At 56.8% G+C, this 101,762-nt stretch carries 102 protein-coding genes and 7 pseudogenes; 49 read left to right on the top strand and 60 right to left on the bottom strand.

The window, feature by feature from the left end; genetic code table 11:
* Window positions 1–157 precede the first annotated feature (157 nt).
* The 7 genes and pseudogenes from ACIPIN_RS14160 to ACIPIN_RS14130 all read right to left on the bottom strand — a co-directional run bounded on the left by ACIPIN_RS14160 (window position 158) and on the right by ACIPIN_RS14130 (window position 9,475).
* Window positions 158–2,683 (bottom strand): sigma factor-like helix-turn-helix DNA-binding protein, encoded by a 2,526-nt coding sequence (locus ACIPIN_RS14160; protein WP_401119637.1) that lies wholly within the window; start codon window positions 2,681–2,683, stop codon window positions 158–160.
* A 6-nt stretch (window positions 2,684–2,689) separates the two neighbouring features.
* Window positions 2,690–4,942: a DEAD/DEAH box helicase family protein gene (locus ACIPIN_RS14155; RefSeq protein WP_401119636.1), complete on the bottom strand. Its 2,253-nt coding sequence runs from the start codon at window positions 4,940–4,942 to the stop codon at window positions 2,690–2,692.
* Between the two features lie 1,016 nt (window positions 4,943–5,958).
* Window positions 5,959–6,992, bottom strand: a pseudogene (locus tag ACIPIN_RS14150) (tyrosine-type recombinase/integrase).
* 1 nt (window position 6,993) lies between these two features.
* Window positions 6,994–7,200, bottom strand: coding sequence for a DUF4224 domain-containing protein (locus ACIPIN_RS14145; protein ID WP_401119634.1), 207 nt, complete (start codon window positions 7,198–7,200; stop codon window positions 6,994–6,996).
* Between the two features lie 39 nt (window positions 7,201–7,239).
* The gene (locus ACIPIN_RS14140) at window positions 7,240–7,515 is read right to left on the bottom strand and encodes a hypothetical protein (protein ID WP_401119632.1); all 276 of its coding nucleotides are present in this window, start codon (window positions 7,513–7,515) and stop codon (window positions 7,240–7,242) included.
* Window positions 7,516–7,750: 235 nt separating this feature from the next.
* A complete protein-coding gene (locus ACIPIN_RS14135) occupies window positions 7,751–8,083 on the bottom strand; it encodes a hypothetical protein (protein ID WP_401119630.1) in 333 nt (110 codons plus the stop codon).
* Window positions 8,084–9,085: 1,002 nt separating this feature from the next.
* Window positions 9,086–9,475 (bottom strand): hypothetical protein, encoded by a 390-nt coding sequence (locus ACIPIN_RS14130; RefSeq protein WP_401119628.1) that lies wholly within the window; start codon window positions 9,473–9,475, stop codon window positions 9,086–9,088.
* Window positions 9,476–9,518: 43 nt separating this feature from the next.
* On the opposite strand from ACIPIN_RS14130, the gene ACIPIN_RS14125 reads away from it, so the two are divergent.
* Window positions 9,519–9,806: a hypothetical protein gene (locus ACIPIN_RS14125; protein WP_401119627.1), complete on the top strand. Its 288-nt coding sequence runs from the start codon at window positions 9,519–9,521 to the stop codon at window positions 9,804–9,806.
* Here the strand turns inward: ACIPIN_RS14125 and ACIPIN_RS14120 are convergent.
* Window positions 9,792–11,589, bottom strand: a pseudogene (locus ACIPIN_RS14120) (DNA cytosine methyltransferase). The gene ACIPIN_RS14125 and the pseudogene ACIPIN_RS14120 overlap by 15 nt on opposite strands.
* An 86-nt stretch (window positions 11,590–11,675) precedes the next feature.
* Here ACIPIN_RS14120 and ACIPIN_RS14115 point away from each other — a divergent pair.
* The gene (locus tag ACIPIN_RS14115) at window positions 11,676–11,897 is read left to right on the top strand and encodes a hypothetical protein (protein WP_401119625.1); all 222 of its coding nucleotides are present in this window, start codon (window positions 11,676–11,678) and stop codon (window positions 11,895–11,897) included.
* Between the two features lie 11 nt (window positions 11,898–11,908).
* On the opposite strand, the gene ACIPIN_RS14110 is transcribed toward ACIPIN_RS14115, so the two are convergent.
* Complete coding sequence (locus tag ACIPIN_RS14110) at window positions 11,909–12,199, bottom strand: hypothetical protein (RefSeq protein ID WP_401119622.1); 291 nt, start codon at window positions 12,197–12,199, stop codon at window positions 11,909–11,911.
* A gap of 4 nt (window positions 12,200–12,203) precedes the next feature.
* Window positions 12,204–12,512, bottom strand: a complete 309-nt coding sequence (locus ACIPIN_RS14105; RefSeq protein WP_401119619.1) for a hypothetical protein — start codon at window positions 12,510–12,512, stop codon at window positions 12,204–12,206.
* 112 nt (window positions 12,513–12,624) lie between these two features.
* On the opposite strand from ACIPIN_RS14105, the gene ACIPIN_RS14100 reads away from it, so the two are divergent.
* Window positions 12,625–12,942 (top strand): hypothetical protein, encoded by a 318-nt coding sequence (locus ACIPIN_RS14100; RefSeq protein WP_401119617.1) that lies wholly within the window; start codon window positions 12,625–12,627, stop codon window positions 12,940–12,942.
* A 711-nt stretch (window positions 12,943–13,653) separates the two neighbouring features.
* On the opposite strand, the pseudogene ACIPIN_RS14095 reads toward ACIPIN_RS14100, so the two are convergent.
* The 7 genes and pseudogenes from ACIPIN_RS14095 to ACIPIN_RS14065 form a co-directional block, all read right to left on the bottom strand.
* Window positions 13,654–13,869 (bottom strand): annotated as a pseudogene (locus ACIPIN_RS14095) (hypothetical protein).
* Window positions 13,870–14,063: 194 nt separating this feature from the next.
* A complete protein-coding gene (locus tag ACIPIN_RS14090) occupies window positions 14,064–15,263 on the bottom strand; it encodes a DUF2252 family protein (protein WP_401119614.1) in 1,200 nt (399 codons plus the stop codon).
* A 119-nt stretch (window positions 15,264–15,382) separates the two neighbouring features.
* Window positions 15,383–15,523 carry a hypothetical protein gene (locus ACIPIN_RS14085; RefSeq protein WP_401119642.1) on the bottom strand — a complete coding sequence of 47 codons (141 nt, stop codon included), beginning with the start codon at window positions 15,521–15,523 and terminating at the stop codon, window positions 15,383–15,385.
* Between the two features lie 632 nt (window positions 15,524–16,155).
* Window positions 16,156–16,356 carry a hypothetical protein gene (locus tag ACIPIN_RS14080; protein ID WP_401119611.1) on the bottom strand — a complete coding sequence of 67 codons (201 nt, stop codon included), beginning with the start codon at window positions 16,354–16,356 and terminating at the stop codon, window positions 16,156–16,158.
* Between the two features lie 83 nt (window positions 16,357–16,439).
* On the bottom strand, window positions 16,440–16,667 hold the full coding sequence (locus ACIPIN_RS14075; protein ID WP_401119609.1) for a hypothetical protein: 228 nt from the start codon (window positions 16,665–16,667) through the stop codon (window positions 16,440–16,442).
* A 292-nt stretch (window positions 16,668–16,959) separates the two neighbouring features.
* Entirely contained in the window at window positions 16,960–17,217 is a 258-nt protein-coding gene (locus tag ACIPIN_RS14070) for a hypothetical protein (protein WP_401119606.1), read from the bottom strand.
* Window positions 17,218–17,441: 224 nt separating this feature from the next.
* A complete protein-coding gene (locus ACIPIN_RS14065) occupies window positions 17,442–17,603 on the bottom strand; it encodes a hypothetical protein (RefSeq protein WP_401119604.1) in 162 nt (53 codons plus the stop codon).
* Here ACIPIN_RS14065 and ACIPIN_RS14060 point away from each other — a divergent pair.
* Window positions 17,585–18,463: pseudogene (locus ACIPIN_RS14060) on the top strand (phage tail tape measure protein); the annotation flags it as partial. The gene ACIPIN_RS14065 and the pseudogene ACIPIN_RS14060 sit on opposite strands and share 19 nt — an antisense overlap.
* A 17-nt stretch (window positions 18,464–18,480) precedes the next feature.
* Here ACIPIN_RS14060 and ACIPIN_RS14055 read toward each other — a convergent pair.
* Entirely contained in the window at window positions 18,481–18,681 is a 201-nt protein-coding gene (locus tag ACIPIN_RS14055) for a hypothetical protein (RefSeq protein ID WP_401119602.1), read from the bottom strand.
* Window positions 18,682–18,745: 64 nt separating this feature from the next.
* Between ACIPIN_RS14055 and ACIPIN_RS14050 the strand changes: the two genes are divergently transcribed.
* Together ACIPIN_RS14050 and ACIPIN_RS14045 are read left to right on the top strand one after the other, a co-directional pair.
* Window positions 18,746–19,084, top strand: coding sequence for a phage tail protein (locus tag ACIPIN_RS14050; protein WP_401119599.1), 339 nt, complete (start codon window positions 18,746–18,748; stop codon window positions 19,082–19,084).
* An 11-nt stretch (window positions 19,085–19,095) separates the two neighbouring features.
* A pseudogene (locus ACIPIN_RS14045) lies at window positions 19,096–19,458 on the top strand (phage minor tail protein L); the annotation flags it as partial.
* Here ACIPIN_RS14045 and ACIPIN_RS14040 read toward each other — a convergent pair.
* The gene (locus ACIPIN_RS14040) at window positions 19,458–20,216 is read right to left on the bottom strand and encodes a DUF4239 domain-containing protein (protein WP_401119596.1); all 759 of its coding nucleotides are present in this window, start codon (window positions 20,214–20,216) and stop codon (window positions 19,458–19,460) included. The pseudogene ACIPIN_RS14045 and the gene ACIPIN_RS14040 sit on opposite strands and share 1 nt — an antisense overlap.
* A 920-nt stretch (window positions 20,217–21,136) precedes the next feature.
* Here ACIPIN_RS14040 and ACIPIN_RS14035 point away from each other — a divergent pair.
* A complete protein-coding gene (locus ACIPIN_RS14035; RefSeq protein WP_401119593.1) occupies window positions 21,137–21,676 on the top strand; it encodes a protein tyrosine phosphatase in 540 nt (179 codons plus the stop codon).
* Window positions 21,677–21,954: 278 nt separating this feature from the next.
* Here ACIPIN_RS14035 and ACIPIN_RS14030 read toward each other — a convergent pair whose 3' ends face one another.
* Complete coding sequence (locus ACIPIN_RS14030; RefSeq protein ID WP_401119591.1) at window positions 21,955–22,236, bottom strand: DUF3761 domain-containing protein; 282 nt, start codon at window positions 22,234–22,236, stop codon at window positions 21,955–21,957.
* A gap of 172 nt (window positions 22,237–22,408) precedes the next feature.
* On the opposite strand from ACIPIN_RS14030, the gene ACIPIN_RS14025 reads away from it, so the two are divergent.
* From ACIPIN_RS14025 to ACIPIN_RS14015, 3 genes are all read left to right on the top strand, one after another.
* Complete coding sequence (locus ACIPIN_RS14025) at window positions 22,409–22,555, top strand: hypothetical protein (protein ID WP_401119589.1); 147 nt, start codon at window positions 22,409–22,411, stop codon at window positions 22,553–22,555.
* 113 nt (window positions 22,556–22,668) lie between these two features.
* Window positions 22,669–23,331 (top strand): hypothetical protein, encoded by a 663-nt coding sequence (locus ACIPIN_RS14020; RefSeq protein WP_401119587.1) that lies wholly within the window; start codon window positions 22,669–22,671, stop codon window positions 23,329–23,331.
* Entirely contained in the window at window positions 23,328–23,621 is a 294-nt protein-coding gene (locus ACIPIN_RS14015; protein WP_401119585.1) for a hypothetical protein, read from the top strand. Before ACIPIN_RS14020 ends, ACIPIN_RS14015 begins: the two co-directional genes overlap by 4 nt.
* Window positions 23,622–23,633: 12 nt before the next feature.
* Here ACIPIN_RS14015 and ACIPIN_RS14010 read toward each other — a convergent pair whose 3' ends face one another.
* Window positions 23,634–24,206: a type 1 glutamine amidotransferase family protein gene (locus ACIPIN_RS14010; RefSeq protein WP_401119582.1), complete on the bottom strand. Its 573-nt coding sequence runs from the start codon at window positions 24,204–24,206 to the stop codon at window positions 23,634–23,636.
* 166 nt (window positions 24,207–24,372) lie between these two features.
* On the opposite strand from ACIPIN_RS14010, the pseudogene ACIPIN_RS14005 reads away from it, so the two are divergent.
* Window positions 24,373–24,519, top strand: a pseudogene (locus tag ACIPIN_RS14005) (lysis protein); the annotation flags it as partial.
* A gap of 1,095 nt (window positions 24,520–25,614) precedes the next feature.
* Here ACIPIN_RS14005 and ACIPIN_RS14000 read toward each other — a convergent pair.
* From ACIPIN_RS14000 to ACIPIN_RS13985, 4 genes are all read right to left on the bottom strand, one after another.
* Window positions 25,615–26,238 (bottom strand): hypothetical protein, encoded by a 624-nt coding sequence (locus tag ACIPIN_RS14000; RefSeq protein WP_401119580.1) that lies wholly within the window; start codon window positions 26,236–26,238, stop codon window positions 25,615–25,617.
* Between the two features lie 133 nt (window positions 26,239–26,371).
* On the bottom strand, window positions 26,372–26,869 hold the full coding sequence (locus tag ACIPIN_RS13995) for a PAAR domain-containing protein (protein ID WP_401119577.1): 498 nt from the start codon (window positions 26,867–26,869) through the stop codon (window positions 26,372–26,374).
* Between the two features lie 21 nt (window positions 26,870–26,890).
* Complete coding sequence (locus ACIPIN_RS13990; RefSeq protein ID WP_401119575.1) at window positions 26,891–27,577, bottom strand: hypothetical protein; 687 nt, start codon at window positions 27,575–27,577, stop codon at window positions 26,891–26,893.
* A gap of 700 nt (window positions 27,578–28,277) precedes the next feature.
* Window positions 28,278–28,484 carry a hypothetical protein gene (locus ACIPIN_RS13985; RefSeq protein ID WP_401119573.1) on the bottom strand — a complete coding sequence of 69 codons (207 nt, stop codon included), beginning with the start codon at window positions 28,482–28,484 and terminating at the stop codon, window positions 28,278–28,280.
* 186 nt (window positions 28,485–28,670) lie between these two features.
* On the opposite strand from ACIPIN_RS13985, the gene ACIPIN_RS13980 reads away from it, so the two are divergent.
* The 3 genes from ACIPIN_RS13980 to ACIPIN_RS13970 all read left to right on the top strand — a co-directional run bounded on the left by ACIPIN_RS13980 (window position 28,671) and on the right by ACIPIN_RS13970 (window position 30,378).
* Window positions 28,671–29,051 carry a hypothetical protein gene (locus ACIPIN_RS13980; RefSeq protein ID WP_401119570.1) on the top strand — a complete coding sequence of 127 codons (381 nt, stop codon included), beginning with the start codon at window positions 28,671–28,673 and terminating at the stop codon, window positions 29,049–29,051.
* 180 nt (window positions 29,052–29,231) lie between these two features.
* Window positions 29,232–29,774: an NADPH-dependent FMN reductase gene (locus tag ACIPIN_RS13975; RefSeq protein ID WP_401119567.1), complete on the top strand. Its 543-nt coding sequence runs from the start codon at window positions 29,232–29,234 to the stop codon at window positions 29,772–29,774.
* Between the two features lie 415 nt (window positions 29,775–30,189).
* Entirely contained in the window at window positions 30,190–30,378 is a 189-nt protein-coding gene (locus ACIPIN_RS13970) for a DUF1737 domain-containing protein (RefSeq protein ID WP_401119640.1), read from the top strand.
* 463 nt (window positions 30,379–30,841) lie between these two features.
* On the opposite strand, the gene ACIPIN_RS13965 is transcribed toward ACIPIN_RS13970, so the two are convergent.
* The gene (locus tag ACIPIN_RS13965) at window positions 30,842–31,087 is read right to left on the bottom strand and encodes a hypothetical protein (RefSeq protein WP_401119564.1); all 246 of its coding nucleotides are present in this window, start codon (window positions 31,085–31,087) and stop codon (window positions 30,842–30,844) included.
* A 107-nt stretch (window positions 31,088–31,194) separates the two neighbouring features.
* Here ACIPIN_RS13965 and ACIPIN_RS13960 point away from each other — a divergent pair, with 107 nt between their 5' ends.
* A complete protein-coding gene (locus ACIPIN_RS13960; RefSeq protein ID WP_401119561.1) occupies window positions 31,195–31,422 on the top strand; it encodes a hypothetical protein in 228 nt (75 codons plus the stop codon).
* Window positions 31,423–31,595: 173 nt separating this feature from the next.
* On the opposite strand, the gene ACIPIN_RS13955 is transcribed toward ACIPIN_RS13960, so the two are convergent.
* Window positions 31,596–31,925, bottom strand: a complete 330-nt coding sequence (locus tag ACIPIN_RS13955; protein ID WP_401119558.1) for a hypothetical protein — start codon at window positions 31,923–31,925, stop codon at window positions 31,596–31,598.
* A gap of 1,083 nt (window positions 31,926–33,008) precedes the next feature.
* Between ACIPIN_RS13955 and ACIPIN_RS13950 the strand changes: the two genes are divergently transcribed.
* Together ACIPIN_RS13950 and ACIPIN_RS13945 are read left to right on the top strand one after the other, a co-directional pair.
* Complete coding sequence (locus ACIPIN_RS13950; RefSeq protein WP_401119556.1) at window positions 33,009–33,401, top strand: hypothetical protein; 393 nt, start codon at window positions 33,009–33,011, stop codon at window positions 33,399–33,401.
* A 375-nt stretch (window positions 33,402–33,776) separates the two neighbouring features.
* Window positions 33,777–33,977: a hypothetical protein gene (locus tag ACIPIN_RS13945; RefSeq protein ID WP_401119554.1), complete on the top strand. Its 201-nt coding sequence runs from the start codon at window positions 33,777–33,779 to the stop codon at window positions 33,975–33,977.
* Window positions 33,978–34,677: 700 nt separating this feature from the next.
* Here ACIPIN_RS13945 and ACIPIN_RS13940 read toward each other — a convergent pair.
* Window positions 34,678–35,115, bottom strand: coding sequence for a glycine zipper domain-containing protein (locus ACIPIN_RS13940; protein ID WP_401119551.1), 438 nt, complete (start codon window positions 35,113–35,115; stop codon window positions 34,678–34,680).
* Between the two features lie 429 nt (window positions 35,116–35,544).
* Between ACIPIN_RS13940 and ACIPIN_RS13935 the strand changes: the two genes are divergently transcribed.
* The 5 genes from ACIPIN_RS13935 (at window position 35,545) to ACIPIN_RS13915 (ending at window position 38,343) form a co-directional block, all read left to right on the top strand.
* Window positions 35,545–35,850 (top strand): hypothetical protein, encoded by a 306-nt coding sequence (locus ACIPIN_RS13935; RefSeq protein ID WP_401119549.1) that lies wholly within the window; start codon window positions 35,545–35,547, stop codon window positions 35,848–35,850.
* 206 nt (window positions 35,851–36,056) lie between these two features.
* Window positions 36,057–36,293, top strand: a complete 237-nt coding sequence (locus ACIPIN_RS13930) for a hypothetical protein (RefSeq protein WP_401119546.1) — start codon at window positions 36,057–36,059, stop codon at window positions 36,291–36,293.
* Between the two features lie 760 nt (window positions 36,294–37,053).
* Window positions 37,054–37,482: a hypothetical protein gene (locus ACIPIN_RS13925; protein WP_401119544.1), complete on the top strand. Its 429-nt coding sequence runs from the start codon at window positions 37,054–37,056 to the stop codon at window positions 37,480–37,482.
* Between the two features lie 78 nt (window positions 37,483–37,560).
* Window positions 37,561–37,785 carry a hypothetical protein gene (locus ACIPIN_RS13920; protein ID WP_401119542.1) on the top strand — a complete coding sequence of 75 codons (225 nt, stop codon included), beginning with the start codon at window positions 37,561–37,563 and terminating at the stop codon, window positions 37,783–37,785.
* A 372-nt stretch (window positions 37,786–38,157) separates the two neighbouring features.
* Window positions 38,158–38,343, top strand: coding sequence for a hypothetical protein (locus tag ACIPIN_RS13915; protein ID WP_401119539.1), 186 nt, complete (start codon window positions 38,158–38,160; stop codon window positions 38,341–38,343).
* Between the two features lie 64 nt (window positions 38,344–38,407).
* Here the strand turns inward: ACIPIN_RS13915 and ACIPIN_RS13910 are convergent, their stop codons facing one another.
* Complete coding sequence (locus ACIPIN_RS13910) at window positions 38,408–39,160, bottom strand: carbonic anhydrase (protein ID WP_401119536.1); 753 nt, start codon at window positions 39,158–39,160, stop codon at window positions 38,408–38,410.
* 244 nt (window positions 39,161–39,404) lie between these two features.
* Between ACIPIN_RS13910 and ACIPIN_RS13905 the strand changes: the two genes are divergently transcribed.
* From ACIPIN_RS13905 to ACIPIN_RS13875, 7 genes are all read left to right on the top strand, one after another.
* Window positions 39,405–39,647: a DUF1652 domain-containing protein gene (locus ACIPIN_RS13905; protein ID WP_401119533.1), complete on the top strand. Its 243-nt coding sequence runs from the start codon at window positions 39,405–39,407 to the stop codon at window positions 39,645–39,647.
* A gap of 348 nt (window positions 39,648–39,995) precedes the next feature.
* Window positions 39,996–40,226 carry a hypothetical protein gene (locus ACIPIN_RS13900; protein WP_401119531.1) on the top strand — a complete coding sequence of 77 codons (231 nt, stop codon included), beginning with the start codon at window positions 39,996–39,998 and terminating at the stop codon, window positions 40,224–40,226.
* 906 nt (window positions 40,227–41,132) lie between these two features.
* Entirely contained in the window at window positions 41,133–41,828 is a 696-nt protein-coding gene (locus ACIPIN_RS13895) for an alpha/beta hydrolase (RefSeq protein WP_401119528.1), read from the top strand.
* Window positions 41,829–42,125: 297 nt separating this feature from the next.
* A complete protein-coding gene (locus ACIPIN_RS13890) occupies window positions 42,126–44,957 on the top strand; it encodes a xanthine dehydrogenase family protein molybdopterin-binding subunit (protein WP_401119526.1) in 2,832 nt (943 codons plus the stop codon).
* Complete coding sequence (locus tag ACIPIN_RS13885) at window positions 44,950–45,489, top strand: (2Fe-2S)-binding protein (protein ID WP_401119524.1); 540 nt, start codon at window positions 44,950–44,952, stop codon at window positions 45,487–45,489. The genes ACIPIN_RS13890 and ACIPIN_RS13885 overlap by 8 nt, the downstream gene beginning before the upstream one ends.
* A 2-nt stretch (window positions 45,490–45,491) precedes the next feature.
* The gene (locus tag ACIPIN_RS13880) at window positions 45,492–46,739 is read left to right on the top strand and encodes a c-type cytochrome (protein ID WP_401119522.1); all 1,248 of its coding nucleotides are present in this window, start codon (window positions 45,492–45,494) and stop codon (window positions 46,737–46,739) included.
* Window position 46,740: 1 nt separating this feature from the next.
* Window positions 46,741–47,712, top strand: a complete 972-nt coding sequence (locus ACIPIN_RS13875; protein WP_401119519.1) for an XdhC family protein — start codon at window positions 46,741–46,743, stop codon at window positions 47,710–47,712.
* Between the two features lie 78 nt (window positions 47,713–47,790).
* Here the strand turns inward: ACIPIN_RS13875 and ACIPIN_RS13870 are convergent, their stop codons facing one another.
* From ACIPIN_RS13870 to ACIPIN_RS13840, 7 genes are all read right to left on the bottom strand, one after another.
* Entirely contained in the window at window positions 47,791–48,021 is a 231-nt protein-coding gene (locus tag ACIPIN_RS13870; protein ID WP_071550498.1) for a hypothetical protein, read from the bottom strand.
* A gap of 150 nt (window positions 48,022–48,171) precedes the next feature.
* Complete coding sequence (locus tag ACIPIN_RS13865; RefSeq protein WP_401119517.1) at window positions 48,172–48,396, bottom strand: hypothetical protein; 225 nt, start codon at window positions 48,394–48,396, stop codon at window positions 48,172–48,174.
* A gap of 88 nt (window positions 48,397–48,484) precedes the next feature.
* On the bottom strand, window positions 48,485–50,137 hold the full coding sequence (locus ACIPIN_RS13860; RefSeq protein WP_401119514.1) for an ABC-F family ATP-binding cassette domain-containing protein: 1,653 nt from the start codon (window positions 50,135–50,137) through the stop codon (window positions 48,485–48,487).
* Window positions 50,138–50,318: 181 nt separating this feature from the next.
* Entirely contained in the window at window positions 50,319–51,407 is a 1,089-nt protein-coding gene (gene modC, locus ACIPIN_RS13855) for a molybdenum ABC transporter ATP-binding protein (protein ID WP_401119512.1), read from the bottom strand.
* A 3-nt stretch (window positions 51,408–51,410) separates the two neighbouring features.
* Window positions 51,411–52,091: a molybdate ABC transporter permease subunit gene (modB, locus tag ACIPIN_RS13850; RefSeq protein ID WP_401119509.1), complete on the bottom strand. Its 681-nt coding sequence runs from the start codon at window positions 52,089–52,091 to the stop codon at window positions 51,411–51,413.
* Window positions 52,092–52,859, bottom strand: coding sequence for a molybdate ABC transporter substrate-binding protein (gene modA / locus ACIPIN_RS13845; RefSeq protein WP_401119506.1), 768 nt, complete (start codon window positions 52,857–52,859; stop codon window positions 52,092–52,094).
* A 312-nt stretch (window positions 52,860–53,171) separates the two neighbouring features.
* Window positions 53,172–54,236, bottom strand: coding sequence for an NAD(P)H-dependent flavin oxidoreductase (locus ACIPIN_RS13840; protein ID WP_401119503.1), 1,065 nt, complete (start codon window positions 54,234–54,236; stop codon window positions 53,172–53,174).
* A gap of 199 nt (window positions 54,237–54,435) precedes the next feature.
* Between ACIPIN_RS13840 and ACIPIN_RS13835 the strand changes: the two genes are divergently transcribed.
* Together ACIPIN_RS13835 and ACIPIN_RS13830 are read left to right on the top strand one after the other, a co-directional pair.
* Entirely contained in the window at window positions 54,436–55,419 is a 984-nt protein-coding gene (locus ACIPIN_RS13835) for an MDR family oxidoreductase (RefSeq protein WP_401119501.1), read from the top strand.
* Window positions 55,420–55,437: 18 nt separating this feature from the next.
* Window positions 55,438–55,896 (top strand): GyrI-like domain-containing protein, encoded by a 459-nt coding sequence (locus tag ACIPIN_RS13830; RefSeq protein WP_401119498.1) that lies wholly within the window; start codon window positions 55,438–55,440, stop codon window positions 55,894–55,896.
* Here ACIPIN_RS13830 and ada read toward each other — a convergent pair.
* From ada to ACIPIN_RS13805, 5 genes are all read right to left on the bottom strand, one after another.
* Window positions 55,851–56,954, bottom strand: a complete 1,104-nt coding sequence (ada, locus tag ACIPIN_RS13825) for a bifunctional DNA-binding transcriptional regulator/O6-methylguanine-DNA methyltransferase Ada (protein ID WP_401119495.1) — start codon at window positions 56,952–56,954, stop codon at window positions 55,851–55,853. The two genes, ACIPIN_RS13830 and ada, sit on opposite strands and share 46 nt — an antisense overlap.
* An 85-nt stretch (window positions 56,955–57,039) precedes the next feature.
* Window positions 57,040–57,702, bottom strand: coding sequence for a DNA oxidative demethylase AlkB (alkB, locus tag ACIPIN_RS13820; protein ID WP_401119492.1), 663 nt, complete (start codon window positions 57,700–57,702; stop codon window positions 57,040–57,042).
* Between the two features lie 4 nt (window positions 57,703–57,706).
* Window positions 57,707–58,468, bottom strand: a complete 762-nt coding sequence (locus ACIPIN_RS13815) for a 2OG-Fe(II) oxygenase (RefSeq protein ID WP_401119490.1) — start codon at window positions 58,466–58,468, stop codon at window positions 57,707–57,709.
* A gap of 105 nt (window positions 58,469–58,573) precedes the next feature.
* Window positions 58,574–58,741: a hypothetical protein gene (locus ACIPIN_RS13810; protein WP_401119488.1), complete on the bottom strand. Its 168-nt coding sequence runs from the start codon at window positions 58,739–58,741 to the stop codon at window positions 58,574–58,576.
* Between the two features lie 35 nt (window positions 58,742–58,776).
* The gene (locus ACIPIN_RS13805) at window positions 58,777–59,079 is read right to left on the bottom strand and encodes a DUF1883 domain-containing protein (protein WP_019690029.1); all 303 of its coding nucleotides are present in this window, start codon (window positions 59,077–59,079) and stop codon (window positions 58,777–58,779) included.
* A 212-nt stretch (window positions 59,080–59,291) separates the two neighbouring features.
* Here ACIPIN_RS13805 and ACIPIN_RS13800 point away from each other — a divergent pair, with 212 nt between their 5' ends.
* Both ACIPIN_RS13800 and ACIPIN_RS13795 read left to right on the top strand, forming a co-directional pair.
* Window positions 59,292–59,642, top strand: a complete 351-nt coding sequence (locus ACIPIN_RS13800; RefSeq protein WP_401119484.1) for a hypothetical protein — start codon at window positions 59,292–59,294, stop codon at window positions 59,640–59,642.
* 156 nt (window positions 59,643–59,798) lie between these two features.
* Complete coding sequence (locus ACIPIN_RS13795) at window positions 59,799–60,029, top strand: hypothetical protein (protein ID WP_054597727.1); 231 nt, start codon at window positions 59,799–59,801, stop codon at window positions 60,027–60,029.
* 21 nt (window positions 60,030–60,050) lie between these two features.
* Here ACIPIN_RS13795 and ACIPIN_RS13790 read toward each other — a convergent pair whose 3' ends face one another.
* Complete coding sequence (locus ACIPIN_RS13790; protein ID WP_401119481.1) at window positions 60,051–60,332, bottom strand: hypothetical protein; 282 nt, start codon at window positions 60,330–60,332, stop codon at window positions 60,051–60,053.
* Window positions 60,333–60,471: 139 nt separating this feature from the next.
* Window positions 60,472–60,660 (bottom strand): hypothetical protein, encoded by a 189-nt coding sequence (locus ACIPIN_RS13785; protein ID WP_123424853.1) that lies wholly within the window; start codon window positions 60,658–60,660, stop codon window positions 60,472–60,474.
* A 254-nt stretch (window positions 60,661–60,914) separates the two neighbouring features.
* On the opposite strand from ACIPIN_RS13785, the gene galU reads away from it, so the two are divergent.
* The 4 genes from galU to ahpF all read left to right on the top strand — a co-directional run bounded on the left by galU (window position 60,915) and on the right by ahpF (window position 65,698).
* The gene (gene galU / locus ACIPIN_RS13780) at window positions 60,915–61,754 is read left to right on the top strand and encodes a UTP--glucose-1-phosphate uridylyltransferase GalU (RefSeq protein WP_095108460.1); all 840 of its coding nucleotides are present in this window, start codon (window positions 60,915–60,917) and stop codon (window positions 61,752–61,754) included.
* A gap of 130 nt (window positions 61,755–61,884) precedes the next feature.
* Entirely contained in the window at window positions 61,885–63,243 is a 1,359-nt protein-coding gene (gorA, locus tag ACIPIN_RS13775; protein ID WP_401119478.1) for a glutathione-disulfide reductase, read from the top strand.
* A gap of 208 nt (window positions 63,244–63,451) precedes the next feature.
* Window positions 63,452–64,015, top strand: a complete 564-nt coding sequence (ahpC, locus tag ACIPIN_RS13770; protein WP_401119476.1) for an alkyl hydroperoxide reductase subunit C — start codon at window positions 63,452–63,454, stop codon at window positions 64,013–64,015.
* A gap of 120 nt (window positions 64,016–64,135) precedes the next feature.
* A complete protein-coding gene (gene ahpF, locus ACIPIN_RS13765) occupies window positions 64,136–65,698 on the top strand; it encodes an alkyl hydroperoxide reductase subunit F (RefSeq protein WP_401119473.1) in 1,563 nt (520 codons plus the stop codon).
* 169 nt (window positions 65,699–65,867) lie between these two features.
* On the opposite strand, the gene gloA is transcribed toward ahpF, so the two are convergent.
* Window positions 65,868–66,389 (bottom strand): lactoylglutathione lyase, encoded by a 522-nt coding sequence (gene gloA / locus ACIPIN_RS13760; RefSeq protein WP_401119470.1) that lies wholly within the window; start codon window positions 66,387–66,389, stop codon window positions 65,868–65,870.
* 196 nt (window positions 66,390–66,585) lie between these two features.
* Between gloA and ACIPIN_RS13755 the strand changes: the two genes are divergently transcribed.
* Complete coding sequence (locus tag ACIPIN_RS13755; RefSeq protein WP_401119468.1) at window positions 66,586–67,122, top strand: DUF4946 domain-containing protein; 537 nt, start codon at window positions 66,586–66,588, stop codon at window positions 67,120–67,122.
* 196 nt (window positions 67,123–67,318) lie between these two features.
* On the opposite strand, the gene ACIPIN_RS13750 is transcribed toward ACIPIN_RS13755, so the two are convergent.
* The 3 genes from ACIPIN_RS13750 to ACIPIN_RS13740 all read right to left on the bottom strand — a co-directional run bounded on the left by ACIPIN_RS13750 (window position 67,319) and on the right by ACIPIN_RS13740 (window position 70,469).
* Complete coding sequence (locus ACIPIN_RS13750) at window positions 67,319–67,681, bottom strand: histone-like nucleoid-structuring protein, MvaT/MvaU family (protein WP_071550476.1); 363 nt, start codon at window positions 67,679–67,681, stop codon at window positions 67,319–67,321.
* Between the two features lie 246 nt (window positions 67,682–67,927).
* Entirely contained in the window at window positions 67,928–69,463 is a 1,536-nt protein-coding gene (locus ACIPIN_RS13745) for an EAL domain-containing protein (protein WP_401119465.1), read from the bottom strand.
* A 133-nt stretch (window positions 69,464–69,596) separates the two neighbouring features.
* A complete protein-coding gene (locus tag ACIPIN_RS13740) occupies window positions 69,597–70,469 on the bottom strand; it encodes a LysR family transcriptional regulator (protein ID WP_401119462.1) in 873 nt (290 codons plus the stop codon).
* A 78-nt stretch (window positions 70,470–70,547) separates the two neighbouring features.
* Between ACIPIN_RS13740 and ACIPIN_RS13735 the strand changes: the two genes are divergently transcribed.
* Window positions 70,548–71,498, top strand: coding sequence for a DMT family transporter (locus tag ACIPIN_RS13735; protein ID WP_401119460.1), 951 nt, complete (start codon window positions 70,548–70,550; stop codon window positions 71,496–71,498).
* A gap of 242 nt (window positions 71,499–71,740) precedes the next feature.
* Window positions 71,741–72,817: a 4-hydroxyphenylpyruvate dioxygenase gene (hppD, locus tag ACIPIN_RS13730; RefSeq protein WP_123424842.1), complete on the top strand. Its 1,077-nt coding sequence runs from the start codon at window positions 71,741–71,743 to the stop codon at window positions 72,815–72,817.
* 126 nt (window positions 72,818–72,943) lie between these two features.
* On the opposite strand, the gene rarD is transcribed toward hppD, so the two are convergent.
* The 3 genes from rarD to ACIPIN_RS13715 all read right to left on the bottom strand — a co-directional run bounded on the left by rarD (window position 72,944) and on the right by ACIPIN_RS13715 (window position 76,511).
* Window positions 72,944–73,825 carry an EamA family transporter RarD gene (rarD, locus tag ACIPIN_RS13725; RefSeq protein ID WP_401119458.1) on the bottom strand — a complete coding sequence of 294 codons (882 nt, stop codon included), beginning with the start codon at window positions 73,823–73,825 and terminating at the stop codon, window positions 72,944–72,946.
* Between the two features lie 200 nt (window positions 73,826–74,025).
* Entirely contained in the window at window positions 74,026–75,039 is a 1,014-nt protein-coding gene (locus ACIPIN_RS13720; RefSeq protein ID WP_401119455.1) for an aldo/keto reductase, read from the bottom strand.
* 161 nt (window positions 75,040–75,200) lie between these two features.
* The gene (locus ACIPIN_RS13715; protein WP_401119453.1) at window positions 75,201–76,511 is read right to left on the bottom strand and encodes an MFS transporter; all 1,311 of its coding nucleotides are present in this window, start codon (window positions 76,509–76,511) and stop codon (window positions 75,201–75,203) included.
* Between the two features lie 168 nt (window positions 76,512–76,679).
* On the opposite strand from ACIPIN_RS13715, the gene ACIPIN_RS13710 reads away from it, so the two are divergent.
* The 5 genes and pseudogenes from ACIPIN_RS13710 (at window position 76,680) to ACIPIN_RS13690 (ending at window position 82,325) form a co-directional block, all read left to right on the top strand.
* Complete coding sequence (locus ACIPIN_RS13710; RefSeq protein ID WP_401119450.1) at window positions 76,680–77,801, top strand: sugar diacid recognition domain-containing protein; 1,122 nt, start codon at window positions 76,680–76,682, stop codon at window positions 77,799–77,801.
* A 200-nt stretch (window positions 77,802–78,001) separates the two neighbouring features.
* Complete coding sequence (locus tag ACIPIN_RS13705) at window positions 78,002–79,144, top strand: glycerate kinase (protein WP_401119448.1); 1,143 nt, start codon at window positions 78,002–78,004, stop codon at window positions 79,142–79,144.
* A 288-nt stretch (window positions 79,145–79,432) separates the two neighbouring features.
* Window positions 79,433–80,239: pseudogene (locus ACIPIN_RS13700) on the top strand (MCP four helix bundle domain-containing protein); the annotation flags it as partial.
* Window positions 80,234–81,097, top strand: coding sequence for a methyl-accepting chemotaxis protein (locus ACIPIN_RS13695; protein WP_401119638.1), 864 nt, complete (start codon window positions 80,234–80,236; stop codon window positions 81,095–81,097). The pseudogene ACIPIN_RS13700 and the gene ACIPIN_RS13695, both read left to right, overlap by 6 nt.
* A gap of 40 nt (window positions 81,098–81,137) precedes the next feature.
* Window positions 81,138–82,325, top strand: a complete 1,188-nt coding sequence (locus tag ACIPIN_RS13690) for a pyridoxal phosphate-dependent aminotransferase (RefSeq protein WP_401119446.1) — start codon at window positions 81,138–81,140, stop codon at window positions 82,323–82,325.
* Window positions 82,326–82,393: 68 nt separating this feature from the next.
* Here ACIPIN_RS13690 and ACIPIN_RS13685 read toward each other — a convergent pair whose 3' ends face one another.
* The 5 genes from ACIPIN_RS13685 to ACIPIN_RS13665 all read right to left on the bottom strand — a co-directional run bounded on the left by ACIPIN_RS13685 (window position 82,394) and on the right by ACIPIN_RS13665 (window position 87,760).
* Window positions 82,394–83,371 carry a 2-hydroxyacid dehydrogenase gene (locus ACIPIN_RS13685; RefSeq protein WP_401119443.1) on the bottom strand — a complete coding sequence of 326 codons (978 nt, stop codon included), beginning with the start codon at window positions 83,369–83,371 and terminating at the stop codon, window positions 82,394–82,396.
* A gap of 21 nt (window positions 83,372–83,392) precedes the next feature.
* A complete protein-coding gene (locus ACIPIN_RS13680; RefSeq protein ID WP_401119440.1) occupies window positions 83,393–84,691 on the bottom strand; it encodes an MFS transporter in 1,299 nt (432 codons plus the stop codon).
* 105 nt (window positions 84,692–84,796) lie between these two features.
* The gene (locus tag ACIPIN_RS13675) at window positions 84,797–85,789 is read right to left on the bottom strand and encodes a sugar kinase (RefSeq protein WP_401119437.1); all 993 of its coding nucleotides are present in this window, start codon (window positions 85,787–85,789) and stop codon (window positions 84,797–84,799) included.
* A complete protein-coding gene (locus ACIPIN_RS13670) occupies window positions 85,782–86,564 on the bottom strand; it encodes a sugar phosphate isomerase/epimerase family protein (protein WP_401119434.1) in 783 nt (260 codons plus the stop codon). Before ACIPIN_RS13670 ends, ACIPIN_RS13675 begins: the two co-directional genes overlap by 8 nt.
* A gap of 170 nt (window positions 86,565–86,734) precedes the next feature.
* Window positions 86,735–87,760 (bottom strand): LacI family DNA-binding transcriptional regulator, encoded by a 1,026-nt coding sequence (locus ACIPIN_RS13665; RefSeq protein ID WP_401119431.1) that lies wholly within the window; start codon window positions 87,758–87,760, stop codon window positions 86,735–86,737.
* Window positions 87,761–88,045: 285 nt separating this feature from the next.
* On the opposite strand from ACIPIN_RS13665, the gene ACIPIN_RS13660 reads away from it, so the two are divergent.
* A complete protein-coding gene (locus ACIPIN_RS13660) occupies window positions 88,046–90,103 on the top strand; it encodes a hypothetical protein (RefSeq protein WP_401119428.1) in 2,058 nt (685 codons plus the stop codon).
* Window positions 90,104–90,327: 224 nt separating this feature from the next.
* Window positions 90,328–92,655 carry an autotransporter outer membrane beta-barrel domain-containing protein gene (locus ACIPIN_RS13655; protein WP_401119425.1) on the top strand — a complete coding sequence of 776 codons (2,328 nt, stop codon included), beginning with the start codon at window positions 90,328–90,330 and terminating at the stop codon, window positions 92,653–92,655.
* 8 nt (window positions 92,656–92,663) lie between these two features.
* Here ACIPIN_RS13655 and ACIPIN_RS13650 read toward each other — a convergent pair whose 3' ends face one another.
* From ACIPIN_RS13650 to ACIPIN_RS13630, 5 genes are all read right to left on the bottom strand, one after another.
* On the bottom strand, window positions 92,664–93,281 hold the full coding sequence (locus ACIPIN_RS13650; protein WP_401119422.1) for a LysE family translocator: 618 nt from the start codon (window positions 93,279–93,281) through the stop codon (window positions 92,664–92,666).
* A gap of 52 nt (window positions 93,282–93,333) precedes the next feature.
* Entirely contained in the window at window positions 93,334–94,173 is an 840-nt protein-coding gene (locus ACIPIN_RS13645) for an AraC family ligand binding domain-containing protein (protein ID WP_401119419.1), read from the bottom strand.
* 92 nt (window positions 94,174–94,265) lie between these two features.
* Entirely contained in the window at window positions 94,266–94,907 is a 642-nt protein-coding gene (locus tag ACIPIN_RS13640) for a DUF1345 domain-containing protein (protein ID WP_401119417.1), read from the bottom strand.
* A 180-nt stretch (window positions 94,908–95,087) separates the two neighbouring features.
* Window positions 95,088–98,195: a multidrug efflux RND transporter permease subunit gene (locus ACIPIN_RS13635; RefSeq protein ID WP_401119414.1), complete on the bottom strand. Its 3,108-nt coding sequence runs from the start codon at window positions 98,193–98,195 to the stop codon at window positions 95,088–95,090.
* A gap of 16 nt (window positions 98,196–98,211) precedes the next feature.
* Complete coding sequence (locus ACIPIN_RS13630; RefSeq protein WP_401119411.1) at window positions 98,212–99,612, bottom strand: efflux RND transporter periplasmic adaptor subunit; 1,401 nt, start codon at window positions 99,610–99,612, stop codon at window positions 98,212–98,214.
* A gap of 23 nt (window positions 99,613–99,635) precedes the next feature.
* Here ACIPIN_RS13630 and ACIPIN_RS13625 point away from each other — a divergent pair, with 23 nt between their 5' ends.
* Entirely contained in the window at window positions 99,636–100,337 is a 702-nt protein-coding gene (locus ACIPIN_RS13625) for a response regulator (protein ID WP_401119408.1), read from the top strand.
* 2 nt (window positions 100,338–100,339) lie between these two features.
* Window positions 100,340–101,641, top strand: a complete 1,302-nt coding sequence (locus tag ACIPIN_RS13620; protein WP_401119407.1) for an ATP-binding protein — start codon at window positions 100,340–100,342, stop codon at window positions 101,639–101,641.
* The last annotated feature ends 121 nt before the right edge of the window (window positions 101,642–101,762 follow it).

The raw sequence follows: 101,762 nt of genomic DNA, 5'->3' as shown, positions 1-101,762 counted from the left end.
AAGGGCATCCTGACCGTGCGTGGGCGCCAAAGCGTGAGAAAGGCCCTGGATTTGAAGGTGAAAGCCTCATCCAGCGTTTTTACACACTCTGGGCCAAAAGCGGACAGATAGTGAGACTCAACTGGGGACCTAAATACCTCTAGAGAGGCAGGCTTATTCAGTCGATTTCTAACTCGCCCTCTAATTCGTCCTCCAACTCAGGTACGGCTACACCAGCGCCGAGTCGTGCCTTTGCGGCTTTCCAATTTTTCCAATTATAGATAGATACTCTGGCAGCATCCTCGAAGATCGCGATATGCAGGCTTAGAGCTACGAAGTTTTGCTCAACGCTATCGTCCATTTTACATAGTGTATCGATCGCATCAGTCAAGCTATCAAAGGAAATTGGCTTCAGAGCGAACAAATTGTGGCGGCGTTGCCAATGCCCCATCTGAGCAAAATAACGCGCCAGCGAACTGTAGAAATATTTTGAATAGGCTACGTCTTGCAGCGCATTCAGTTCATATTGAATGATTGAAGGGTCTACAGGTTTTTCGTGGCGTCGTAAAACTGACTCTATATTATCCCGCATTGTACCCAGATCAACATTTTTGTAGGCATGCTCCGGAGTGGTGTAAAGCATACGGTCTACCTGCACAACTTGGTTGGTGTCCATTAACTCTTTGAGATAAACCTTTGCATGTCGCGAACTACGACTTTTCAATAGCTGTGCCACCTCGTTATTGGTCAACGGACCTCGTCCTTGTTGCATTGACTGCAAAATTACACTTTTTTGCGAGAATAAATCGAACGCCGGACTCAAGCCGATGGAGTCGGTTTGTGACTTACCGTTGAAGTAAATTCCGTGGTCTTCTCCGCGCATCTTCACTACATAGCGAAGGATGTAGTAGTCATGCTTACGCAGCTCAGGTAAGCCTGCGTGAGCCTCACTTAAGTGCGCCACCTCCCGTGCAGCAGTAGCGAAGTAGGTACGGAGGGTGTGGAAAATGGCGGGCTCGTCGAGGATAGAAAAATCGATGAAGCGGGTGTGCCGATACACACCTTTGCCGGCGACATACATCAGTGCGGAGTCCTGCAGCCCATGGCCAATGGTCTGTTCAGAAAATGGGCTGCTGGAGATACCACGTCTGTTCGCGTGCCGTGCAATATCCAGCCACGGCAGGCCATTCGGATGCTCAGTAAGCACCGCCGCCGCAGCCTCGCGCTGTCCTAGATTCAATGGGCGTACTAGCCCGCATTCGATTGCAACTTGACCTTCGGCGTCAAGGAATTGCAGCGCACTAGATGCATACTTTTCATCCCCGCCCAGCTCCTGTTGTAGGTATTGAAGGACAAGCGACTGTTCAATAGCTGTACCAAACAGGGCGAAGTAGCCGTCAAGTATTGCCAGTGGCGGGCGTGCCGAAGAGACCGTAGAGGCGATACGGCCATGACTAACGAATGCTAAAAACTCATGGAAATGGGCCAGTTCCGCGAAGCATTCGAACAGATCTGCCATCTCTATGCATAGCGCTTCCGGCGATAGACTTTTGGCGGCGTGCCAAATCTCGGCAGAATCCAATGCGAGATAATTATTGAGCCGCTCGTTAATCTTGCTCTCCAATTGGCGGATGCGTTCACGAGAGACGTCATATTTTTTGCCTATCTCTGAAAGCGTCAGGCGCTCGTCCACGAATCCCCATCGATGCTGGAAGATCAGCTGGCTTTTCTCATCAAGGGTCGCCAGAAAATTATCCACCCGGTCGAGAAGAAATCCCCCTAATGTCGCCACTGACGCAAACGATTGCACCGTGGCGGTAATCAACGAGGATGGGGCCGTATAGTAGTCCAGAGTGCCAGCCGTAATGAGCTGGAGCTCAGCAACAAGCCGTGCCCGCACCAGCAATAACTGGCTTCTCGTGCGACCTACCAGCGAGCCTGCCGCCCCTTGCTCCAATGAGTCGAAGCTCAAAATAGCCCGGATGTCAGCGCGGCCCATTACGCGCTCTAACTTGGCGACAACTTTTAGGTCCGCAGCGTCTAACTGCGTCAGATTGAGTCGCATGTCATCCCGAACGAGCTCAAGTGGTTCAACGACGTCTGACAAATCTGGTGGCATAGGCAGAAACTCGGTTGCCTGGAAATACAGGTCCTTTAGCTCCTGCCAGTTTTCCCTGTAGGACTTACCCACTCCGTTGAGCTTGAACAGACTTTCAGCCGGCAGATTCAAAATATCCTCAAGTCGATCGAAAGTAACCGTGATTCCGGCGCTATTACTCGCACTCCGACACAGTCGGGTAATCAATTTGTCAAAGCGGCCACCTAGTTGCACCTCACCGATCAGAGTCTGAGGATGTGGGAGACGAAGAGGAGCGACAGTTGCTGTAGGCCCCGCCTTCACGTCCGCGTGAGTGCTTAGGTGGGGGGCGCAGGGCGTAAGGTCTTTCTGTTCGTTTGCCTGCGTAAGCACTTCCTGTTCCTTCTGCGACATAGCCGTTTGCTCGATGTCAGTCGGCATCTGCCAAAGAGCAAGCAACTCCCAGAAAGCTGGCAGCGCGCGCAAACTAAGGAAGTCTTCAACATCCAGTTTGGCGATCAGGATGTCCAATCGCCCTGATGTTTCGCTGGCGGAGAGCAGACCTGCTGCGATCATCTGCGCTTTCAGCGAACGGGCAGTTGTCCTTATTTCGGATACATCGTGCATTTTCTACTAACCTCTCAAGCGCACTAAAAATACCGACGTGGAACGAAATACGGCGTTTATCTGGTCGAGTTGCTCTTTGGGTAGCGTCAGCAGATCCGCGCGACTGCTGATAATTCCGCGATATTTTGCGAGCAGCTCGAGCTGTGCTCGATCCTCGACTAGCGCAGGTGCTGAGACAGACTGAACGACTGGCTTAACCTGCGCTGTAATTGTCTCTGGATCAGCGGCCGCTAGCCGGCCATGAGCAATGGTATCCAGCCCCTGTGTAGGTATTAGTATGGCGGCGATCAAGCGCGCTGTTTCCGCTGTGGTGAACCACGGCAGCGCCTTGTACTGAAACTCCAACGACAATGCCTTGGGGCTGGGGGCAACCCCGTGCTTGTCCTGATAAATTCTGTAGGATTGAGCGACTTCGCTAGTGATGGCTGCGGCATTAATGTCCCAGCCGAACGCCGCCTGAAGATACCCATTATAGGAATCAAAGTGCGTGGCTACCTGGTCCAAAGAAAGGTCTTCCAGACTACTTTCTAGTGCCTCAATTGACGGTACGGTGCCGGTGACGTTCTGGTAGCGCCTAAGCTGCTCGACCATTTCCTCACGGCTATTGAGCCGATATTTCAGGCGCTCAATAAGCTCCAGCACACGCGCAGCCGACTGACTGTAAGTCACTTCAATAGTGTCGTCGTGCAGATCGTGTTGATCATCGCAAAGCTCATCCAGATCGCTTTCAGTCAGCTTTTTTCTTGGTTTGCTGCGCACAACAGCGTTGACCAACTGTTGAACATCCTTGAGGCGATCCAGAGATCCCACAAAGTCGAGAACATGAACACAATCTTTGTTGTTCGTTTTACGTAAGCCACGGCCCAGCTGTTGTAGCCATACGGTTTTCGAACCCGTATAGCGCATGAACACCAGCAGATTGGTTTCAGGGATATCGATCCCCTCATTGAACAGGTCGCACACCAAGATGTACTTGAGATCGCCTTCGCGGAACTGGCGGATATTTTCCCGCCGCTCACCATCCTGCATCCGTGAATGCACACTGGTAGCGGTGCCAGGTTGGAAGAAACCAAGCAGGTGCCGCAGATGTCGGATGTTCCGACAGAAGACGATTCCCTTTACGTTACTCAACTGCTTTTGCTCGATCGTGGCCTCGATCAGGCGGACGACTTCCTGATCCTTCTTATGCAGGAACAGGCGTTTATCCAGATCCGAAATCGACAGGCCACTCTCCAGTTGGTCAATACGATCTTGATCAATGTCGTCGAGCAGAACTAGGTACTTGGGAAACGCCAGTTTCTTATGCTGCAGTCCCCAGATCAGGTCATAGCGGCCAATATGGCTGTCCGCACCGCCGAAGAAGCCGCTAACGCTTTTGTTGTCGGTGCGCCAAGGCGTTGCGGTAAGGCCAATTAGCAGACGGGGTTGGAAGTGCTCCACAACGCTCGCATATGTCCTGGCCGGGGTATGGTGTGCTTCGTCGACGATTACATAATCGAAGCTACTCGCCGCCAATTCGGTCAGTTGGCCATACAGAGTGTCAAAGCTGGCAAAGACCAGGTCAGTATTTTCGGGTCGAGAACCTGCGAAGCAGGCAGAAAAGCTGTAGCTCCCCAAACCCAGCACGTTCTTAAAGGCAGTCACGGACTGCAACAGAATCTCAATCTGGTGAGCGATAAAGAGGACGCGCTGCCTACCTCCGGCACGCTCGAGTAACTGTTTTATCAACAACGCAACGGTGTAGGTTTTGCCCAGGCCGGTTGCCATCTCAATCAGCAGTTTTCGTTTGCCTGTGTCGAATTGCTCCAGTGCCTGTTGAATGACCTCAACCTGATATTCGCGCGGTTTGATCCTTCGGCCGATCTCCGAGCCGCGAACCACAAACAAGTTCTTCAGGGCGTCCCGGTCAATCAGTTCAACGCCTAGGCGCAAGGCGCGTACTTTGACCTCGGAGGTGAAGTACGAGTTGGTGACCAAGATCATCTGCTTCACATCTGCGAGCCGAGCCCCGGTGACCAATTGGTTTAGTGCGCTGACGTCCACCGTAGTGTCCCGCTGGCGCTGTTTGACCTCTACGGCAAACTTACGTCCTTCGCGGTAGGCAAAGATGTCTACCCCACCATCACCATAGCGATATTCGCTGCCAGTCTCTGTGACTACCGCGTCCTGCCAGCCTGAGGCAAGCAGCAGATCCTTCACAAAATGCTCGAAATCTTTATGGCTCAGGTCGTCCACCAGCCTGAAATCTGCAACTTGCATCGCTTCCCCTAGCTATCCATATCAGTACGTAATGCGAGCATTGCCCTATGCGTGTCGGAGCAGATTATTAAGTCCCAAGGGCAAAGGGGACAGATTTATTTATCTGTATTATAAACATCATGCTTTAAAACAGCCGACGCTGCGTTGATTCCTCCCGCTCCGGTAGACATCCTTGTCCTCTACTTAACTGATTTTGCCTGTCGGCAGTGGCCACTTACTGCCCGGCACGACACCGCTCTCGGCCAATCACCAAAACTGACTCTGATCATGGATGGCAATCGCCCCTAAGCTTGGTCACCATACTGGGGCTAGTCCAGAGCGAGCCGCCCACCTACGTCCGATAGTTCGAAAGATACCCCTGACTCACCCCCTATATGGGTAATTCGAAGTCCGGCGCAGGGCCGCATACGGCAGGGCGTGGCGGATTGGTTGTTGATCCGTAACTCGTCACAGGGCAACGTAACCTGGACAATTGATGCTGCTCTATAAAGCTATTAGGGAGGGGGAGGTCAAAAGTCTGGAGCCTTCGCCTCAAAGACCGGTCCCTGTCCGTTTCAACCATAAATTCGTAGTTTTTTTGGAAAATCGCCGTCTTGGGCGAGCATTAGGGGGCGCTGGGAGGTGCTGCGTCAAAAGTCTGAGCGTTCGCAATATCGGCCCGCGCGCCCAAACTATTATTCAATCTCTTCAAAATTCGCATTCCTAACCACCATCCCAAGACGGGGAGAACGCTGATGATCACAAGTAGTGCCACCTGGCGACTGCGAAACGGGGGGAGGGCGTCGGCACGATAACCGACCGGCTGGAGGCGGAGAAGACGAGGGTACTTCCCGTTTTAGGTATACGTTTAGGTATACGTGACGAACTTAAGAATAGAGTAATCCAGTAATTTAGCGGTCTTTAGATGGTATGTTCGACCCCGGCTTCGGCACCATCTAAAATCAAGGGTTTGCGGGCGAAAGCTGATGCAAACCCTTGTTTGTTTCTGGTCCGCAATTTTAGAGTTGGTCCGCAATTCACTTAGTTGGCGAGACTTTCTTGCCTTTCCGATTGCGGATGTACTGCTCGGTCATAACAACGGTGGTATGCCCAAGTTGATCTTTGGCCTGCATGATGTCGCCACTCGATTCAGCCTTGTCCGTACCGGCCTTTGCGCGCAAATCGCGCATTTGAAACTCTGGTTTTGAAACACCAGCGGCTTCCCTGGCCACATCAAATCTTCTGCGCAACATCGCCACCGTCATAGGTGTGCCGTCCTCTGTAACGATCAGCCGCGTCGAGCGGACCTTATGGCCTGACTTTCGGGCTGTGATTCGATCAATCAAAACCTTCAGTTCACCGGTCACTTCGATTCGTCGCTTGGCCTTCGTCTTACCTTGCAACACCCAAATTTGCCCATCGCGGATATCACGTTCGTCCATCAGGCGCGTGTCGGTCACGCGCTGGCCGGTCAAATAGGCCAAATCCATGGCATCGCGCAGGCCGACATCAGCCTTATCGTGCACGCGCTTGAACAGTTCGTCCTCGATGTACGCGTCCCGGCCGGTCTCTTTATTACCCTTGATTCCCGCGCAGGGGTTGGCCAATGAGGTGTAGCCGGTATTCCGGGAGAAGTTCCAGATTGCACTCAGCAGCGCTTTTCCCCTGTTGGCTCTCACTGGCGCCGACTTTCGCCAGGTCAGGTACTGGCGGACGTGTAATGGCTCAATCGTTTCCAGTGGCGCAGGTGGATCATCGAAGAACGCCATCAGGTTTTTCAGTTCGCGTTTATTGTCGAACTGGGTGGCGGCGCCTTTAGTCGGCACGACATCGATCATGTATTTCTCAGCCACGTAGCGAAAGGTGATCACCTTGGCGACCGGGTCGGTCGCGGTGCGATCTCGCTCCAGCTTCGCGTACTCCATGATTGCCAGGCCATAGTCGCTCTGCCCAGCGGGATCTCCTTGCGGTCCTTTCCGCCTGTATCGTAGTAGTAGAAAACTCGGCCGCTAGCTTTCTTGCGCTCTCGCAGCCGGGCTATTGAACCGGGTTTACTCGGTCGTCGCCCCATTTCAGCTTGCCTTACGTGGTATCCATACGGATTTTTCTGTTTCGAACATGCTAACTGCCGTGACGGCCATGGCTGTCACGCTTGGCCAGCCGTTCATTTTGATGGTGTGCCTGACACCGTTTTTCTTGAGGTTCAGAATCTGTCCTGCCTTGGTGCGCGCGCCGGTCAGCTTGCAAACCTCTTCATGCGATAAAAATTGAATGCTCATGAGCTGTTCCATGCCGCGCGTGGCGGCAGAAGGTGGGGGTTAGATGATTGCGGTCAGCGTCTGACTGCCGTCTGCATGAGTGGTGGTGATATGCATGGAGCGTCGAGGCGGCCTGATGATGTTCAGTGCCTGGATAAACTTCTCGTCAGACGTGTCGTCATCGCCAGGGAGAATGGTTGTGCAATACAGCCTGTCACCGTGCTCATCTTCCAGCTGAGCCGAGAGCAGCAAAGCGATGTTGTGCTCTTTGCAGATGTCGATGATCTGGTGCACCAGTGGGCTGATTCGTTCGTCGTAGATATTTTCTTTGGTCATGAGTGTTCCTCGCCGTTCACCGGCAGCCTGTTCAGTTGTGAATAATTCAGAATTGCGCGGGGGACGCCGGGATGGGGGAGGCGTAAGGTTTCCCTGTTCGCCCTGCCAGGTGCTTCAGGAAATATGCTGAGTGGCCGCAGCTGGTTAGGGCGAACTCTTACTTATTTTGGCGTTAGCGACCGTTATTGTTTGCCCATCCTGTAGCCGTACACGTAGGCGAACCAGCAGGGGGCGATCATGGCGTCACCCGCCGACCCCAGATGCAGACTGGCCCGTCCTCGGCGTCATGAATCGACAGGATGAACCAGCCCGGTTCGGTGGGGTGTTGAATCTCCCACGCCGAGCAATCAACCTGGCCGTCTTCCATGTAGACGTTGAACACATCAGTCGATACGTCGCTCTCCATGTAGGTGATCTTCGTTTCCACCTGGTGGCGCTTGCACCAGTCATTGAACTGTTCTTCGGTGATTTCGTCGTCGCATTCCGACAGGTAATCAGGGTGGGACCACCAGCCGTCTGAATCGCGCACGACTGGCAACGGTTGAATCAAAACAGTTTCTTCAGGCATGACTGTTCCTTTGCCGCTATAGCGGCTGACTTTGAAGGGGGGTACTGCGAGGTGTGTTGATCGCGAGATGGATGATGCGTTTTGCGATGGCCTATCATATTTTTTGTAATGATGAGGGAGAGGCCTCTAGAAAGAGATCTCCTCGCATCCATCAGTTACAACGGTATTGATTGCAGGTGTATCGTAAGCGTCCGCCCAGCACCCACTCCTGACGGCCTCCAAAATTAGTGAGAATAGTGTCCACCATTCGAAATGCCCCCGCGCCACTAAACGCCCTCAAGCGAAAGCGTGGCGCGCACGAAAAAGAACTGGACCGTTACCACGCCCGGCTATCGGCCGTTTCCTATGGTCTTGCTGGAAGAGGTGATTAGCCATGCGCGCGCATTGGCCTTGGTGCGCTGAATTTGGCCTTTAGCAACAATCGAATGATGGGTGCCTGTCAAAATGTGCACCAGTTATAGGGCTTGGTCTAGGGCCTCCATGAAACTGGGAGTCCTAGCAGATGCGACTGCATCTCGCCTTGTATTTAGCCTCCAGTCTTGCACTCCGACTGCTGTCTCAACACCGGTCAAAGCAACCTGAATATTGGTAATCGCCATCGTGCTAGCATCTTCAGGTCGGTGCAGGGATTGAAACGCGGTCATCGCTTGAGTTTGTTCAAGTCTAAGCCTGTCAACTAGTACCTGGATGCGCTGGCCGTCGCCTTCGTAAAAATCTCTTTGAGCATGGTCGTTCACTGCAATCACAGGGACTGTGGCCGCCAGGTACCCGGTCACCTGGGCTCTCAGTTGAACAACGCTCTGATTCAATCTGGCAACAACAGGTTCGAATCGCTCGCGGATTAGCTGAGTGGGGTCGTGTCGGGCGCGTCTTTCAGTGAGTTGTAAACACGATCTGTCGGACGTGCTTAGAAAAGACCCTATGCACCTTAATGAGTTGATATCTACAGTTCCCCACGGCATAGCTCAATCTCCATTTAGTAGATGTGACTCGTGAGTATAGTCAGTGATTTCCGCGACGCTTGTAAGAGCCCTTGAGGATGTACTTGCGTGCCAAGGTTTCCAGCGCTTGACCGGTGAACTGCGTTTCGCTGATCCCGCGATCCAAGCAGTTCAGGACGTAATGCCAATCGCAGTCGGCGACGAACTCGGCAACGGTGTGCGGCCCCATGCCACCCCAATAGGCGTTCCAACTCTTGTCCCAGCAGTTGATGGTGATCTTGCCCTGGGCGGTCTGGTAGTTCGGATTCTGCTCGGTCGGGCAGTCGCGCTGGCCGAAGTTCTCGAGGAACGCGGTGATCGGATCAAGTCGTGGCGCGCCGGTGATGACCAGCTTCGTCACTGTCGAGCGCTCAACCTTCAGCGGATCAGCGATTTTGTTTTCTGTGGGCATGGGGCGTCTTACGCTCAGCTGACACACCAATGGAGCGGCGGCCATGAATGTTGATGAGTTTGTGGAAAAGGTCTTCGAAATTGCGGAGGAAGTAGGGTGTAGCGTTGAGCTGCGCCTCCCAGGAATGAGCATTTGTTTCAATAAAACCAGTGACAAGTGGCTGAGTGAGCACCATCTCAGGGCGCTGTTTCCGGCGATTCTTGATCCCGATTTGTCTGATCGGGACATTAATACCCAGATTGAGGAAGTGGCTCCTGGTCGACCCTGTACGCATGTGAAGATGCGGAAGATTTTGGAGCGACTACGTGCTCGGCAGCTAATTGCTAGCTAGCTGTTTCAGAATCCGCATTCCAATCCAGCGAACGACGGTGACCGCCTTGCTATTCCCGATCGCCTTATAACGTGGTCCGTCAGCGTCGCGGACATACCAAATTTTGCTTTTCTTCGCCTGGCGAACTTCCATGCCGTCGGTGGTGCATTGCTCTGGCGTTTCGCTGGAGTCGAGCTTTCGCCAACCGTCCCATGGGATCAGCGTGTAGTCGTCGGGCATCCCTTGCAGGCGTTCGCACTCGCGTGGGGTCAGTCGTCGTACGGATGACCCGATCTGCGCCGATGGCATTCCCTGTCCTGCCTTGCCGCCGCCACCGCTCAATGAGCCGGCTATGCCACCATCGCCATCTTCGTATCGCAGCTCAGCTCAGCTCGGGAGTTCTCGGCAAACGCAGCGACAATCGGCTGACCGCGCCCGGTGTCATCTTCGCTGCCGTCGAATCCGTCGGCCTTCAGCGTGTGGGTGATGTCGCCCGTGATGCACACAGCAACCTGTCCGCCAGCGTTGGCGTGACTACCTGAATGGTTCATGGCTCGAAGCGTTGGCGATACCGATCCAGCGTCGGCGCCATGATCTTTGCAAGAGAAGGCGAGCACTGCGTTTTCTTGGCCATTATTCCGTCCAAGCGCGAATGCGGTGGAGCTACTGACGCCCGGGTCTTGCGTGCCGTGTACCACTAGCAGGCCTGATTCCGCATCCTGCTGAGTGTCCCGGCCACGATGAATGCTTCGGAGTCAGCGCGATGGCTACACTGTGCCTGGGCTCGAAGTGCTGGAGCAGTTATAGGGATATCGTCGAGCGAGTACCCTCCGGATTTGCGGCCGCCGCCGGCGAGCGTCGGCGCAACTAAGAACGTCTCGCTTTCAAAGTCCTGCCGGCCTCCGTGATGGGTGAGGGTGCCTGACCGCTCAATCGAGCCTGTCGCATAGCCCGCACCGAACGCCGGTATCCCGCCGAACATCGAAACTGCCGGCCCTTCATCACCCTCACAGTTCATGCAGCCGTACGGTCCGAGCTCTTCACCAAACACGCTTCCGCATCCGCACTGGAGCGCAGGGCCGAAAGGAGCTGTACCGGTAACGTCTTGCCCCTCGCCTCGGCGCGGCGCAGTATCCCGGCGCACGCCTTCTCGCTCAAAAAGTACCTCGGTGGGATCGAATCCGTCTCGAGCACTTGCGACAACGAACACACGACGGCGTCGTTGGGCCAGGCCGAAATATTGGGCGTCCAGGACCCGCCACGCGATTGTTCTTTTGGGTCCATACACACAACCAGCGTCCGGCCATTTCTTCCCTGAAGGCTGCAACTCGCAGTCTTCCCCAGCAAGCGCGCCAAGAAAACATCCGAAGGCGTTCCCTTTGTCACTAAGGACACCGGGGACGTTTTCCCAAACGACAACGGAGGCGGGCTCGCCTCGGCTGGCGCGAACATAGTCAGTTGCATCTGCAAGCTCCACGTATTTGATGGTGAGGGTGCCGCGGGGATCGAGCATCCCCTGGCGCATACCGGCGACGCTGAAGGCCTGGCACGGGGTTCCGCCAACTAGAATGTCTGGCGCCGTGATCTTGCCAGCCAACACTTGGGCACCGAGTCGGGTCATGTCGCCAAGGTTCGGTGTGCCCGGGTAGTGGTGGGCCAGCACCGCACTGGGGAAGGGCTCAATCTCGGCGAACCAAGTGGCGCGCATGCCCAGTGGATGCCAGGCCATGGTTGCAGCCTCGATGCCCGAGCACACGGAGCCATAGGTGATCTGTTTCGGTGCCTGGCTCTGGAAAGCGGACATAGGGGGGGGCTCGCCGGCTGGCGTGATTCGAGTTTGTGGGCTATTTGTTGATGATTCGGCACGCCGCCGAACCAAGGAGGCAGCGGATGAAAAGCAAGCCTACGATTAAGGAAATTGCTGAAGCCACTGGACTTACAGAGAATGAAGTAGGGGCCTACTTTGCCGACTCGGAGCTAAGGCCTGATGGCACGTGGCTCATCTACTTTGACCCTCGCATATTTGATGACCCTCTCATTTCAGAACGCCTGCGCGATGACCTGAAAGGATTCTTTACTTACGTGATGCCATTTAAGGCTGTTTCGAAATAGGTGAGGGTCGGTCAGGGGGCCGCAGTCGACTCAGGTGAGTAGTCCATCCATGAAAGCTTCGTCGGTGACTTCCGTCTCAGGTCGTCCTGCGGCAGCTTCACCTTCGCCCTGATGATGACGTCGCGGCAGCGCCCCAGCTTGCGAATGCGATCCGCGTAGTCGGCGGCGTACTGTGGGGCGTCGAACATGCGGCTGAGCTGAGCGATGCGCTTACCGTCCATGATCTTGATGACGCGAACCTTGCGCTTCGCCTCTTCGCGGGCGAAGTGCTCAGTCATTCCGAATACGGCAAATGTGCTCATGGCATCACTCCAGGCAGTCGAGCGCCTTCTGCAAAAACTCGTTAAAGGTCATCGATTGATCTTCCGGATTCATCGCTCGCTTGATCCACATGCAGGCTTCCGCTGCGTCATCACGCAGATCGCTGAGCTCGTCAGAGACTTCATCGGCCTCGCTTTCAATTCGGCGGATATCCTCACGCAGCTCCTCGCGCTCAGCGCTTGGATCAATGCTCTGCGCGGTGAGACGGCGGGTCAGCTCGGCGGCGGCCGCCGGATCTAGCGCCGCGTAGTGCAGGCACTCTTCGTCGCTCAAAGCATTTGCTGGAATGCTCATCGGTTATCTCCAGTCAGGCGCCGGCCTCCGAGATCGGATGCGGTGGCGAGATGTGAGTTTGTGAGCTATTGGTTGATGACCCGGCATGAGCCAGGAAGACGGGGAGCTACTAATGAAAACGCTGATAGTTGATCACTCTTGGACCAAAATCATCGAACGAGATGAATTCGCCAAGGCCGCGCTGGCGGCAAAGATTGAGCAGATCGAAGAAATCGAAGCTGCCATTCGAGCGGTTGAAGGTGAAGAGGCAGCCCGTAATACTTTAAATGATGGCTTGATAAAGCATGCATTAACGCGCTGCCTGGAGAACTTGCAGGGATCTGCATCCGTAACAGAGCAGGACTACCGGATCTGTTACGAGTTTGCGACAACCGCTGCGAAGAATGCTGAGCGAATCATTGACGAAGAGCTTTCGCACGTAGGGTCGTGATCGTAACCACCTGAACCTTCTGGACATTGGGTGTAGCGATCAGGCGTTGAATGCGCCGACCAACGAGCTCATAGCAGTTTCTGGCTTGTGGCGTGGCTAGTGCGACTTGTGGCATTTGGTGCTCCTTGCTTTGCTGTATGCATGTACAGTATTTATTTTGTCATGTTTCGGCAGATTGGAGTGCGAATTTGGTTGTTATATGGGTGAGAGTTACACGGCGACTGATGAGCAGGCGCAAAAAAGCCCGCAGGTGGCGGGCTGTCCGGGAGAGTTAACCTAGGATGCGGGTCTGGTGGTGAGGCCATAAACAATGGCTTTTGGCTAGCGACTATTCCGAGACTCAATACAGCAGCAGGCGACTGTGACCAAACAGAAGATAACAATCAGCATCCCAAAAAAATCACCCATAGAAAAATTCGCTCATCACATAAAAAACCAGAAGGAGCTCGCTCGGCCCCGAGGCTTATCAGTCCGATCCGAAAACGGTAAACCAAGCAAGAACCCCAAGGTAGAGCGGCAGCAGCAGTCCTGTCTTTCGGACTAATCTGAGAGATGGCTCGAAAGCTCTGCTATAGAGGAAAAAAACCTGCTAATTGGATGCCTACGGTTTCAGGCTGGGCAGATCGGGTGCGCGGGCTGACGGTGCGTTAGCCTCATTTTTCCCCGGAAAACAAAGAATCGCACGTGGCGGGCTCTCGGCCGGCGAGGGGCTTATTGCTGCTGGGCGACCTTCAACCTGGCCAGTCCCTGTTTGATGTATCCGGCGTTCTCATCGATCGCTTGCAGCGCGCCGCGAATGTACTCGCCGACTTCTGCCGATCCGCGTTACTCAACCCACAGAGTGATCTCCATGAGGGCTGCCTCCAGGGCGAGCTGGTTCTCGTGCATTCTTTCGAGGATGTCGGGGAGGGCGTATTGATCAGGCATGAGGTTGATTCCATTCAGGGAAGTGAAAGCGTTGCAGCTGGAGGAGGGTGGTCAACAAAAAGCCCAAACATGGCGGCAGTTTCTGCGACGCATACATTCAGGGGTGTCTTTGGCATCTGGAAGTCGATCTGATTCGAGCTTATTAAGTCTTTTCGAGCAATGAGTGTTTGTCTCTCTGGTTGCGTGCAGGCGCACTACCGACTTTTGGCGGATGCACCTAAGGCATACCGACGACAGTGCTCGAGGTAACCCAGCTCATGATTGCTGACCAGCTGTACGACACTGCTCCATAGCCATGAAGGCGCATCGAGAGTTTTTGAGCGGCTGAGTTGCAATTCGGCGAGCCAGCTTTTACGTGTTGTTTCATCCATTTGCCTTGCATGGGCAATGCCTACCACTCGTGCTAGATAACCTGCGGCGTGCTTAGCGTCTACTTCGCTAGTTTTCTCCAGCTGGAGCTTCAGGTCTTGAGGAAGCAGCTCCCGAATAAAAAAACCATGATCAAGAAAGCGTGTCGCCATCATGCGCTGACCCAACGCAGGCGATAACTGGCGAGCCCCCTCAACGACTCGTCGAGCATTGTCTCGAGGCATGTGCGCATGCGGGCCGCGCGGTGCTGCGGCACCTATGGCCTCTTTGATATCAATCAAGCAATAGTCTTGCTCTTCATGTTCGCCAACACCGAGCAAAACCGCATAGCGCAACAGACCCAAGGAACTGCATCCTTTCACCCAGTAGGCTGAATCCAGAAGCTCAACTCTTGCATCATTCGGTCGGCCTTTGATCGAGGTCACCAACTGTTGGATTTCGGGTCCCGCGCATAGGGTTTTTAGCGCTGCCTTTTCTTCCCGTGCGAGCGACCAAAAGCGTGAGCCTTTAGGGATTGTGGGTTTCGTATTTTCGACTCGTTCCTTGGCTAGGTGCTTCCACGTTCGCTTAACTGCGTCGCGCATACTGGCTTTTACTTGGCTCGGTCGCTCAGGAATGGTGTCAGGCTCATCCAGTAGAGCTTGTTCATATCCCTTGACCATTTCTTCCATCATTCGCGCAGTGGTGACGCCTGGTAAATCGGAGCCACGGGCAGCAGTAGCGAGCGATAGCGCTAGACGAACCAGATCGTGTGCGGGGTTGCCGATGACAGTTTGGTCAAGGTCACGAATGTGTATATCAATCCCGCCACGTGTGTCAGCGGTTGGTCCTAAATTCCCGGAGTGACAATCTCCGCAGATCCAAACGTTTGGGCCATGAGGTAGGCGCCGGCCGCTTTGACTGTGAAGCCACTCATAAAACTGGATTGTGTTGCCGCGCATATAGGCGTGTGCCGAACGTGCCATCTTCTCGTTACGAAGGTTTTGAAGAGTCTCTGCGCGTTCAGATGGACGAGGCAATTTCACATGCACGCTCTTTCTCAAGGAAGATTTTTGATACTAGCATGGGCCGACCATCTCCTAATTTGGCGGAGTGTTATCTGCGGCCCTTGCACAATAAATGACGGTGTGACCGAGGCTCAGGTCTAGCGCGGTTGAGCCGCTTTCAGCCTGGCCAATCCTTGCTTGATGTGCCCACAGTTCTCGCCAATGGCATGTAGCGCCCCGCGAACGTTATCGCCAGCCTCTTCCGATCCGCGCTGCTCAACCCACAGGGTGATCTCCATGAGGGCTGCCTCCAGGGCGAGCTGGTTCTCGTGCATTCTTTCGAGGATGTCGGGGAGGGCGTACTGATCTGGTATGAGGTCGATTCCGTGCGGTGGGGTCGCAGCTGAGCAGGCGAAAAAAAGCCCGCATGCGCGGGCAGACAATCTGCTGATCCTTCAGCGGAGCGTAGTGGATTTCAACAGAATGCAGTGTAGATCGAATGGGTGATGGCGCAAGGCCGGTATGAAAAAGCGTGGAGCCGGAGGCTATAAACTCAAAGCCTGCGCCCCACTTCGAAACGATCTAACGGACCGCGACTCGAAGCGTAGCCTGGAAAGGTCGTTGCTCTGCCAAGTGGTTTGAGCGCGCCGCCCAATCTGGCTTGCCCCGCACAATCCTTCCCGCCTTCACCTCAACCGCATAAGCCCAAGCACCACCCAGGCTGCCCATAGAAGTGGCTCAGCGTCATCAGCTCAAGCACCATAACCATCACGCAGAATGCGACAAATCCCCGCGTGAAGACCCTACGAGGTTTTTCGTAAGGCTGGAGATTAGCGAGACCACCGAGAAGGTCGGATAAAAAATCGAGCAGCCCCATCAACCATCTGCCTCGCTGTTTATACACCCAGCCTTCAACTGGGACGTGTACGTTTCAATGAAGAACCCTGCGGCTCTCTCCAATCCTGATCCGATCGAGCGCCCTGTTCAACGCATCTAAGGCATCGAGGAGGGCTTTTGCCTCAGTCTCCCGACCATCGCCCCAGAGGCGTTCAGCCATTTTATTCAGCGCCTGGATAGAGCGCTCAATGTCAGCAGCAGTCGCTGCTTTGCTTTCCCGATGTTTCTTTGGCATTGATCAACCCTTCTTCAGGGCATTGCTTCATCAGCTTCAGCGCGAATACATCGCCCACCAAAACACGTGCCCAGAGTCACGAGTTATTCAGCTTTCGCCCGCACAATCCTTCCCGCCTTCACCTCTTCAGCATACGCAGTCAGCCGATCAGCTCGCTCATGCAGCTTTTCGATCGTCTCCATTGCCTCCAGAAGCTCTGTATCCCCGCGTTGTTTTGCCAGCCTGAACATTTCCAGGGCGGCTTCTTCGAGGTCAAACGCGGCGGCTATCAAGTTGCGGCGCAACTCTTGGTTGGGTTTGTTGAGTGCCATAGCAGACCTCCTGCATACCCATAACGAGCCAGATGGTCTGTCGCCAAGCCACTAATCCCCTGGATATAGCCATGTCTTGAGTATCAATATCTCAAACATGACCACGACAAAAGCGAACATCACGAACCCAGGGAAAACACACGTTTTCGGCGAGGGGGTTCGTAGGCGTTACCGAATTCGAACAGCTTGCATAATAAATCGAACAGCGTGCCTAACAAATCAAGCAGCTCGTGCATGTGCCTGCCTTCCATCTTAGTCCGCTGCGTTTACAAATCCCCCGTCGCGCCAGATTTCAACCGCCGGAAAACCATTTCTTGAGTACTGAAAAAAGGGTGGTGCGGGCAGGCTTGCGATCGCTCGTCAGGACATCAAGTGCACACGTGGCATTCAGGGTTCGCTCCCTTAGAACGCTGAGCCGAGTATACAGTTCTTTCTTCAGGCGCTTGTGTTCGCTGGGTGGCGATAGCTCTATAAGTTTACTGGCCATGAAAAAATTCAGTTCCATTTGCTGATCTAGAGCTTCAGTGATTTCCCTGGTCGCGTCGTTCATGCCTGATTCCAAATCAATTCATGTGAACCCACGCCGGTTGGCTACAGCTTCTGCAACGCTCTAACCACAACACCGACGATTCGAATGTGTGGTGCGCCTCTCAGTGAGCGGCAAAGCATCTTCAGCGACATCCGGCATATGGAAGCTGAAGCCCTGCAGGTGATGGCGGAACAGAGAGAAAACAAATGAGCACCACCTTCGCATCGCTTCGCATCGCGGTTGAGTCATCGCAAGCCGTTAAAGCTGCTGACGACCTGGACAAGTTGGTCGATGCAGCCGGGGGCGCCGAAAAAGCCGTCAACGGTCTCGGCAAGGCCAGTGATGGCTTGGCCAACACCGGCAAGAAGGTTGCGCAGGCTGAAGCGGAAACCAACGCTCTGATCCATCGCGCAACATGTCGGAGGAAGAGTTCACCCGCAAATCCAAAGCCCTTGCAGACGCGAACAAGGCAGCGACCGACCAGATCCGGCAGAACTATGCCGATGTAGAAGCGGCGCAGGGCGACTGGACGAAGGGCGCGACATCGGCCTGGGCCAACTATCTGGATTCGGCGCAGAATGTCGCCGGCCAGACCAAAAGCCTGTTCGGCAACGCCTTCAGTTCGATGGAAGACGCGGTCGTCAATTTCGCCATGACCGGGAAGCTGTCGTTTGCTGATTTCACCAAGTCGATTCTGGCGGACATGGCGCGAATTGCTACGCGGCAGGCCAGTTCGGCGTTGCTGAGCAGTTTGGTCGGCGCTGGCATCAGTTACTTCACTGGCAGCGGTTCCGGCGCAGCAGGTGCTGCAACGGCAGGCGGCGCAGAGGCGGGAGCGCAGAGTTTCGGCAGTCAGTTCGATGCCAGCTCCGCCTCGGTGACCTTCGGTGGTGGCCGGGCTTCGGGTGGCGGTGTTGATCCCAACACCCTGTACGAAGTGAACGAGAAGGGACCGGAGCTGTTCAGTCAGGGAGGGCGGTCGTATCTGATGACCGGCGCCGAAGGTGGCAGTGTCACGCCGCTGACATCCGGCGGTGGGCCTGGTATCGCAGCAATGGACGGCGGTGGGGCGCCGGCAACGCAGATAAACGTTGTGGTGAACATATCCAGCGACGGCAGTACCGATGCCTCCAGTGACTCGCAAAGCGCTGCAGCAAATGACTTCGCCAAGACAATCGCGCCGATGATCGAGCGAGTCTACGAGCAGAAAATTCGCAAGGACTTGGGGCAGGGCGGGCGAATCCGTACTGCAATAAAGGGTGGCTGACGCCCGCAACACGCCGTTTAAAGGACTCTTTTGGCTTCAGCTATGGCTTTTTGCTCAATTTGAGAAAAGGTCAGGCTGGAGTCAAACGGGATGGTCACGGTGGCCTCCCCCATAAAGATGCCCTCGTAGCCTTCATCAGGGTCCAGCAGTAGGCGAACCGAGAATATTTCGGGCTCTAAGTCTGGGTTATGACTGACAGATCGAATCCGAATTAGCATTTGGCGCTCCCTCTAGTGGTCAGTCGAGGCTACTCCGAAGTGTCTACCCACGAAAGGACAATACATGGCACTCGAGACATTCAATTGGCAGATCGAAAAGGGCGCTGCTGGCGAGATCAAGCAGCGTGTCCGCACCAAGCAATTCGGCGATGGCTATGGCCAGACTGTTTCGGACGGCATCAACAACAAGATGCAGTCTTGGCCAATTAGCCATACCGGCGGGAAGGCACGTATCAAGGAGATCATGGCCTTCCTCGATCGCCAGCAGGGCGCAAAAGCGTTTCTCTGGACGCCGCCACTCGGTGAGCTTGGGCTCTACAAATGCAATGGATACCAGCCAACCCATAAGGGTGGCAACGCGTACACGCTGACCGCCACCTTTGAACAAACCTTTCACCCTTAAGGGAAACCCTGATGGCATTAATCACGGACATCCAGAAGCTGGAGCCCGGCGGGGAAGTGCGGCTGTTTGAAATCGATGGTACCGAGTACGGCGCCGACGTTCTGCGCTTCCATGCTCACGCAATCCCGCATACGCCGGAAGAGCTCTTGGCCTATGCCGGTTCGCCGGATGAGCTGCCAGCGAAATCCATCTGGTGGCAAGGCAACGAGTACGCGGCCTGGCCGGTGCAGATCGAAGGCATTGGCGCAGACAGCAACGGCACAGCCACTCGCCCAACCTTCAGCGCTGGCAACGTCAACGGTCGTATTACAGCGCTGTGCCTGGCCTTTGACGACCTGCTGAAGTTTCAGCTGACCGTGCGCGAGACCCTGGCCTAATGGCCGAGATAGGAGAGCGCGCTGCGCGCCGGCGCTTGCGGGATCTGCATAAATCCCTCGAGCGGGTGGGCTAGGTCCTCGATCAGGAAGATAGCGCTGGAGACCGATAGCGTACAGACCAGCAGAGTCACGATGACGGTTCGGTTGTTGTCGCCGACCAGACCGAAAGCGGAGAAGAGGATGGCAAGCCAGAGCACCAGCACAACCAGGAATGGCGTTGGAATTGCGCTCTGATCTGGTTGGAGCAGCATCCAGTGCGTATGCGCCAGGTCACGGCTGAGAACCAGGGCCTCCGATTGAAGCGAGCGCTGCATGTCGTTTCGTGGTGCCAGTTCCCGAAGCTTATGCTGAAATTGCTCCACGCGCGCCAGCCTCTCCGGAACGCTCACGTTGGCCGGCCCGACTCCTTCGGAAAAAAACTGCTCCACAGCTGAGGCGTAGGTGCTGCGCAGGAGCTCGCGATCTTCCTTGGCCTCCGGGCCGTAATCGGCCAGGGTGCGATCGAGCATGACGACCGTGGCCGCGGTATTCTTGAACTCGTCGTCGATTCGGTCAAAAGAAACCTTTGCCGAGGCGACCAGGAGACCAAGGACGAGCGCGGCGAGCGTCGCCATCAGGCCGGCCCCCAGCTTCACCATACCCGTCGACTCCTCGCTCAGGTGATGTTCGGGTAGGGAAACGCGAATAAACAAGCCGAGCATCCCGCTGCCGAAGACGCACACACATACGATCGAAGCGACTACCAATGCGCTCATGATGACCCCTTGCGTTCGACTCGAGGCGCCCCCACCCTAACTGCACTGTAAAACTGGCGAAGACCGTGCTTGAGTCCTGGGATGGTACACCTACACCGTAGTGCACGACCGAGGATATCGCATCCCCCAGAAAGCGTTTCACATTGGCGGGCGGACTCTGGGCGTCCGCTATGGGGGGAATTTCAATCGTCACCTCGAGCGGAAGTTTCTGGCCGATAGCCGATAGAAGTCATTCAGGATGGCCACGCTGGTTTACCGACCCAGCCTAATGTGAAAAAGCCCAGTCTAGTGCTGGGCATTGTTGTGTCTGACTCCACGTATCGCTTACTTGAAGTTACGCTCATACAGAAGCTCGTAGCACCGCTTGGAGACGCTTAGAAAAAACAAGCTGCTTAACGCAAGTCCGCCTAAGAACATGAAAGCCAAGATGGCCTTCAGGGGGAGGCCATAATCGCGTGAGGCAATCATAAGGTCCGGCGTGACGGTGCCAACCACCCACAAGTAGAAGCTACCTACCAGGAAACTTGGGCCACCTATGAAGGCCAGGGTCCAATCATTCAATTCCGACCAAGTCCGTTTTTTTCCGGGCTCGAAATGCGGCAAGTACTTTCTTCAGGATGTTCATAAAGCAAGTCTCCTCGGCTTTAAGGGAGGGGCCTGATCACAGGCACTGCGGTGCTGAGCCTAGCGTAAAAAAGCCCGAGCGTTGGTGACTTTGTTAGGACGCCCTGGCAGCGAATACATGGGGTGGTGCGCGATGCGTCATCAAATTCCTTTCGTGCGACATTGCTGTTGTTCAGGTATTTGCACGGTGCTACGTTGCCTCCGCAAACGAGATTTGCATCGACAACTTGCTTAAGTGACTACGTTGCATGTAGCGGTTGTCGACTCCATAAAATCAATAATATAAGGGGTAACAAATGCTCAAGAAACTTCGCGTTGCAGCCATGACTGGCGTACTGTGCGTGATTGGTCTATCTGGCCACGCACTAGCCGAGGAGCCTAAAAAGCTTGCCTTCGTAGACACCGGAAATACCGGCCGAAGTGTGATGGCGGAAGCAATCGCCAACGCAGCCATCAGCAAAGACAATGCAAATATTGCGGTAATCTCGCGCGCAGTCGACGGGGACCCTTATGACGCCAAACCGGAAGTCCACGCAGCCAGCTTGATGCTGGAACGCGGCATTGATGTCACTGCACATCGATCGGCGCAGTTGACCGCGAACGACATCAAACACTCCGACGCATTGCTGACGATGACCGAAAAACACAAGAACAAATTGATCGAACAGTTCCCCGAAGCAAAAGATAAGACCTTCACCTTGGCCGAGTATGCGACGGGCAAGAATGTCGATGTGCCGGATGCCTGGGGCAAGCCGATGGAGGCTTATGTCGAGGTGGTGAAGCAGCTGGACACCTTCGTTCCGGCCGCGCTGAAAAAGGTCGTCACCTCCAAGTAAGTCACAAGATTGCTCGGCGCATTTACACGGCGTCCTACTGACGATCCCCACAAGTGCTTAGCTGTGTTCCAGAACAGCGCTCAAGTCCTGTGCAGCGGGCATAAAAAATCCAGAGTCCTTATCAGGAGTCCGGATTTTCCAGCTGCTCAAGGATTAGTCAACAATCCTTAAATGAACAGCATTGCATTCTAGAGCAGGGCTTTAATGAGATGGTCACCCCGACACCCTGAGAAAGCGTAGCCCTCGCAGGGTGTCGGGGGTGACCATAGATTTCGTATCTACAGCCAAGCCATCACGCCACCATGCCGTGAGCACGTGCCACGTCGGTGCTGGCTAAAACTGTAGGTATTGTCGCGACACTTGGCGGTTGCGCCCTCTGGTGCACGATTTGATTTCGTATGGGCAGGGCTGTGTACGGTTTTCCCGTCGCTATTTATGTACGAGCCATGCTCGATCAGTTGCGACTCGTCAGGGGTTACTGCTTGAGGATCGGTATCAGACTTTGCGAAAGCGGGCTGAAAGATCAAGCAGGCAGTAAGAGCCAGATAGGCCAGTTTCATTTGGCGACCAATCCTTGGTGTGTGTGGGAAGAGTCTAGCTTAGTGTTGGGCTTTTTCGTTTTCGGCTACCCGGTGATTGGCGGGGTGTTCTTCAGTTTCGTCCCTTGAGTATGGAAAGCCTGAGTTATCCGGATCATCAGCGAAGTCACCAGCGAAATATGCAAAGTGCCTTATGCCGAAGTGGCAAGAAATCAATGCTGCAACCACCTCTACTGAAACCGAGACAGGCTTCAGACTGCCGCTGAATCTGGATTATGTTGGTGTGGCGACACTGGCCAATATCGATCAAACGGCCAGCGGTTCACAGGTGAAAATTTAAAAAACAAGCGCCATTATGGGAGGTGGCAAATGGGCTGAAGCAGCCCGTTCCTGCTTGTAATGCGTATCCACTAGGCCGCCTTCGGGCGGCTTTTTATTGCCTGGAGAAAAGTGATGTCTGCACTTGCTATCGACTATCAACCACTAACGACAATCAAGCTTTATGGTGCTCTACGACAGTTCGGTCGAGAGTTCAGGTTGTCAGTAAGAACGCCGGCAGAGGCGGTCAAAGCCTTGTGCGTTCAGATCCCCGGCTTCGAGCGCTTTATTTCAAATGCAAAGTCCAGGGGCTTGGAGTTCGCAGTCTTCCGTGGATCGAAAAATCTTGAGGAGAAAGAGCTGGGTTATGGAGGGGCTGGCGAGATTCGAATCGCACCGATTGTGACCGGTAGCAAGCGGGCCGGCATCATCCAGACAGTGGTTGGGACGGTTTTGATCGCTGCGGGATATCTTTTGGCAGGCCCCACTGGCGGTGCGAGTCTCTCGCTTGGCGCGGATCATTACCGGTCGTGGTTCAACACCGCCAACACTGAGCTGACCACTGCCAAAGCTGGACGCGACAACCCGGAAGCGCTGGCGGGCGAGCAGGGCAGGAAGCTCGGCGAGTTGGTGCGGGCCGGAGAGCTGCGGGAGCGGAACGCAGCTTTGGCGCAGGCCCAGGCGAGGGAGGGCGCCCAGCCAGACTACACCGCAGCCAATCGACTTCTGCGGGAGCGGACTGGCGGCGACCCGGTCGAGGCGGCGGCATCGATCATTGATCAGGAGTTGGGGCTATGAAGGAGTTCGCAGAAATCCGCTGTAAAATATTCCAAAAACTATTCCTGGCGGGGGCGCTGCTGGCATTGGCGGGATGTGCAGGCGGGAAGCCGAAAGTGCGTACCGTTCGGGTTGAGGTGCCGGTGCGGGTGCCGTGCCGGACGCAGGAGGTGGCCGTGCCACCGTGGGCCGCGACTGGCCTGAAGAAAGCCGACTCGCTGGAGGTGAAGGTAAGGGCGCTGCTGGCTGAGCGTCGGCAGCGCATTGGATATGAACGGGAGCTGATTGCAGCGGCTGACGCCTGCCGCTGAAATACACAATATCTAGGCGGGCTGGCGGTGCTCAGCAGCGTGCATTGCCAAGTAGGCTTTGAGGTTTTCGTCGCCTATGCCCAAGGTGCACAAGATTTCAGCCATGAAACTGACCGGAGCGGTACCTGGCGCTGTAACTACGCGATTATCAGCTACTGCATAGGGGACATCCTGATAGTAAGCCGCTCCACCATAATTCAGTTTCGACAGGTTCTCTGCCGAGTTGGAAGTGTGACGGAGGTTATCGAGCACGCCCGATTGCGCTAACACACGGGTACCGTCGCAAATGCCGGCGACGATGATGTTTCTTTCATGGGCCGCGGCAACGAGGGTCACGACATTCGGGGCCTGATCGGTCTGCCAAATGGTGCCTCCACATATGATTAGCAGGTCGAGCTCATCGAGCTGGATGGCTTCGAGCGCTAAGTGCGGGGTGACGATCATGCCTCCGGAGGAGGTGACTGAGATACCTTTGGGCGTGGCGAAGCGTGTATCGAAGCCATAATAGGATCGACCGGCGGAGTTGATCAGGGCGGTTTCCCAATCTGAAAAATTCTCGGTGATAATGGTAATGGCGCGTGTCATTAGAGAGTCCTTCTCTTATTGCGTTGATAAATGTCTGAGGAATCGCCTTCCCCACATGAACTCAAAGCGTAACAAGCGCGACTGTCAATTTCTGTCAGTAGTATTTGGGTAGTGCAGAGGGATGATGTCAGCTTCACGCAACGCCGCGCTTTGTGAAGAACTTTCCGGCGCCGGTGGCGTGGTTCATGGAGGAGCGCGCGCCAGACTTGACCCAGCGCATGCTCAACGAATTATCGGCATCACCGACGCCGGTGACCAGGGACTGATCGCACTGGCGGCGTGCCAGGCGTGTGTGCGGGAGGTAACGCGTTGAAGTTGAATGACTGCAATCGACCATTGCGGACTCTGCACAGCGTCAGCTTTCGGCCACATTTTCGTAGCGCTGCTGCATAACGATCCAGTATGCAAGCGACTGAGAGGTTCTTGCCTCTTTCAGCTAATGATAACTTGCGGTGTGCGTTGACAACGCAGTGACGCCAAACGAAAAGCAACTTACTGGTAAACACTCTCATCGCTCGCTCACACCTTCAGTTTTACCACCGCGCTGGATGATGACAGCTCTCTGGTGTGAGCGAGCCAACAGCTTATTTTTTCAGGCTGAATTACAAACCAACTTCATCCTTAGCAAGGTCCGAAGAATAGCGGGCTGATATTGGTGTAACTATCCCCTCCCTAATGCTTCTCAGGGCACTTGAAATCCCACGCATCAATTATCAGATCTTTTACTTCTTCGCCGGTAGTGGTGATTCCGAGGCATACATTGTTTTTTTTGTAGTTGAGCTCACAATATTGCACTCCTTGGGTGCATCTTTCGACTTCACTAACGCCCATATTTTTAAGTATTACAGCAGTGCCAACCGGCTGCATCTCGTTCGCTAAACTTGGCTTTCAGCCATGTTTAATCAATGCTTTTCGTGCAAGCAAAAATGGCATTCCTTTTTTAATCGGCACATCTGTTGCGTTCGCAAAAATGCTAACGCAACAAAGCAAAATGCTAGCAATTGGCAAGGCCAGAAAAGTAACAGGGCGGACATTAATGCACCTGTCCGCCCCCAACATAGCACCGATCCTTAATCCGTCTCGGGGCATTTGAAGTTCCATGAATAAATTTTCATATCCTTTATCTCTTCGCCCACAGTTCCTACGCCAAGGCAGATATTATTTTTTTTGTAATTGAAGCTACAGTATTGAATGCCCATTGTGCATGATTCAATTTCAACGAAGCCTTTTCTCATAATGATATTTTCGACACCAAACTCTCCTGAATATGTTGGGTTCGGCTTCCAGCCATTTCGAATTAATGCTTTTCGAGCATTTAAAAATGACATTCCCTCCTTTATTGGTACGTCTGTTGCGTTCGCAAAAAAGCTAACGAAGCATAACAAGCTGATGAGAATTTTATGTGGTTTCATTTTATAGTGCCGCCAAAGTCCTTGTATATTTTAGTTACTTCTTCATATTCAGTGTATGGTTGGCCTGATGGTTTGTCTTTTATTGGCCGATTTGCCATTCCTGGCCCCATTGGTAAAGCCTCCCATTTTTTGGAGGCTTTCCCTATTGCGTCTTTTAAGTCTCCACTTATTAGCGGTTCAATTGCATGCACGCTGCGCAGTAGTTCAACTGCAATCAAATCCTGTGTTCTTGGTGTGAAGTCGGATAATCCCATTGCTTTAACGGAGAGCTCTGCCCATGTGGCTTTCGTAACTTGATATCTTCCGGACGCTGTCGTTGAACCACCATAACCTGCTCCGGGGTGGGTAGACTCATCACTGAATGTCCACTTTCCGGTTTTCCAGCCCGGCGCCCAACCAAATCCAAATTTTGCGTGATAATCGCCGCCTTCGACTTGCGCGAGGGTATCCAAAAAGGCCTTCACATTTCTGTTTTTTAGAAACTCTGCATTCTCAGAGCGCCTTACTTGTTGCTTGGCGTCCAGCGATACAGTTTTTGGGGTGGAGTCTTTGACGGGCGTCACCGCTCTTGTGGCTACGGGAGACATTTTTCTGCCATTCTTGCTAACCACTTCAGCCATGATGGAAGTCACCAATATAGATTTTGACGCTCTCTGTCTGCCCCTCTGGGAACGCAGAAATAATGAAATTTGTTCTTTGTTCTGGGGAGGATTGTGTGTAGTCGGTTGCATGAAGAGCATCTGCTGCCATGCCTTAGTCCTCGAGAAACAGTTTGATTGTTTCGGGCAGGTGCGAACTCACTACATGCGTATACCCCATCGGATCACTTACGCCGTGTTCCATGCTGCCGTCAGCGCGCTGGATGGCGTAATCAAGATTGGGTAGAGGCTCGCCCGAGTCTTGGTCAACTAGTCTGAACTTGTCGCTGAAGTGCACTGGCATCGGCAGCAGGCCGCTGAAGGGTGCCGGTACGAAGGTGTCGCCAATAATGACTGTGCCGGACCCACCCATAACTACATTGCCGTGGCTACCGGTACTGTCTTGAGTAGCGGCATTCAGCCCATTGATGAAAACCGTAGCGCTGACGCCACCCGTGATTGGGCTACCGCATGCGGATTTATCAGTCATTCGAGCGGCGGCAAGGCCATCGAAGTTCACATTGGGAGAGCCGCTGACAATTGGATTTGTGCCATGCCCCGGAAGCGGGCAATTGGTGGGGTCTGTTACTCGGGCAGCCGGTTTGCCACTCATGGGAAGTTCCTTTTCAAGGTTTCAAATGGGGTAATAGTGGTCGATTGGCGAGTCGGAAAAGCGCCAGCACTCATCCATAGGGTTGAACAGCGCTCGGTGGTTTTCGCGCATGGGACGACAGGCCCGCAACGTCTGCCAGGCGATTTCGACGCAGTTGTCCATGGCCTGAGTGGAATAGTCATCAAGCTGGTTGAGCCAGGCGTTGTAATTGGGCATACCAACGCTGCGGTAGGCGCTGAGCAATATCTCGGCGACTTCTTCGCCCCAGTGGATAAAGCGCCCCGGACTCCAGGGACCTGTCTGGGCATAGATAAACCAGCCCAAGCTTGGCAAGTCACCATCTGCCAGTCGTAACGTGCCGCGCTGTGAGGAAAAACCACAGGTGATGTGGACTGTCAGCCAACCCTGGTGTTGCTGGATAAATCCAGTGGGGTCAAATTGTGCCAGCGGTACGACACGATAGCCCGCGCCAGGCATTGACCTGGCGACCAACTCAGCGTCCAGCCTTGAAACGAAGGCCCGAATCGCTTTGCCTTCGCCGGACGCCGCGCAAAGAATTTCAACCGGTGTGCTCCCAGGCGTGTCGCTGAATCCGACAATACGAACCAGTCCATAAAGACGTAACGAGGATTTCAGGCCGCGGGGATGATGCGAGGTATCGAGCGTGCAGGCGCAGGGGATAGGCACGTCCATAGGTGAAGAGCGCATCAAATTTTACCGTCCATGTAAATTTGCGTCGCGAAGGATGCCCCAGGCAGAAGTCGCGTTCAACAATATTTACAATGTTTAGGTTGACAGCGGGTCAATGACCGCCGATTGCGTGGGCCGTACCGCCTTGGCGTTCGAGCCTGGCGCGGAGCGTCTGGCGTGGTTGACCCATTCGCGAGGCGAGTTCATCCGTGGTGGTGCGGGGGAGGTGTGATTGTGTTCGGTCGGCAGGACGCCGGGGGAGGGTAGATGCCAATGTAGGAAAGCACTATGCAAAATCGGCATAGCGCTGATTGTTTTAAGCGACACTGTCGGCGCTTTTTTTGGCGTTTATCAAGCGTTTTTCCGGGCCGCAATCATTTACAGGTATGCAGAAACATTGGGCTGTATGGCAGCCTTACGGGCTTGATTACGGCCCGGAAAACCTATTGAAGGGCGCGGTCTGATTGATTTCCCCTTGGGACTTAAACCCCCCCGCTCGTAATGGCGTGCCGGTTCGATTCCGGCTTATGGCACCATATATATCAAGGGATTACGTGAGATACCTCATGCAGGCCTTTATCTTTTTTTTCCGCAATTCATCGCTTTCGCTCGTAAATCGCGCATCTGAAAGTCAGCTTTTGGAATGCCCGCGTCTTCCCTTGTTGCACTGCCAGTCTGTCGTCGCGACTAACCAAATCGATACTGAGATCAAGCGCAGTCAGAGCAAGTAGCCAGTTACTTGTCCCAGGTGATTGTCCTGCACTCCGACGATGAGGTGCAGTGGAACGTGCTGTTGCGCATCAATGGATGGGATTTCGAGGCTACCCACTATTTGAAGGTGTCGCTCACTCAGTCCTGTCGACTCTTCTTCCTTTACCTTGGCCATTCTCGCGTGGTTCGCTGCGATTTCATTGAGAGTTGACACGTTACATCTCCGGTGACTGACCAAGCGTATCGCTGGAGTCCTTAAGCGTTAATTTTGATTGCCATCGCGCCAGAATTACGTCGTTCTGGGGCCGCTACGGGCGTACTTAGCAATCCTTAAGCCAGGCATCGTCGCGTATACCGCGCCACGTTTTAATAAGCGACGAATGGTGGCGCGGAGTCATTCATGAGCAACGTAAAACGCATCCGTCGCGAGCTCCTGGTGAGCGTCGAAATCGTCCATGTGTTGGCGACTCTCGATCAATCGTTGGTGACGGTGATCAACGACGCGCGCCAAGCCGGACTGCCGCAAGGCTTTATCGTCGCCCTGCTGCATGGACAGGTGAGTGCGTTACGGGTGGCTCAGGCGGCGGAGTACTCGAGATACAGTCTTTCGAGAGCTTCCTGGTATTTGTCTCCCGTTAAAGACTTTTTCAGGACTGCCACGGCTTCAAGCGCTGAAGCCGCAGCCAATGCCTCATTTTCTCCCCGATATGCGGCGCGCATTCTTGCTGCTGCAATTATCGATTCTTCAGTCGTACCCATGGTGTTGCCCTCGAAGGATTGAGTCTCATTGATAGCTGCAACCCACTACTAATTTTAACCCCGAGATACACCAGATAACCAAGCAGCCCGACTGGGAGGCAATCGAACGCGCCTACCGGGCGGGATTACTGCCACGCTAAAAATGGCTTTGGTCCGTGTATGCGACAATGCACCGACCCACTAAGTCATGGAACGAATACACATGGTGCAATTGCTTGCGATCTCCGGAAGCCTCCGCGCAGCCTCTTCAAACTCCGCACTACTACGTGCTGCTGAGATGCTCAGTCCTGAAGGGATGTCGATCAAGCACTACCTGGAGGTGGGTCAATTACCTCACTTCGATCCGGATCTGGCGGATGATCCTCCGCAGATCGTCGCAGAGCTGCGCGGGGTTGTTGCCAAGGCAGACGGTATTCTCATTTCGTGCCCTGAGTACGCTCGCGGAATTCCGGGGTCGTTCAAGAATGCACTGGATTGGCTCGTAGCCAGCCAGGACTTTCCCGGCAAGCCGGTAGCCCTTTTCAACGCATCGCCACGAGCGAGTCACGCCCAAGCGGCCCTCAGATTAGTGCTGGAAACGATGTCCGCGATTATTGTCGAGCCTGCCTCGATAACAGTGAACCTGCTGGCTAAAGGAATGGAAGAGGCAGACATCGCAGCGAGCCCGGAGATCAGTCAGCAAATCGTCTCGGCCTTGGGCGCGTTCAAGAATCAAATTGAGGGCGGTCTTTCTAGCCCTGGCTGAAGTCGAAAAACGGTGAGCGGGCAGGTCGTTATTTCGCAGGCAGTAGTCGCTTTAGCGTCCGGCGCTACACCCCTAGCTGTGGGATACGCTTTTGCGACCTTTAGCGCGTACGCCTGAGCAGCTTCTACCGCGGTTGTGCCTTGCGTGGCTTTTAGTTGACTGGCGAGCCCTGAAATTATGCAGTTCAGAGTAAGAAGCGATGATCCGGTGTATTTCAGGGCATCTTGTACGTCATTGCTCATTTTGACCTCCTAGGTCCTATCCGCGCTGAAATTGGCGCAATCCCAGTCGTTGAGGCTTTTGCATTTGGCCCGCGACGCTATAGTCCGACCAAGCAGTGATCGGTGAAGCTGTATGCTTCGAGATCATCGTGCATGTTATGTTTTTATTTTCTTTCTCCTACGAGGCGAATCAAATGCAGAGCTTACCTCCTGATGGCTTGCCAATTTATCGTCTACTGACAGGCAAAGATGACGCTTCCTTTTGCCATCGCGTATCTGAAGCACTCGCGCTGGGCTATCAGTTGTATGGCTCGCCAGCAGCAACATTCAACGGCTCGCACGTGGTGGTGGCTCAGGCAATTATCTGGCCTCAGGGCAAATAAGACCTTCTTCAGGATGAGGAAGGATCATGCGGACTTTGATAGCGGCGGTGATGGTGCTACTTCCGATGTCCTGACGTGAGAAAGCCCAGTCTAGTACTGGGCTTTATTGTTTCTGGGGAGGGCGGGCCGCATTATGTCTCGGCGACGAAATAGTCCTGAACGATGGGCCTAGTAACGCCGTCCAGCTCGGCAAGCCGTCCCCGTGTTTGTCGCGCGGAGCTTCGAATGGGGAAGGGATATTTCCTGAGCCTATAAGGCCAGGAAAAAAGGTTATTAGACGTGCAGAAGCTGCTTTGTTAAAAAAAACAGTGCATAGCACGCTGTTTGCGTGCCAATGCATATCCATTTGGTTAAATGGAAATCGCCCAACATTGAGCTGGGCAACGATCAATGAGTCTGATTGCCGATACATGGATAAGTAGCTGCGACTTTGGCCAACTGCTCGCGCACCAACGCATTGGGCTCATTGATCCCCTATTTTCTCCGCAGCTTGATCCTTTCGAACCAAAAATATCGTGTAGTAAAGGCGATAGAAGATGGCGCAGTCAGGGGCTTCATGATCATCGCCGACGTGTTCATCGACACCATCTGGTTCGAAGCTTGGCGGCCATTGCATGGACGGAGGTGGGAAGTTCAAGTCCTGCACTTCCCTTTTCGCCTCTGCGCGGGCGAAGTGCTCATTCATGCCAGACATAGCAAATGTGCTCATGGGGTATCTCCAGTCAGGTGCCGCCCTCCGTGGCCGGCCGGAGGGGAGCGTGATTCGTTGAAGTTGGGATTGGTCTACGCTTAACGCTCTACAGAGAGGCTTGCGTCATGAGTGAAGATCGAGTGGTTGCGCTTGAGATAGCGCTGAAAACGGTAATGGCTGTCGCTTGGCGACAAGGCTTGGAAGCCGACGAACTGTGCAGGAAGTCAATTGGCGCAATAATTGGCGACCCCCAGTTTAATTGGGTTAAGGCCGACCATGCTCAAGACGCCATCGCCGAGATTGAAATGGCTCAAGCTGCCATTGCGCGCCTGTCTCTACCCTCAACGCAATAGGAGAGGGTGGGTGGATTTGCCATTTTCAAACCGGACACCAACGCCCCTATCGGGAGGTGGCGGGGCGTTATTGGGGACTCGTACCGGCGTTGTACGTAATGGCGACTGACTGAGCCGAACGGTCAAGCGGTCGCGGCTGGGCGTTACGGCTTAACTGATCGACTGCGAATCAGTCAGGAGATGGTTGAAATTTTGTCGATAAACGCAATTCGCTCACTATTGTAGAAAATTTCAACCGTTGCGTAGTGAGGCGAATTTGGAGGCATTACTCTGGAGAATCTGGCTTGCGCGCAGCTCATTTGTTGAATCCAGTTTCCTGGTCGTTGGATCAAGTGCAGATCCAGCATGAGTGATGCCGGGTTAAAACCCTGCGGGGCTCGCATGGTCAGATAGGCCTCGACTCCCGGATTGGCAACTTCAACATCTCCGACGACATGTAAGTCGTCCGGTTTCGGTGGCATCGTGTTCAGCCATGCATGCCAGTTTTTGGAGCTAATAGTCATTTTTCTATTCCTTGAGAAATGAAGCTCGAAGCTTGAGGTACTGCAGTTCCGTATGGCGCTTCGTATGCCATCGAATTTAAAGCGTAACGCCCAACAGAAGGAAATGGATGCATGCCACCCGGAGATATTCGGGGAATGTTGAAATGCGGCCAGAGACTCCATGATTAAAGGTGTAGACGAGGAATTGGCAGCAGCTCATTGGCCTGGACGAGTGGTAATCAATTGCTGCAGTCACCCCTTTCAGGATGAGGAAAAATCATGAGGGTATTGATAGCGGCTATGGCAGTACCAACCTGAAATTTCCGACGCCCTGACGTGAAAAAAAACCAGTCTAGTGCTGGGCTTACTCGTTTCTGGGGACTGAGCAGGCTTGGTTGTCCTCTGCGACAACCGCTCTCGAAAAAGCCGAGACAGGCTATAGGCTGCTGCTGAATCTGGACTATGTTGGTGCCGCGACACTGACCAATGTAAATGCGGCTCAGCGGCTCATACGGGTTTCTGTGGGCATGGGGGGAGGTCCTTGGCCGGGGATCGGCTACAGTTGATAGATCATTGATATGGAGATCGAATATGAAGTGCTTGATTTGTCAGGCTGCCGCTAGGACTGTTCACGCGCTCGGAGACTGGTCAGAGGTCAAATGCTCAGCCAGTTGTGGTCACTTCAGGGTCTCAGCGAATCTTGTTGCGAAAATGACGTTAAAGAACGAATCCTTTGACATTGAACGCACAAGGCGATGGCTTGAAATGTCTCGTAATGACGAGTCAGTGCCGTTGATATCGACCTACGATTACAGCGTTTCCTTATTGCATCACGATGCTGAAGAGCGATCTGCCAGCCAGCCGAATCGTTTTAGGCAATCCGTAACTTCGGATTAGATGGAAGTTCTTACTTTGATTTGGCGAAGCGCCTGCTGTACCGCAGTGTCGATGCTGAAGGCCCGGCGACCCTTCAGGATGAATTTACGTGCCTTCGCTGCGCTCAGCGGTTAGGTGATTTGGTTTTCTGCGGGCATGGGGGAAGGGCTCCAGCTGGTATGGATGGTGCTAGATTGAAAAGGGGGGCAAACCTAAGGAGAGAATCAGATGATTACTGATGCTCGGGATGCGGCGAAGTACGTTGAGTGCTATTCGTCCATCGAAAGCCCGCAAGTGCGGGAAGCGTTTTGCATGCTGGTCGGTGCGATTTCCGCTGCGAAAAATTACAATTGCGCTCCCAAGACACTGGGTGGGTTAGAGCGGTCCATTGGGATTTTTTCTGCCTCTGATGGAAGCTGCCCTTTCAGCTTTGTGTCTAATCATAATTGGCTTCTCTTTTACTTTCGGCTGCCATCCTTCAAGACTGAACATCATTCGCTTAAAGCGTTATCCGTAGAGTTTGGCGAAGTAAATGACAAGCCTGATGGCGAGTGGACCATTAAGCTACGGTCAGTTGATGATGTTCGGCGCTTGCTACGGATAATCAATATTTTGAGCTGACCGCTTGCCTGCTCTCAGCGCATTAGGGCAGCGTTACGATACCTCTGCCTGGCAATGATTCGATGCCCAACTTTCGTACGCTGGGCGTTCCACGCAATAGGTGAGGGTAGGTTAGGCGGCTGGTACAGGATCGCGAAAGGGGTTTGCTCCAGCTGATCTGGCCATCGACACCGTAATCCCACAACCCGAAGTAGGGCGGGCTGGTCGTGCAGCGCTACACATGCACGCTCTTTCTCAAGGACGGCTTTTGACACTAGCACAGGCTGCTGATCTCCTTTCCATCCATCGCCGTGGCCTACTTCTTCGATTCCAGGCGGGGCTTGTTTGTGGTTCGGGCGTAAAATAGCTGAGCTACCTCATCAAAAGGAGCCGCATATGAACTCCGATCAAATGAACAAGCGGACGGCTGGAGAGCGAGTCGTTTGGGATCAGTATTTTTGTGCTGCGTTGATTGCGGAAAGTAATCTGACGGCACCGACGGTAGGGGGGCCGAAATCGAATCACGAAGACAGGCAGAACGTGTTGGTTGATAGGGCTAAACTTCTTGCTGACAAGATGATGGAACACAGAAAATAAACCGAGCCCAGCCATCGTGCTGGGCTCTTCACATTTGACGCCACTTTGGCCTTAAGGCGAAAAAGCCGTAATAGCTCCGGAGCCGATCACAGAGCTCGGCCAGCCCGTGATCAGGCGATAGGGCGTTTGAACCTCCTGAGTGTGGGGGGATCAAACGAACATAGCGTCAGGCGTTGCCTGCTCGGAGATAATCAAATGAAACGCACAGCTACTTTGATCTTGGTGATGTCAGCAACGCTGCTGCTTGGCGGGTGCTGGCCGTATTGGCATGACCGTGATGGGCGCGGACATGATCATGGGCGCTACTACGGTGATGATCATCGGGGACAAGAATATCGCCGCTGGTAAGGCTATATCGGGGCCGGGATAGATCCGTTCCTCTGCGCTCAGACTCAAACCTCGGCAGTCCAATTGACTGCCGATAGTGCATGGTTGAGGTTGAACGAAATCTACGCTGCCATGTTTTTCGCGCCGAGACCTTTCTTGCGCTCAGCCTTCATCCAGGGAGCAGTCCAGGAAACGGAAGGGTGACAAAATGGCAAAACGAAAAGCCCGGCATCAGGCCGGGCTCTCTGTAGATGGGGCCAAATCCTTTTGGCTGATCCCATTGTGCTTGGCAGGTGTGACGAAGGGATGACAGGGGTGAAAAGAACAGCCCGGCGTAAGCTCGGGTTGTTCGCGTACAAGTAAATTCAGTCACTTAATCGTGCTTATACTTATTCTTGTACTTATGTTTGTGTTTGCCGTTATAGCTCTTGCCACCTGAACTGCGATTACGATTATCGTCGGCCAGGTTATTGCCTACTGCGCCGCCTGCGGCGCCACCAAGACCGGCGCCAATGGTGGAACCGGTTGTGCCACCTAGCTGATGACCAACGACCGAGCCGCCTGCCGATCCGAGCCCGCCGCCGATGGCAGCGTTGGTTTTGTTGCCTTTCGGCGCACCGACGGCACTACCGGCAGCACCTCCTACACCCGCGCCAATCGCTGCACCAGTGCTTCCGCCGATTTGCTGGCCGACTATGTTACCTAGTACGCCACCAACGCCGCCACCGACGGCCGCGGTGCCATCCCCAGCGGCCATTGCTCCTTGTGTGATCAGAGCACCTAGAGCAAGAGTAAGCAGTGTAATGCGCATGCTGTGGACCTCAAAAAGTAGTTATTGCGTTCAGGCTGCTATTTCAGAGTGTTGAGCATTTTGAAAAGGTACGCTTTTGCTTTCCATCGCCAAGCTTCTCTTAGCAGTGTGTTCTTGTCTGAGGGATATCTAGAAATGTAGAGGCCGCTGCAAAGCTAAAGTTCGACCCATCTGCCCATCAAGGCCTTGAATCAGGTGCTGGGCTGACCGTCGAGAGCGTGCACCAAAAGCAAAAAAGCCCGCACGCGGCTCGTTACTCATCACGGCTTGCAGGTAAAAGGACTGGGGAATCCGTGGCGTGGGGGCAAGAGACTACTTTTCGAGGGGGCGGGACGTTACAGGGGATTCGTACAGGCGCTGACTGATGTACATTCTGTGCATTTGGCACATGGGAATTCTTGTGCCGCACGTCAACAGCAGGATGCTGAGATGGTCGCCGATAGTGATGGTCAGAAAGACGCTAAAGACTCGGGCTGGTTTGTGTTCTTTGCGTCTTCAATTCTCGCTTTAGCCATAGTCATGGGGATTGCAATCGTCAGGCTGAATGCAGAGCTCGATCAGTCTAGAGAAGGCAGAGTTGCTGTGCTCGCCGGGTGCTTGGGTCGGCCCGCGATTGTTTCAAGCAACTCCACAATCACCGTCTATGTTCGCTGCAAAAGCAGAGCAGGGGAGGTCGCAGACGATATCGATGGAGAAAGCGGTCTTGAGGCTGACGATCTGGAAAACCTGAAATAAATAATCGGGACAATTGATGAGTGTTCGGAGTTTGGCTGGTGAGCGGCTCCTGGCGATCCGAGATTTCGTGTGTGATCGATCCTGAGATCCTGCGCTCGTCACTTGATCGTATTTGGTTTTCCATGGGCATAGGGATACCTCGCCGGAGTAGCATGGCGTATGGGTGTGTGCGTTACTCGAATATCAACTACGAGAGGGATGCAACAATGACTGAGCGCCACTTGATCCACTCGGAGACTCTTTCGAACGGATGCAAGATCGAGGTTAGGGCCAAGATACTGAGGGACGGTTCGCTGCAGATGTTCATCGGTGTTTACCGGCCAGATGGCACGGTTATCCTTGAGGATAACGACCCCAAACCACATCTGCTGGACATGGAAGACGCTCTGGACTGGGGGATCGAAATCGCTAGACGCACAGGTAACGACCAAAAAACGCTGTAAGGCATTACGATCGTTGGATTCGTTTTTTGCTTGCCGCATCTCGCTAATGAATCATTGATCTGCTTCATGGTCGTATCTACGGTTGAACGCTTTCCGAGTTAAATTCGGGGGGCTAACGACAACCCATCTCCGTAGCTCTGACCTTTGCTTTTAGGGTGTTCAAATGAAGCGCACAGCGATAATGATCCTGGCCATTTCAAGCTCTCTCCTGCTGGGAGGCTGCTGGCCTTACTGGGAAGATGGAGGAGGGTACGGTCGAGATCATGATCGAGGCCGTGATCATGGTCGTGAATATGATCGTGGCTATGATCACCGCGATGATCGGGGATACGATCGTCGTGAGAATGATCAGGGGTATGATCGTAACCACGGTCGCGATCACGATGATAGAGACGACTGACGTTTAGACTCCTGCCCTTCAGAGCGGTGAATCGCCGCTCTGATTTTCCTCCAGACCAGCAGTGTGTAGTGCCATGTTCGAAGCGCGACTTCGCAGGGCCTGGCGAAGCCCTGTGTATAGCAAGTGTCGAAGTGTAGCGATCAACTGAGCCCTGACACGAGATCAAGTGTTCCTTCGGTCCGAGCTGGCGATAGCCAACGGTGCAGGAATATTTTTTGGCCAGCCACCGCAACAGGCAAGGCTCTCATCCCAGACATCTATACTGTTTGTCATATGTTCAGCCATGGGGTCACGATCCTGGTGCATATCCAATTCACTCGGTGGTGATGAAGTCTTGGCATCGTTCAGCGAGGGCTCGACATGCGGATTCTGATAGCTATTGCAGCCTTTGTACTTATTTCGGGGTGCATGACTTCACCGATTTCAGCAGAAAAAGCAGCTCGGGTTCCAAGTGATCGGGTTTTTGCGTTTCAGCAACCCATCGAGGGAGACAGCGGGACGATTTTTGTGACACGTGATGGTGGCTTGCTTGGTTCGGCCTGCTACATCGGTATTTACGTGAACGGTGATTTTGTCGCGAGGATGGGGCCTGGTGAAGGAGCAAGATTTTTCACTAAACCTGGGGAAGTCTTTGTAGGCGCGGGAGAAGATCTGAAGGGTAACGGCCTGTGCTCGATAGGTATTTCCTTGCGCGAGGTCGTAACGACCATGGATGCCGGAGAGGTAAAACGTTTTCGGATTTACGGTGATGCGAGCGAGGGCATTTCAATAGCTCCAAGCTCTCGCTGAAGTAGCGACGTATCGTTCATTGGTGTGGCGACCACACCCGCTAGAATGGGCAACTTCACAGTGCTGCGGTGGTCGCTGATGCGTAGAGAAATTGGTTATTGGGATCGCGAAGGCAGGGAGCTTTTCTATTATCTGGAGTTCAAGGCAGAAACGGCGGAGTTCTTCATTACCTGCGAGCACACACCGCGCGAGGGTGAAGGCAGCGTCAGATCCGTGCTGCTGAGTGAGGCTCGCGGTGAGCGCTACTACGAGGACGCCTTGCTGATCATCAAAGAGGAACTGTTCAACGATTACAGGATCTGAGCGCGTTTACGCACATCCCGTTATATAGACACGTGAATCCCTCGTAGCATCGAGGTACAGCCTTGAAAAATGTGTGGTTATTTAAGGGGTTAGGTGATTTTTTGTGTAAAAACAAGATGTAAATATCTTGTTACATGTTGGGTGATGAGCTATTATCGCGTCCGTGTTCACCTACCACGGTTTACGCATTTTTAAGCCCCAAGCGTCCATCAGCTGCTTGGGCTTTTTTTTGCCTGAAATTTGTCCTTCGTGGAATGGTATTTCAGCGTCGCCGAAAGCCTCTCACGCGCACTTTTCTAACGACTCGCCTTTGAACATTGGCCGTTTCGCAACCTCTAATGCGTACCGGCATAGGGCGTACGGAGGTGAGCCATGAAAATCCATCTGCACTTACCAGGTTCTAAAAAACCGGTTCAGCCGATCCTTTCGGGTGAAGCGCAACAGGATAGTGACGAGCTACAGGAAAATAATCCGAAAGAGTGGAAGGATGTTCAAAGCACGGTTGATAACGAGCTTGAAAAATTGCACGACAAAGCCAGGCCCCTAAATTCACGGTAAACAGCGCGAGTCTGTGGGGTATCAAAAGATGCATCGCACCGCTGGGTGAGATGCATCTTCCACATCAGGCGATGAGATCTACTTTGCCGCTGGCCAGTCGATAGATGCCGCCGACGACTTTCAGCGTGCCCTTGTTGAGCGCTTCCGTCAGTACGGGTGAGGCATTCTTGAGGTTTTTGACCGAGTCTCTGACGTTTTGCACGGTCGCGTTCTCGAGTAGATTTCCCGGGTCCTTGATCACCTTCTCGATAGCGGGCCTGAGTGCATCAGTCAGTTTCTGGATTTGGCCAGGGAAAACCGCATTGTCCTTTACTGCCTTGATGCCGGCAGTGAGGGCACCGCAGTCTTCATGCCCCAGCACCAGTATCAGTGGGGCACCGAGCGCCAGGACCGAATATTCCAGGCTTGCCAAACCTTCCTCCGTGACGAAGTTGCCCGCGACACGCACCGCGAAAAGGTCTCCGCGGGCGGTGTCAAACGCATACTCGGGGGCGATGCGCGAGTCAGCGCAACTCAATACTGCCGCGAACGGGTTCTGGCCAGTGACCAGGGCCTCACGCTCGGACTTGAAGTCATGTGTCTTGGAGGTGCCGCTGATGTACCGCTTATTGCCCGCGATCAATCGTTGAAGGGCCGCATCCGGGCTGATCGAGTTTTGTGGTTTTGGAGGTGGGGCCTTTTTCTCGGCGGCCTGGACGATGCTGTCGGGCAGCGCACCGGCCAGTAGCAGGGCGCCGGCGCCTAGCCCTGCAAGCCGGAGAAAGCGACGACGACCATCCGCGTCCGGCGCAGGTTTTGAATCACAGGATTCACACATAGTCTTGTGTACTCACGGTTTGAGTGGGAGTGGCTCGCTATCAAGGGCTAATACTTCCATGAACCTTCAGCACTTCTTCGTTGGAGTCTAGATGGTTTGCAGAGCTCTGTTTCGGGCAGCTCAGTATTACTAATGTGAGAAATACATAGCACTTTGCGCTTAATTCGTTCGTATTCGCCGGGGTCAGCTAACCTGTAAAGATCAGGTAACACTCCAGTACACAATCCCCCACGGACGGAATGCCATGTTTCCTCTTCTTGAGCTTTGCCAGATTGTGGAGTCCGGTTTCCACCCACTCTCGTGCACCTGCACGGTGAGTCCCGACGGATCGTTGAGAGTCACGGTTGTCGAGCCAGAATCCGGACGCGTTGAATTACTGATCACCGGCGTGTCGACCGCGAAGCTGACCAGTGTCCGGGAAATATCCAACTTTATCGGTGAGCTGCGGACTGAGATGAAAGCCGGGCGCAGAGCATTCGCCGGCTGATGCAGTGGTTGTGCTCGGTATATAAACCAAGGGTTTGCGAGCGAAAGCTTAAGCAAACCCTTGTTGGTTTCTGGCTTGCCACTCGTTTGGTTGTTGTTCACTCCAGCTACATTCAGCCCGTCAGCGTGACGCCGTGAGCGCTTTTCTGGCCGAGTTGATGGCTGTTTTCGCTGCGCCTGAGTGGGCGTCTGGCGAATAATCGGACGCAAGGCTGGATTTGCAGGAGGAGCCTGGCAGTGGAAATCTGGTAGTTGCATCAAGTTCACGAGAGGGTTATCAAGTCCTATGCAGTGATACCGATTTTCAGAGCGTCGCATCGAGTGATGCCGTGACGCGGAGGGAATTGCCATGTTACTCAACAAACCCGAACACGAATTGCGCAGCGATCTCCAGGAGATTGCGTCTGATTTGAGATGGTCAGCGGTGGAGCTCAAAGGCATCGCCGAGCGACTGAGTCAGGGCGGTAACGAGGTCGACGCCCAGTCATTGCTGAGGATGTGCCTGGTGCTTCAGACCGCCGAAGATCATTTGGCAAACTATGCAGATGAAGTGAAGGCCCATCGAATAGTCCTTAAGTAAGCATGGTTTACCCTTGCTGCTGATAGTGGCGAAATAATGGTGCGCAATTTCGTTTCGTTTTTGTGCGGGGGGGCTTTTGACCCGCAGGATTTCCAGCAGGCGCTGTACGCCGTAGCGCGTCACTCACAGCTTCGAGCTGCCAGGTGGACTCTGCGGCATCATTGTAGATTTTTCGGAACGATGGAAATTTCCAGGCGTCTCAGATGAGGTCGCCGCAATACAGTCGGGAGATGTACCCAGTTGAAGGAAAGGTTATCAAGTCTTGCAGTTCTCACGTTAATGGCGCTCGGCGGTATCTCGTTGCTGTTCGTTATTAAATACTGCATTGAGTACTTCGTAGGGCCCATTGCTGAGTCATGGATTGATCTCGCGCTCGTTCTCTCGGCCTATTTATTGTTCTTTCTTCTTGAGCCCATTCGAAAGTGGTCGAACAAAAAGTGGAGTCAAAGGTGCCAGACAGAAAAAAAGAACCAGTGAATGTGAAGATGTTTGATAAAGCGATGGTTTCAACCATTTGATACGCAGGCCTGGGGACGGATTTCTGGAATTGCGGGATTTCCGTAACGGTGACAACCCTTTCACGAACTCTTCACCCAGACCTGCCTAGATTGACCTGACTCCTTTGAGATATTCCCTTTAAGCCCGCCCGCATGCGGGCTTTTTTTCGACCTGAAGAATGTCCGTTCGTCGATCGGCCCTCAAATGAACCCCTTCAGGCATAGTGGCCCCCAGATTCCATACGATGCTGAAGGAGCGCCAAGGGATAACTTTGTAGACGTACCCATTGCGTCGTGCTAATCCCAGTGGTGGTAAACGCGCAACGATGGGCGTATTGCGCCACATCATGACGGCCCGTGCCGAGTGAGAGTGGCGGTTACTCAACTCTACGAAACCGGGAGCGATCTGATGAGCGACAAACCCATGATTTTGTTGGTACACGGCTTTTGGGGCGGCGCAGCGCACTGGAACAGGGTCATAGCGGAGCTGCTTCGGCGGGGCCATACCTCGATTCGCGCTGTTGAGCTGCCGCTGACCTCGCTGGCTGAAGACGCGGAACGCACGCGCAAGATGATTGCGCAACAACCGGGGCCAGTCTTGCTGGTGGGCCACTCTTATGGCGGTGCGGTCATTACCGAGGCGGGCGACCAACCGAATGTGGTGGGCCTGGTGTATATCGCCGCGTTTGCCCCCGATGCTGGCGAGAGCCCGGGCGGTATCACTCAAGAGCATCTGCCTGTTGCGGCACGGAACCTTGCGCTCGATAGCGACGGTTATTTATGGGTCGAACCGAAGCTCTATCACCAAAGCTTCTGTCAGGACCTGCCGGAGAATGAGGGGCTGGTGATGGGCATTACCCAGAAGGCACCTCTGGCCAGTACGTTTGGCGACGCGATTACTGCACCGGCCTGGAAGAAAAAACCGTCGTGGTATCAGATCTCCAGTGACGACCGAATGATCGCCCCCGAAAACCAGCAGAGGATGTCTACGCGGCTCGGCGCCAGAAAGGTGATCACCTTGAAGGCAAGCCATGCATCACTGGCTTCGATGCCGGTTGAAGTCGCTGCATTGATCGATGAAGCTGCGACTGCCGTGACGAAATAGCGGCTGCCGAAAATACTAAACCCCGCCATCGTGCGGGGTTTTTTATGCCCATGAAAAGATCCGGGAACGCTGTGCATCTTTAAACCCGCGTAAAGAGCCCCTCTTTCAACGAGGGAAAACCACCTTCGAACTACTATTACTTTTGCCGAGGCCTGACAAATTCGATAAAGTTAACCACTAGGTCAGCTTTTCGGCTTTTCAGCCCTTCGCATCGCCAGGAAGGGCTCCTGAGACCAGAGATTTTCCAGTACACCATAACGACATGGGCGGAATTCATAACCGTCCAGAGGATGATCCATGTCCAACCGTGATATATCCCGGCGCTCCTTCCTGCAGGGCGGGTTGATTGCTGGTGTCAGCGTGACGCTGACCCCGCTCAGCTCCCAGGCGTTGGCTGCCTTGATGGAAAACAGCGTGACCGTGCCGTCCGAGCAATGGCTCGGCAACAACGGCAAGGCCCGCATGCGCAACGACTCATTGTCCAAGGTCTGCGGCAGCAAGGTATTTGCTCGCGACATCCGCGCCAAGGACATGCCGGGCTGGCCGCAGCAACAAGGCCACGCGATGTTGCTCAAAACCATTCGTGCCGACCGCATTTATGACGGTTTCGATCTGTCGTTGCTGGGTACCGAGTTGCAGCCTGATCGCATCGTCACCAGCGAGGACCTGGACAAGGACGGCATTGTCTTCCCCGAAGACCACGCGCCCGATCCGCTGCTGCCGACCGGCAAGGTGCCGATGTTCATCGGCCACCCGGTGGCGATCCTGATCTGGAACGACTTCGAACGTTTCCGTCAGGCCAAGAACAAGCTCAAGTTCAACGACAAAGCGATCCGCTACGGCGCCAAGGCTCTGTATTACACGCGCGATCCTTATGGCAGTTTCCGTTACGTGCGGGTCGGCGGCGCAACCTCGGCGGATGACGACGAGTTCGCCAGCCTGAAGGACTCGATCCTGTTCCCGATGATTCGCGAACGGCGTCCAGTGTGGAGCGCCCAGCCGAACCTGCATGGCAACCTGACCGAGCGCGGTCTGTTTTATGCCGATCGCATGAAGCAGCAGCTGGAAACCCCGCCAGAAGGCTGGATGGTCTTCGACGAGCGCTACAAGACGCCGTCCATCGAACCTGCTGCCATGGAACCGGACAACGGCAACGGCTGGTACGACCCTGCGACCAAGACCCTGCATTTTGTCGTCGCGACCCAGTGCCCGCTGGAGGCGGCGACTGAAACCGCGAAGATGATTGCGCCGTCGCGTTTCGGCTTGAGCACGCTGAACATGCACCCTGGCTACACCGTTGGCTACGGTTCCAAAGACCACAACATCTTTGTCTATTACGCGGCCCTGGCGGCGTTGTATGGCGCGGGTGTGCCGGTGCGTCTGGCCAACGACCGTTACGAGCAGTTCCAGAGCGGCATCAAGCGTCATCCGTTCGACATTCGCTACCAGTTGGCCGTCGACAAACAGGATCACAGCTTCAAGATTTTCCGCGCAGACATGTCCATCGACGGTGGTGGGCGAATCAACTACAGCCCTTCGGTGGCGGCGGTCGGTGCGACGGCCGCACAGTCGATTTACTACATGCCACAAAACGACCTGCAAGTGACCGCGTACCACTCGCGTGGCGTTGAAGCCGGCTCCATGCGCGGTTACGGCACCCTGCAAAGCATGGCCTCCACCGAAATGATGGTGGACGAAATTGCTGATCGTCTGGGCATCGATGCGATCGAGCTGCGCAAGAAAAACGTGTTGCTGTCGGGGATGAAAAACACCCAGGGCGCAGTGCCGGCAGGTGCGTTGCGCCTGCATGAAATTCTTGAGAAGGCAGCTGATAACGAACTCTGGAAAAACCGTCACGCGCTGAAAAAACAAGAGGACGCCAAGGACCCGGATAACTGGTACGGCATTGGTTTTGCCATCTGCCAGAAAGACTTCGGCACCGGTTCCGAAGCACCGATGGCGAGCGTCGAGTTCACCGCTGACGGCCATATCACGCTGCGCCACATCGGCATCGAGATCGGTACCGGCATGTCCACTTCCCAGGCCTTGGTGGTCGCCGATTTCCTCGGCAACCCGGCCAGTGAAGTGAAGACCGGTGAAACCGAATGGAAGGAGCTGCAACTGACCAGCAGCGGCAACCCGTACCTCATGAGTCAGGCCGAGCAGGACACCGTGCTGCGTAACCCGCGTTGGGTCGGCAAGATTGCCTCGGCGTCGTCGGCGACCAACTCGGCTTACTACTTCAGCCACGCCACCCGTGAAGCCGCGCGCGTGCTGTTCAACCACGGTCTGTGGCCAGCGGCCGTCGAAATTTGGCGTCAAGGCCCGTTCGGTGGCCAGGCCAACCCTTATGTGGTGCGCCGTGAAGACGCCCATTGGGTCGACGGCAAGCTGACCGCCAACGGCATGGAACCGCTGCCATTCACCGTGTTGGCCAAACGTGCCCATGAGCGCGGTCTGGTGACTGGCGCGACCGTGCACGGTTTCAACCGCTGGAGCTGGGCCGAGGCCGAGTACAGCATCAATGGCGTGCGCGAGCGTCTGCCACTCGACGGTCTTGCGGTGAAGTATGGCGACGGTGCGCCGACCGCGATAAAGGCGCAGATGACCAGCGCCGGTTTCCACCTGCTGGATCGGCAGAACATTGCCTACCCGGCTACTCAGTTGAACAACGCGGCGGTGACGTATTACAGCCCCGTGGCGACGCTGGTTGAACTGAAAGTGAACAAAGGTTCGGGCGAGGTACACGTCCTCAACCATCACTCCTGGCTTGAATGCGGCCGGGTGCTGGTGCCGGAACTGGTCAAGGGCCAGCTCGAAGGCGGGATCGCCATGGGCATCGGTCACGCGCTGCTGGAAGAAATGCCGCTGTACGAAGGTGGACCGGGGGAGGGTGACTGGAACTTCAACCGCTACCGTTTGCCGCGCGCCAAGGACGTTGCGGTCTGGACGCAGACCTCGGAAATCCTCCCGCCATTGTCGCCAAGCGATCCGTCCAAGGGCATCGCCGAGGTGGTGATGATTCCGGTGGTGGGCGCTATCGCCAACGCCGTGGCCCACGCCATCGGCAAACGAGTCCGTGACCTGCCTATCACTCCAGCGCGCATCAAGGAGGCCCTCAATGGCTAACCGTCCGCTTCAAATGACCCTTAATGGTCAAACCGTCGGTCCCGTTGAGGTCCCTGAAGATCTGCCGATGATTGACTACCTGCACGAATACCGAAACCTCACCGGCTCGCGCCTGGGTTGTGGTCAGGGCATTTGCCACGCCTGCGTGGTGATTGTCGACAACCCCGACGGCACCAGCGAAGAAGTACGCACTTGCATCACCGGCGCGCATTACTTCGAGGGCAAGAAGATCCGCACCATCGAAGGCCACGCGACCCGCGATGAAAGCGGCAAGGTCACCGAGCTGAACCCGATTCAGCAACGCTTCGTCGACGAGTTCGCCTTCCAGTGCAGCTATTGCGCCCCGGGCTTCGTCAACGCCGCAACCGTGCTGGTGGAAAAACTCCAGCGTCAGCCGATCAAGAAAAGCCAGCTGGAAGCGGTGATCGAGGACAGCCTCGGCCATCACATCTGCCGCTGCACCGGCTACGTGCGTTATTACAGCGCCACGCGCAACGTGCTGACCGATCTCGGCCTGGTCAAGGAGGGTTAAGCATGAAGCGACTACTTTCCAGTCTTGGCGCTGCGGTTGGTCTGGCCGTTTCGCTGATGGCGATCCAGCAGGCCCAAGCGGCCGATCAGCAACAGATCAAGCGCGGTGAATACCTGGCGCGGGCGGCGGACTGCATGGCTTGCCACACCGCACCCGGTGGCGCGCCTTATGCGGGCGGCCTGCCGATCGTGTCACCGTTCGGCACCATCTACGGCACCAACATCACCCCGGACAAGGATCACGGCATTGGTCTGTACAGCGACGACGAGTTCTTCGCCGCGCTGACCGAAGGCAAGCGTCGTGATGGTGCCAACCTGTATCCGGCGATGCCGTACACCTCGTATCACCTGATGCCGCGTGAAGACTCCGATGCGATCCACGCGTACCTGCAGACGGTCGCGCCGATCAACCGTGCCGCACCGGTCACCAGCCTGAGCTTCCCGTTCAACGTGCGCCTGGGGTTGGTGGGCTGGAACATGCTCTACGGTAAAGACGTGAAACTGGCACCGGCGATCGGCAAAAGTGAAGACTGGAAACGCGGCCAGTACCTGGTCGATGTACTCGGTCATTGCGGTGAGTGCCACACGCCGCGCGGTTTGCCCGGCGCGATGCAGCAAGACAAACGCATGACCGGCGGCCTGCTCAATGGCTACCTGGCGCCAAGCTTGCTCGCCAACGATCTGGCGGCACGTGGCTGGACGCATCAGGACCTGAGCTCGTTCCTCAAACACGGCATGAGCGCTCAAGGTACGATGTTCAACGAGATGTTCCCGGTGTTCCATAACAGCACCCAGAATCTCAATGACCCGGATCTGGCGGCCATGGCGACGTTCCTGCTCGGCGACCCGCCACCGCAGGCGAAGGTGCTGACCGAAATGCCGTTGGGAAAAATGACCGAAAGCGCCCAGCGCGGCCATCAGGACTACCTGAACGTATGCGCCGGTTGCCACGGTGCCAACGGCGAAGGCAAGCCGCACATCGCGGTGGCGATGCAAGGCAACACCACGTTGCGTCTGGACGATCCGCGCAACCTGTTGCGGGTGATTGAAGGCGGGATTGGCGAACAGAAGTTTGCCGGTTTCGAGCGCATGCAACCGATGCCGGGTTTCGCCGACAAGTTGAGCAATCAACAAACGACCGACCTGATCAACTATTTGCGTCAGGCGTGGGGCGGTCAATCGGCTGATCTGCTGATCAGTCAGATCGAGCAGTTGAAGGCGGACGCTCCCGCTGAGCACAAGGCGTACTGATATGCAGCATCTTGACCTGCAAGTGGTTCGGCGAGCGTTGGCCTGGTCCAACGCGGGTCAGCGTGTGTGGCTCTGCAGCGTGCTCAGCACCTACGGTTCGGCGCCCCGTGCGCCGGGCTCGATGCTGGCGGTCAACGACAGCGGCCATTGGATTGGTTCGCTGTCGGGCGGCTGTGTCGAAGACGACTTTCTTGAGCGCATGGCCGAAGGCATGTTTCTCGATGCCGTTTCGGTGGTGCGCTACGGCGAAGGCGACGACCCGCGCTCCCTGGTGAAACTGCCCTGCGGCGGGTTGCTCGACGTGCTGGTGGAAAAGCTTGAACCGGACTGTGAGGTGCAAGCCCATCTGCGCGAACTGGAGTCCGCGTTGCTCGGCCAGCGTCGTTTGATTCGTGAAGTGAATCTGGCCAGCGGCGCACGCAGCTTGCTGGTTGATCGTGAGCACGGGCCGCGTATCGAACGAGAAATCGATCGGGTTCGTGTGCGCGTCGGTGCGGCCCAGCGACTGCTGCTCGCCGGTTACTCCAGCGTGGCTCAGGCGTGTGCCGAGTTTGCGGTGGGCCTGGGTTTCGAGGTGATTCTGTGTGACCCGCGTGATGAGGTCCTCGAAGGGGTGGTCCTTGAGAACGTGGAGATTCGTCGCGAGTTGCCGTCGATGTTCATTGCCGACGGTGGTTGCCACAGCGATACCGCAGTGGTGGCGCTGACACACGATCCGCGCATCGATGACCTGGCCATGATGGAAGCGGTGCGCACCGAGGCGTTTTACATCGGTGTAATGGGCTCGATGCAAACCTCGCAAAAGCGCTTCGAGCGTTTGCGGCGTATCGGGGGGTTGGGTGAGGCTGAGCTGGCACGTATTCACGCGCCCATCGGGCTTAATCTGGGCAGCAAGACGCCGGCGGAAATCGCCTTGGCGGTGCTCGCCGATATTCTGCGTATTCGCAGCGGTATTGCGCGGGATCGGCTTTGAAAAACACCGTGTCGGTGTAGCGGCGATCCTGAGCGAGTCCCGACTTGAACTGGCTTGAGCGTACGAGCCGGGACTTGCTTAGCGGAATCGAGGCAGTGGCCGGTCGATAGGTTTGAGCGACGTCAGCGCGTTCTGAATCAGCGGCGCATCTTTCTCGATGTCTTGCAGACGGTCGCGGATTTTCATGGCAGTGGGGTGGCCGCCATGAATGTCGACCCAGTCGGCGATTTCCTTGCAGGCAGCCGCCAAACGCGCCTGACGCGAGTCGAGCAGGGTGAGCAATGTGGTGATGGACTCTTTTTCGGACATGAGAAACACCTCCGTATCAGAGAAGCTTTTGATCGAGCAACAAAACGCTCGCCGGGAGCGAGCGTTTGCCGATGAGGTCGCCGATCCTTCAGCTGAAATCAGTATAGACCCAGAAAGCCAATTGCAGCGGAGCCGCTTCAGGTCTGCGTTTCAGACTTTACGCGAGCTCCGCGAGCTGGCGGCATTGAGCCGGCGGCACTCACGCATGGCATCTTCCATACGCTCATAACCATCGCCGATAAAACCGCCGCCGGTGCGGGTATCGGCGATCCGGTACCAGACTGCCGCAATCGGCTGCTGATGAGCCACTTCACCCGCACGGCGACCCTGGACGATGGTCTTGTTGCAACGTTTCACAACGAATATGTCTTCCATGGCGTCACCGAGGCGTAATCGTGCTCACATCAACTATAGAAGCAAGTTGGAAAGGTGCAAAAAGGCTCCGTGTTATTCGTCGCTTGCGTCAAAGCATTCTCGGCGCGTCGACGTGTTGCAGGCTCCACCCCGTAGGTTGCCAGTGCAAGGTATGGGTTGGCGCCAGCGCTTGCAGGAATTCAGCATCATGAGAGGCGGCAATGATCGCCCCCGGAAAGTCGCGTAAGGCCTGTTCCAGAGCCTGCACTGACGCAAGGTCAAGGTGATTGGTCGGCTCGTCGAGCAACAGCAACTGGGCCGGATTTTCCCTCCATAAAGCGATGGCAATCGCCGCTTTAAGACGTTCGCCACCGCTGAGCAGGCGCGTCGGTACGTTCACACGTACAGCGTCCAGTTGCAGCTGGGCCAGACGGCTGCGCACTGAGCCTTCCGATAACGGTGTGTCGAGCAGGTTCAATTGCTCGACGATGGAGCGCTCCGGGTCGAGTAATTCCAGTTGTTGGTCGAGGTAGGCGCTGGGCACGTGGGTCAGGCAATCGCCGCTGACGGGCTTGCAGTGTGCAGCGAGCATTTTCAACAAGGTGGATTTTCCGCAACCGTTCGGGCCACTGAGCGCAATGCGCACAGGGCCTGCGAGTGAAATAGTGAGGAATGTTGTTGGCGACTCGGGTGGCAGCCAGGGCAGTTGCGTGTCGATTAGCGTGATCACCTGCCGACTGGCCGGCACGGCGGTTCCCGGCAGGGTCATCAACACCGGATCTGACGGTTGAATCCGTGCGTTGGCCTCCCGTACCTGATCATTCATCTCGGACTTGTGCGCCTGATGAGCGTGACGTACATGGCCCATGATCTCGGTGGCCGCACCTTTCATTTTGGCGCGTTCGAAGCGTGAGACGTTGGCGGTTTCAGCGTATTTGCGCGATCCGGCAGCACGTCGCTGGATCGTGTCGTGTTCGCGCTGTAGCCGTTTGAGTTCCCGGCTGCGTAGGGTGCGGCTGTGTTCAAGGGCTGCGTGTGCCGCGGCTTGCTCGACCTCGCGCTGCTCAAGGTAAGCCGCGTGGTTGCCACCAAAGGTCTGCACCCCCAATACATTGAGTTCGACGATACGCTCAAGGCTGTTGAGCAGCGTTCGATCATGGCTGACCACGATCAAACCTCCTCGCCAGTAGGCCAGCCGGCCCATTAGCCAGCGGCGCCCATCAGCGTCCAGATGGTTGGTCGGTTCATCGAGTACCAACAAATCAGCCTGGCTGAGGAAAGCGCCGATCAGTGCAATGCGTGCGCGTTGGCCGCCGCTGAGGGAATCCATCGGGTGTTGCGCCGTCAGCTCCGGCACGCCGGCTTCATCGAGCAACAGGCGCAATTGTTCGGGCAGATCCCAGCGCTCAGCTACTTGTTCAAGGTCTTGGGCAGATGCGTTGCCGCTGGCCAGCCGGGCGAGTGCATCGAGTGTCTCGGCGATACCCGCCGCTCGCGCGACGTTCTGGCCGCTGACGGCCATCGGTTCTTGTGCCACATAGGCGACGCGGCCAAAGCGGCTGAGTGTGCCGGAAGCAGGCGTTAACTCGCCGGCAATCAGTCGGGCAAGCACGGATTTACCGGTGCCGTTACGGCCGACAATGCCGGTGGGACGATGATCGAAGCGCAGATTCAGGGAGTCGAACAGTGTTTCGCCGTTGGCGAGCTGATAGGACAGTTGGTTCAGGGTTACAAGCGCAGGCAGACGCGTGACGTGAGTCATGGCACCTCCAAAAAATGTCGAAAAGACCAACAAGTGCCTGTGGCAGCTTGTTGCGCATACATTTTTGAAAGGCTTAGTTGTTCACGTCGAAAGGTCGTCCGGCATAGGGGAAAGGCGGCCAGCCTAGCTCAAAAGACTTTCCCCGTACAACGTTTGTGGTCGCGTTGCGCGCGTCAGCCGATTACGCGAGGACCGCTACTGACTTGATTTGCGCCCACAGCTGTTGGCCGGGATGCAGTTGCAGGTGATCGCGGGAATAGCGGGTGATGCGCGCCAGCAATGGCGTTCCGGCAGCATCCAGGCGCACCAGCACATGGGCGGCGTTGTCTGCGGCAATTTCACTGGTGACCGTCACAGGCAGGCGATTGAGGATGCTGCTGAGTTCACCACCCTGAAGGCTCAGGCTGACATCTCGAGCCTGGACTTTGACGCGCAGCAGTTTGCCCGTGGCCAAAGGCGAATGCGCGACTCGCACGTTCAATTGGCTGTGGGGCAGTTGCAGAGTGAGCAGTTGGTAATTGGCGTCGTAGTCCGTCACCTGACCCTCGATGACCACGCCCGCGTCATCGCCCAAGGCCAACGGCAGGTCGAGCCGCGCCAGGGTTTCGCCGACAGGACCGCTGGCCAGAGCCTTGCCGTAGCTGAGCAAGACAATGTGGTCGGCCAGCCGCGCGACCTCATCCTGCGAGTGGCTGACGTACAACACCGGGATTTCCAGTTCGTCGTGCAGCCGTTCGAGGTACGGCAGGATTTCGCTTTTACGCTGTGAATCCAGCGCTGCCAGTGGTTCGTCCATCAACAACAGTTTCGGACTGGTGAGTAATGCTCGGGCGATTCCGACCCGTTGGCGCTCGCCGCCCGAGAGGTGTTGTGGATGACGGTCGAGCAAGTGGCCGATTCCCAGCAGTTCGGTAGCGTGGGCCATGTCGACGCGGCGTTGCTGGCGTGGAATACGCCGTAGGCCAAACTCCAGATTGGCCAGCACCGACAGATGGGGAAACAGGCTGGCCTCCTGAAACACATAGCCCAGTGCCCGTTTGTGCGGGGCGAGAAAGAGTTTTTTGCTACTGTCCTGCCAGACTTCGTCATTGATCTGGATAAAGCCCTGCTCGGCTTTTTCCAGGCCGGCGATGCAGCGCAGGCAGGTGGTTTTGCCCGAACCGGAATGGCCGTACAGCGCGGTCACGCCGCGGCCGGGCAGGTGCAGGTCGACATCCAGGGAAAAATCCGGATAGCTCAGTTGCAGGCGAGCGTGAATCGTTGAGGCCATCGATCAGCTCCAGCCAGCTTTGGTTTTGCGGCTGGAGTACAGCGCCAGCAAGACCAGGAATGAGAACACCAGCATCACCCCGGCCAGCCAATGGGCCTGGGCGTATTCCATGGCTTCGACGTGATCGTAGATCTGCACCGACACCACGCGGGTTTTATCTGGAATATTGCCGCCGATCATCAGCACCACGCCGAACTCACCGACGGTGTGGGCGAAGCCGAGAATGGCCGCGGTGATAAAGCCGGGCCTGGCCAACGGCAAAATCACGCTGAAAAAAGTGTCCCAGGGGTTGGCGCGCAAGGTGGCGGCCACTTCCAGCGGACGCGTGCCAATCGCCGAGAAAGCGTTCTGCAATGGCTGAACCACAAAAGGCATCGAGTAGATGACCGAACCGATCACCAGACCGGCAAAACTGAACGTCAGCGTGCCCAGCCCCAGGGATTGGGTGAACTGGCCGACGAACCCGTTAGGGCCGAGGGTCAGCAGCAGATAGAAACCGATCACCGTCGGTGGCAACACCAGGGGCAGGGCGACGATTGCGCCGATGGGGCCGCGCAACCAGGAACGGGTGCGCGACAACCACAATGCTATCGGAGTGCCGATGACCAGCAGGATGACCGTCGTCAGGGACGCCAGTTTGAGGGTCAGCCAGATGGCAGAAAAGTCGGCACTCGATAGCGTCATTTAGAGTTGATAACCGTAGGACTTGATGACGGCAGCGGCTTTAGGCCCCTTGAGGTAGGCAACCAGTGCCTTGGCGGCCGGGTTGTCTTTGCCTTTGTTGAGGATCACCGCGTCTTGTTTGATCGGCTCGTGCATATTGGCAGGAACGATCCACGCCGAACCGCTGGTGACTTTGCCGTCTTTATAGATCTGCGACAAGGCGACGAAACCTATTTCGGCATTGCCGGTGGAGACGAACTGGTAGGCCTGGGTGATGTTCTGGCCTTCGACGATCTTGTCTTTGACCTTGTCGGTCAGGCCCAGCTTGGCCAATACCTGGGTAGCTGCGAGGCCGTAAGGGGCGGCTTTCGGGTTGGCGATGGACAGGTGCTGATATTTGTTGTCGCTGAGCACTTTGCCTTTGGCGTCAACGTAACCGTCCTTGGCCGACCACAGCGCCAGGGTGCCGATGGCGTAGGTGAAACGCGAACCTTTGACCGTGTCGCCTTCGCTCTCGAGTTTTTGCGGGGTGCTGTCATCCGCCGACAGGAACACTTCGAACGGCGCACCGTTTTTGATCTGGGTGTAGAACTGGCCAGTGGCGCCATAAGCGGCGACCAGTTTGTGTCCGGTGTCTTTTTCGAAGTCGGCGGCAATAGCCTGGATCGGTGCGGTGAAGTTGGCTGCGACCGCAACCTGGACCTCATCGGCCTGGGCTGAGCCAAACGCAAACACGGCGAGCAAGGATGCCAGGCAAGTGGGGGCAAAACGTGAGACACGAATAGTCATGAAGCGGCTCCGAGGTAGGCAAGTGCAGTGGGCAGTTTTTATTGGAGGCGGACTGCACCGATGCGAGGGGGTGAAACGCTATATAGGCGAATATATAGCGAATGGCCGACAAACGGAACGTATCAAACACCACACAATGAGCCGTCACGCGCCCCGTACCCCGTAGCAGCTGCCGAGCCCGCGAGGCTGCGTTCGAGGACGAAGTCCTCGCAAATCCTGCATACGTGGTTTGCCTGAAAAAACACGTTGCCTGATTTGACGACCGCTGCGCGGCCGAACGCAGCCTCGCGGGCTCGGCAGCTGCTACGGGGATTAGAGGCGAGTCAATTTGGCCAGCGCCTCGTCAGCCAGGCGTCGGGTCAATTCTGCAGTCGGTAATTCAACGCCCAGTCGCAGCGCTTGCCCGGCCCAGAGGTTGCTGAAGTCCGCCTCACTCTTGGCGCGCAGTGGCATCAGCGCGCCGCCGGCCAGCGGGAAGGCCGGGGCTAGCGGACTGATCGGGCCGAGTTCGCGCATCACCCGATTGAGAATCCCCCGCGCCGGGCGCCCGGTGAAAATGTTGGTCAGTGCCGTCTCGCTTCCCTTGGCGGTACGTAGTGCCCGGTGATGGGAGGCGCTGACCTTGGCTTCCGGAGTAAACAAATAGGCAGTGCCCAGTAGCACTGCCGAGGCGCCCAAGGCGAATGCGGCGACGATCCCCCGCGCATCGCCAATCCCGCCAGCGGCGATCACCGGTACGCTGATCGCATCGACGATTTGCGGCACCAGGGCAAAGGTGCCGACCTGACTGTTCAGGTCATCGCTGAGAAACATCCCGCGATGGCCGCCGGCCTCGTAACCCATGGCGATGATCGCGTCGCAGCCATGCCGTTCCAGCCAGATTGCCTCATCGACAGTGGTCGCCGAAGACAGGATTTTTGCCCCTGTGGCTTTGACCCGATCGAGCAGGGATTTTTCCGGTAGGCCGAAGTGAAAACTCACCACTTGCGGACAGAATTCTTCGACCACCGCGCAGGCGGCGTCATCGAACGGTGCACGATTGGACACCGGTGTCGGTGCGTCGAAGTCAGCGCCCAGTTCGCGGTAATACGGTTCCAGCAGATTTTTCCATTGCTGAGCGCGTTGCTCGTCGGCCACCGGTGGTTGATGGCAGAAGAAGTTCACATTGAACGGGCGCTGGCTGTGCTGGCGGATGATCTTCAGCTCTTCGCGCAATTGTTCGACGCTCAGCATGGCCGCGGGCATGGAACCGAGGGCGCCGGCATTGCTGGCCGCTATAACCATGGCCGATCCGGTAGCACCGGCCATGGGGGCCTGGATGATCGGTAATTCGATGCCGAGCAGATCCAGAATGCGGGTGTCAGGCCACTGACTCATTGAGACGTCCTCTTCATGACAAGAGCGGATTTTGTAACAAGAGTCGCCGCCACAAGGCCAGTGGCCTTTAGGCACAGGTGCCGAGCGCAATATAGCGTAGTCCTCGGTTGTGATATCGGTCATGGCTTTTTTGCACAGCGGCTGCGAAGGTGTTCGTTCGGGCTCGCCCTTCGACTAACGATCAAGTCAGGAGACAACGATGTTCAACGGCATTTTGATTGAGAAAGATGACAGCGGTTACCGGGCCAATCTGCGGGAAATCGGCGAAGATCAGTTGCCCGAGGGCAATGTGACGGTTCGAGTGGCGTACAGCACGCTGAACTTCAAGGACGGCCTGGCAATTACCGGTGCAAGTCCCGTGGTACGCAAATTCCCGATGGTGCCGGGGATCGATCTGGCAGGTACGGTCGACGTCAGCAGCCATCCGGATTTCAAGGTCGGTGACAAGGTGCTGCTCAATGGCTGGGGCGTGGGTGAAGGTCATTGGGGTGGGCTGGCACAAAAGGCGCGGCTCGATGGCGATTGGCTGATTCCGTTGCCTGCGGCGTTCACCGAAGCGCAGGCCATGGCGATCGGCACGGCCGGTTACACGGCGATGCTCAGCATTCTGGCGCTGGAGCGTAACGGCGTGACCCCGCAGCAAGGTGAAGTGCTGGTCACGGGCGCCAACGGTGGCGTCGGCAGTTTCGCCATCGCACTGCTGGCCAAACTGGGCTATCAGGTGGTTGCCTCTACCGGCCGTACCTCGGAACACGCGTACCTGAAACAACTGGGTGCCAGCGAGGTCATCGACCGCGCCAGTCTTTCCGAACCGGGCAAACCGTTGGCGAAGGAGCGTTGGGCGGCGGTGATTGACTCGGTCGGCAGCCACACCCTGGCCAACGCTTGTGCCAGCACTCGGGCCAATGGCACCGTGGCCGCATGCGGTTTGGCGCAAGGCATGGATTTTCCGGCGTCCGTTGCGCCGTTCATTTTGCGCGGCGTCACCTTGGCCGGGATCAACAGCGTGACCCAGCCCAAAGCCAACCGTATCGTTGCCTGGGATCGTCTGGCCAAGGATCTGGATTTCGCTTTGTTGCCGCTGATCAGTCATGAAATTGGTTTGAGCGAAGCGATTGAAGCAGCGTCGCGGTTGCTGGCCGGCCAGTTGCGTGGTCGGGTTGTGGTGGATGTGAATCGTTAACTACGGAGGAATTGTTCCATGGATTTGAAGCAACTCGAGATTTCACCATTCCGCGTGTCGGGATTGCGTGTACGTACGCTCAACAGTGCTGAGCGGCAGGCAACTACCGCCAGAATCGGCCCGATGTGGCAGCGATTTTTTGTCGATGGGCTGTTTGACAAGATTGCCAACAAGAAACCGGACTCACCGGCTTACGGGGTGTACTCCAATTATGAGTCCGATGCCTCGGGTTCTTTCGATGTGATGGCCGGGGTGGCGGTCAGTGAAGCCGCCCCCGGTTATGAAACCATTGAAGTGCAGGGCGGCCAGTATCTGGTTTTCGAGGCGAAGGGGGCGATGCCGGGCAGTGTGATCGAGGCGTGGGGCGGCGTCTGGGCGTATTTCGAAGCCAATCCGCAGGTCAAACGCCGATTTGTCACCGATTTCGAAGCCTATACCGGCCCTGAGTCGGTGGCAGTACACATCGGCATTTTTTGAGATTGGGTTTCCCGCGCAAGCAGTTGACGCTTGCGCTCCACACCCCAGCGATAACCCGAGAGGTTGCCATCGCTGCGCACCACTCGGTGGCAGGGAATGGCCACTGCGAGAGTATTGGCGCCACAGGCCTGGGCCACGGCCCGGAAAGACTTCGGGGCGCCGATGCGTTGGGCAATTTCGGCGTAACTGGCAGTGCTGCCCGCCGGAATATCCCGCAACGCCATCCACACCCGCTCCTGAAACGCCGTGCCGCGCACATCCAGCGGCAAGTCCAGGCCAAGCGCCGGGGCTTCGATGAAACCCACCACTTTGGCAATCAGTTGTTCGAAGTCATGGTCGGCGCCAATCAGGTTGGCTTGGCGGAACTTGTCTTGCAGGTCGCAGACTAGCGCGTGGGGATCATCCCCCAAAAGGATTGCGCACACCCCGCGTTGACTTTGCGCCACCAGAATCGCCCCCAGCGAACATTGACCGACGGCAAAGCGGATGTCGGTGTTCTGGCCCGCGGCACGGTAGTCGCTGGGCTTCATGCCGAGCAGGTGGTCGGCGGACTCGTAGAAGCGGCTGTTGGAATTGAAGCCTGCGTCATACAGCGCGTCCGTCACGGAACCCGCCACCTCCAGGCGCTCACGAACCTTGCGTGAACGCTGTGCGGTGGCATAACCTTTGGGCGTCAGGCCGGTGACCGCTTTGAACACCCGGTGAAAGTGGAAGGCGCTCATTCGCGCGGCTTCTGCCAGCTCGTTCAAGCTGGGCAACGTCTCGGCGGACTCGATCTGCCGGCAGGCTGCTGCAACCAATGTCGCGTGCTGTGCGGCGAGATGGGTCTGGTCTGCCGCCGCGCGTTTGCTCGGGCGATAACCGGCAGCCTGAGCCTGTTCCTCGGTGTCGAAGAACTCGACGTTTTCCGGTTTCGGCAGGCGCGCCAGGCTACTGGGGCGGCAATAGATCCCGGTGGTTTTCACCGCGTAAACAAATTGACCGTCAGCACGAGGGTCGCGAGCCAGTACCGCGGACCAGCGGGGGTCTTGCTCTGTGGTGGGTTTGGCAGTGGTCATGAGGTGTTACCGGTTGAAGGTTCAGTTCAGCCTAGCGACTGCGGGCGATGCGGACACTCCGGTGCTTGCGGTCAAACTCCGGGTTTCATCCCGCGGTGCGGAACGTGAAGTTGATCCGTTGTGCGCCCAATTGTGAGTGATGACCTTCCTTGAGCGGCAGCACGCCGTGATAACGCAAGCGATCCACGCCGCCCCACACCACGATGTCACCGTGAAACAGCGGCACTCGCTGACTTTTGTCGTTACGCGCAAATCCCCCGAACAGGAACATCGCCGGCAACCCGAGGGACACCGAAACGATCGGCGGCTCGTAGGAGCGTTCATCCTTGTCTTGATGCAACGACATCCTGGCTCCCGGTAGATAATGGTTGATCAGGCACGCATCTGGCTCAAAGTGCTGGAAGCCGGCTTCTCGTGCGGCTGCCTGTGCCAGCTCCCGAAAGACCTCGGGCATCGCCGGCCAAGGCTGGCTGCTGACAGGATCGATGCGAGTGTAGCGATAGCCGCTGCGATCGGTGGTCCAGCCCAGCGTGCCGCAGCTGCTCAAGCCGACAGACATGGTGAAACCGCCAGGGGTGATCATTTGCCGAAACGGTGCGGCCAGTAAAATCTTCTCCAATGCCGGCAGCAATCGCTCCACCCAGGGCAGGGCGAAGCCTCGGAGAACGAAGGATTGTTCGCCGATTTGCTCGGTCCTGGCCGGTTGCTGATCTTCGCCGGCAAACAGATCGAAGGTGGCTGGGGGCATCGCGTTACTGCGCATCGTGAAAGATCACTCCAAGGGTATGCCGTTTGCCGCTGTGCAGGCGACTGACACCGTGGCGCAAGTTAACCCGGTAATAACCGCGAACACCTTTGACCGGGCGCATCAGCGCATCGCCTTTCTCCAGGCTCATCACCATGGGCCGTGATTGCATCCGCGGGCGCTGTTCGGTGAGCACGAACTCTCCACCGGTAAAGTCTTCGCCGGGGGCTGACAGCAAAATTGCCACTTGCAGCGGGAACACATGTTCGCCGTACAGATCCTGATGCAAACAGTTGTAGTCCTGCGGACCATATTGCAGCAACAGCGGCGTAGGGCGCTCCTGTCCTGCGTCATGACAGCGTTGCAGGAAGGCTGCGTGCTCCATGGGAAAGCGGCTGGGCAAGTCCATCCGTTCATTCCAGCGGTTGGCCAGCGGGACAAGCCTTGGGTACAGCGTGCCGCGCAGGCGAGCAACGATGCCAGGCAGCGGGTATCTGAAATACTTGTATTCGCCGCGCCCGAAACCATGCCGGGCCATGATCACTTGCGAGCGGAAAAGCGCAGGCTGAGCGTAGAGTGCGCTGAGGTCTGCACATTGTTCAGGGCTCAGCAGTCCTTTGATCGTCGCGCAGCCGTCCCGGTCGAGGTCTTGCTCCAGGGAAGGCCAATCCAGTGCATTGATACGCGAGGTCAGAGAGTGTTCGGCGATCGCACAGACGCCGTCGATATAACGCGCTACGGGGGCGTTGTGCTGCGAAGAAGTGGGCATGTTCCGGCTCCTGAACTCAAGGTTGAGGTGTGCCAGTCTAGGGAGCTCAAGGAAGGGCGACACTCCGGTGCTTGCGGTCGAACTCCGGAGTGGCTTTGCCAGGGGTTACAGCGCTTTGCTGACCTTTATTTCACTGATGCCAGACAAGTCGCCGTGAATCGCTTCAAGTGCGGCTCTGGCTTCTTCTTCGGTGCCGGTTTCAAGCTGGGCGAACTCGAAGCGGCGTTCTTCGTTGAGTTTATATTTGATGACGTACTTGGTCGTTTGAGCCACGGTCGTACCTGTTTGTCGCGGTGCGGGTCGGGGTGTCAACTGAGTTTCGAGCTGGACCGGCGAATGATTTTGATCGAGTGAGTCAGGGTCGGTTTACGGGTCACGCTAATCGGCCGGCGGTTGACCGTGTCGATGGTGATGTTCCAGAAACCGGTGCTTGGCGCAGTGATCTTCGCAGGGAAGGTGTCGAATGCGCCGCCGTGGTAGGTGTGGCGGCCGCCATTCTTGAAACTGCGAAAATTGGCGTCGTTCATCAGGCGGATGTTGCACATTTGGGAGCATTGAATGACGACGATGTCATCTTCGTTGAGGTGCTCGCGCTGGTGGATAAATTTCATGGGGGGCGCCTCCAGAAGGGCTTTTTCTACAAAATCAAAACGATAGCATGGGCGGTGGCGCAGTTTATCAGCCCGAACGGTTTATTATCGGGCTGCCGCTGACCGCTTTGACAATTAAAAACAGTTATTCGGGTTTTTGTGAGTGATAAAGCAGCGGTCTCCGGAGAAAAACAGTATATGTGCTGTCGGAAGGTCTTTATCGGAGGATTTGTATGAAGCGGGGAGTTTTGGTGCTGGCGTTGGCGATGAGTGGTTGTGCGACAGTCTCGGACATTAGTCAGACGCTGCCGACCATGAATGTGATCTCGGGGAAAAAACCTCAAGCGTACGCCAACTGTGTGGCCGCTAAGCTGGCCAAGACCCGCGGTGCTCTCCAGATGGAACCGCACAAGGATGGCGTGCGGGTCATTGTTCCCGGAAAACTGTCCGCAGGCCCTGCTGCGGTATTCGATATCGAAGAGCGATCTGGTGGTAGCAGCATCAAGCTCCACGAGAGCATGTCCAATGTGCCGTTTCGGCCTGGAGATATCGGTGATGCCGCCAATGCGTGCATTTCCGGATGAGGTTTCAACTGTTTTCCAGTACGGCATGAACGGCAAGCCGCCGGCAGTGGAGAGTATGGCGTGCCGATTGGCCAAGGCATCCGATAAACTGTCGTCCATCGACACGATGCCGTCCGGGTTAGCGCTTTGGCGGCATTGTCATTTCTGGAGTGGCCAATGAAGCGAGAGCAAGTAAGAGAACGGCATGCAGAGGGGCACATCTCTGCGACCCATGTGATTCAAAACCCGGCAAACTCCGGGGAATGGATAGTGTTCTTCAAGAAAAGTGCAGGGCGCAGCTATTTCCTGGTGGATGAGAACGACGAGGTCGAATCCTTCAGTCGGCTGGACGATTTGATCGAGACGGTGCGTGGCCTCGGGATCAAATTCGCCGAAATTCACATGTAACGGCCTACAGCGTTTTGCCGGTTACTTGCACACCACTACGACACTGCGGCTCTTGAAGTTGCCAACATCGACGCCCAGGGTCTTGTCGCTTTCCTTGGTGGCTGGCGAGCCTTCGGTGCCGATGATCCGATAGCCGGTTCCAGCGCAGGAAGCGTCAGCCATTTCATAGCATTTTGCCCAGGAATTGGCTTCACCCGAGCAGTCGATCGACAGGCCTTGCTCACCGTTATCCAGATAGGTTTTGGACGCGGTGGCGCAGCCGCTCAAGGCCAACACCGCAATCAGAGCCAGATATTTTTTCATGGGATGGTCATCATCGAGTGAAAAGGGTGTAAAGGGCACGAGTTGCCCTGCAGCGAGATGCTATAGCGAACAGCCATGTCGGTACAGACAAACACAAAAAAGCCCTGCGCGTTGGCAGGGCTCTTTTGAGGCGCTGGTGTCACTCAGGCTTGGCGCCGCGCCGCTTGGGTGCAGGCGGGGTGTCTTGCAGCACCGAGGCCACTTCAATCGCCAATGCTTCTGTGGGGAAGGGCCCGGCGATGTTTTCGCCACTGGTGCTGTCGACCCACCATTGGCCATCTTTGGCCTGATTGATCAGGTAACCGTTCACGCTTTTTGCTGCCGACATCTATCTGCCTCGTTGGCTGGTTCAATCGGGCAATGATAACTTGAAAAGCACCTGGGCGCGTTCACTGGTCTAAAGTGAAGTCTTTGCGTTATTCCGCAGGCGTTGGCTTGGACCATAAATGCGTCGCTGCGGAACTATCCGCTGGAATATTTCTCTATGATGGCATCGGTTAGCCAGTGTGGGGCATTGTAAGGTGCTCGCCGCCTGATTAGACTGCGCCGAAACTCGTACACACAGCCCTTTTAAGGACTTTTATGATCAAGAAATGCTTGTTCCCAGCAGCCGGTTACGGTACTCGCTTCCTGCCAGCGACTAAAGCCATGCCTAAAGAAATGCTGCCGGTGGTGAACAAGCCACTGATCCAGTACGGCGTTGAAGAAGCGCTGGACGCTGGTTTGACAGAAATCTCCATCGTTACCGGTCGTGGCAAGCGCGCCCTGGAAGACCACTTCGACATCAGCTACGAGCTGGAAAACCAGATCAAAGGTACTGACAAAGAGAAGTACCTGGTCGGTATCCGCAAGCTGCTCGACGAGTGCTCGTTCTCCTACACCCGTCAAACCGAAATGAAAGGCCTGGGTCACGCGATTCTGACCGGCCGTCCATTGATCGGTGACGAACCGTTCGCGGTCGTGCTGGCGGACGACTTGTGCGTAAACCTGGAAGGTGACGGCGTACTGACCCAGATGGTCAAACTGTACAAACAGTACCGTTGCACCATCGTCGCGATTCAGGAAGTCGACCCGCAGGAAACTCACAAATACGGTGTGATCGCCGGCGATCTGATCGGTGATGACCTGTATCGCGTACGCAACATGGTCGAGAAGCCAAAGCCGGAAGATGCTCCATCCAACCTGGCGATCATCGGTCGTTACATCCTGACGCCGGACATCTTCAAGCTGATCGAAGAAACCGAGCCAGGCAAAGGCGGCGAGATCCAGATCACCGACGCCCTGATGAAGCAGGCGCAAGACGGTTGCGTGATTGCCTACAAGTTCAAAGGCACGCGTTTCGACTGCGGCGGCGCTGAAGGCTACATCGAAGCGACCAACTTCTGCTTCGAACACTTCTACAAGACTGGCAAGGCTTACTAAAAGCGCTTCGCTGTTTTGTTCTGAAAAGCCACCTTCGGGTGGCTTTTTCATTTTCCGGCCCCATGTAATTCGCAGCGCTGACCGAGAAAGCTGCAGCGGGTATGCTTGTGGCCTGCCGAGGAGATTGAAAATGGCCTACGATTTTGACCTTTATGTGATTGGCGCCGGTTCCGGTGGCGTACGAGCAGCGCGCTTCGCTGCAGGTTTCGGCGCGAAAGTGGCGGTGGCCGAGAGCCGCTATCTGGGGGGGACCTGCGTTAACGTGGGTTGCGTTCCAAAAAAACTGCTGGTCTACGGTGCGCACTTTGCCGAAGACTTCGAGCAGTCGCAGGGCTTTGGCTGGTCGTTGGGCGAGGCGAATTTCGATTGGGCAACGCTGATTGCCAACAAAGATCGCGAGATCAACCGTCTGAACGGTATCTACCGCAACCTGCTGGTCGGAAGCGGTGTGACCTTGCATGAGGGACACGCGAAAATCGTTGGCCCGCATGAGGTCGAGATCAATGGCGAGCGCCATACCGCCAAGCACATTCTGGTTGCCACGGGCGGCTGGCCGCAGATCCCCGAGATTCCGGGGCATGAGCACGCCATCAGCTCCAACCAGGCGTTCTTTCTCAAAGAGCTGCCCAAGCGCATTCTGGTGGTCGGCGGCGGCTACATCGCCGTAGAGTTCGCCGGGATCTTCCACGGGCTGGGCGCTGAAACCACCTTGCTGTACCGCGGTGAGCTGTTCCTGCGCGGCTTTGATGGTTCGGTGCGCAAGCATTTGCAGGAAGAGCTGACCAAGCGCGGGATGAATTTGCAATTCAATGCCGACATCGAGCGCATCGAAAAACAGGCCGACGGCAGTTTGAACGTGACCCTCAAGGATGGTCGCGAGTTGCAGGCGGACTGCGTGTTCTACGCTACGGGTCGTCGTCCAATGGTCGACAATCTGGGGCTGGAAAACACCAAGGTCACACTCGACAAGAAAGGCTTTGTCGAAGTCGACGAGCAGTATCAAACCGCTGAGCCGTCGATTCTGGCGATTGGCGATGTGATCGGTCGCGTGCAGTTGACGCCGGTAGCCCTGGCTGAAGGCATGGCGGTGGCACGTCGGCTGTTCAAGCCTGAGCAGTATCGTCTGGTCGACTACAAGATGATCCCCACGGCTGTATTCAGTTTGCCGAACATCGGCACCGTTGGCCTGAGTGAAGAGCAGGCCAGGGAAGAAGGCTATGAGTTGCAGATTTTTGAAAGCCGTTTCCGGCCGATGAAGCTGACCATGACCGAATGCCAGGAGCGCACGCTGATGAAATTGGTGGTGGACGCCAAGACCGACAAGGTTCTGGGTTGCCACATGGTCGGCCCTGAAGCAGGTGAGATCGTTCAGGGCTTGGCGATTGCCTTGAAAGCTGGCGCCACCAAGCGCGATTTCGACGAAACCATCGGCGTGCATCCTACTGCTGCCGAAGAATTCGTCACCATGCGCACGCCGGTAGCGGGTTAATCGTCCTTCGGTGCCCCTGAAACTGTGTCTGGCTCCGCCTTAGTGGCGGACGCCAGCCCGTTGCCGGATAGATACTGTTTTCTTCTATTAAGAGTGCTGGCTAATAGCGAAAACCAATCAGCAGCATCAGGTTTGCCAATGAGCCATCAGGCGATCGACTGGGTAGGATTCACCTCATCAACTTTTCAACCCTGACAGAGAGTCAACGATGCCTATCATCAACAGCCAAGTAAAACCGTTCAAAGCTACCGCGTACAAAAACGGCAACTTCGTCGAAGTGTCGGACGCCGATCTGAAAGGCAAATGGTCTGTAGTGTTCTTCTACCCGGCCGACTTCACCTTCGTTTGCCCAACCGAACTGGAAGACCTGGCTGACAACTACGCCGAGTTCCAGAAGCTGGGCGTAGAAATCTACAGCGTGTCGACCGACACCCATTTTGCCCACGCTGCATGGCACAACACTTCGCCTGCAATCGAAAAAATCCGGTACACCATGATCGGCGACCCGACCCACGTCATCTCCCGCAACTTCGACGTGCTGATCGAAGAAGTCGGTCTGGCTGACCGTGGCACCTTCGTGATCAACCCTGAAGGCCAGATCAAAATCGTCGAACTGAACGACGGCGGCGTTGGCCGTGACGCTTCCGAGCTGCTGCGCAAAATCAAGGCGGCTCAGTATGTCGCTGCTCACCCAGGCGAAGTCTGCCCAGCCAAGTGGAAAGAAGGCGAGGCCACTCTGGCTCCGTCTCTGGACCTGGTCGGCAAGATCTAAGTCTGTGAGTCACTCAAGAGCGGCAATCCGCACTTAGTAAGCTGCACCGCCCAAAAAAACGCCCGGGCGAGATTCGCTCGGGCGTTTTTTTTTACCGTATTCAAAATGGAAATCGCCCGTATGTTGGACGCCAATCTTAAAGCTCAGTTGAAGTCATACCTGGAACGGGTCACCCAGCCGATCGAGATCGTCGCCTCCCTCGACGACGGTGCGAAATCCCAGGAAATGCTTGCGTTACTGAAAGACGTTGCCAGTCTTTCCCATCAGATTACCTTGCTCGACAACGGTACCGATGCGCGCAAGCCGTCGTTCTCGTTGAACCGCCCGGGAAGCGATATCAGCCTGCGTTTCGCCGGTATCCCCATGGGCCACGAATTCACTTCGCTGGTACTGGCCTTGCTGCAAGTCGGCGGTCACCCTTCGAAGGCCAGTAGTGAGGTGATCGAACAGATCCGCTCGCTCAAGGGCGAGTTCAACTTCGAAACCTATTTCTCTCTGTCGTGCCAGAACTGCCCGGACGTGGTCCAGGCGCTGAACCTGATGGCAGTGCTTAACCCGAACATCCGTCACGTCGCCATCGACGGCGCGTTGTTCCAGGACGAAGTCACGGATCGTCAGATCATGGCCGTGCCAAGCGTTTACCTGAACGGCGTGAATTTCGGTCAGGGGCGCATGGGCCTGGAAGAAATCATCGCCAAGATCGACACCAGCGCCATCGAGCGTCAGGCCGAGAAAATCAGTGCCAAAGAAGCCTTTGACGTGCTGGTCGTCGGTGGTGGACCGGCCGGTGCTTCGGCGGCAATCTACGCGGCCCGTAAAGGCATTCGTACCGGCGTTGCAGCCGAACGTTTTGGTGGTCAGGTGCTGGACACCATGGCGATCGAAAACTTCATCTCGGTACAGGAGACGGAAGGGCCGAAGCTCGCTGTCGCGCTGGAAGAACACGTCAAGCAATACGACGTCGACATCATGAACCTGCAGCGCGCCGATAAGCTGCTGCCGGGCAAGAGCGGCGAGCTGCACGAGATCAAATTCGCCAGCGGCGCTTCACTGAAAGCCAAAACCGTGATCCTCGCGACCGGTGCTCGCTGGCGTGAAATGAACGTCCCGGGCGAGCAACAATATCGCAACAAAGGCGTGGCGTACTGCCCGCACTGCGACGGCCCGTTGTTTAAAGGCAAGCGCGTTGCGGTGATTGGTGGCGGCAACTCGGGTGTCGAGGCGGCCATCGACCTGGCCGGTATCGTCGCCCACGTGACCCTGCTGGAGTTCGACGTGCAGTTGCGTGCCGATGCGGTGTTGCAGCGCAAGTTGCACAGCCTGCCGAACGTGACGGTGATCACCCGTGCGCAAACCACTGAAGTGACTGGCGACGGTCAGAAGGTCAACGGTTTGCGTTACAAGGATCGCCAGTCAGGCGAAGTGCTGAGTGTCGAGCTGGAAGGGATCTTCGTGCAGATCGGTTTGCTGCCTAACACCGATTGGCTCAAAGGCACTGTCGAGCTGTCGCCGCGCGGCGAGATCATCGTCGATAACCGTGGTGAGACATCGATACCGGGTGTGTTCGCTGCCGGTGACGTAACGACCGTGCCGTACAAGCAGATCGTGATTGCGGTAGGCGAGGGTGCCAAGGCATCTCTGAGCGCTTTCGATCACCTGATTCGCACGTCTGCACCTGCGTAAACGTCAACGCTGAAAACACAAAACCCCATGAGCGATCATGGGGTTTTGTGTTCGTAGCAAAGGCTTACGTAGGAGCAAAGCTTGCTCGCGATGAACGATGACATGGTAGATCAGACGATCCGCGTTGTGCCTATCGCGGGCAAGCCTTGCTCCTACAAAAGTCAGAGCTTTACAGCGGTGCCGGTTGAATGATTTCAACCCAGTACGCGTCCGGGTCCTTGATGAAGGCCAGGCTCTTCATGCGGCCGTCGTTCAGGCGTTTCTGGAAATCGCAGCCCAGGGCTTCGAAGCGCTCGCAAGCGGCACGAATGTCCGGCACCGAGATGCAGATATGGCCGAAACCGCGAGGGTCGGTGTTGCCGTTGTGGTAGGCGAAATCCTCGTCGTTCTCGGTGCCGTGGTTGTGCGTCAGCTCAAGAATGCCGGGAATCGATTTCATCCACTCGGTGCGTGCGGCTGCGTCGGCGGGGATCTGGTTTTTATCGACCAGTGCCAGGAAGTACAGGCTGAACTCGGCTTCCGGGAAATCGCGTTTTTCCACCAGCGTAAAACCGAGGATGCGCGTGTAGAAGTCCAGGGACTTGGTGATGTCCTTGACCCGCAACATGGTGTGGTTGAAGACGAATTGTTGCGTGGCGGTGTCAGGTTGGGCGGTAACGCCGGGGAACGTGTTCAGTTCGTGCAGGCTCATGGGCCCTCCGGAAAATAAGTGGGGCAAACGTCGCTCCAGATAAGAGCTGTCCCTTGGCTTGCGGTTGATTGGGCTTCCTTGCAGTGGGCCAATGATACGCAAGGGCTCGCGTTGCGCCAAAGCAAAACCGTCGGCTATTGCCTGGTGACGTGGCGGGGTTCAGACTTTAACGCTCGTCCCGCCAGTGTTTAGCGCAATGATTCGACCGTACTGCTATCTGATTGTTTTGACCTGCCTGTATTCGGCTGTTGCCAGCGCCGAGACTGTGCTTCCCGAGATCACCTGGCCCAGCGGCTGGGAAGTGCAAGTGTTGCCACAAGAGGATGCGACAGCTCAAGCACCGTCCAGGGTTTCAAGGCAGCGGGCGGTGAAAAACGATGTAAGCGGTGACCCGGTCCTGGTCATGGAGTTGACCATGACCCAGGTTGAGCCTGGGCATGAAGTCAATTTGCAAGGTGTGTTGCTGGAAATGCGCAAGTCCGTGCAAAAGGATTTTTTTCAGGGCGGCTATCAAAGTGTTTGCAACAAAATTCATCCCGCTACATTGAGCCGGCTCTCTGCGCTGGAAACCACCTGTACGGTTACCCAGAATGGACGACATGTGTTGTCGCAAACATTAGTCGCGGCGGTAGATGCCGATAAGGCCTATGTTTTTTCCTACGCAGGCCAGGCTGAGGTTTATGCGGCAAGTCAGGATGAGATACGCGATGCACGAAATAGTTTGAAACTATAGTAGTGCGCGATGTCTGCGTGCTTTCAGTACCGAGGGTTATTGCTCAATATCCAAAGGGATTAAGCATGAAGTTGTGCTGGCACCAACGGCATTTAGCAGGCGTTTCCAACTAGATCGACGATCATCGTTGCATTAATTCTAGATGAGCATAAAAAAGCCCTGCGCAGGCAGGGCTTTTGGAGGGGCGCAGGGAAGCTTAAGCGCGCAGCCAGGAGTCAACGGTGCTCGCACCATATTGTTCCTTCCAAGCTTTCAGGCCGCGGTGATTGCCGCCCTTGGTTTCGATCAATTCACCGGTGTGCGGGTTTTGATAAACCTTGACCACGCGGGCGCGGCGAGTTTTAGGTGCGGCGGCCTGCTGGAGGCTGGATTTTGGGTTCGGGTCGAGAATGGCGATGATGTCGCGCAGGCTCTTGCCGTAGGTTTTCATCAGCCCCTGGAGCTTTTCTTCGAATTCGATTTCTTTCTTGAGCCCGGCGTCGTTCTTCAGCGATTCCAGCTGCGCGAGCTGTTCTTGAAGGGCCTTTTCAGCGGCACGAAATTCAGCGAGTCTGGACAATATCTTTACTCCAATAGTGTGTTTGGCTGATACCAACCGCAAACAAAGCTATAAGCCAAGAGCCTTGTAGCGACTCGGTGTTATTGGCTCACCTGCTAATCCTGCGCAGGCAAGAAAAATTGTAGTAGTTAATTCGCTCAGAGTAAATCACGTCTTTTTCTTTATGTAACGTACGCTGCTGTTTGCTGAAATTTGGTGCGAGGGTCCATTTGTTGAGGATTTCCATGGAACGCTACGAGTGGCTAATTAGTGGCTGTTCAACGCAATAATGAAGTCGGCGCCCGGCATAGGTCGTCCAAATAGGTAGCCTTGCAGGAAGTTCACCCCATGAGCGGCAAGATAATCACTCTGTTCAATGGTTTCGACACCCTCGGCAACGATACCAAGGTCCAGCTTGGCCGAGAGTTCGATGATGCTGTCGAGTATATGACGGGACAAGGCATCGACCCCGATCATCGCCACAAAGCTTTGATCGATCTTCAGAAAGTCCACATTGAACTGGCGCAAGTAGCCCAGGCTCGAATGCCCGGTACCGAAGTCATCGATCGCAATCATCACCCCCAGTTCATGTAGCTGTTCGAACAATTGAAGGGTGATGGCGCTGGGTTCGATCAGCTCGCGCTCGGTCAACTCCAGAACCAGCGCGACCTTGCCTGGCGGGAAGGCCGAGAGAAACTCGCGGCAATCGTCTACCAGCTCAAGGTCATTGCAGTGGCTGGCGGTGATATTGATCCCGATGTGAAAGCGCTCATGGAGCGACTGCGCATGCGGGGCGAGTAACGCTGCAGTCTGGCGCATCAACGAGCGAGTCATTGGCACGATCAGGCCGGAGTGCTCGGCGAACGGAATGAACAGGTCCGGACGTACCAGACCTTCTTTCGGGTGCTTCCAGCGCATCAATACCTCAATGCCGGCCCACTGCTTAGTGTCGCCGTAAACCACTGGCTGAAAGTAAGGAATGAACTCGTCGGCTTCCAGCGCCCGCTGCAGTTCGTGACTCGGGGATGACGAGCGCTTCTGTAACCAATGACCAATGGTCCCGGCAATCGCCCCAAAGAAGATCAGCAGGCTGAAAAGCGGCGGGTATTCGCTTTTCATGTAGCGCCAGACTTCGCCCTCGGGAAAGCCGGCCTCCACTTCAAAGGCATACCGCGAAGATTCAAGATTGGTTCGGGCTACCGGTAATACGGGCAGGGCACCCTCGTGAACCTGGCCATCGGCCGACATCCAGTGGGGGCCGACTTGCAATAGCAGAAGAGTCTTGCGGCCAATCAGCCGCAGGATGTTGCCCAGGTGGTAGCCGTCAAGGGAGGTCAGGGCGCCTTGTCTGCCTTCGCTGAGGCGATACACCAGCAGCGCGGTATCGGGCGTGACCGGGTTGCCGTTCATCAACCACAATTTGCCTTGGGTGTACTCGCCAGGATCAACCGCTGCCTGATAGTCGCCAAACAGTGAGCTGCAATACAGATTGTTGTCCCACACCAGATTGGTCGAGCGCACAAAGGGTCGGCGCGTGACTTGTTCGCGCAGGGCCAGTTTGACGTCGGCGCACGGTTGTCCGGCCAGCGGCAGCAGTTCTTGCGCCGCCTGCGCGGTGTTGTCGAGCATCAAATCGAATTGGCGCACCGCTTCTTCGGCTGTTTGGTAGGTGCTCTGTTCCAGCCCCCGTTCGGCTTGCATGTGCAGAATGACGATCCCCAACACCACAGGAACCAGGCCGATCAGCAGTGTGATGAGGTTGCGAGTCAGCGGCGTGCGGCGGGCCTTTACGGTCAATGGCATTTGTGGAACCTGTGCCGATGGACTAGGGCACTCAGATAGAGACGGGCTCTCAAATGCAGGCAGGGCACAGGCTTGCCTCTCAAAAAGAGTACAGACACGGGCCATGATAGATGGCGTACGGGTTTTGTGCTTTTCAACGGTAATCCAGATTCACGGCCAACTTGATAAACGCCAGGGTGGCCGGTGATGACTGGCGCTGGTCGAGAACCGCCAGACCAACCTGACGTTTGACCGGCGGTGTAAGGGGCTTTGTCACGTAGCGCGGCTGCTCCGCGTTCGGCAGCGAAAGTTCGGCGACCAGCGTCAAGGCGTCGCCACGGCTGACAGTTTCCAGGGTGCTGAGCAGTTGCGAGCTGCGATAGCGAATGTCCGGGGTCAGCCGGGCAGCATTGAACAGGCGAGAGACCAGCTCCGAGGAACCTGCTTCGGTGAGAATGAACGGGTCGTGACAGAGATCACTCAAGGTCAGGTTGTCGCGTCGGGCGAGTTCGTGATCGGCCGGTATCAGCGCGACCATCTGATCTTCCACGAGTGCGAAAGTGTCGAAACGCTCCTCGGGCAACACCACAAAACCAATATCGATACGCCGCTCTTCAAGCCATTGCAGTACCTGCCGATCCGGACCCTCGTCAACGTGAATCTCGATTCCGGGATAGGCCGCGCGGTAGTGCTGCAAAATTTTCGGCAGCAGTTTGATCGACGAGGTCGGTCCGAATGAGCCGATACGCAGCGTGCCGCGCTTCATCCCTCGGGCGTCCGCTGCTTCCTGGCGCAGGGTGCTGGCTAGCCCGAGCATGGCGCGGGCGCGTAACAACAGCCGCTGACCGATATCACTCAACTCAATGTGGGATTGATGTCTTCTAAGCAACTCGACACCGAGTTCCTGCTCCAGTGATTTGATGGCATGGGACACCGCTGACTGGGTGATGCCCAGACGGTTGGCTGCACTGGTGAAACCGTGCAGCTCGGCCACCAGCGAAAAAATTTCGAGTTGGGTCAGGGTCATGAGTATTTACTCATTTTACGATGATCAGGTATTACGCAAAGAATACGTCATCTGACTGCTTTCTTACCGTGGAGATTTATGAAAAGCCTTGTCCAGAGCGGCTCCCGTGATTCAGATGTCCCGATTTACCTGAAACTGGCCACTGTCACCATGATCTGGGGCGGGACCTTCGTTGCCGGTCGGTTTCTTGCCGACTCACTCAGCCCGTTATTCGCTGCGAGCTTGCGTTTTCTGTTGGCGAGCCTGGCCTTGCTGCTGTTCATGGTGCTGGCGCGTATCCCTTTGGTGCGCCCGACCTTCAGGCAGTGGTTGCAGCTGGGGGGATTGGGTTTTTTCGGGATCTTCTTTTACAACCTGTGTTTCTTTTACGGCTTGCACTACATCAACGCCTCTCGGGCATCGCTGATCGTGGCGTTGAATCCGGCCGTCATCGGGTTGGCTTCGTGGTTGCTGTTCAAGGAGCGCTTGAGTCGAGCCAAGGTCCTGGGCATCGCGATGTGCATCGCCGGGGCAGGGGTGGTAATCGTCAGCCGCAACCAGCAAGTGTTTGACGGGGGGGCGGCGAACACCTGGATCGGTGACCTGCTGATTTTCGGCTGCGTGCTGGGTTGGGGCATCTACTCGTTGTTTTCCAAAGGCCTGAACCAGACGTTAGGCCCGCTGCACACCGTCACCTATTCAATTGTGCTGGGCACATTGATGTTGTGGACGACCAGTGTCGCGAGTGGCGAGGTGAGTCTTGAGGTGCTGCGTGGATTGCAGGTGGGGCAGATTCTCAGCCTGCTGTACCTGGGGGTGCTGGGCTCGGCGCTGGCCTACATCTGGTACTACGACGGTATCCGCAAAATCGGCGCAACCCGTTCGGGGGTGTTCATTGCGCTGAATCCGTTGACCGCGGTGATTCTTGGTGCGCTGTTGCTGGGTGAGCATTTAAGTTGGGCGATGTGCCTGGGAGGCGGGGCGATTCTGCTGGGGATCTACCTGTGCAACAAACCTCTTGCACCGACGGCAAAAAGGGGGATTTTATAGAGAAGGCGGACAAACCTGGTTACGCTGTGTAGAATCGGGTTGCGCATATAAGAATAACGTCTTCTGGCAGCAGAAGCCTCGCCCGCAAGAGCCTTGGGTCGACAATGAAGATATTTGGGTTCCAATTGATCTACGGTGACTTTCTCGCCCGCAGTGTGCGAGGCATCTCCTGCGCGCCACCCGCCGCTCTCAGCATTGCTCGTAACTAACGATCCGTTAATCAGCATGATGAGGCGCCAACCATGGCAGATTTATACGAAAACCCAATGGGCCTGATGGGCTTTGAATTCATTGAGCTCGCATCGCCGACCCCGAATACCCTTGAACCGATCTTCGAGATCATGGGTTTCACCAAGGTCGCGACCCACCGTTCCAAAGACGTGCACCTGTATCGCCAGGGCGCGATCAACCTGATCCTCAACAACGAACCTCACAGTGTTGCCTCATACTTTGCGGCTGAGCACGGCCCATCGGTGTGCGGCATGGCATTCCGCGTCAAGGATTCGCAAAAAGCCTACAAGCGGGCCCTGGAACTCGGCGCCCAGCCGATCCACATCGAGACCGGCCCGATGGAGCTGAACCTGCCGGCGATCAAAGGCATCGGCGGTGCGCCGCTGTACCTGATCGACCGTTTCGGCGAAGGCAGTTCGATCTATGATATCGACTTCGTGTTCATCGAAGGCGTTGACCGCCACCCGGTAGGGGCGGGCCTGAAGATCATCGATCACCTGACCCACAACGTGTATCGCGGCCGTATGGCTTATTGGGCGAACTTCTACGAGAAGCTGTTCAACTTCCGAGAAATCCGTTACTTCGACATCAAGGGCGAATACACCGGCCTGACCTCCAAGGCCATGACCGCTCCGGATGGCATGATCCGCATCCCGCTGAACGAAGAGTCGTCCAAGGGCGCCGGGCAGATCGAAGAGTTCCTGATGCAGTTCAACGGCGAGGGAATCCAGCACGTTGCCTTCCTCTCCGATGACTTGATAAAGACCTGGGATCATCTGAAAAAGATCGGCATGCGCTTCATGACTGCGCCGCCAGAAACCTACTACGAAATGCTTGAAGGCCGTTTGCCTAACCATGGTGAGCCGGTCAACGAACTGCAAGCGCGGGGGATTCTGCTGGACGGCTCGTCCGAGTCGGGCGACAAGCGTCTGCTGCTGCAAATCTTCTCGGAAACCCTGATGGGCCCGGTGTTCTTCGAATTCATCCAGCGTAAAGGCGACGATGGTTTCGGCGAAGGCAACTTCAAGGCACTGTTCGAATCCATCGAGCGTGACCAGGTTCGCCGTGGTGTGCTCTCCACTGAGTAATCCGCCACTCCCTCTGTATTGGCTCTGTAGGAGCCAAGCTTGCTCGCGATAGCGATCTGTCAGCCAACATTTATGTTGAATCTGAGGACCCCATCGCTAGCAAGCTCGGCTCCTACAAGGTCAAGGTCACGGGCGGCGATGCCGCATCAGATGCTTGAATCCCTCAAACACCAACACCAGCACCGCCAACCAGATCGGGATGTAGGTCAGCCATTCTCCAGCCTTGATGCTTTCCCCAAGCAGCAACGCAACGCCCAGCAACAGCACCGGTTCGACATAGCTCAGCAGCCCGAACAGGCTGAACGGCAGCAATCGGCTGGCGATGATGTACACCACCAGCGCCGAAGCACTGATCACCCCGAGTAGCGGGATCAGAAGCGACAGCCACGGATGTTGATCGAATACGCCAAAGCCCTGTTCACCGCTGTGCACGAACCAGTACGCCACCGGAAGCAGCAGCGCCATGTCCAGCCACAAACCACCGAGGTTGTCCGCCGCCAGGCGCCGGCGCAGCACGAAGTAGGTCGGGTAACCGATGGCCACCAACAGTGTCGCCCAGGAAAAACTGCCAACCTGATACAACTCATTGAGCACGCCGAGGGTCGCGAAAAACGCGGCGATCTTTTGCAGGTACGAGAGCTGTTCGCCATAGGCGATGCGCCCGGTCAGCACCATGGTCAGTGGCAGCAGGAAGTAGCCCAGCGAAACGTCAAGGCTGTGGCCGTTCAGCGGTGCCCACATGAACAACCAGAGTTGCACGCCCAGCAATGCCGAAGACAGCAGCAGCCCCCCCAGCAATGCCGGTTTGCTGCCCACCCGACGGAGGATTTCGACCACGCGCCTCCATTCGCCGGAAACCACCATGAACACGGTCATGCACGGCACCGTCAACAGCATTCGCCAGCCGAAGATTTCCACGCCGCTCAGAGGCGACAGCAATGAGGTGTAGAAATACATGACGGCGAACAGCACCGAGGCTGACACCGATAGAGCAATACCTTTAGACAAACTGTCCTCGCGAGACATTGAGTGAGCGTGAAACGGGTGCAGAGGATACGTGGTTTCAAAGACGAATATTGTCCGAATGATCAACACCGGCCCCATGTGGGAGCGGGCTTGCTCGCGAAGACGGTTTCACATTCAACACTGATGCTGACTGGAAGGCCGCTTTCGCGAGCAAGCCCGCTCCCACAGGAATATGTGTTCATTCAATTGGTGTGTGGTTTACGCCCCGAGACGAAATGGCTCACGTCATTGAACCCAGGCGTCGAGGAATGCCCCGGTGTCACCAGCGAATCAATGAAAGCTTCGTCTTCAGCAGTGATCTTCACCGACTGAGCCTTGGTGTAGGCATCCCATTGTTCTTCGGTGCGGGGGCCAACAATGGCCGAGCTGACGGCTGAGTTGTTCAGCACCCAGGCGATGGCGAACTCGACGATGCCGACGCCGCGCTCCTGGGTGTACTTCTGAATCTGTTGGGCAATGCGCAGCGACTCGATCCGCCATTCGGTTTCCAGAATGCGTTTGTCCTGACGACCGGCGCGGCTGTTGGCGTCGGGGGTGACGTCCGGTGCGTACTTGCCGCTCAACACGCCACGGGCCAATGGGCTGTAAGGCACCACGCCGAGGCCGTAGGCGTTGGCGGCGGTGATTTGTTCGGTTTCGGCCTGGCGGTTGACGATGTTGTACAGCGGCTGGCTGATCACCGGTTTGTCGACACCGAGTTTCTCGGCAACGCGGATTACTTCAGCAATGCGCCAGCCACGGTAGTTGGACAGGCCCCAGTAACGGATCTTGCCTTGGCGAATCAGGTCGCCGATGGCCGACACGGTGACTTCCAGCGGCGTGTCGTGGTCTTCGCGGTGCAGGTAATAGATGTCCAGATAATCAGTGCCCAATCGGGTCAGGCTGGCATCGATGCCATTGAAGATGTGCTTGCGGCTCAGCCCGCTGCGATTCGGCACACCGTCCACCGGGCCGAAGCCGACCTTGGAGGCCACTACCCATTCCTGACGGTGACTGGCAATCGCTTCGCCGACGATTTCCTCGGAGCGACCGCCTGTGTACACGTCTGCCGTGTCGATGAAGTTGACGCCCTGATCCCAGGCCTTCTCGATGATGCGCAGCGAATCTTTGGTGCTGGTCTGCTCACCAAACATCATGGTGCCCAGGGTCAGCGTGGACACTTGCAGTCCAGAGTGGCCCAGTGTGCGGTAGGTCATGTGCTTAATCCCTCAAGTGAAGTGGCCGACGCGAGTCGACATTATCAATAGGGCAGTCACGGGGCAATCGATGAATGCATGGTCCCTGTAGGAGCACAGCTTGCTGGCGATGGCGTCTGTGAAAACGCTATCGCCAGCAAGCTGTGCTCCTACAGACTTGATCAGGCGCGCAGTGTGCGGGTCATGCGCAGTGCCAGCAAACTGCCGCAGACAATCACGCCGGCCAACAGGTACAACGCCGCGTCGGTCGAGCCGGTGCTGTCCTTGACCCAACCCACCAGGTACGGGCTGAGGAAACCGGCCATCTGGCCCATGGAGTTGATCAGCGCCAGGCCACCGGCAGCAGCGCCGGCGCTGAGCATGGCGGTCGGCACCGGCCAGAACATCGGCAGACCGGTGAGGGCGCCCATGGTGGCGATGGTCAGGCCAAGAATCGCAATGGCCGGGTTGGCGGCGAAGTTCACGGCAATCAACAAACCGACCGCACCCATCAGCATCGGTACCACCAAATGCCAGCGACGCTCTTTATGCAGGTCCGCCGAGCGACCCACCATCAGCATGAACACCGCTGCCAGCAGGTATGGAATCGCACTGAGCCAACCAATCACCAGGTTATCGGCGAAACCGAGGTTCTTGATGATCGACGGCAACCAGAAGTTGATCGCGTAAACGCCACTCTGAATGCAGAAGTAGATCAGCCCGAACGCCCAGATCGCTGGGTTCTTGAACACGGCCAGCAATGAATCGGTGGCGGTTCTTGGCTTGTTGGCCCAATCGATGGCTTGATCTGCCTCAAGCACTGCACGTTCTTCTGGCTTGAGCCATTTGGCACTGGCGAAGTTGTCGCTGAGCAGGAAGAACGCCAGTGCGCCGAGCGTAATGGTCGGAATGCCTTGCAGCAGGAACATCCACTGCCAACCGGCGAGGCCACCTTGGCCGGCGGCGAAGTGGTTGAGGATCCAGCCAGAGAACGGGCTGCCGAGCAGGCCGGACACCGGGATCGCCGACATGAACAGCGCCATGATGCGGCCACGGCGGAACGTCGGGAACCACCGCGAAAGGTAAAGCACCACCCCCGGGAAGAACCCGGCTTCGGCGGCGCCAGTGAACAGGCGCAGGGTATAGAACTCGGTCGGTGTGGTGACGAACAGCAGGCAGGTCGACAGCGTACCCCAGGTGACCATCATCACCGCGATCCAGCGCCGTGGGCCGAATTTGCTCAGTGCCAGGTTGCTCGGTACGCCGCACAGCACGTAGCCGATGAAGAAAATCCCGGCCCCGAGGCCGTACACGGTTTCGCTGAATTTCAGCGCATCGAGCATCTGCAGTTTGGCAAATCCAACGTTGACCCGGTCGAGGTAGTTGAACAGATAGCAGATGAAGATGAAGGGGATCAGGCGCAGGGTAACGCGCTTGTAGACGGCGTTTTTGTCGTCATCGGTGGCCAGGGTGGCAGCGGCGCTCTGTGACATGGCGGGTCTCTCTTTATTATGATTTTTTGCGATGCGAGGGTAACGTTGATCGCGTAGAGAGTCTCGGTCACCCCTAAGCGGATGTCTTTGTGCCTGAGCACAGGGTTTACGCCAACAGCCTGTGCGGGTGAACAATCAATCGCCGCACGTTTTCAAGGATTACGCCGCATGTTCGAACTCGATCACGACCTGGCGCAGGATATCGTCGACCGGGCGATGGCCATCCTGCCGTACAACGTCAATGTCATGGACAGCCAAGGGCTGATTCTCGGTAGCGGCGAGCCGGAGCGGGTCAATACCCGGCACGAAGGTGCGCAGCTGGTTCTGGCGAATGGTCGGGTGGTGGAAATCGACGCCCAGACCGCCATGCACCTCAAGGGCGTGCAGCCGGGGATCAATTTGCCGCTGCTGCTCGATCAGCGCTTGATCGGTGTGTTGGGCATTACCGGTGAACCTGAGCTGCTGCGTACTTATGCCGAGCTGGTGCGCATGACCGCCGAGATGCTGGTCGGCCAGCGCAACCAGCAGGCCGAACAGCAATGGCGTCGCCAGCGTTGTGATGATCTGTTGGCGTTGCTGCTCAGCGAGGCGGGAGATTCGCCACGGCTGATCGATGAAGCTCAGCAAATGGGCCTCAAGCCGCAGCTGTCGCGTACCCCTTATCTGTTCGAGTTGGGCCTGGAACATGGGGCGGGGCAAACCGCTGAGGCATTGAGTGCCTGGCTGATCTCACGCTATCCCGACAGTTGGTGCGTGAGTTCCGCCAAGTCGTCGTTGCTGTGGTGCAGGCCGACTACGCAAACGGTGGAGAATGAACGCTTGCTGGAGAAGCTCGAAGGTCTGGGCTGGAACATACTGCGCCTCGCCGTGGGTGGCCAGGCCGACGGTTTGCAAGGCTTGCGCCGTTGCTATCGAAGGGTCGGCGATTTGCTGGCGTACGGGCGCGATGTGCTGCCGAAAACCCGTTTGCTGACGCTGAACCGCTATCGACTGCCGGTCATGCTCTGGCGCCATCGCAACGACGATGCGCTGGACGAGTTGCTCACTCCACTGCGCAAAGTCATCGCCAAGGACGGTAACGGCCAACTGTTGGCGACATTGCGCAGCTGGTGCGAACACGACGGCCAAAGCCAGGCGTGTGCCGATGCGTTGGGCATTCATCGCAATAGCTTGCGTTACCGCATGGAGCGCATCGCCGAACTCAGCGGCGTTGACCCGCTGCGCCTAGACGGCATGCTCGCGTTGTACCTGGGCGTGCAGCTGCTGCCGCAGACCGACACCACCCCCTGACAACACAAATCCCGTAGGAGCACGGCTTGCCGGCGATGGCGATCTTACGGGCGCCATCGCTAGCAAGCTATGCTCCTACGGTAATGCGGGCGGCAGGTTTGTGAGAATGAACAATAAACCCATGCTGCACTTGTGCAACGGACCGGCGTTATTGTTCATGCCTGCTGGCAGCATGGGGGCATTGAAACTGGAGAATTCACATGAAAATCGTCATCGCCCCCGATTCGTTCAAGGACAGCCTGAGTGCCGAAGCCGTGGCCGACGCCATCGCGTTGGGACTGGCCGAGGTCTGGCCAGATGCGACGCTGGTCAAGTGCCCAATGGCTGATGGCGGGGAAGGGACGGTCGAGTCGATTCTTGCTGCCTGCGAGGGTGAGCTGCGCAGCGTCACCGTACAGGGGCCACTCGGCACACAGGTCGAGGCGCATTGGGGCTGGTTGCCCCACAGCCACACCGCGATCATCGAAATGGCCGAGGCCAGTGGTTTGCAGTTGGTGCCGGTGGGCAAGCGCGATGCGTGCACCAGCAGCACCTTCGGCACGGGCGAACTGATCCGCTCGGCGCTCGATGCGGGCGCGCAGCGGATCATCCTGGCCATCGGCGGCAGCGCCACCAACGACGCGGGTGCCGGCGCGTTGCAAGCGCTAGGCGTACGACTGCTCGATGCCCAGGGTCAGACGTTGAAACCGGGCGGTCTGGCGTTAGCGCAACTGGCGCAGATCGATCTGAGTAGCAGGGACCCGCGTCTGGCCAACGTGCGCTTCGAGATCGCCGCCGACGTCAACAATCCACTGTGCGGCCCCCACGGTGCCTCAGCGATTTTCGGTCCGCAGAAAGGCGCATCAGTCGAACAGGTTCAACAGCTGGATCAGGCTCTTGGGCATTTCGCCGGGCTTTGCGCCCAAACCCTGGAAAAGGATCTGCGTGACGAACCGGGCAGTGGCGCCGCGGGTGGTCTGGGGTTTGCGGCGAAGGCGTTTCTTGGTGCGCAATTTCGCGCCGGCGTGGAAGTGGTCGCCGAATTGGTCGGCCTGGCTGATGCGGTACGTGATGCGGACCTGGTGATCACCGGCGAGGGCCGCTTCGACGCCCAGACCTTGCGCGGCAAAACGCCGTTTGGCGTGGCGCGTATCGCCCAGCAGCAGGGTGTGCCGGTGATCGTCATCGCTGGCACCCTTGGTGACGGCTACCAGCAGATGTACGAACATGGCGTGGACGCCGCATTCGCGCTCGCGTCCGGGCCCATGACACTGGAGCAAGCCTGCGCCGACGCCCCGCGCCTGTTGCGTGATCGAGCGCGGGACATCGCCCGCGTCTGGCGCGTGGCGGCTCTCAAAGGCTAAAGGCAATCCTGTAGCAGCTGGCGAAGCCTGCGTTCGGTTGCGTAGCAACCGTAAAACCGGTGAACGCATTCAGCCTGACAAACTGCGTTCGGTCCTTCTACAAGAGTCCTCTGAAACCCGACAAGTGTTTCATCCTTGAAACACTTGTCATATCAAGAAATATATTTCTCTCGGGCCTGCATAAAACCTCAAGTCCTGCCGATACAGGGTATAGGCGCACACAGCTACCAGACTCCAGACGCCTATCTGCACGCTGGGAGCGATCTCCTGCTTGCCAGCGTTCACTGCATGGATGCTCGAAGACATCACTACTCCGAGACTCATCCTATGTCCTTGCGTAATATGAATATCGCACCTCGAGCTTTCCTGGGTTTTGCTTTCATTGCGTTGCTGGTGATCGTACTCGGCGTATTTGCCGTGAACCGTATGTCGATCATCCGCCAGGCCTCCATCGACATGGAAACCAATCAACTACCCAGCGTAGCCTTCCTTGGGAAAATCTCAGAGAACGTCTTGCGCTTGCGCATTCTGTCGTTCCGCGTGCTGGTAAACCGCGACGCGGCCGGGTTGCAAGAAGCTGAAACCCGCATCAGCGTACTTTCTGACAACGCCAGACAAGCTCAAAAGAGCTATGCGGCCCTGCCAGCCGGCCCGGAAGAAACGGCGGTGTACAAAGCTTTTGCGGCAACGCTGGACAGTTATCTGCAAGCGCAAAGCCAGATGATGGAGCTGTCGCGGCAGAACAAAGTCGATGAGATGCACAACCTGATCAATACGCGTATCAAGGACGGTACCGATCTGATGGGTGAGCAGTTGAACAAGCTGATCGCCATTAACCAGGCTGGCGCGACCGAGGCTGACGCGCTAGCTGGCGACCAATATTCTTACGCCACCAACGGCATCATCGCGGTTTCGGTAATCGCTGCGTTGGTGACGGTGTTGCTGGCCTGGTTGCTGACCCGCAGCATCGTCACGCCGCTGAACCGTGCTGTTGCTGCCGCCGAATCCATCGCTGGCGGTAACCTGACCAAACCCATCGAGGTCGACGGCAAGGACGAACCGGCGCGTTTGCTCGGTGCCTTGTCGACCATGCAAACCAACCTGCGCAAAACCATTGAGCAGATCGCAGGCTCCGCGAATCAGCTGGGCGCAGCGGCAGAAGAACTCAGTGCCGTGACCGAGGAAGCGTCGCGCGGTCTGCAACAGCAAAACAACGAAATCGAACAGGCCGCGACTGCCGTCAACGAAATGACCGCCGCCGTGGAAGAGGTCGCACGCAACGCGGTGTCCACGTCCGAAGCGTCCAATCAATCGACCCAGGCCGCCCGTGAAGGTCGCGACCGCGTGGTGGAAACCGTTAACGCCATTCAGACCATGACCCATGACGTACAGAACACCTCGCTGATGATTGAAGGTCTGGCCACTCAGGGCCGCGATATCGGCAAGGTGCTGGACGTGATTCGGGCGATTGCCGAGCAGACCAACCTGCTGGCACTCAACGCGGCCATCGAAGCGGCGCGTGCCGGTGAAGCCGGGCGCGGTTTTGCGGTGGTGGCGGACGAGGTCCGCGCCTTGGCGCATCGCACCGCGCAATCGACCCAGGAAATCGAAAAAATGGTCGCCGGGATTCAAAACGGCACCGGCGAAGCGGTCGACTCCATGCAGCAAAGCAACCAGCGCACTCACTCGACCCTGGAACTGGCCCGTGCTGCCGGCGTGGCGCTGGAGCAGATCACCCAGTCGATCCACCAGATCAACGAGCGCAACCTGGTGATCGCCAGCGCCTCGGAAGAACAGGCGCAGGTGTCGCGCGAAGTGGACCGCAATCTGGTGAACATCCGCGACCTGGCCACTCAATCGGCCGCCGGTGCCAACCAGACCAGCGCCGCCAGCCATGAGCTATCGCGTCTGGCGGTAGATTTGAATGCCATGGTGGCGCGTTTCGTGATTTGAGATAGGGTTGAATGTGGAGTTTGCGCGACAGGAGAAGTACATGCGCTATTCAGCCTTGACCCAACGAATTGCCGGCGACGGAGCCGATGCCTGGCAGATTCACTACCGAGCGCTGGAGTTGCGCGAGCAGGGCGTCGATGTGTTGCTGCTGTCGGTCGGCGATCCGGATTTCGATACACCGAAGCCGATCGTCCAGGCGGCTATCGACAGCTTGTTGGCCGGCGATACCCATTATTCGGAGGTGCGCGGCACGCGGTCGCTGCGCACCAGCATCGCCCGCCGTCACACCCGGCGCAGCGGTCAGGCGGTGGATGCCGACCATGTATTGGTGCTGCCGGGCGCGCAATGTGCGGTGTATTCGGTGGTGCAATGCCTGCTCGACCCGGATGATGAAGTGCTGGTCGCCGAACCGATGTACGTGACTTACGAAGGCGTGTTCGGCGCCTGCGGGGCGAAGGTGGTGCCGATAGCGGTGCGGCCGGAGAACGGTTTTCGCGTTGACCCGGCGGACGTCGCCGCACGGATCACTCCCAGGACTCGCGCAATTTTGCTCAACAGTCCGAACAATCCTTCCGGGGCAAGCTTGTCGCTGCCGATCTGGCAGGCCCTCGCGCGTTTGTGCATCAAGCATGATCTGTGGCTGATCAGCGACGAGGTCTACAGTGAGCTGTTGTATGAAGGTGAGCACATCAGTCCGGCCAGCCTGCCGGGGATGGCCGAACGCACGGCGACCGTGAACAGTCTGTCGAAATCCCACGCCATGAGTGGCTGGCGAATCGGTTGGGTGATCGGTCCAAAGCTGTTGACCGAACACCTGGAGAATCTTTCGCTGTGCATGCTCTTTGGCATTCCGGATTTTGTTCAGAACGCAGCGTGTGTGGCACTGGAGGCTGATCTGCCTGAGCTTGCCCTGATGCGCAGCGAGTACCGTGCGCGGCGTGATCTGGTGTGCGCGCGATTGAACGATTGCCCGGGTATTAATCCGGTCATTCCGGATGGCGGGATGTTCGTGATGGTCGATGTGCGCGAGACCGGGGTGGGCGCGCAGGCGTTCGCCGAAAAATTGCTGGAAGGTTATGCCGTGTCGGTGCTCGCCGGTGAAGCGTTTGGGCCCAGTGCGGCGGGGCATATCCGCATTGGTCTGGTACTGGACCAACAGCGGCTGGCCGAAGCCTGCCGCCGGATCGTGCAGTGTGCGACGGAGCTGCTGGAGGCCCGGCGGGCCTGATCAGTCTGAAGTTGTGTGCTGAATTTGATGGCCTGCTCGCGATAGCTATCTGACGGCCGCCAAAACCATCAAGCTTTCCACGCTTGGCCATTCACCAGATTCGCCGGGCGCTCACCGGCCAGCGCCGCCAGCAGGTTGTCGACGGCGCACCGGGCCATGGCTTCGCGGGTTTCGTGGGTCGCGGAGCCGATGTGCGGGGTCGCTACCACGTTATTCAACTGCAACAACGGCGAATCATGGGCCAGCGGTTCGCGCTCGAATACATCCAGCCCCGCCGCGCGAATCTGCCCTTGGCGTAACGCTTCGATCAACGCCGCTTCATCGACCACCTTGCCGCGGGAGATATTGATAAAAATGCTCTCCGGGCGCATCAGCGCAAACTGCTCAGCGCCGATCAATCCTTCGGTTTCAGCGGTCAATGGCAACGTCAGGCAGACAAAATCTGCCTGCTGCAGCAAGTCCGCCAAGCTGCGATAGTGCGCGTTGAACCGCTGCTCCACCGCAGGTTTCGCGCCGTGGCTGTGATAGAGAATTGGCATGCCAAAGCCGAAATGCCCACGCTGGGCCAGCGCCTCGCCGATGCGGCCCATGCCGATAATGCCCAGAGTCTTGCCGTGCACATCGCTGCCGAAATGCGCCGGGCCGATGTTGCGGTTCCATTGCCCGGCGCGCACCAGGTTGGCCAGTTCAACCACGCGCCGGGCAGTCGCCAGAATCAGCGCAAAACCGGTGTCGGCGGTGGTTTCGGTCAACACATCCGGCGTATTGCTGAGCAGGATCTGCCGACGGTTCAGGTAGTTGATGTCGTAGTTGTCGACGCCGACCGAGACGCTGGCAATGGCCTTCAAGTGTGGCGCCAGGTCGAGCAGTTCGGCGTCCAGTTTCAGACTGGCACCCAGCAAGCCGTGGGCACCGGGCAGCGCTTCGCGTAACAGCTTCAGACCCTCGGCGTTCAGGTTGTCGATCAGCGTCACCTGAACCTGTTCATGCAGGCGAGCCATGAGTGACGCAGAAAGTTTTTTGTACAGCACGACCTGCTTTTTCATCGGATCAGTCTCTTGTTCAATTCAGGAATGTGCAGCCACGGGCCGGGCTGATGCACGTGTGGGCTGGGCCCGGTCGCTGGCGCCGGGCTTGAGGAAAATCGTCAGGACCACCGAAAGCATCAAGGCAGCGCTCATCAGCAGGTAAGAGGCGCCGGGCGAGCCGGTGGAGCTGTTCAAATAGCCGACCAGATAAGACCCGCCGAACGAGCCAAGGGCGCCCATGCTGTTGATCAGCGCCATGGCACCACCGGCGACGTTGGCCGGCAGGATCTCCGGAACGATGGCGAAGAACGGCCCGTAAGGGGCGTACATGCAGGCACCGGCAATCACCAGCAGCGCATAGGACCACCAGAAGTGTTCAGCGCCGAGGGCATAGGAGGCGTAAAACGCGGTCGAGGCGATCAACAGCGGTGGCCAGACAAAGCGTTTGCGCCGCTGAATCCGGTCCGAGCCCCAGGATACCCCAAGCATCGCAATCACCGCCGCCAGATACGGCAGCGCCGACAGCCAGCCGGCTTCGATCATGTTCATCTGCGCGCCGTGTTTGAGGATCGACGGCAGCCACAGCACAAAACCGTAAACGCCGATGCTCCAGCAGAAAAACTGCAAGGCCAGGATGATCACTTTGGGTGAGCGGAACGCTTCGGCGTAGTTCTTCACCGCTTTGATCCCGACCTGTTCGGCGGCCAGGGCACTGTGCAGATCTTGCTTTTCCTGGTTGCTCAGCCATTTGGCGTCGGCAGGCCGATCATCGGCCAGACGCCACCAGATAAACGCCCAGAGCACCGCCGGTAGCCCTTCGATGATGAACATCCAGCGCCAGCTGAAATGCTGCACCAGATAGCCCGACACCACCGACATCCAGAGCATGGTCACCGGGTTGCCGAGGATCAGAAAGGTGTTGGCCCGCGAGCGTTCGGCGCGGGTGAACCAGTGGCACAGGTAAACCAGCATTGCCGGCATCACTGCGGCTTCGACCACTCCGAGCAGGAAGCGGATGGCAATCAGCATGTAGGCGTTGGAGACAATCCCGGTCAGCGTGGCCAGGCCACCCCAGAGGATCAGGCTGACGAAAATCAGTTTCTTCACGCTGTGCTTTTGCGCGTAGATCGCCCCCGGAACCTGGAAGAAAAAGTACCCGAGAAAGAACAGCGCTCCGAGCAGCGAGGACAGTCCCGGCGTGATCATCAGGTCAGCGGCCATTCCGGAGGCGGCGGCAAATCCGTAGTTGGCGCGATCCAGATACGCCAGGCTGTAGGTGATAAACACGATCGGCATGATGTACCACCAGCGGCGGGTGGCGAGGTTTAGCGTTTGCATGGTAGTGCTCCTGAGCTTGTTGTTTTTGTCGCAACAGGTAACGGTTCGGGTTCAAGTATTGCGGTGGCTGTGCCGGCCTCTTCGCGAGCAAGCCCGCTCCCACATTTAATTTGTGCCAGACACAAATCCCTTGTGGGAGCGGGCTTGCTCGCGAATGGCGGCCTCAAGTCCGACCGATAATTCGGCCCGGGTCGGCAAACCCTCCATATCGCCTCGGCTCTGCACCGCGCGGCTGCCAATCCAGTTGGCCCGCTGCACGGCGTCGGGGACGCTGAAGTTCTCCAGCAAGGCGCTGATCATCCCGACCGCAAAACCATCGCCGGCGCCCACCGTGTCCACCACCTTGGCCACAGGCACACCGGGCACGAAACCCTCGTCCAGCTGAGTGCGGTAATAGGCGCCGTCGGGGCCGAGCTTGATCGCCACCGCCTCAGCGCCCTGATCCAGATAAAACGCCGCAATGTCGGCTGGATCCTCGAAGCCGGTGAGCAAGCGCCCCTCACTCAAGCCCGGCAGCACCCAATGGGCCAGCGCCGCGAGCCGATTGATTTCGCGGATCATCTGCTGTTGGCTGGTCCACAGTGTTGGGCGCAGGTTGGGATCGAACGAGACGCTGCGCCCGGCCTCGCGCATGCGCGCCATCAACTCGAAGGACATCTGGCGTGCGGACTCGGACAGCGCCGGGACAATGCCGGTGGCGTGCAGATGCCGAGCTTCAAGCAGTTCAGGCACGATCGACTGCACGGACAGAAGACTGGCCGCCGAACCGCGACGGAAGTATTCGACGCGAGGATCGCTGCCATCATCGGCACGCGACTTGAGCTGGAAACCGGTCGGGTGCGCGGGGTCGGTTTCAACGAAGCGACAATCCAGACCTTCGTGTTCCAGAGTGTCGACCACAAACCGGCCCAGCGAGTCGGCACCGACCCGGCTCAGCCAGGACACCTTGAACCCCAGTCGCGACAGGCCGATCGCCACATTGCTGTCGGCACCGGCGATACGTTTGTGGAACTGCGCAACGTCTGCCAGATCACCACGCTGTTCGGCGACAAACATCGCCATGGTTTCGCCAAACGACAGAATATCGATCTCAGACATGAGCGCTCTCCAGCCGTGCTTGACCGAGGCGGGCGAGAGTGGCGACATGCTCGGCGGTCAACTGCACCAGGTCTTCACCTTGCAACGGATATTCCACCGCACGCATCACCCTTTGTGTCATGTGCTGCAGATGCTGTTCCCATTCCTGTAAATCACTGGGCGAGGGCGGCACGGCAACCCGTTTGCCGTCGGCGCGGCGGAGGACCGCTTTGCAATGCACATAACCGACATGCCGGCCAAGCAGGCGTGCGGCGCTGGCGGCGGACTGGTCCTGCCATTGCCAGTTGCCGATATCGAAGGTCATCTGCACCGGTAGCGCATGCTCTTCAACCGCAGTGAAAAACCGCTGGAACGGCTCGATGCATCCGCCATGCAAGGTCTGGTCGTTTTCCACCAGCAGCTGCACCGGGCTTTGGCTCAGTTGACGGGAAAGGGCCCGTAGGTCGTTGTTGTCAGTGAAGTAGCCCAGGGACACTTTCAGCCAGCGGGCGCCGAAAGCCTGAGCACGTAGCAAGGTACTTGCCAGCTCAGGATTGGGTTCGGCCTGATCGGCCCGCCACAATTCCAGTGGTGAGGAATACACACAGCCCAAGCCGCTGTGTTCGATGGCCAATGCCACTTCAGCAGCGACTTCATGGGTGAGCAGTTCTTCGCGCAGTTCAATGCGATCAGCACCGGCAGCGGCCAGTAATGCGACAAAACTCAACTGCCCGCGCTGGCGAACCAGTTCAGCGCCGTAGCTGGAGAGACTGATGGAAACGGGTGATTTATTCATTGTTTTGCACCTATGAAACCGGTTTCATTTTTGTTCAAAAAAATAGTCGGTCGTTGATTTGTGCTGTGAACTTGAGGGCCTCATCGCGAGCAAGCTCGCTCCCACATTGGATCTATGTTTTTTAGACAATCCCTGTGGGAGCGAGCTTGCTCGCGATGGCGTCAGATGCATCACACGAAATTTCGCTGTGTTGACCCACGCTCAATCAACCGCGCCGCAAAATCCAGCGTTCGCGCTGGCCCGTCATCGCCACGCAAGCGCTTGAGCAAACACTCGAACGCGCTCGCGCCAATCTCCGCCGTTGGCTGGGCGAGGGCGGTGATGCCGCTGCCCACCAGCGGGTACCAGTCCAGGTCGTCCAGGGCGATCAAACCGATGTCTTCAAACAGCGTGCAGCCCAATTCGCGCAAGGCGCGGGTGCCGGCCAACGCGGCAATACCGTTGGCGCAAAACAGTGCTTTTGGACCGGGGCCGGGTGTAGCCAGGAAGGATTTCAGGCGTGTGTTCAGGTCGCTGCCGATTTCGACCACAGCACCGCTCAGTAGAGCGCGCTGATCGATTTGAGCCTTGAAGCTGTTGACCCGCTCAATCCGCGAGCTGGTGCCGTCAAACGGTTCGCTGAGCAACAGGATGTCGCGATAGCCACGTTCTTCCAGGTGGGCGAGGGCCATCTCCACCGCTGCCGGGTTGTCCAGCCCGACCAGGTCGCTGTCGAGCAAATCGACCTTGCGATCCACCAGCACCATGGGCAGTTCACGGTGTAACTCGCGCAACTCATCGAGGTGATGACCGAGAGTGTTCACGATCAAGCCTTCGATGTTGTACGAGCGCAACGCCGCCAGATGCTGACGCTCCTGCTCATCGTCGCGGTCGGTATTGCACACCACCAGGCTGTAGCCGTGCTGACGGCAAGCGGTTTCCACGCCATGCATCACGGCAATCGAATACGGGTTACGGATATCGGCCACCAGCATGCCGATCAGGCGGGTACGTCCGCGTTTCAAGCCGCGGGCCATCTGGTTCGGGCGATAGCCCAGTTCGCTGATCGCTTGCTCGATGCGCTTGGCTGTGGCATCGGAAAGCAAGGACCGGTCTTCACCAATAAAACGCGACACGCTGGTCTTGGAGACCCGGGCGTGTTCGGCGACATCAAGCATGGTGACGCGGCTGCGTTGGGCGGCGGAAAACGTATTCACGGTGGGAAGCCTTGTTGTTTGAGTTGTTGTGGCTGACTCTGAAACCGGTTTCAGAAAACACCAAACGTAAGTGAACGTCAAGCTCATCGGTGAAGGCGGTTGTGGGAAAACTCGCATTTAACCGACAGACGGTCGTTAGACCTGTCAGATTTGACAGTAGCCGGTCTCGTGGATAGGGCGTTTAATTTCTTGCAGGGATAACAGGTCGCTTCCTGTTATTGAAGAACGATCCCCAACAACGCCTGTTCGAACGTGCATCAATTCAACTGTGATGGAGAACATGAAATGACCGCTAACGAAAAGCTGACATCGAAGCTGACCCGGCAACAACTTGCTGAACAAGTTCGTATCAAACACCGTTCTTTCAATTTACCCAATGCGGCTGACCCGCACCCGGTTCCGGTGATTGTGGGGCTGGTCGGTGATGGACTGCTGACTAAAGCGCTTCTGGATCAGACTGATGTAGTGGTCAAGGTGGAGAAGCTGAACGAATATAATCTTGATGATTCCGCCCTATTACAGTTGCTTGATCCGAGCACGTCACCTCCATCCATTGTTTATCAAGGGCCTTCACAGGATTTACCAGAAACTGCAGCAGGATACCCTCAATACTTTCCTCTACCGAGTCTTGAACTGGTTGACAATAACAAAGTTCGCCCTGCCACTCGCTATCAGGTGAGATTAATAGTCACCCAGGGAAATACCGGTAACGACATCCCCACAAAAGAACTTGATATTGGCGTCGATCGTTACGCACCTTATCAAAGCAAGCAGGACGGCAGCTATATTCGACCTGTTAAAACCGCCATACTGAATGCGCTGTCCGGGATTGATGATCTATGGCTGGAGCAGAACACGCACCTAAAGTTGAAGGTTGACGCGGAGTATGAATTCTATTCGAGTACCGATTTTATCCAGGTCTCTATCTCCACTACTGTGTCAGGTGCGGATGGTCCGCTTCCGAATGTAGTCTATTCTGGAAACGTGCCTGCCACTGGGGTGGTGGATATCCCGGTTGCAAGTTTTGCAAGTGAAGTTGCAAAGGATGGCACCATTCATGTGGTTTACTCAATTACAGATGTCGTAGGCAACGCCAGTAAAGTTTCATTTGATAGCCCCATTCAGGTGACCTTGCGGCCTGCCCCCGTGTTGATTGCCCCCAGGATTCCGATCATTGGAGGAGCAGGGGGGACGCTCGACTTAAAAACGCTCGAATCAAAGGTCTATGTCTATGTAGATCGTCCTGCACATGCGCTCTCGGGAGACAAGATTTTGCTCCTCCTGAATAGTGCTAGTGGCGTTGACGCCGACGCTATTCAAGTGGGTGAACTTGCGGTGGGTACTGGAACTGTCCCGCTTCGGTTCGAACTCAGGTATCTGAACCTTAAGCATCTGCATATCGATCCTGAGACACCGGTTCCCGCGAAACTGTCTTACCACTTGAAACGAATGCTCGAACCAGTGCGTGTTTCGCCTGAAACGCTGTTTACTTACGATGACACGAGTGCTGGCCCGATAAACCCCGATTTCCCGAGCCTGACCAATCCGAAGATGGTCAATGTCGGGCTTAAAGGGGACTCCGGGACACTGAATCATATAACGGGCGCGGACCGTGGAAAATCGGTCACTATTCAGACACCGATGAAGGAACCCAACGACCCTTGGGCGATTCTAGCCAGTGAGATGGCTAGACTCTGGTACAACGGAGTGATGGTCTACGAGTTGGGGTTGACCGGTACAGAGACAGAACTCACATTCGATATACCTTCGGCCACTATTGATCAGCAAGGTACGGGTATCAAGTCTGCCTGGTGGACTATTCAGGGCGATCTGAGTGCCAACACGCTAAGCTCGCCAATGACTCTAGTGACGGTTGATGCCGCGGTCGTCGAGTTTGATCCTCCATCGGTGCCGACCTTTACAATCACTGACGGTGGTGTCAGGAAACAGGTTGTAAACTGCAAGAGCCTCACCCTTGTTGGTACAGATCGTCAACTGACGGTGACCGTTCCTGTCAACGCCACCTATATGCCGAATCAATCCGTTATTGTTGTGCATTCAGTCGGCACATCCGATCGCCTTGGCTTCGATGTCATTGAGGGTACCCAGTTCTCGGAGTCTTACACGATCACCGGCAGTGAGGTGGGGAATACATTTACAGTAAATATCAAGCCCTATTTGACTAAAGTTAAACCCATTCAGCCGACCCAGGAGTCTGGACTACTCAATGGCGCGATAAAAATCTGGTATGTCGTGCAGGTTGATGGTGGCCCCGTTCTGTCAGATACATTAGTTCATGAAGTAAGGCTATTGGCCAGTGGCAAATATTGCGAGGAGGTGTAATAACTTAAGCCAATAATGCTCGAGTCAGCAGAGAGAGGCCAACACCTCTCTCTGCTTTTTATGCCATGACTCTGTAGAGGGAAAAGTCTGCCTGGATTGATGAAAAGTCCTACATACGCACATCGTTTACGCACGTAGTCTCCCGCGCATTCAGGGAGGAGAGCTCCCTTGTCGAATTACTGGATTTTTCTTTCGGGGAAGGATCATTACCTGGACACCTCACTATGTCGTTAACGAAACTATTTAACCTGAGCCCGATTGTCATCGGGCTCAATATGTCATCACTCGCCCTTCTGTCATTGATCGCGCCCTATGCCAGCGCCCAGCGGCTGGACGGTACGCCCCTTACGATCGGCGCACCGGGGATCACCCAGGACTGGCAACTGTACAACGGTGCAGTTTTAACCGTCGACGGCATGTCGACGTTTGCTATAGACGCAACAAGCTCGACGCTCAATGTCAATTCCGGCACGACGCAACAGATTTCAGCTGCCCAAGGCTCGACGGTCAATCTGGTGAATACCACCGTCAACAATGCTAATGGCCCGTACGGTATCAGGCTGATCAGCAGCATCGGGACCATTATCGACAGCACCATCAACAGTGACAAAATCGGCATGCTGATCGCCCGCGATGCGACCACCACGACCGGCTCTAGCGCGACGGTGACCGGCAGCACGATCACTGGCGTGACGGGCGGGGTGCGGGTCAACGGTCTCGGTACACTGAATCTTTCGAATTCCACACTGCAAGGTACCGGCGCCTCCAGTTATGGGCTTCTGCTGACCAATGGCAGCGTGACTGCCAGCAACGGCAGTCGCATCATCGGCGGCCAGAATGGCGTGATCATCGCGCAGGATTCCAATGTTATTCCTCAACCGGGCACACTGGTTCTAGACAAATCGAGCGTGGAAGGTCGAACGGGGTCGGCGATTCTTGTCGATTACGCCGGCAAGGACGGTGCCGCGACGCAGATTGATGTCCTCAACGGTTCCACCCTCAAGGGCGGTAACGGCACCGTTCTTGAAGTGACAGGAGCCGCTGTGGTCAACATGAATGTTGGCGGGAGCGCACTGAACGGCAATGTTCAGGTGGCCGGCAACAGCACCGCCAACCTGAACTTCAAGCAAGGCGCGCTGACCGGTGATGTGATCGCCGAGGCGGGCAGCACCGCTAATGTGCAGTTGCAGCAAGGCTCGCTATTGACCGGGCGCATGGAAAACGTCGCCGCAGTGGGCATCGATCATCAATCCGAATGGAACCTGACCGGCAACAGTCAGGTCGGCAACCTGGCCATGGACGGCGGTACCGTCCGGTTTGGTGCCGAGGATGCCTACTATCAGCTGGACGTCACCCACCTGTCGGGCAACGGCCTGTTTATCATGGGCACCCACTTCACCACGGGCCAGACCGATGTGCTGAACGTCACCGGCACGGCTACCGGCAACCATCAACTGTTGATCACCAGCAGCGGTGTCGATCCGGCCAGTGGCGAGCCGATCACCGTGGTGCACACGCAAGGTGGCGATGCGCGGTTCTCGCTGGCCAATGCCGATGGCGCGGTCGATCTGGGGACGTATTCCTATGGGTTGAGTCAGGATGCTGCCGGCAAGAACTGGTTCCTCGATCCGAGCAAGCGTACTGTCAGCCCCTCCACTCAGGTCGTCAGTGCCTTGTTTGGCGCGCCGCTCACCGTGTTGTATGGCGAAGACGCCTCGTTGCGCACGCGCATGGGGGAAGTACGTTTCAACACCGCCAAGTCGGGTGCCTGGAGCCGCGCGTATGGCAACAAGTACAACGTCGGTGGGGCTTTCGGTGATGGTTATCGGCAAACGCAGCAAGGCTTCGCGCTGGGTGTCGATGCACCTTTGGGCGACGGTCAATGGTTGCTGGGTGTGATGGCCGGGTACAGCAAGTCGGACTTTAGTCTGAGCCACGGTTCTTCCGGTACCGTCGACAGTTACTATCTGGGCAGTTACCTGACCTGGATGGACGATGTGAGCGGCTACTACGTCGATGGCACCGTCAAACTCAACCGCTTCGAGAATAAAGCGGATGTTGCGATGAGTGATGGTACAAAGTCCAAGGGCAATTATGGCAACACTGGGGTGAGCGGCTCCGTGGAGTTCGGCCGCAACATCAAACTCGACGATGGATATTTCATCGAGCCCTTCACACGGTGGTCGACCGCGTACATTCAGGGCAAGGATTATGACCTGGACAACGGCATGCAGGCCAAGGGCGACCGGACCTATTCATTAGTGGGCAAGGCTGGGCTGACCGCAGGTCGTGACATGCCGATGGCCAACGGTGGCACGCTGCAACCTTATGTCCGTGCGGCACTGGCCCATGAGTTTTCCAAGGGCGATGAGTTCAAGGTCAACGACAATGCGTTCAGCCATGACCTCTCCGGCTCGCGTGTTGAAGTGGGCGCAGGGGTTGCCCTGAAGCTGACAGACCGCTGGAGCGCACACGCCGAGGTCGAGTACATGAATGGCAAGAGCATCGAAATGCCGATCGGCGGGACAATCGGCGTGCAGTTCAAGTGGTAATGGGTGATTTAAAGCCACACGCTCACCCATGTGGATATCAGCAAGAGCAACGCCATGGATTGATTGAAGCGTTGCAGGTTCCTGCCAGAGCGAAACAGTTTGCGTGATCCCGCTCCCATTACGGCCCAAGCGCCAAGGCATGGCAGGGACACCAGAAAAAACACTGCTGACAAATACAGCACATGGGTTCCCTGATCATCGCCGGTACCGGCAAATACGCTGATGACCGCCAGGGCCATCATCCACGTCTTCGGATTGACCAACTGCAGGCTGGCGGCGCCGATGGCTCCCAGTCTGCGATGAGCGCTATTCGACTCGACGTTATCGAGAGATACCGCAGGAGCGAAAAAAATCATCGCCGCCAAATAGCTCAACCAGGCGACGCCCAGCCACTGCATGACCGTTTGCAGAAACGGAAGACGGCTCAATGACTGACCCACGCCGCTGCCCACCATCCACACAATGCTCGCGGCACCGGCACAGGCGCCGAGGATGATCGGTACTGCGGCGCGCAGCCCATAACGTGCGCTGTTGCTCAGCAGCAGAATATTGGTCGGACCGGGAGTGATGGACGCGACAAAAGCAAACAACAGAAACGGGAGTAAGGTCGGAAATGGGGACGGCATTGCAGGTGACTCCAGAACAAGATCGATGAGCACGATCTTCACCTGTCGGACATCAGGCGTCTGGAAGGTTTGAGCACTTCGCACGGTACCGTGCCGGTGTCAGACCGTAGGCCCGAACGAACCAGCGACCCAAATGACTTTGATCGGCAAAGCCCAGGGCTATCGCCACGCTGGCGGGTTGTTCGCCACTGGCCAGGAGACGTCGTGCCTTGGCCAGACGCAATTGCACCAGATAAGCATGAGGTGCCAGGCCATAAGCTGCCTTGAATGCCCGGCTCAGGCGAAAGCGGTCGATGTTGCAGGCCCTGGCCAACTCATCGAGGCCGATGTCCTGATAAAAGTGTTCATGCAGGTAGTCTCGGGCTCTTTGCGCCACCAAGGGCAAGCGTGGGTCTTGGCGATAGCGAGTACGCCACTGCAAATGGGCTGTCAGGCCTTCGAGCAGTCCGTCCAGCGCACTCTGGCGCACGATTCGCAATTCACCGCTATGCAGGGCCTCGAATGCCAGGCTGGTCGCTCGTGCCAGGCGTGGGTCGCACGCCAGGGTGTTGGCGAAACTCAATTGCGCATTGGCTGGCGCATTGTCGAACACTGCACTTAGCTCGCGTTCGAGCCATAAAGGGTCCAGGTACAACATGCGATAGGTAAAGCCACCTTCACTGGGAGCATCACCATCGTGGATGTCTCCTGGCTCAAGCAAAAATACGGTGCCCGGTGTGCTCTGATGCCGGATGCGACGACAGTTGAATTGTTGGACGCCGTGTTCGGTAACGCCCACCAGATAACTGTCATGCCAGTGCGGATCGTAAGCGTGGCCCTCGAAATGCGCCCGCAGGGTTTCGATCCCGGTGTCGTGATCCTGGGTCAGATCGATCCAGTTGTGTGAGGCCATGGAACACCTGTGCGACAGACGTGTGACCGCTGCAGGTTATCGCGTTGCACGGGCACGTGGTCTAGAAGATTTGTGCAGCGCACGGTGTTTCGTCAACTGAACAACCCGGCGGCGATATTGATTGAAAAACCAAGGATAGCGGTGTTGAACAGAAAGCCGATCAATGACTGGGCGAGCACGATTTTGCGCAGACCGCGTGTGGCGACCCCGACATCGGAGGTTTGGACCGCCACGCCGATGGTGAAGGAAAAGTACAGGAAGTCCCAGTAGTTGGGGGTCAGCAGCCCTTCGGCAAAACGCAGCGCCGGGTCCTTGCCGTTCCAAGTGTAGAACAGCCTGGCGTAGTGCACGCTGAAGATCACCCCGACCAACAACCACGAACCGATCACCGTCATCCCGGTGAAGCCGTAGTGCAATAGCCTTCGGCTGGTTTCCAGGTCTTTGCTGCCGGCCAGTTCCAGGGTGATGGTGGCGAGGCTGGCAATCGCTGCCATGCAGACAATGAACAGCACCACCCCGGCGTTTTCATCCTCGACTTCGGCAATGCGTTTGACGTCATCGGCACGCGCGCGGATGGTCAGCCATAGCATCAGCACCAGGTAGGTCCAGACGCCGGCATTCCAGCCGATCAGGATTTTGCTGATGAGTGAATCGGCCGGAGCCAGGATGCTGACCGTCACCCCGAGCAGGGTGGCGGCGGTCAGGCGAGGGTGGGTGCGCAGGAGGTGTGGCATGGAGGCTCGATACGTCGGGGCTTTGCAACACCTTAGCCCAGCGAGGTCCGTTGTGACCACAAGGGTGAGATTGATGAGAACCAATGTGGGAGCGAGCTTGCTCGCGATGAGGCCGTAACATCCAACATCCATGTTGGCTTTTATGCCGCTATCGCGAGCAAGCTCGCTCCCACAGTTGATTTATGTTGTGCAGATGTTTTTATGTCGCTTGCGGACCAGACTCATCACCACCACAAAAAACACCGGCACAAACACCACCGCCAACGTCGCGGTAATCATCCCTCCGATCACCCCGGTGCCGATCGCTTGCTGACTCGCCGAGCTGGCACCGGTGGCAATTGCCAACGGCACCACGCCCAGGATGAACGCCAGCGAGGTCATGACAATCGGCCGCAGGCGCAAGCGCGCGGCTTGCACCGTGGCGTCGATCAGGTTGTGGCCTTCGTCGTACAGGCTCTTGGCGAATTCGATGATCAGGATCGCGTTTTTTGCCGACAGACCAATGATGGTGATCAGTCCGACCTTGAAGAACACGTCGTTGGGCATCCCGCGCAAGGTCACGGCCAGCACCGCGCCGAGCACACCCAGCGGCACCACCAGCAGCACCGAGGTCGGAATCGACCAGCTCTCGTACAGCGCCGCCAGACACAGGAACACGATCAACAACGACAAACCGAGCAGAATCGGTGCCTGGCTGCCGGACAACCGCTCTTGCAACGACAAACCGGTCCATTCCTGACCCAACCCCGCCGGTCCTTGGGCGACCAGGCGCTCGATCTCCGCCATCGCTTCACCGGTGCTGCGACCGGGCGCCGGTTCACCGGAAATGCTGATGGCCGGATAACCGTTGTAGCGTGTCAGCTGCGCCGGGCCCTGGGTCCATGTCGCCTGGACGAATGCCGACAGCGGCACCATTTTTCCGGCGTTGTTGCGTACGTGAATTTTCAGCAAGTCATCAACCTGACTGCGTTGATCGCCTTCGGCCTGCACCACCACCCGTTGCATCCGTCCCTGGTTGGGGAAGTCGTTGATGTAAGCCGAACCCACGGAGGTGGACAACACGCTACCAATATCGGCAAACGAAACGCCCAAGGCATTGGCCTGCTTGCGGTCCACGATCAGTTGCACTTGCGGTGCTTCAGCCAAGGCGCTTTCGCGCACGTTCATCAGGATCGGGCTTTTTTCGGCAGCCGCCAGCAACGCACTGCGCGCTTGCATCAGCGCTGCATGGCCAAGGCCACCACGGTCTTGCAGGCGGAACTCGAAACCGCTCGAGGTACCGAGGCCGTCAACCGGCGGTGGCAGCACCGAGAAGGCCATGGCGTCCTTGATCTGGCTCAACGCAATGTTGGCGCGATCAGCAATGGAGGCCGCCGAGTCATTGCTGCCGCGATCAGACCAATCCTTGAGCGTGGTGAACGCCAGGGCTGCGTTCTGGCCGCTGCCGGAGAAACTGAAGCCGAGAATCACCGTACTGTCGCCGACGCCTGGTTCTGTCGCGTTGTGCGCTTCGATTTGCTCGACCACCTGCACCGTGCGGTTCTTGCTCGCGCCTGGCGGCAGTTGAATGTCAGTGATGGTGTAACCCTGGTCTTCGACCGGCAGGAACGAAGAGGGCAGGCGGCTGAAGCAAAAAACCAGGCCGATCAACAGCACGCCGTAGACCAACAGATAGCGACCACTGCGTTTCAGCGCGTACACCACCCAGCGTTGATAACCCTCGGTCATCTGCTCAAAGCGCCGGTTGAACCAGCCGAAGAATCCACCCTTGGCGTGATGTTCACCCTTGGCGATCGGTTTGAGCAGCGTGGCGCAGAGTGCCGGGGTGAGTGTCAGGGCGAGGAACGCCGAGAACAGAATCGAGGTTGCCATCGACAGCGAGAACTGCTGGTAAATCACCCCGACCGAACCTTGCATGAAGGCCATCGGGATAAACACCGCCACCAGCACCAGGGTGATGCCGATGATCGCCCCAGTGATCTGGCTCATGGCTTTGCGCGTGGCCTCTTTGGGCGACAGACCCTCGCTGGCCATGATCCGCTCGACGTTCTCCACCACCACGATGGCGTCGTCCACCAGAATGCCGATGGCCAGCACCATGCCGAACATGGTCAGCACATTGATCGAGAAGCCCAGCGCCAACATGGTTGCAAAGGTGCCCATCAGCGCCACCGGCACCACCAGGGTCGGGATCAGCGTGTAGCGGATGTTTTGCAGGAACAGGTACATCACCGCAAACACCAGCACCATGGCTTCGCCGAGGGTGACGAGCACTTTGGTGATCGAGGCTTTGACGAAGGGTGAGGTGTCGTACGGAATCTTGTACTCAACGCCGGCCGGGAAGTAGCGCGCCAGTTCGTCCATCTTCGCGCGCACCAGGGTGGCGGTGTGCAGGGCGTTGGCGCCGGGCGACAGTTGCACGCTGACCGCCGTCGACGGCTTGCCATTCAGGCGGGTGGAGAACTGGTATTCCTGGCTGCCGATTTCGACCCGCGCCACGTCACCCACGCGCACCGTGGAGCCGTCGGGATTGGCCCGCAACACAATGTCGGCGAATTCTTCCGGGGTCGACAGTTGACCTTTCACCAACACGGTCGCGGTGATTTCCTGGGTGGTACGGGCCGGCAAGTCACCGATGCTGCCGGCCGAGACCTGGGCGTTCTGCGCAACAATTGCGGCATTGACGTCGGCCGGGGTCAGGTTGAAACCGATCAGCTTCTGTGGGTCGATCCAGATCCGCATGGCCCGCTCGGCGCCATACAGCTGGGCCTTGCCGACACCGTCCAGACGCTTGATCTCGTTCATCACGTTGCGCGCCAGGTAATCGCTGAGCGCTACGTCATTGAGCTTGCCGTCGCTGGAGGTCAGGGTGATCAACAGCAGGAAGCCGGCCGAGACTTTCTCGACCTGCAAGCCTTGCTGGGTCACCGCTTGCGGCAGGCGCGACTCGACCGCTTTGAGGCGGTTCTGCACATCGACCTGAGCCATTTCCGGGTCCGTGCCGGGCTGGAAGGTCGCGGTGATGGTGGCACTGCCGAGGCTGCTCTGGGACTCGAAATACAGCAGGTGGTCGGCGCCGTTGAGTTCGCCCTCGATCAGACTGACCACGCTTTCATCAACGGTTTGCGCGGAGGCACCGGGGTACACCGCATAGATCTCGACCTTCGGCGGTGCAACGTTGGGGTACTGCGCGACGGGCAGCTGCGGGATGGCCAATGCGCCTGCCAACAGGATAAATAGCGCGACCACCCAGGCGAACACCGGGCGGTCGATAAAGAATTGCGGCATAAAGTCTGCGTCCTGCCTACTGCCCGGTTACCTGGGCAAGTGGAAGAGAGGTGTCGTCGATCTGCACTTTTTCGCCGGGACGGGCGTGTTGCAGGCCTTCGATGACAATGCGGTCGCCGGGTTTGACGCCGCCGGTAACGATCCAGCGATCCTTCTGCACCTGGCCAAGCTGCACCGGTTGCTGGCTGACACGAGCGTCGGCGTCGAGCAACAGCACCTGAGCAATGCCGGCGCTGTCACGCAGGATCGCCCGTTGCGGCACGCTGATGCCTTGCAGGTTTACCGCTTGCTCAAGGCGCACGCGAATGAAACTACCCGGCAGCAGGTCGAGGTCCGGGTTGGGGAACTCGCTGCGCAGAATGATCTGGCCGGTGCTCGGGTCGACGCTGATATCGGCGAACAGCAGCTTGCCCGGCAGTGGATAGAGGCTGCCGTCATCCTGAATCAATGTGGCTTTGGCCTGATCCTGACCGACCTGCTGCAACTGCCCGGCACGAAAGGCCCGGCGCAACTCGTTGAGTTCGCGGGTTGACTGGGTCAGGTCAGCGTGGATCGGGTCCAGTTGCTGGATCAGCGCTAATGGCGTGCTTTCGTTCTGACCGACCAGCGCGCCTTCGGTGACCAATGCACGGCCAACACGCCCGGAAATCGGTGCGGTGACGGTGGCGTAACCGAGGTTCAGTTTCGCCCGTTGCACCGCAGCCTGATTGGCTGCCACATCGGCGGCGGTCTGCCGGACGGCGGCGCGGGCGTTGTCGTAATCCTGACCGCTGATGGCGTTGCCTTCGATCAACTGGGCGTAGCGTTGCTCTTGCAAACGCGCTTGAAAGGCATTGGCCTCGGCTTTGCGCAACGCCGCCTGGGCGCTGTCCAGATCAGCCTTGAACGGTGCCGGATCGATGCGAAACAGCACGTCGCCTTGTTTGACGTCGCTGCCTTCGCGGAAGGTCCGTTGCAAGACGACGCCGGCCACTCGGGCGCGGACTTCGGCGATCCGGGGTGCGGCGATCCGCCCACTCAGTTCGCTGCTGATCGACAACGGTCGGGCTTCGATGGTTTCGATGCGGACGGTGGCCAGCGGCGCGGCGTCTTCGGCGGTGGAGGACTTGTCACACGCGCTCAGCGTCATTGCCAAGGCAATCAGGCCGAGCTTCGCAAACAGGTTCTTTGACATGTGAATACCCCAATAATGACCCCGGCATCCTACGGGGAGGGGACGAGCGTAGCGGTGAAGCTTTGTAGGTGCTGTGTGAAATTGTGTAAGGGTTTTACTCATGCACGCGTGAGGGCGTATATCCTTGACGGCTTGATTCCTTTTGCGACTGTTATGCCGCCTTCGCGAGCAAGCCCGCTCCCACATGGGATTGCGTAACACCTGTGGGAGCGGGCTTGCTCGCGAAGAGGCCCGAATGGTCACCACTGCATTCCCTGGAAACACCCATGCCCAACATCCTCCTGGTCGAAGACGACTCCGCGCTCTCTGAATTGATTGCCAGCTACCTTGAACGCAATGGCTATCAGGTCAGCGTGATCAGCCGTGGCGACCATGTGCGCGAACGGGCGCGGGTCAATCCGCCGGATCTGGTGATCCTCGACCTGATGCTGCCGGGCCTTGATGGCCTGCAGGTCTGTCGCTTGCTGCGCGCCGATTCGGCGACCCTGCCGATTCTCATGCTGACGGCCCGCGACGACAGTCACGATCAGGTACTGGGGCTGGAGATGGGCGCCGACGATTACGTCACCAAGCCTTGCGAGCCACGGGTATTACTGGCGCGAGTGCGCACCTTGCTGCGGCGCAGCAGCCTGAACGAGCCGCAGACTGCCAGCGACCGGATCCTCATGGGCAACCTCTGCATTGATCTGTCGGAACGCACCGTGACCTGGCGCGAGCAGTTGGTCGAACTGTCCAGCGGTGAATACAACCTGCTGGTGGTGCTGGCGCGGCACGCCGGTGAAGTGCTCAGCCGCGACCAGATTCTGCAACGCCTGCGCGGCATCGAATTCAATGGCACCGACCGCTCGGTGGACGTGGCGATTTCCAAGCTGCGGCGCAAATTCGACGACCATGCCGGCGAAGCGCGCAAGATCAAAACCGTATGGGGCAAAGGTTATCTGTTCAGTCGCTCCGAGTGGGAATGCTGAACATGCTGCGCATTCTGATCCGCCTCTACCTGATCACCATCGTCACTTTCAGCGCGGCGATTTACTTCATCCCGGATCTGGTGATAAAGGCTTTTCACGAACGTTTCCTGAACTACAACCTTGATCAGTCCCGAGGTTTGCAGAACCTGATCGTCAAACAGTTTCACGGGGTGCCGACCGAGCAATGGACTCGCCTTGCCGCGCAGTTGGACAAAGACTTCAGCCCGTTGCACGTGGAGCTGGTGCGCAATGACGACGCGGATTTCACGCTTTACGAGCGTGAGCGTCTGGAGCGCGGTGAAAAGGTCATCCGCATGGGCGACTGGGGCTGGCGCACGCTGGCGGTGTCACCGCTGGATGGGCAGCTGTCGGTGAAACTGGTGGTGCCACCGGACCCGCTGGACGTCAATTTGTTGTATTGGAGCATCAACGTATTGATCGGCGCTGCGTTGCTGGCCTGCCTGCTGATCTGGTTGCGGCCGCACTGGCGCGACCTGGAGCGTCTGAAAAATACCGCCGAGCGCTTCGGCAAGGGCCACTTGAGCGAGCGCACGCAAATCCCGTCGAGCTCGAACATCGGCAGCCTGGCCCACGTCTTCGACACCATGGCCGGCGATATCGAAAACCTCCTGAACCAGCAACGTGATTTGCTCAATGCGGTGTCACACGAACTGCGCACGCCGCTGACCCGACTCGACTTTGGCCTGGCACTGGCGCTGTCCGACGACTTGCCAGCTACCAGCCGCGAGCGCTTGCAGGGGTTGGTTGCGCACATTCGTGAACTGGATGAGTTGGTGCTGGAATTGCTCTCCTACAGCCGCCTGCAAAATCCGGCGCGGGTGCCAGAGCAGGTGGACGTGTCGCTGGATGAGTTTATCGACAGCATTCTGGGCAGCGTCGATGAAGAACTGGAGTCGCCGGACATCGTCATCGACGTGTTACTGCACGGCCAACTCGAACGCTTCAGCCTCGACCCGCGCCTGACCGCCCGAGCGATCCAGAACCTGCTGCGCAACGCCATGCGCTACTGCGAAAAACGTATTCAGATCGGTGTGCAGGTCTGCCCCAACGGCTGTGAAATCTGGGTTGACGATGACGGTATCGGTATTCCGGAAGATGAACGCGAGCGGATCTTTGAGCCGTTCTATCGGCTGGACCGCAGCCGCGACCGCGCCACGGGCGGGTTTGGCCTGGGACTGGCGATCAGCCGCCGGGCACTGGAAGCCCAGGGCGGCACGCTGACGGCCGAAACCTCGCCACTGGGCGGGGCGAGGTTCCGGTTGTGGTTGCCGACCCCGGCCTGAGTTGCCACGAATCAGCGCCTGAAGATCAAAAGATCGCAGCCTGCGGCAGCTCCTTGTATCTCGACTATCGCTCCGTCAGGAGCGATAGTTCTCGACTGATCATCGAGGGAGGGACCTGGAA

This window comes from Pseudomonas sp. NPDC087697 (assembly GCF_044743155.1).
Lineage (GTDB): Bacteria > Pseudomonadota > Gammaproteobacteria > Pseudomonadales > Pseudomonadaceae > Aquipseudomonas.
This window is presented reverse-complemented; position numbering and strand designations above follow the sequence as displayed.

Coding starts and splice junctions, on each gene's coding strand:
- ACIPIN_RS14160 (WP_401119637.1), bottom strand. CDS start 2,683: ATGCACGATGTATCCGAAATAAGGACAACTGCCCGTTCGCTGAAAGCG.
- ACIPIN_RS14155 (WP_401119636.1), bottom strand. CDS start 4,942: ATGCAAGTTGCAGATTTCAGGCTGGTGGACGACCTGAGCCATAAAGAT.
- ACIPIN_RS14145 (WP_401119634.1), bottom strand. CDS start 7,200: ATGAGCATTCAATTTTTATCGCATGAAGAGGTTTGCAAGCTGACCGGC.
- ACIPIN_RS14140 (WP_401119632.1), bottom strand. CDS start 7,515: ATGACCAAAGAAAATATCTACGACGAACGAATCAGCCCACTGGTGCAC.
- ACIPIN_RS14135 (WP_401119630.1), bottom strand. CDS start 8,083: ATGCCTGAAGAAACTGTTTTGATTCAACCGTTGCCAGTCGTGCGCGAT.
- ACIPIN_RS14130 (WP_401119628.1), bottom strand. CDS start 9,475: ATGCCCACAGAAAACAAAATCGCTGATCCGCTGAAGGTTGAGCGCTCG.
- ACIPIN_RS14125 (WP_401119627.1), top strand. CDS start 9,519: ATGAATGTTGATGAGTTTGTGGAAAAGGTCTTCGAAATTGCGGAGGAA.
- ACIPIN_RS14115 (WP_401119625.1), top strand. CDS start 11,676: ATGAAAAGCAAGCCTACGATTAAGGAAATTGCTGAAGCCACTGGACTT.
- ACIPIN_RS14110 (WP_401119622.1), bottom strand. CDS start 12,199: ATGAGCACATTTGCCGTATTCGGAATGACTGAGCACTTCGCCCGCGAA.
- ACIPIN_RS14105 (WP_401119619.1), bottom strand. CDS start 12,512: ATGAGCATTCCAGCAAATGCTTTGAGCGACGAAGAGTGCCTGCACTAC.
- ACIPIN_RS14100 (WP_401119617.1), top strand. CDS start 12,625: ATGAAAACGCTGATAGTTGATCACTCTTGGACCAAAATCATCGAACGA.
- ACIPIN_RS14085 (WP_401119642.1), bottom strand. CDS start 15,523: ATGGAGATCACCCTGTGGGTTGAGCAGCGCGGATCGGAAGAGGCTGGC.
- ACIPIN_RS14080 (WP_401119611.1), bottom strand. CDS start 16,356: ATGCCAAAGAAACATCGGGAAAGCAAAGCAGCGACTGCTGCTGACATT.
- ACIPIN_RS14075 (WP_401119609.1), bottom strand. CDS start 16,667: ATGGCACTCAACAAACCCAACCAAGAGTTGCGCCGCAACTTGATAGCC.
- ACIPIN_RS14070 (WP_401119606.1), bottom strand. CDS start 17,217: ATGAACGACGCGACCAGGGAAATCACTGAAGCTCTAGATCAGCAAATG.
- ACIPIN_RS14065 (WP_401119604.1), bottom strand. CDS start 17,603: ATGGATCAGAGCGTTGGTTTCCGCTTCAGCCTGCGCAACCTTCTTGCC.
- ACIPIN_RS14055 (WP_401119602.1), bottom strand. CDS start 18,681: ATGCTAATTCGGATTCGATCTGTCAGTCATAACCCAGACTTAGAGCCC.
- ACIPIN_RS14050 (WP_401119599.1), top strand. CDS start 18,746: ATGGCACTCGAGACATTCAATTGGCAGATCGAAAAGGGCGCTGCTGGC.
- ACIPIN_RS14040 (WP_401119596.1), bottom strand. CDS start 20,216: ATGAGCGCATTGGTAGTCGCTTCGATCGTATGTGTGTGCGTCTTCGGC.
- ACIPIN_RS14035 (WP_401119593.1), top strand. CDS start 21,137: ATGCTCAAGAAACTTCGCGTTGCAGCCATGACTGGCGTACTGTGCGTG.
- ACIPIN_RS14030 (WP_401119591.1), bottom strand. CDS start 22,236: ATGAAACTGGCCTATCTGGCTCTTACTGCCTGCTTGATCTTTCAGCCC.
- ACIPIN_RS14025 (WP_401119589.1), top strand. CDS start 22,409: ATGCCGAAGTGGCAAGAAATCAATGCTGCAACCACCTCTACTGAAACC.
- ACIPIN_RS14020 (WP_401119587.1), top strand. CDS start 22,669: ATGTCTGCACTTGCTATCGACTATCAACCACTAACGACAATCAAGCTT.
- ACIPIN_RS14015 (WP_401119585.1), top strand. CDS start 23,328: ATGAAGGAGTTCGCAGAAATCCGCTGTAAAATATTCCAAAAACTATTC.
- ACIPIN_RS14010 (WP_401119582.1), bottom strand. CDS start 24,206: ATGACACGCGCCATTACCATTATCACCGAGAATTTTTCAGATTGGGAA.
- ACIPIN_RS14000 (WP_401119580.1), bottom strand. CDS start 26,238: ATGGCTGAAGTGGTTAGCAAGAATGGCAGAAAAATGTCTCCCGTAGCC.
- ACIPIN_RS13995 (WP_401119577.1), bottom strand. CDS start 26,869: ATGAGTGGCAAACCGGCTGCCCGAGTAACAGACCCCACCAATTGCCCG.
- ACIPIN_RS13990 (WP_401119575.1), bottom strand. CDS start 27,577: ATGCGCTCTTCACCTATGGACGTGCCTATCCCCTGCGCCTGCACGCTC.
- ACIPIN_RS13980 (WP_401119570.1), top strand. CDS start 28,671: ATGAGCAACGTAAAACGCATCCGTCGCGAGCTCCTGGTGAGCGTCGAA.
- ACIPIN_RS13975 (WP_401119567.1), top strand. CDS start 29,232: ATGGTGCAATTGCTTGCGATCTCCGGAAGCCTCCGCGCAGCCTCTTCA.
- ACIPIN_RS13970 (WP_401119640.1), top strand. CDS start 30,190: ATGCAGAGCTTACCTCCTGATGGCTTGCCAATTTATCGTCTACTGACA.
- ACIPIN_RS13965 (WP_401119564.1), bottom strand. CDS start 31,087: ATGAGCACATTTGCTATGTCTGGCATGAATGAGCACTTCGCCCGCGCA.
- ACIPIN_RS13960 (WP_401119561.1), top strand. CDS start 31,195: ATGAGTGAAGATCGAGTGGTTGCGCTTGAGATAGCGCTGAAAACGGTA.
- ACIPIN_RS13955 (WP_401119558.1), bottom strand. CDS start 31,925: ATGACTATTAGCTCCAAAAACTGGCATGCATGGCTGAACACGATGCCA.
- ACIPIN_RS13950 (WP_401119556.1), top strand. CDS start 33,009: ATGATTACTGATGCTCGGGATGCGGCGAAGTACGTTGAGTGCTATTCG.
- ACIPIN_RS13945 (WP_401119554.1), top strand. CDS start 33,777: ATGAACTCCGATCAAATGAACAAGCGGACGGCTGGAGAGCGAGTCGTT.
- ACIPIN_RS13940 (WP_401119551.1), bottom strand. CDS start 35,115: ATGCGCATTACACTGCTTACTCTTGCTCTAGGTGCTCTGATCACACAA.
- ACIPIN_RS13935 (WP_401119549.1), top strand. CDS start 35,545: ATGGTCGCCGATAGTGATGGTCAGAAAGACGCTAAAGACTCGGGCTGG.
- ACIPIN_RS13930 (WP_401119546.1), top strand. CDS start 36,057: ATGACTGAGCGCCACTTGATCCACTCGGAGACTCTTTCGAACGGATGC.
- ACIPIN_RS13925 (WP_401119544.1), top strand. CDS start 37,054: ATGCGGATTCTGATAGCTATTGCAGCCTTTGTACTTATTTCGGGGTGC.
- ACIPIN_RS13920 (WP_401119542.1), top strand. CDS start 37,561: ATGCGTAGAGAAATTGGTTATTGGGATCGCGAAGGCAGGGAGCTTTTC.
- ACIPIN_RS13915 (WP_401119539.1), top strand. CDS start 38,158: ATGAAAATCCATCTGCACTTACCAGGTTCTAAAAAACCGGTTCAGCCG.
- ACIPIN_RS13910 (WP_401119536.1), bottom strand. CDS start 39,160: ATGTGTGAATCCTGTGATTCAAAACCTGCGCCGGACGCGGATGGTCGT.
- ACIPIN_RS13905 (WP_401119533.1), top strand. CDS start 39,405: ATGTTTCCTCTTCTTGAGCTTTGCCAGATTGTGGAGTCCGGTTTCCAC.
- ACIPIN_RS13900 (WP_401119531.1), top strand. CDS start 39,996: ATGTTACTCAACAAACCCGAACACGAATTGCGCAGCGATCTCCAGGAG.
- ACIPIN_RS13895 (WP_401119528.1), top strand. CDS start 41,133: ATGAGCGACAAACCCATGATTTTGTTGGTACACGGCTTTTGGGGCGGC.
- ACIPIN_RS13890 (WP_401119526.1), top strand. CDS start 42,126: ATGTCCAACCGTGATATATCCCGGCGCTCCTTCCTGCAGGGCGGGTTG.
- ACIPIN_RS13885 (WP_401119524.1), top strand. CDS start 44,950: ATGGCTAACCGTCCGCTTCAAATGACCCTTAATGGTCAAACCGTCGGT.
- ACIPIN_RS13880 (WP_401119522.1), top strand. CDS start 45,492: ATGAAGCGACTACTTTCCAGTCTTGGCGCTGCGGTTGGTCTGGCCGTT.
- ACIPIN_RS13875 (WP_401119519.1), top strand. CDS start 46,741: ATGCAGCATCTTGACCTGCAAGTGGTTCGGCGAGCGTTGGCCTGGTCC.
- ACIPIN_RS13870 (WP_071550498.1), bottom strand. CDS start 48,021: ATGTCCGAAAAAGAGTCCATCACCACATTGCTCACCCTGCTCGACTCG.
- ACIPIN_RS13865 (WP_401119517.1), bottom strand. CDS start 48,396: ATGGAAGACATATTCGTTGTGAAACGTTGCAACAAGACCATCGTCCAG.
- ACIPIN_RS13860 (WP_401119514.1), bottom strand. CDS start 50,137: ATGACTCACGTCACGCGTCTGCCTGCGCTTGTAACCCTGAACCAACTG.
- modC (WP_401119512.1), bottom strand. CDS start 51,407: ATGGCCTCAACGATTCACGCTCGCCTGCAACTGAGCTATCCGGATTTT.
- modB (WP_401119509.1), bottom strand. CDS start 52,091: ATGACGCTATCGAGTGCCGACTTTTCTGCCATCTGGCTGACCCTCAAA.
- modA (WP_401119506.1), bottom strand. CDS start 52,859: ATGACTATTCGTGTCTCACGTTTTGCCCCCACTTGCCTGGCATCCTTG.
- ACIPIN_RS13840 (WP_401119503.1), bottom strand. CDS start 54,236: ATGAGTCAGTGGCCTGACACCCGCATTCTGGATCTGCTCGGCATCGAA.
- ACIPIN_RS13835 (WP_401119501.1), top strand. CDS start 54,436: ATGTTCAACGGCATTTTGATTGAGAAAGATGACAGCGGTTACCGGGCC.
- ACIPIN_RS13830 (WP_401119498.1), top strand. CDS start 55,438: ATGGATTTGAAGCAACTCGAGATTTCACCATTCCGCGTGTCGGGATTG.
- ada (WP_401119495.1), bottom strand. CDS start 56,954: ATGACCACTGCCAAACCCACCACAGAGCAAGACCCCCGCTGGTCCGCG.
- alkB (WP_401119492.1), bottom strand. CDS start 57,702: ATGCCCCCAGCCACCTTCGATCTGTTTGCCGGCGAAGATCAGCAACCG.
- ACIPIN_RS13815 (WP_401119490.1), bottom strand. CDS start 58,468: ATGCCCACTTCTTCGCAGCACAACGCCCCCGTAGCGCGTTATATCGAC.
- ACIPIN_RS13805 (WP_019690029.1), bottom strand. CDS start 59,079: ATGAAATTTATCCACCAGCGCGAGCACCTCAACGAAGATGACATCGTC.
- ACIPIN_RS13800 (WP_401119484.1), top strand. CDS start 59,292: ATGAAGCGGGGAGTTTTGGTGCTGGCGTTGGCGATGAGTGGTTGTGCG.
- ACIPIN_RS13795 (WP_054597727.1), top strand. CDS start 59,799: ATGAAGCGAGAGCAAGTAAGAGAACGGCATGCAGAGGGGCACATCTCT.
- ACIPIN_RS13790 (WP_401119481.1), bottom strand. CDS start 60,332: ATGAAAAAATATCTGGCTCTGATTGCGGTGTTGGCCTTGAGCGGCTGC.
- ACIPIN_RS13785 (WP_123424853.1), bottom strand. CDS start 60,660: ATGTCGGCAGCAAAAAGCGTGAACGGTTACCTGATCAATCAGGCCAAA.
- galU (WP_095108460.1), top strand. CDS start 60,915: ATGATCAAGAAATGCTTGTTCCCAGCAGCCGGTTACGGTACTCGCTTC.
- gorA (WP_401119478.1), top strand. CDS start 61,885: ATGGCCTACGATTTTGACCTTTATGTGATTGGCGCCGGTTCCGGTGGC.
- ahpC (WP_401119476.1), top strand. CDS start 63,452: ATGCCTATCATCAACAGCCAAGTAAAACCGTTCAAAGCTACCGCGTAC.
- ahpF (WP_401119473.1), top strand. CDS start 64,136: ATGTTGGACGCCAATCTTAAAGCTCAGTTGAAGTCATACCTGGAACGG.
- gloA (WP_401119470.1), bottom strand. CDS start 66,389: ATGAGCCTGCACGAACTGAACACGTTCCCCGGCGTTACCGCCCAACCT.
- ACIPIN_RS13755 (WP_401119468.1), top strand. CDS start 66,586: ATGATTCGACCGTACTGCTATCTGATTGTTTTGACCTGCCTGTATTCG.
- ACIPIN_RS13745 (WP_401119465.1), bottom strand. CDS start 69,463: ATGCCATTGACCGTAAAGGCCCGCCGCACGCCGCTGACTCGCAACCTC.
- ACIPIN_RS13740 (WP_401119462.1), bottom strand. CDS start 70,469: ATGACCCTGACCCAACTCGAAATTTTTTCGCTGGTGGCCGAGCTGCAC.
- ACIPIN_RS13735 (WP_401119460.1), top strand. CDS start 70,548: ATGAAAAGCCTTGTCCAGAGCGGCTCCCGTGATTCAGATGTCCCGATT.
- hppD (WP_123424842.1), top strand. CDS start 71,741: ATGGCAGATTTATACGAAAACCCAATGGGCCTGATGGGCTTTGAATTC.
- ACIPIN_RS13720 (WP_401119455.1), bottom strand. CDS start 75,039: ATGACCTACCGCACACTGGGCCACTCTGGACTGCAAGTGTCCACGCTG.
- ACIPIN_RS13715 (WP_401119453.1), bottom strand. CDS start 76,511: ATGTCACAGAGCGCCGCTGCCACCCTGGCCACCGATGACGACAAAAAC.
- ACIPIN_RS13710 (WP_401119450.1), top strand. CDS start 76,680: ATGTTCGAACTCGATCACGACCTGGCGCAGGATATCGTCGACCGGGCG.
- ACIPIN_RS13705 (WP_401119448.1), top strand. CDS start 78,002: ATGAAAATCGTCATCGCCCCCGATTCGTTCAAGGACAGCCTGAGTGCC.
- ACIPIN_RS13695 (WP_401119638.1), top strand. CDS start 80,234: ATGCAAACCAACCTGCGCAAAACCATTGAGCAGATCGCAGGCTCCGCG.
- ACIPIN_RS13690 (WP_401119446.1), top strand. CDS start 81,138: ATGCGCTATTCAGCCTTGACCCAACGAATTGCCGGCGACGGAGCCGAT.
- ACIPIN_RS13685 (WP_401119443.1), bottom strand. CDS start 83,371: ATGAAAAAGCAGGTCGTGCTGTACAAAAAACTTTCTGCGTCACTCATG.
- ACIPIN_RS13680 (WP_401119440.1), bottom strand. CDS start 84,691: ATGCAAACGCTAAACCTCGCCACCCGCCGCTGGTGGTACATCATGCCG.
- ACIPIN_RS13675 (WP_401119437.1), bottom strand. CDS start 85,789: ATGTCTGAGATCGATATTCTGTCGTTTGGCGAAACCATGGCGATGTTT.
- ACIPIN_RS13670 (WP_401119434.1), bottom strand. CDS start 86,564: ATGAATAAATCACCCGTTTCCATCAGTCTCTCCAGCTACGGCGCTGAA.
- ACIPIN_RS13660 (WP_401119428.1), top strand. CDS start 88,046: ATGACCGCTAACGAAAAGCTGACATCGAAGCTGACCCGGCAACAACTT.
- ACIPIN_RS13655 (WP_401119425.1), top strand. CDS start 90,328: ATGTCGTTAACGAAACTATTTAACCTGAGCCCGATTGTCATCGGGCTC.
- ACIPIN_RS13650 (WP_401119422.1), bottom strand. CDS start 93,281: ATGCCGTCCCCATTTCCGACCTTACTCCCGTTTCTGTTGTTTGCTTTT.
- ACIPIN_RS13645 (WP_401119419.1), bottom strand. CDS start 94,173: ATGGCCTCACACAACTGGATCGATCTGACCCAGGATCACGACACCGGG.
- ACIPIN_RS13640 (WP_401119417.1), bottom strand. CDS start 94,907: ATGCCACACCTCCTGCGCACCCACCCTCGCCTGACCGCCGCCACCCTG.
- ACIPIN_RS13635 (WP_401119414.1), bottom strand. CDS start 98,195: ATGCCGCAATTCTTTATCGACCGCCCGGTGTTCGCCTGGGTGGTCGCG.
- ACIPIN_RS13625 (WP_401119408.1), top strand. CDS start 99,636: ATGCCCAACATCCTCCTGGTCGAAGACGACTCCGCGCTCTCTGAATTG.
- ACIPIN_RS13620 (WP_401119407.1), top strand. CDS start 100,340: ATGCTGCGCATTCTGATCCGCCTCTACCTGATCACCATCGTCACTTTC.